We start from the raw sequence: 115,343 nt of genomic DNA, 5'->3' as shown, positions 1-115,343 counted from the left end.
CGCGCGGCGATCTCCTTCGCGAAGATCAACCCCAGCCCGCCGGCGCCGCCCGTGATCAGGTACACGCCCCGGTCGCGGTGGAAGAGGCCCGAAGCGTCTTCTCCCGGCGTCACCTCGTGCCACTCGCGGATCGACCGTTTCCCGTCTCGAACCTGGATCAGGCGCTCTCCCGGCACACCGCTGTTCGCGGTCACCGCGTCGATCAAGCCTTGAGGCTCCGAAGCCGCATCGAGGAGGATGACCTGCCCCTTCACCCGCGGGTTCTCGCGCTCCGCCGTCTGGAGCAGCCCGCTCAGCCCGGTGAGGAGGAGATCCGACACGACGACCTGCACCAGCACGTCGCCCGAGGGCTTGCCCCGGAGGATGTCCTGGATCAGCGTGAATGCCTGAGCGGCGTACGCCTCGAAGTCGAGGCCGTCCGCCTGCAGCGCCAGGCACTCGACGCCCGGCAGGCTCGCTTGCACGCGTCCTGCAACGGACCCTGCAACGGACGGCTCCCAGCCGCAGAGGAGCACGAGGTGCTTCGCGATCTCCGCCCTCGTCCCCGCCGGCGCAGCGGCGCGCTCGGTCCAGCGCGGGGCCAGCAGCGCCAGACCAACGCCCTTCTGGATCTCCCCTTCGAGCACCCGGAAGGACAGGCCCCGGATCCGCGCGCAGATCGCCCCCTCTGCGTCGCAGAGGTCGATATCGAGCTTCTGCACCTTGTCACCGGGCTGGGCTCCCGCGCTCGGCCGGAGATACGCCCACATCGAGGGCGTGCACGCCGAGAAGATCTCCACCTGCTCCAGGGCGAACGGCAGCGACGGCCTCGAGGAGGTCTCGGCCTTCATCAACACCACGGCGGCCTGGAAGGCGGAGTCGAGCAGGCTCGGGTGCAGGACATACCGGTCTTGCGTGTGCGCCACCGAAGGCGGCAGCGAAAGCCTCGCCAGCACCTGGCCCGCGCCGACGAGGACCTCCTCGATGCCTCGATGCGCCGGTCCGTACTCGATGCCCGCCGAGCGGTACGCCCCGTAGCACTCGTCGGCGGTGAACCTGCCCTGCGCGCACGCCGCCCGCAGAGACGACAGGTCCAGCGTCTGACGGCCCGGCACCGGGACCAGCTCGGCGCGGCCCTGGCAGTGGACGGCGCGCTCGCCCTCCTTGCTGTACACCTCGAACGCAAGCTCGCCGCCCTTCTCGCTCTGTTGCGGAGCGAGGGCGATGTGCACAGAGGCCGGCCGGTCCTTCACCGCGATCGGGCGGACCCAGACCACGTCCTTCAGGCGCACCCCTGCCTGCCCCTGCCCTTCGAGGCCAGCCGACTGCTCGACGGCCGCGCGGGCCATCTCCAGAGAGGCCACCCCCGGGAGCACCCTGCTGCCCGCCACGACGTGATCGGCGAGGAAGGGCTCGGCGCCCGAGAACACGGACGAGAAGCGCTGCTCGCTCAGGTCGGACGTGTTCCTGTGCAGCAGCGGGTGCAACACCGTCGCTGCAGCCTGCGCGATCCGCGCCTTCGCCTGGATCTGCGTCACCCAGTGGCGGTCGCGGGCGAAGGGGTACGTCGGCAGGGAGATGCGGCGCGGCGTGCCCGCGGTGTAGAGCTTGCTCCAGTCGAAGCCGAGCCCCTTGACCCAGAGCTCGAGGATCTTCGCGTGCTTGTGCTTCGCGGCCCACACATCGAGGAGCGCCTGCACGTCCTCATCCCCCGAGAACACGGACAGGACGTCCCGTCGCTCCTTCACGGAGCCGCGGTGGAGATCGGCCCTCTCCTTGCCATCCAGGAAGTCCTGCAGCCGCTCGCGCACCTCGGCCATCGATCGGGCGATGAAGCCGAGGCGCACGTCCATCGCCTCTCGCCCGACCTGAAGTGTGTACGCCACCTCCGCGAGCTGGGCGTCCGTCGGCCGCTCCTGATCGATCCACCCGACGAGCCGCTGCGCCACCGCCTGAAGGCGGTCCGGGCTCTTCGCGGACAGCACGACGATCGCCGGTTGAACCGGCGCCGGAGGGCGCACCGCGGGCACGTACTCTTCGATGACGAGGTGAGCATTGGCGCCGCTCCCGCCGAACGACGACACGCCCGCGCGGCGCGGCTGCTCCTGGCCATCAACGACCGGACGCGCCCACGCGACGAGCTCCTGATTGACCACGAACGGCGTCGACGCGAAGTCGATGTTCGGATTCAGCTCCGCCGAGTGCAGCGAGGGCACGATCTTGCCGTGCTTCATCTGCAGCAGCACCTTCGTCACGCCGGCGACCCCCGCGGCCGACTCGCAGTGCCCGATGTTCGACTTCGCCGATCCGATGCGGCAGGCTTGCTTCGGCGCGCCGTCGCCGAAGGCGCTCGCCAGCCCGGCGATCTCGATCGGATCGCCGAGCTTCGTCCCCGTGCCGTGCGCCTCCACGTACGTGATCGTGCGCGGGTCGACCTTCGCCTCCTCCAGCGCCTGGGCGATGACGGCGCCCTGCGCCCGAGGGCTCGGCACGGTGTAGCCGCTCGCCTTGCCGCCGTGGTTGACGGCCACGCCCTTGATCACCCCGTAGATGTGGTCGCCGTCCCGCTCCGCGTCCTCCAGGCGCTTCAGGTACAGGACGCCGACGCCCTCTCCGGGGATGTAGCCGTCGCCGCCGACGCCGAAGCTCTTGCACTGACCCTCGGAGGAAATGAAATGCCCCTGGCTCAGCGCAAGGTACTTGTTGGGGTGAATGGTGAGGTTGACGCCTCCCGCGAGCGCCGAGTCGATGCGGCCTCCCCGCAGGAGCTGGCAGGCGAGGTAGATGGCGGTCAGCGAGCTGGAGCACATCGTGTCCACGGCCAGGCTCGGACCGTGGAAGTTGCAGAAATAGGAGACGCGCGACGTGATCGAGCTGATGCCGCCCGGCAGGCCGAAGCGCTCTCCCCGCACGGAGGACTCCGCCGCGAACAGGGGATACTCCTGGAACATCGCGCCCGCGAACACGCCGACTTGACCGGGCAGATAGCGACCGCCGCGCTTCTGCAGATCCTCCCGCACGTACCCGGCGTCCTCGAGCGCGGCCCAGCAATGCTCCAGGAAGAGGCGCTCCTGCGGGTCCATCGCGTCCGCTTCGCGCGGAGCGATGTTGAAGAACATCGGGTCGAACTTGTCGTGATCCTCGATGAAGCCGCCCCACTTGCTGAAGATGTGCCCCGGCTTTGTGCGGTCGTCCGAGTGATACTCCCGCCAGTCCCAGCGGTCCTTCGGAACCTCCGTGATGCAGTCGAGGCCCGCCTCGAGGTTCTTCCAGAACGCGTGCAGATCGTACGACCTCGGATAGCGACCCGACATCCCGACGACGGCGATGTCGATGCCGCTCGAGGCGGCCAGCCGGACGGCGGGCGCGACCGGCGCGACCGGCGCAGCAGCGGCGACCGGCACGACCGGCACGACCGGCGCAACGGCGGCGACCGGCGGCGGGGCGGCCACGGCGACGGGCTCCACCGCCCTTCGCGGCTCCCGCTCCAGCATGTCCCGCAGGAAGCCCATCAGGTCCCGGAGGCTGTTCGTCTCGAACAGCAGGGTCGGGTTCAGGGACAGCGAGAGCGCGTTCTCCAGGTCCCTGACGACCATCAGGAGCTGCGCCGACTCCAGCCCTAGCTCGAAGAACACGGTATCGAGCTCGAGGTCGCCCGGCGGCCGCCTGAGGTGCTTGGCGAAGACGTTCCTCAGCACCGCTTCCAGATCGGGAGCCTCGCGGCCAGCGCCTCGGATCTCCACCCGCTCGGGCTGCGGCGGGGCCTCCACCCGCGCGGGCTGCGGCGGGGCGTCTTCCCGCTTCGACGCCATGAGCCCTTGCTCTCGCACCCGCTTCGTCGTCAGCCCCTTCAGCTCGGCGATCTGCCTGCCTTCCAGGTCGAAGAAGGCGAGGTCGAGCGTGTGCAGATCCCCCCGCTTGCTCATGGTGGCCGAGGCCAGGCACTCGGTCTGCAGCGGCTCCGAGGCGTAGAAGGCCTCGTAGAACAGCGGCAGGAACAGGTCGTCCCCGTCCGGCGACTCGCCTCCGAGCGTGGCGGCCGCCATCGCCGCGCCGTCGAGAAGCGTCGGATGGAAGAGCAGCTGCTTCGCTCCTTCGCGATACGCCTCGTCCACGCGCAGCTCGAAGAGCGGCTCGGCAGGAGTGACGTGGATCGTCCCCTGCGCCTTGATGATCCCTCGGTGAACCAAGCCGTGGTCCCGAGCCCCCGCGTACACCTCGTCGAGATCACGGGAGCGCACCGCGGCCTGCTTCAACGCCCGCGCATCGATCCGCCGGTCGAGAGGGAGAGGCGCCTCGTGCAGCTCGGCGGTGACGTAAAGGGTGTCGGGCTGGCGGCCCCGGACGGTGATGCTCCAGGCGCCGGCCTCCTTCTTGAAGGCGATCTCGAGCTCGGCGGGCGCCGTGAGGAGCCTGTAGATCACCACCCGCTTCAGGGTGCAGGCGCGATACGAGACGCCGATCGCGCTCTGCGCCAGCTGAACCAGCAGATCGATGTAGGCGAGCCCCGGCAGGATGGGCGTCCCCTGCACCACGTGATCCTTGATGACCGGGTGATCCGACCGAATGCTGAGCCGCGCGACTTTCTCCATGGCCGAGCTCATGAGGCCACCTCCACCGCTCCCCAGAAGATCTGGGTCGCCGGGGCTGGCTCCGGCGCTCGTTTTTCAGGTCGCTCGGCTCGCGAGGGGAAGCGCCTCCTCGCCAGGCTGGGCGCAGACTTCGGGAAGTACCGCTGCTCGTAGGCCCCTCCGGCCACGAACTCCTCGATCACAACGTGGCAGTTCGTCCCTCCGTCAGGGAACGAGCTCTGTGCGGCCACGCGCACCGTGCCGGGAGCCACCTTCCACGCGATGGCCTCTCGGTTGAAGCGGATACGGGACGACGCGAAGTCGTAGTGTTCGAACGGATCCTTCGCCGACAGGAACGGCGGTATCTGCTTGTAGTGCACGCTGAGCACGCAGCGGATGAACCCGGCGAGCCCCGATGCCAGGAGCAGGTGCCCGACGTTCGGCTTGATCGAGCCGACCGCGCAGGCCGGCAGCGCCGTGTTGCCGAGCTGGTACACGTCGGAAAGCGCCTTGATCTCGATCGAGTCGAGCAGGGGCGAGCCGCCGCCGTTGACCTCGATGTACCCGATCTCCGGGGCCTGCTTGCCGGCCAGGTCCAGCGCCTCCTGGAGCACCTGCCTCTGGGCCTCGATGTTCGGCGAGCCGGGCCCGAGCGTGCGGCCGTCGTTGTTGGACGCGACGGCCTTGAGGACGCCGTAGATCTGGTTGCCGTCGCGGATCGCGTCGCCGAGCCGCTTCAGGACGACGATCCCGGCTCCCTCGCCGAGGACCTCGCCGCCCGAGCGTTTGTCGAACAGCTCGAACCTTCCGTCTTTGCTCAGGATGTCGCGAGCGTCGAAGAGGTCGTGTGAGAAGGGCGTGAGCGTCAGCGAGACCGCGCCGACAAGCGCCATCTCGATGCGCCCCGCCTTCAGCGCATCCACGGCGAAGGACATGCCCGTCAGCGCGGACGAGCAGGCGGTGTCCACCACGAGGCTCGGCCCTCTCAGGTTGAGGAAGCGGGAGATGTTCGAGGCCAGGTAGTTCGGAGAGATGGCCAGCACCGGGTTCGGCGCGTCGAGCACCGCCTGCAGCTCCGCCTGGTTCTGCGGGCGCGCGCCGATGTACACGCCCACCTTGGCGGCGGACAGCTCCTTGTGGTCGTACCCCGCGTCATAGACCGCCTTCAGGCTCTCCTCGAGGATGACGCGCGCCTGCGGATCCATCACGGCCGCGTCGGCCTCGTTCATCCGGAAGAAGCCCGGATCGAACATCTCGTGATCGTCGAGCCAGCCGCCGTAGTCGACGCGGCCGTGCCTGGGCGCCCAGCGCCCGGAGACCGGCCCGATCGCGGATCGGCCGTCCACGAGGAGCGCCCAGAACGCCTCCTTTGTCGGAGCCTCCGGGAGGCGGCAGGAGATCCCGACGATCGCGATGTCGTCCGAGCCGGTCGCAGCCTGGCGCGCCGGGGCCGCGGCGGCCTGGCGCTCCGGCGCCGCCGGGGGTTCGGGGGCGGAGCGGGGCTCGTCCTCGCGGAGCCCCCGAGCATGGACCGACGCGCTGGAGGCGAGCCCCGCCTGCGCCGGGGAGCTCACCTGGCGGACCAGCCCCTCGTGGTGCTCCGCAAAGTAGTTTGTGAGCGCCGTGAGGGAGCCGTGCTCGAGGAGGAGGGCCGGGGCGAGCTTCTTCTCGACCCTCGTCTGCAGGACCTTGACGAGCTGCGCGAGGATGATCGAGTCGACGCCGTACTCGTCGAACGGTTTGTCGTCCTGCATCTGCGATTCGGTCAGCTTCAGCTCCGACATGAACACGTCGCGCAGCCAGGAGCGGATGGCTTCGCGGCCCTCCGCTTGCGCGGCCGCTCGGACCGCCGGCTTTCCGCTCTCCCGGGCGGGGCTCGCCGGCTTCGCTTGCAGGAGCGCCTCGGCCGAGAACGCGCTCGGCCTCCGCACGCACGGGAAGCTGACGGCGTGCTCGCTCGCCATCGCGGCGTCCAGGAGCCTGAGCCCCTCCGCCGTGCCGACCGCGGCGAGCCCGCTCTTCGCAAAGGCCGGGGTGCTTCCCTCTCCTGCCGCCATGCCGGTCTCGCCCCACGCGGGCCATTGCAGCGACTTGAAGCAGGCGCGCCCCTGGCCGGCCTGGTGGGCGGCGAAAGCATCCATGAAGGCGTTCGCCATCGCGTAGTCGCTCTGACCGGTCGCCAGCGTCGGTGACAGGCTCGAGACGGAGGAGAACAGGAGGAAGAACGACAGCGGCTCTCCCCGCAGCGCCTCGGCGAGCGTGGCCAGCCCTCTGATCTTCGGCTCGCAAACGGCCTGGATCTCCGAGACCTCCTTCTGGAAGAAGACCGGATTGCTCCCCATGACCCCGGCGCAGTGGAAGACGCCGCGAATGGGGCCCGCATGCCGGTGAATCTCCTTCACCATCTCCTGCAAGGCCCCCGCGTCCGTGAGCGGCGTGGCGTAGTAGCGAACGTCGACCCCCTGCTCGATCAGGCGCTGCAGCCGCGCGAGCTTCTCGTGCTGCTCCGCGCCGTCCGGGCGGGCGACGAGCCCCCGCCACTCCGGAGCGGGCGGCAGCACCTCTCGACCCATCAAGATCAGGTGGCGGCAGCCCTGCGCCACGACGTGCTCCGCGACGGCCGCCCCGATCCCGCGTGTGCCCCCGGTGATCAGAATGACGTCGTCCTGCGTGTAGCGACGCGGCGCGGCCCGGCGGATATCCTCGTTCGTCCGCTTCAGCGAGAGCTCCGGCACGTGCCGCCGCCCGGTCCGGTAGCAGACCTCGGAGGGCCCTGCCGGATCGGCGTTGAAGAGCTCGGAGACGATCTGCTCGACGAGGACCTCGCGCTGGCCGAGCGGCGCGTCGCTGTCCACGGAGAGGGAGCGGACTTGCCGGTACTCGGCGCCGAGCATCCGGTACAGGCCGGCGAGGCGCGCGCCCTGCATCGTGGGCGCCTGCGTCTGGCAGTCCTTCAGGTTGTGGGTCACCTGAAGCAGGGTGAACCCGGCCGCCCTGTCGTTCTCGATCAGCCGTTTCAGGAGCGCGACCTTCCCCGCCTCCAGGTCCAGCGAGCGCTCGTATTCGGCGTCGACCGCGGTCAGATCGATGACTCCCAGGAAGGTCCGGCCGGAGAGCCCTCTTTTCACGCGATCATGGAGCGCCGCGCCCGCCTCCGCGGAGTAGAAATCCGTGTCGCCATGAACGGCGTGGAACGCCTCCACCCCATCCATGCGCTCAATCAAGGCAGCGGCCAGCGATGCGGTGGCCGGCGTCTGCAGCACGAGCAGCACGCCGGAGGACGGACGGGCCGCGGCCCCAGCCGGTTGCGGCTTCCATTCCTTCGCGAAGATGGCCGCCTCGGGCTCGGCCGCGACCGCCGGCGCCTTCTCCGCCTTCTCCGCCCCACCCTGCGGGACCCAGTAGCGCTCTTCCGCGAAGGGGTACGTCGGCAGGCTGATCCTGCGAGGCCTGTGCTCTGGATAGAGCTCGTACCAATCCACGGCCTCTCCGTCCGCCCAGCGCCTCGCGAGCCGGGCCGCGTCCGGTCCACGGGCGGGGGCGGCCTGCGCGCTGCCCTTCTCCTCGCTCGTGAAGCAGTCGCGGATGTCCTTCTCGCCGTTCACGAACGCCGACAGCTTCTGCAGCAGCTCTTCCCGGGTGCGAACGAGGAAGGCGACACGGTGCTCGAACGGCTGGCGCCCCACCTGAGCCGTGTACGAAAGCTCGGCCAGATCGACCTGCCGCTCGCCGAGGAAGCGATGGAGCTTGCGCGCATAGGCCGTCAGGCGCTCCCGGGTGCGGGCACTCAGCGGGACGACCACGGCGGAGACGACCGCGGGCCCCGAGGCGCGAGCCGCCCTCGGGATGTACTCCTCGATCACGACATGCGCGTTGCTGCCGCTGGCCCCGAAGGAGCTCAGACCCGCTCGCCTCGGGTAGACGACCGGCTCCCCGTCCTCCACGACCACGGGCCGCTTCCACTCCTGGAGTCGATCGACCACATAGAAAGCGGTGCTCTCGAACGGGATGAAGGGGTTGCGCGGCGTCCCGTGGAGCGACGGGAAGAGCTGCCCGCGCTGGAGCTGGAGCAGGACCTTTGTCAGGCCGGCGATCCCCGCCGCACCCTCCAGGTGGCCGATGTTCGACTTGGCCGAGCCGACCGCGCAGAACTGCGTGCGGTCCGTCGATCGGCGGAACACCCGGTTCAGGCCCTGGATCTCGATCGGGTCCCCCAGCGACGTGCCGGTGCCGTGCGCCTCGACATACGACAGGGTCGCCGCGTCGACCCCCGCGTTCCTGAGCGCGTGCGCGATGACCTCGCCCTGGGCGACAGGATCGGGGACGGTGAGCCCCGAGGTCTTGCCGACGTGGTTCAGCGCCGAGCCCTTGATGATGCCGTAGATGGGGTAGCCCTGCCGCTCCGCCTCCTCCACCGTGGTCAAGAGCACGGCCCCGACGCCCTCGCCCGGCACATACCCGTCTCCCCCCTCGCCGAAGCTGCGGCACTTCCCGTCGGACGACAGGAAGCCGGCGCGGGTGAGGAACATGTACTTGTGCGGATGGGTGACGACGTTGACCCCGCCCGCCAGCGCATACTCGCACTCGCCCCTTCGGATGCTCTCGCAGGCCAGGTGGAGCGACGTGAGCGAGGAGGAGCACATCGAGTCCACCGCCATCGACGGGCCGTGGAGGTTCAAGCAATAGGAGACCGTGTTCGCGATGGCCGCGGGCGTCACGCCGAACGACATCGGCGAGCCGCCCTGCGTCCGGTCTGCGGCGAGCAGCTCGTAGTGGCTCCAGAACACGCCCGTGAACACACCCACGCTTTTCCGCGCGGACATCGGGTAGTGGTGCTCCGACCGGTCCAGGTAGAACCCGGCGTCCTCGCACGCCTCCCAGGCCGCCTGCAGGAACAAACGCGCCTGCGGATCCATCACCTCCGCGTGGCGAGGCGGAATGTTGAAGAAGAGCGGATCGAAGCAGTCGATCTTGTCGATGAACCCGCCGGACTTGTAGAGCTGCTCCACGTCGTACGGGAGCGGGTGATCCTTCCAGCGCTCCTTCGGAATGCTGGACGTGCAGTCCCTGCCGTCCCGCAGGTTCTCGTAGAGCTCGTCGATGGATCCGGCCATCGGATAGCGACCCGACACCCCGACGACCGCGATGTCCTTCGGCCCGCTGGCGAGCAGGCTCGCCCGCTCGTCCTGCGCGGCGCGATCGGCGCGAGCGGCTAACAACGCGCCCATGCGCTCCTCGACCTGCTGCTCGTCGCCATAGACGACGAGCGTCCGCCCCTCGTCCCGCTGGACGATCTCGTCCAGGGCCCGCAGCCCCTCCCCGGCGGGCAGCACCTTCATGCCGGAGGCCTTCTGCATCATCCGCTCGAGCTCGCGGTCGATCTGCATGCCGCCCTCGCGCCAGAGCGGCCAGCCGATGGAAATGCTCTTTCCGAAGCGCGCGCCCTCGCGGACCAGCCGCCGGCGCTGCTCGATGAAGCAATCCATGAACGCGTTGGCGGTCGCGTAATCGCACTGCCCCAGGTTGCCGAACGCGGCGGAGAGCGACGAGAAGGTCACGAAGAAGTCGAGCGGCTCGTCGCGCAGGACCGTGTCCAGGTGCTCCAGGCCTCGGACCTTCGGGCGGAAGACGTCGAGGATCTCGGAAGGGTCCTTCTGGACGATGACCTGATCCTTGAGCAACCCCGCCAGGTGCAGGACCCCGTTCACCGGCCCCATCCGCTCGTGAACGGCCTGCACCGCGCGCTGGAGCTCGCCCTCGTCGCCGAGATCCGCTCGGACGTGGAAGACCTCTCCCCCCAGGCGCCGGAGGGCGTCGAGCCTCGATGGCTCCGCTTGCGAACGGCCGAGCAGGGCCACTCGGGCCCTGGCTCGACGGAGCAGGTGCTCCGCCAGCAGGTACCCGAGACCACCCAGACCGCCGGCGATCAGGTACACCCCGCCATCGCGGTAGGCGGGCGCGGCCGGCACGCCGGCCGGCGCGCTCCTGCGCCACTTCAGCACCCGCCGCTCCAGCCGGGCTCCCACGTACTGGATCTCGGAGCACCCCGGTTCGCGCGACGAGCACTCGCGCTCGAGCAAACGAACGATCTCCGCGGGATCGCGCTCGACGCCCTCGATGCCGATCACCTGGCCGTGGACGCTCGGGTTCTCCTTGTGAGCCGTCTTCAGCAAGGCTCCTAACGCATAGGCGTAGCGGCCTTCTTCACCGGAGCCTGCGACGATCTGCACGAGCAGCTCGGCGCCCGAGCGCTCCTTGAGCTGCGCCTGCACCCGCCGGAACAGCTGCTGAAAGGACTCCTCGAAGCGAGCGGCCACGCTCGGTCCACCCGAGGAGAGCCGGATCACCTCGGAGCCGCGGAGCGCCTCTCGAATGCCCGCCTCATGGGCCGCGGCCGAGCCGTGCAGCACCACAAGGCGATGGTCCGGTCGCCTCGCCGTTCGACCCGCGTCGAGGGGCGGCGAGTCCACCCACACCGGCTGGAACGTCATCAGCTGGCCGGCCGACTCCACGGACGCGACCGGCCCCCGCGCCTCGGCCGCCGGAGCCTGCGCTCTGCCCTGGAAGGCAGCCGCGTGCTTCTCCACAAGGTAGTCCGCAAGCCGCTCGACCGTCGCGTACTCGAAAAGGAGCGTTGGATACAGCGCATCGCCGACCCGTTGTTCCAGCACCCCGACGAGGTTCAGCAGCTGGGCGGAATCCAGCCCCAGGTCGTAGAACCCGATCCGACCGTCGACGGCCTCCGGCTCTCTCCCCAGCTCACGGGCGATCTGTTCCTGCAGGTAGCGGACGATGGCCTGCCTGGCATCCGGGACGTCCGGTGTCTCCGAAGGGGCTGCCTTGTCGCCGCGAGCGAAGGCGTGGGGATGGTGCTCGAGCAGATACCCGGTCAGCCGGCGAATCGTCGCGTACTCGAACAGCAGCGTCGGATACAGCTCGGCGCCCAGCTCCTGCTCCAGCCACTTGACGAGGCTCAGCAGCTGCGTCGAATCCAGGCCGAGCTCGTAGAAGCCCGTCTGAGGGTCGATCTCCGCCGGGCTCCGGCCCAGCATGCCCGCGATCTTCGCCTGCATGGCGGCGCCGATCGCGTGCTCCGAGGGCTGTGCAGCGCGCTCGGGAGGCGGCGCCGCGCGCTCCGAGGGCGGCGCCGGAGGCGCGCCGCGCGCGGACGAGGCCAGCCGCGTGATCAGCGTCGACTCCCGCACGCGCTTGACGGTCAGCTTCTGGAACTCGACGAGCACCTCGCCTTGCTCGTCGCAGATCGCCAGGTCGGTCGCGAAGAAGTCGTCGTGTCCCGCCCCGTGCTCGTCCGGACGGCGCAGCCGGGTCGCGTAGGTGTAGACCGTCTGCGGGAGCGGGCGATAGATGCAGAACCGATGGATAAGGAACGGGATGAACGGCGTGCCCTGCCCGCTCCCTCCGCGCAGATCCCCGCTCAACAGGAACGACGAGCCCGAGAGCGTGGACGCATCCAGCAAGGCCGGATGAGCGTGGAAGTTGCTGCGGTACTTCTCCGCCAGGGCGCTCAGGCGGATCACCATCAGCTCTTCCTGGCCGCGCTGGTAGACCGTGCCCAGCGTCTTCATGAACTCGAAGTGCTCGATCCGGCCTTCCCTCGCCAAACGGTAGAACTCGTCCAGGTCCCAGCTCCTGTCCGCCTCGCGGACGAGCGCCTGGACATCGACCTTGCGGCCGGGGGCGCCCGAGGCTCGCAGCGCGAGCACGCACTCCAGGACCTCGTTCTTCTTCGCCTCGACCGGCGCCCCGCCCTTCACCTTCTGGCTGGCGATGGTCACCGACCACTTCGCTCCCCGGGGGGCGAACGTGACATAGACGCTCTGGTCGAAGTCCTCCGACGTGGAGATCGGCTGCTTGAACAGCACGTTCTCCAGCGCGATCTCCCGCGTGCCCAGGTACACCCCGGCCAGCCGGTAGATCATGTCCAGCAGGGCCACGCCCGGCAGGATGCGCACGCCGTGGACCAGGTGATCGCGAACGATGAAGTTCGCGTTCTTGATCGCCTGGATGAATGTCTTGGCTTCCCGACCGTTCTGCACGTGCGTCAAGCCTCCGCGATCTCGAAGAACTCGATGAAGTCTCCGTCATCCGGAGGCTGCCAGACGGCGACCGAGTCCACAGGCCAGTAGCGCCGGCGGTTGAACACGACCCTCTCGCCTCTCGGCGTCAGGGACGCGACGAGGTGAGCGGGGATCCCCTCGTTGCTGACGATGAGGTGCGCGTTGTTGCCGCCGAGCCCGAAGCCGCTGATCCCGGCCCGCAGCACCTGCCCGTCGTGCGTCCACGGCCTCAGCGCCTGCACCGGGTAGAACGCGGACTCCTCGAAGTTGAAGCGGGGATTCGGCTGCTCGCAGTGCAGCGTGGGCGGCAGCTGCCGGTGGGTCATCGCCAGCAGGACCTTGATCAGGCTGGCCGCGCCCGCCGCGCTGAGCAGGTGCCCCATGTTGCTCTTGACGCTGCCGACGCCGCAGAACCGCTTGCGCGACGTGTACGGCGCGAACGCCTGGCTGAGCCCCTTCAGCTCGATCGGATCGCCGATCAGCGTCCCCGTGCCGTGCGCCTCCACGTACGAGATCGTCTCCGGGTGGACGCCGGCGTCCTCGATGGCGGCCAGGATCACGTCGCGCTGGACATCGGGGTTCGGCGTGGTGACCCCCATCGTGTTCCCATCGTTGTTGATGGCGGAGCCGTCGATCACGCCGTAGATCTTGTCCTGATCGGCGATCGCCCTGCGCAGCGACTTGAGGACCACGACCCCGCAGCCTTCGCCGATGCCGATCCCGTTGGCTCGCGAGTCGAACGTCCTGCAGCGCCCCTCGGGTGAGAGGATCTTGTTGATGCTCATCGCCACGAACGCCGCCTCGTCGAGCAGGACGTCGACGCCGCCCGCCAGCGCGATCTCCGACTCGCCCCGCAGGACGCTCTGCGCCGCGAGGTGAATCGCGGTCAGGGCGCTGGCGCACGCCGCGTCCACGACCATGTTCGGCCCCCTGAAGTTGAGGATGTGGGCGAGGTGAGCGGTGATGAAGTTCTGCCCCGTACCGACGAGCGCGGCCGGTAGCTGCTTGGCGAACTTCGCGGCGAAGGCGCCCGCTCGCGCGCCGGCAAAGACACCGACGCGCTTGCCCCAGAGGCGCTCCCTGGACTGGCCGGCGTCGGCCAGCGCCTCGACGCTCACCTCGAGCCACTGCCTCTGCAGCGGATCGATCTCGTGCGCCTGCGACTCGGGGATCTTGAAGTAAGCCGGGTCGAACTCCTCGATCGACGAGAGGAACCCGCCAAACTTTGTCGCGCTCTTCCCGTGTACGTACCCGGGGGCGTAGTGCTGCCTCCAGTCCCATCGAGACGTCGGGACTTCCCGCATGCAGTCCTTTCCGGACCGCAGGTTCTCCCAGAACTGGGCGATGTCGTCCGCCTCCGGGAAATGGCAGGCCATGCCGATGATCGCCACCTTGTCGCCCGGCGGGGCCTCCTGCACCGCGGGTCTCGCGGTCGCTCGGGCCATCGGCGCCGGCGGCGCCGGCGGCTCCGCCTGCACGACGTGGCGCGGCGGGGCCGCGCGCACCGGCGGCTCCACCGCGCGCACCGGCGCTCCCGCCGTAAACACCGCTGCGAACGCCTCCGCGTAGCGAGAGGCCATGTGCTCGGACAACCGCCCGAGCGTCGGGAACTCCAGGAGCATCCCAGGCTCGACCGAGACGCCCGGCAGCTTGCGGTCCATCTTTGTGACCACCTGCTGCAAAAGGATCGAGTCCATGCCGTATTCCTGAAACGGCACGTTCGCCTCGAGCTTGATCGGATCCAGCCGCAGCTCTTCGGCGAGGATCGAGGCCACCCAGGCCTGCACCTCGTCCACTCCGGACGAGGGCGCAGGCGCGGAGGTCGCGGCCTCTCGCCTCGGCAGCGCGTCGGAGGGCGCTGCGGTCTCTTTGGCACGGTGCAGGAGCCGCTCCGGGTCCCACCGCGACGCATCGACGAGCGCGGGCAGGACGACGGGGCCCATTCGCCGGGAGAGGATCTCGTCCAGCAAGGCGAGCCCCTCCGCGTCCGAAAGGGTCAGCAGGCCGGTCTGATCGTACGGCTTGCTGTGACCGCCCTTGCCCATGCCGGTCTCGCTCCAGGCGGGCCACTGGACGCTCACCACCCGAGCGCGCGGCGCCTTCGCGGCAGCGAAGTAATCCATGTACCCATTGGCCATCGCGTAGTCGATCTGGCCGGCTCCCAGGGCCGGAATCGCCGCCGACACGGAGGAGAAGAGCACGAAGAACCGAAGCGGCTCCTGCTCCAGGCACCGGTACAGGGCATTCAGACCGGCCACCTTCGGTGCGGCCACCTGCTCGAACGTGTCGAGCGGCTTGCGGATGAACGCGGGATTCTCCCGGTCGGACATCCCGGCGCAGTGGATGACGCCTTCGATGGGGCCCATGCGCTGCTTGACGTCGACGATGGCTTGACGGAGCGCCTGCTCGTCGGCCAGCGATACGGACAGCAGCTCGACCTGGACGCCCTGCGCCTCCAGGGCGCGAATCGCCCGGATCTTCTCCGCCGCGGCGGAGTCCTCCTGCGACGCGCGGTCCCACGCGTCGCGCGGCGGGAGCGCGTCTCGTCCAGTCAGGACCAGGCGCTTCACCCCGTGACGGGAGACGAAGTGCCGAGCGCACAGCAGGCCGAGCCCCCGAGTCCCGCCGGTGATCAAGAGGACATGGTCCTCGGGGAGCCCGCCGCCATCGGCCGGCTCGGACTGGCCCGCGTGCTCGGCGAGGCGCGACCGGAAGCGGATCCCGTCTCGGTAGCAGACCTCGGACTCCTGCGAGTCCGCATGAAGCTCACCCGCGACAAGGCGCGCCAGCTCGGTTGCGTTCAGGAACGCGTCGACATCCAGGTGGCGCGAGCGGACGTGACCGTATTCGCTCTGCAATGTGCGGTACGCCCCCACGCAGGCAGCTCCGGCCAGATTGACGCGCTCATTTCGAAACGCCTCCAGGCCGCGCGTGACGCACAGGATCGGCACCAGATCGCGAGGCCCGCGCTCGATCACCTTCTGAGCAAAGGGGATCCAGCCGGTCGAGAGGCCTGCCTCGTCCGCTCCGGAGGCCGCCACGTCCACCACCGCGCACACCTCCCGGAGGGTCTGCTCCGACAGGTCCGCGCCTTCCGCGTCGATGCGGAAGATCTCGCTCCGGGGGAGGACCTCGGAGAGCCGGCCCGCCAGCTCGGCCGTCTCTGCGCTCGCCAGGATGGCGACCTTTCCGCCGAGCGCTCGAGTCGATCCGATCGGCGACGGCTCCCACTGCTTCTCCAGGAAGACGCGCCTGCGGGAGCCTTCCTGCGGCCGCTTCGCGATCGGCGCGCTCATCCAGTAGCGCTCGCGGGCGAACGGATACGTGGGCAAGCTCATCCGGCGCGGCCTTGCGCCTCTGTACATCTTGCTCCACTCCACATCGAGGCCGTTGACCCAGAGGTCCAGCAGCTTCGCGTGCTTCCCCTTGGCCATCCACGTCTCGATGGTGTGCGCCATGTCCTCATCGGAGGCGAGCGCAGCGAGGTTGTCGCGGTCGCGCCGGACGCTCCCCGAGAACACCCCCTCGAGGCCCTCCTGCCCCTGCACGAAGGCGTGCAGCCGCTCCTCCAGCTGCTTCACGGAGCTCACGACGAGCGCCAGGCGGACGTCCATCGCCTCGCGGCCGACCTGGAGCGTATAGGCTGCATCGGCCAGGTTCGCATCGCTGAGCTGGCCGTCGCGGAGCGCCGCCGCAAGCCGCTGCGCCAGCTCACGGAGGCGCTCCGCGTTCCTGGCCGACAGCACGATCACCGCCGGATTGCGCTCGTCGATGGCCTGGGTGGCGTGCTCCGCACCGTCAGGCACGAGCTCCTGCACGACGACGTGTGCGTTCGCCCCGCCCGCCCCGAAGGAGGAGATGCCGGCGATGCGAGGAAACTCCCGCTCGACGCCGCCCACCTCGACCACGGGGCGCTTCCACTCGGCCAACTCCTGCTGAACGACGAACGGAGTCCGGGCGAAGTCGATATTGGGGTTCAGCGACCGCGCGTGGAGCGTCGGCGCCAGCTGCCCGTGCTTCATCTGCATGAGCACCTTGATCAGGCCCGAGATGCCCGCCGCGCTCTCGCAGTGGCCGATGTTCGACTTCACAGAGCCGATCGCGCAGAACTCGGTCGCCGCCGTGAACTCGCGGAAGGCGCCGGTGAGGCCCGCGATCTCGATCGGATCGCCGAGCGAGGTCCCGGTGCCGTGCGCCTCGATGTAGCTGACGGCTCTGGCGTCCACCCCGGCGCGAACCAGGGCATCGCGCACCACCTGCCGCTGCGCTTGCGGGTTCGGGACGGAGTAACCGTTCGTCTTCCCGCCGGCGTTGATCATGCTGCCCTTGATGACGCCGTAAATCTGATCGCCGTCCTCGAGGGCCTTGTGCAGCGGCTTCAGGAGCACCGCGCCGACGCCCTCGCCATCGACGAACCCGTCGGCGTGTTCACCGAAGGACCGGCACCGATCACCCGGCGTGAGCATGCCGACCGCCGACAGCTTCACGTAATGGACCGGATCGACGATCAGGTTGACCCCGCCCGCGATCGCGCACTCGCACGTGCCGCTGTTGAGGCTCTCGAGGGCGAGGTGGATGGCCGTCAGCGACGCCGAGCAGGCCGTGTCCACGGAGACGCTCGGCCCCTGGAAGTCGAAGAGGTACGAGACACGGTTGGTGATCGAGTAGTAGCTCGGCCCCGTCGCGTAGTTGCCGTTCATCACCCCGGCGAAGACGCCGACCTTGCGGGCCGGCGAGATGCTCCGCGGCGTGTAGCCCGCGTCCTGGAGGGTCTCATAGGCCACCTCCAGGAACAGGCGCTCCTGCGGGTCCATCCACTCCGCGTCGCGAGGAGAGATCTTGAAGAACAGCGGGTCGAACTTGTCGATGTCCTCGATGAAGCCGCCCCACCGGGTGTAAACCGAGCCGAATTTGCCTTTCTGCTCGTCGAAGTAGGCTCTCCAGTCCCAGCGGTCGGCGGGGATCTCGCGGATGCAGTTGCGCCCCTCCTTGAGGTTGCGCCAGAACTCGGCGACGTTCTTCGCCTGGGGATAGCGGCCCGAGACGCCGATGATCGCGACGTCCCGGGGCTCGGCACGCTGCGGCTGCGCGGAAGCGCGCGCGGGCACCGAGGGCGCGGGCATCGAAGGCGGGGACACCGAAGGCGCGGGTACCGAGGGCGCGGGTACCGAGGGCGCGGCCGTGGACCGCGGGGCAAGGTGCGAGGTGGCGGGCGGCTCGCTCGGCGGCTCGACCTCCTCCTGCTCCTCGTCCACCTCAACCTCGGTCCAGACCGACTCGGGGCCATCGGCCTGCTCCGTCAGGCCGGTCATCGCCATCAGCGCCGGCCGCGCCGTCTTCATGAAGTGCTCGACCAGCGCGTTGATCGTCTGGCACTCGAAGAACAGCGTGCTGCTCACATCCTCGATGTGCTTCCGGAGGGCGCTGCTCAGCCGCACCACCAGGATCGAGTCGATTCCGTAGCTCTCGAACGGCTCGGCGGGATCGATCCGGTGACTCGGGATCTTCATCGTCTCGCCGATCAGCGTCTTGAGGAACGCGACGCTCTTCTCGCGGAGCAGCTCGTCGCTCACGGCGCTCCCCCGGGCGGCGACCTCGACCTTGACCGTCTTGGTCCTCTTCACCTGGGGATGGCGACCGGAGATGCCGTTGAGCGCGACGCCCCGGGAGGCGGCATGCTGCGGCTGCTCGGAAGCGCGCGCAGGCACCGGAGGCGCGACCCTGGACCGCGGCACGAAGCGCGCGATAGCGGGCGGCGCGGGGGGCTCGCCCGGCGCCTCGTCCTCCTCCTCCTGCTCCTCGCCCGCCTCGACCTCGGTCCAGACCGACTCGGGGCCGTCGGCCTGCTCCGTCAGGCCGGTCATCGCCATCAACGCTGGCCGCGCCGTCTTCATGAAGTGCTCGACCAGCGCGTTGATCGTCTGGCACTCGAAGAACAGGGTGCTGCTCACATCCTCGATGTGCTTCCGGAGGGCGCTGCTCAGCCGCACCACCAGGATCGAGTCGATTCCGTAGCTCTCGAACGGCTCGGCGGGATCGATCCGGTGGCTCGGGACCTTCATCGTCTCGCCGATCAGCGTCTTGAGGAACGCGACGCTCTTCTCGCGGAGCAGCTCGTCGCTCACGGCGCTCCCCTGGGCGGCGGCGGCGGCGGCGACCTCGACCTTGACCGTCTTGGTCCTCTTCGCCCGCGGCCGCGCGCCCTCGGGCGCCGGCGGCTCCGGCTGCGCGGCCGCCGGCATCACCTCGCGCTGCTGCCGGACGACACCGTCGCCCTCGGCCACGATGATCTGCAGGCCGAGATGATGCCCCGCCTCCGCCGGATACCTGACGGAGCGGAACCCCTCCATCTCCAAGACCCGCTTCCAGGCGGCCGGGTCGAGCACCGGGGAGCCCGGGACGCGCAGCTCCTCGTCCTCGTAGAGCCACCAGCCCTCCGTGAGGCCAAACGTCAAGTGGAGGAACAGCGAGTTGCGGCTGAGCTCGTTGAGGACGATCACCCCGCTCTTGCGCAGCAGCGCCTTGGCGTTGCGGATGGCCAGGCGGACATCGCGCGTCGCGTGCAGCACGTTGGCCGCGACGACGATATCGTATCGACCGGCGTCGATCCCCTGCTCGGCCGGCGGCGCCATCGGGTCGAAGATCTCGTACGTGAGGAACGGGTTCCCCGGGCCGTACTCCGTCTGCGCGTGCAGCAGCGACGCCTGGGAGAGATCGGTATAGCAATACTCTTGCAGGTTGCGGTGGTACGGCCCGAGCTTCCGCAGCAGGAGCGCGCTTGTGTCACCGGTGCCCGCGCCAATCTCGAAGATGCGAATGCGCGCCGACGGCTCGCGCGCGATCCGCTCCTCCACATAGGCCACGACCGTGTCGGCGAGCACCTCGTTGTGGTAGTCGGCGACCTCGTCGCGCTCGTGGCCCCCCTCGGCCTGGTTTGTTGAGACGCCCGAGAACAGGATCTGGGTGGCGGGCACCTTGCCGAGCACGATCTCGGGGAGCGCGCGCATCGTGGCGTCCAGCAGCGCGATCTGCGCTCTCCGGTGCGGGTCCTGCCCTTGGGAGCGGACGTGCTCGTCCCACGCGCGAAAGACGGCAGCGCGCTCCAGCGGCGTCGACTCTTCGCGGACACACGACGTGCCCTCGAACCTCAGGTAGCCCCCGCGGACCAACGAGGCGATCGTCTCCTCAAGCCACCGGCCATGGACCCCGCGCAGCCTGGCCTTCAGCTCAGAGGCCGCGGTCTTCCGCTCCACGAAGAAGCCGGCCGCCTGCATCTGTATCCACAGCAGCTTTGTGAGCAGCTCGTCCAGGTCGTTCATAGGGGGCACTCCCTGGGGGAGCCCGAGAGCTGCGGGGCCGGCAGAATGACGATGCGCTTCTTCAGCCCGATCACGGACGTCCTCCGCGCCGCGCGTGCGCATCCTCGCAGGTACACAGGGCCGAGTCGTCGCCCTGCACCGCGGCCATCACCCGCGCGTTCATCGGCGGGTAGCATAATAAATCGATCCTCGTACATAGTCAACGGGCCCCTGGCCAGCGGCAACGCCGGATCAACGCCATGGACGACATGGCCTCGAATGACCGGATCGTCGGTTGAGTCGGTTGAGTCGGTTGACAGGACGTCCTCAAAGACATTTTCCATCATAGCGACCCCAGACGTTTTGAATGGACGAGGGAGGCTGGTCGGCCACGTCTCGGCGCGCTTGAGTCAAAGGGAACGACTTGCGGGCCAGCTGCGGGGGCGCGGCCGGCCACCTCCTCTGCCGGTACTCTCCGTCCGGCACCAGCTGCTCGATGAGGACGTGAAAGTTGGTCCCTCCGTCGGGGAACGAGCTCAGGGCGGCGACGCGTGTTCCGCCGAAGCCGGGCTCCCATGGAGTCGTCTGCCGGGTGAAGGCGATCCGAGAGGACGCGAAGTCGTAGTGCTCGAACGGCTCGTGGGCCGACAAGAACGGCGGGATCTGCGCGCGTGAGACGCTGAGCACGCAGCGGATGAACCCGGCCATCCCCGCCGCGCAGAGCAGGTGCCCGACGTTGGGCTTGACCGAGCCGAGCGAGCACGGCGGCAGCGAGCGATCGCCGAGCCGATACGCTTCGGCCAGCGCCTTGATCTCGATCGTGTCGACAACCGGCGAGCCGCCGCCGTTGACCTCGATGTAGCCGACGTCCTCCGGACGTTTGCCGGCCTCGGCCAGCGCCTCCTGGATGACCTGCTTCTGCGCCGCCATGCTCGGGGAGCCCGGCCCCAGGGTGCGGCCGTCGTTGTTCGAGGCGATCGCGCGGATCACGCCGTAGATCGCGTCTCCATCCCGGAGCGCGTCTCGAAGCCGCTTCAAGAGGACGACGCCCGCGCCCTCACCCAGCACATCGCCCGAGGAGTCCTTGCAGAAGAGCTCGAGCTTGCCCTCGCGGCTGAGGATGTTGCGGGCTCCGAAGAGGTCGTGTGTGCTCGGCGTGTGCAGCACGCTGATCGCCCCGGCGAGCGCCAGCTCGATGCGCCCGCACTTCAGGGCATCGACCGCGATGGCGATCGCGGCCAGGCCGGAGGAGCACGCCGTATCCACCACCATGCTCGGCCCCCTGAAGTTGAAGGAGCGCGAGATGTTGGTCGCGAGGTAGTTCTGCCCGCTCCCCAGGATCGGGTTCGGTGCGGCCAGCACGGCGGGCTTGTCGGGGTTCGGCTGCGAGCGGCCGCCGACGTAGACGCCGACCTTCGCGCCGGAGAGCTCCTTGTGCTGGTACCCCGCGTCGTAGATCGCCGCGAGGCTCTCCTCCAGGAGGACGCGCGCCTGCGGATCCATGATGGCCGCGTCCGCTTCCTGGATGTTGAAGAAGGCGGGATCGAAGCGATCCACGTCATCCATCCAGCCGCCGTAGTCCACCCGGCTTCCGCGGGGCGCCCAGCGGTCCGCATCGACCGGCCGGAGCGCCACCTCGCCGCTTGTCAGGAGCCTCCAATAGGCGTCCTTGTCCCGGGCGCCCGGCATCCGGCAGGCCAGTCCCACGATCGCGATCTCGTCGCCCCGAGCGGCGGCAGGCGCCCGAGAAGACGAAGCCGAAGCGCCCACCGCGCGCACCGTTGCGGGTGCAGGCGCCGCCGCCGACGGGGGCGCAGGCTCATCAGCCTGAGCGGACGCCTCTGCCGGCCGCTCGGCCGAGGGCCTCGATTCCGCGCGGAAGATCTCGCGCAGCCACCTGCGGGTGTCCGGGGAAGCGTCCACCTGCTCGCGTTGGCGCAGCGGGACGGCCACCGAAGCCGCTGGCACGCTCATCGGGGCCGCTCGATGTCTGATCTGCAGCAGCCTCTCGAACCCGGCCGGCATCTCTTCGCTGACGAATGGCAGCGAGACCGTGGAGGGAGAGCCGACGAGACGGTCGAGGAGCGACAGCCCCTCCGCGGTCGTTATCGGGACAAGACCCGTCTTCTTGTAGGCCGGTGTGGCGTCCTGACCAGCCGCCGCCCCGACCTCGCCCCACACCGGCCACTGGATCGACCTGAAGTACGTGCGTCCCTGCGCCGCCTGAGCCGCGGCGTAATGGTCCATGTACGCATTGGCCATCCCGTAATCGCTCATCCCGGCCGCCAGATCCGGGGCCACGCCCGAGACCGAGGAGAACAGCACGAAGAAGCGAAGCGGCTCCTGACCGAGCGCCTCGTGCAGCGTGGCCAGCCCGGTCATCTTCGGTCCGCAGACCGCGCGGATCTCGTCGGCCGTCTTCTCGAGGAACGGCGGGTTCTTGCCGACCGCGCCGGCGCAGTGGAAAACGCCCGTGATCCGGCCGGCCCTGCGATGGATGTCCTCGACCATGGATCGCAGGCCGTCCACGTCGGTGAGCGGCGTGTTGTGATAGAGCACCTGCACGCCCTGGTCGGCAAACCGCTGAAGCCGCCGCCTCTTGTCCTCGCTCGCAGAGGCCAGGTCTTCACGGCCCATCAGCACCAGGCGACGGCAGCCCTGCGCCACCGCGTGCTCGGCCACCGCCGCCCCGATGCCGCGCGTCCCCCCCGTGATCAGGAGGACATCCTCCGGCGCATAGGACATCCGCCCCGCCGCCGTGACCGGGATCCTGACGAGCTCCGGCTCGAAGCGTTGACCATTTCGGTAACAACACTCGGATAGACTCCACTGACCGGCGCCGAGAAACTCCCGCTCGATCTGGGCCGCCAGCGCGAGAGGGTCCGAGATCGGGCAGTCGCTGTCCATCGTGACGGAGCGGATCTGCTTGTACTCGGAGCCCAGCATGCGGTAGAGGCCGACGGTCCGCGCCCCCTGCAACGTCGGCGCTGCCGCCTGCCACGCCTGCAGGTTGTGGGTCACCTGCAGCAGGATCGGCCCGTCGCGGCGATCGCGCTCGATGCAGGCCCGCAGGAAGGAGATCTTGCCGTCCTCCACGGCCGTCGACTGCTCATACAGACGATCGTACGCGGTGATGTCGACGACCCCGAGCAGCCTGCGGCCGCCGATCTGGTCCCTCACCTGGTCGTACAGGCGCTCGCCGGCATCGGCCGAATAAAAATCCGCCGCCCCGTGCGCCACCTGAAGATCCTGGTGGCCGACCAACAAGCTGGCTGCAAGGTGCGACGTCGCTGCCGTCTGCAACACGACCACCGCGCCGGAGGGGAGCGCATCGGTCGGCAGAGGACCGCTGGCTCTCCATTCCTTCACGAGGACCGCTTCTTCTCTCTCGCCCGGCGTCGGCACGGCGTTCGGGAAAACGGTCATGTCGTTTGCAGATCGCATCGATTCATCCTCGGCTCGCGCCCAGCTCGGATCAGATCGCTCGGACCAAGATGAGAGGGATAGAGCCTGTCAGCAGGATGAACGGCGTGTCCCAGGTGTGCGGCGAGAACGCCTCGGCGAGCGTCGACGCCAGCGGGACCACGAGCAGCAGGATGAGGAGCTGCGTGCCGGTGAAGCTGTCCCGGAAGAGCACGAGCGCCAGGATGGAGGTGATGAAGACGCAGGCGCTGCCTTCGATGCTGCGGGTGTACGTCTGCTTGGTGAAGAGCGCGCGCACGTTGTATTTGTGCTTGCCCCACCTCACGCCCACGGGCTCGGCGAGGCCGTCACCGAGGCCGTTGATCAGGATCGGGATCGTCGCCAGCATCATCAAACCCCGGTTCTGGAAGTAAATCACGACGGGGATCAGGACCAGGGCGCCCGCCACCATCTGCGTGTACAGCCACAGCAAGGTGTGGGGCCGGTCCTCGGGCCGATCCATGGCGTGGAACATGCGCATCGCGATCGCGCTGCGCTCGCGGACAGGCTTCGTGTAGACGGCCATGGAGAGCAGCGATACGGCCGTGCCCCAGAGGACATTGCTGATCGAATACATCGTCTGCACCGGCATGATCGCCGTCACCAGGACCGGCGCCAGGAACCCGGAAAAATGGATGATCTTCCGTGAGTAGTTGACCTTAAGGCCCTTCCTTACGACGAGCGTCCCGCCGACGTACGAGGCCACGTAAATGACGGCGATGACGGTTGCTTGCTGGACGATGAACCAGAATGTTTGTTCGCTCACGTTTCCTTCACTCCTCAAGAAAGCTCGACCTTCAACACGCGGCGCCGCTACGCCAGGAGCCGATCCTTCAGCCTCTGCTGAGTGTCTAGGTCGATTCCACAACCGTCACAGAGGTACGCTTCGATAGAACCGAATCTCTTGATGATGTTGTCGTGCACCTCGTACAGGAACTCCGGGTGCGCCTTCACCATCAGCCTCATGCGCTCCGGGGACACCTGGAACAGGGTCATGATCCGCATGGTCTTGACGACCTTCTCCCAGCGCGGTCCCAGGTAGTCGTTCGTCCGCAGATAGTCTTCGAGCACCGTCTCGTACGGGACGCCGACGAGCAGCTGGATCACGGCGACCAGGAAGCCGGTGCGATCCTTGCCCATGGTGCAGTGGATCAGCGCGGGGAGGTTCTCTTCGTTCGAGAGGAACGTGATCACCTCGCGAATCCGGTACGTCTGATTGAAGGCGATGTGATGGTAGTACGCCTTTGTGAACTCCCAGTACTGCTCGCCGCCTGTCTTGGCGAACAGGAACTTGAACATCGTCCTGCGGCGGAAGAGGGCGTCCTCGGTGGCCTGCTCGACGAGCGGGATGTTCACCACCGGGAGCGGCTTGCTCGGCGCGACGCGCGGTTGTTTCTTCCGGCTCTCCTTGGGCGCCCGCAGGTCGCAGATCACGTTGATCTTGAGCTCCTGCAGCTTCACGACGTCCTGGGGCGTCATGCGGGACAGCTCATCCGAGCGGAACAGCACGCCCGTCTTGAAGGTACGGCCGTCCACCGTCTTCACGCCGCCGACGTCACGGAAGTTCGACAACCGCTCGAATCGATGAACGACTTCCCGCTGCATTTCGTTGACGGGCGTCATCCTTTCGCTCTCCCCAGAGGCCCTTGATGCGTTCCGTTATTTCCGGCGGACATCGCTTGAGGGGGCGAACGGTGGCCGTTGATCTTGTGGCTCGGCGTCTTCATGGTCTCGCCGATCAGCCTCTTGATGAGCGCGGCGCTCTCCTCGCGCGGCTGCGCGTCGGCGACGGCGCCCCGCTCCGCCGCCTTGCCCTCACCGTTCCCGTTCTTCTTCGCCTTCGGCTCGCGCTTCGGCGGCGGCTCCAGGGCCGCCTGCTTCTCTGAATGGTGCTGGCGCACGACGCCGTCGCTCTCCGCGACGACGATCTGCACGCCCAGATGCTGCCCCGCCTCGGCCGGATAACTCACGGACCGGAACCCTTCCGTCTCCAGGAGCCGCTTCCACGTCGCCGCGTCCAGCGCCGGGGAGCCCGGAATACGCAGCTCCGGGTCCTCGAACAGCCACCAGCCCTCGGTGAGCCCGAACGTCAGCTGGAGGAAGAGCGTGTTGCTGACGATCTCGTTCAGCAGGATCAGCCCGTTCTTGCGCAGCAGCGCCTTCGCGTTGCGCATGGTCCGCCGCATGGTGCGCGTGGCGTGCAGCACGTTCGCCGCGACGACGATATCGTACTGACCGACGTCGACGCCCTGGCCGGCCAGCGGCTTCGTCACGTCGAAGATCTTGTACGTCAGGAAGGGGTTCTCCGGGCCGTACTCCTTCTCTGCATGGAACAGGAACGCGCGGGAGAGGTCCGTGTAGCAGTATTCCTGGATATTGGCGTGGAACGACTTCAGCTTCCGGAACAGCAGCGAGCTGGTGCCGCCGGTGCCGGCGCCGATCTCGAAGATGCGGACCCGCGCCGAGCGGTCTTGCCTGATCCGCTCCTGCATGTAGGCCACCATCGTGCTCGCGAGCACCTCGTTGAAGTAGTCGGCGATCTGGTTGCGTTTGTAGATCCCTTCCACCAGCTCCAACGAGGCGTTGGGAAAGATGATGTCGGTGGCCCGCACCTTGCCCAGCACGATATCCGGGAGCGCCCGCATCGTCGTGTCGAGGAGCACGACCTGGGCCTTCCGGTTCGGATCGGGCTTCCACGAACGCACGAGCTCGTCCCATTCTCTCCAGGCGGCGTCGCGATCCAGCTCGCCCGCCCCGTCGTGATAGCAGTGTGTCTCGTCGGCGGTCAGGTAGCCGCCGCGGACCAGGACGGCGATCGTCTCGTCCAGCCATCGGCGGTACATGCCGTGCAATCTGGCTTTGAGGTCGGCGATCGCCGCTCGCTTCTCCGTGAACAGGCCGGCCGACCGCATCTGGAGCCATAGCAGCTTGGTGAGCAGCGAATCCAACCTGTGGGAGTCCGGCTGGGGGGGCACCGGCGGAAGGACGATGAGGTCTTTCAGCCCTTCGATGGCGGACGCTGTCGTCTCGGGGTACGCCTCGATCGTCTCCGCTCCAAACCGCCGGTAGACCTGATCCCCACCGAGGGCCTTCATGAAGGCCACCTGATCGAGCGGGCCGCCGAGGAGCGCGTCCAGAGCGGCCATCGCCTCCGGCGGCTCTATCGAGCCGACCCCCTGCTGCGCCATGCGGTCCTGGTACTCCTTCGAGTTGACGATCCCCACCGTCCCCCAGTAGCCCCAGTCCATGACCTTCACGGCGCACGACCAGTCCCGGGCCATGCGCAGGGCGTACGCGTCCTTGAACGTGCAGCCGGCCGAGTAGTTGCTCTGTCCGGCGGCCTTCACGAACGCGCCCATCGACGAGAAGTACAGGACGAAGTCCAGCGGCTCCGCGGCGAACACCTGGGCCATATGGACGGTCGCCTCCACCTTCGGCGCCAGGCCTGCCTTGAAGCGATCTTCATCCATGCTCGCCAGGCCTTTGTCCAGCAGCACCAGCGCCGAGTGAACGAGCCCGTGAATGCGTGGATGCCGCCGCTTTATCTGTGCATATGCCTGTTCAAGCGCGCGCAGATCGGTGGCGTCCGCCGCGATATAGGTCGGCGCGGGCCCCAGCTGTGCGAGCCTGTCGATCTGGGCCAGGATCCTGGCGTCCATCTCCCGCCGTCCGATCCAGACGACGTGGGCTTTGTAGGTCCGAACCATGTGCTCGGTCCAGATCGTGCCAATCCCGCTGGCGCCGCCGATCACCACGTAGACCCCGCCTCGACGGTACAGATCTCGGCCGGCGGCCAGCCCCGTGACCGGCAAGAGCTTCTGGCGGTACCATTGCTTCTCCCGGGTTGCGAGGGCGTCGCCCGACGGATCGTGCTGCAAGGTGAACAGGTCGTCGACGCTCCACTCGCCCGCCACGTCCAGCAGGCGCACGCTCCAGCTCGGGTACTCCTTGGCCATGGATCCGATGAAGCCGTGCAAGCTGGCGTGGGTCGGATTGACCGCATCGGACGGATGAACGGCCTGTGCCTGCGTGGTCACGACCGTCCAGCCGAGCTCCTTCGCCTCGTATCCCAGCGCCAGCAAGGCCTTCACCGTGCGGAACAAGGAGAGGACCCCGCGCTCCTGCTCCTCGATGATCGACGGATCGGCGATCGACGCGATCGGGCTCTCCGGCGCGATCCACACGAGATGGTCTATCTCTCCGTGCGCCTTCAGGTGTCCGGTGACGTCTCCGATCGTATCGGCAGCATCGAGCTCGAGCACCTTCGCTTGCGGGAAGCGCTGCTTGATCGCGCGCACCTGACCGGCGGTTCCGCCCGCGATCGACACCCGGGCAGAGCGCGCCGGAGAGTCGTGCACCCGCTCCGGAATGAATGACTCCCAGACCGGCGTCAGCGTGATCTTCTGCGCGTCCGTCTTGGCGGCGAGCTCGCCTTCCATCACCCGGGAGGAGAAGCCCTTGAGACGGATGGCTATCCGGCCTTCGTCATCGCAGAGATCGATGTCGATCTTCTGTACCGGCTCGGTCGCCCCGGCGCCGCCTGCCAGCGTGATGTACACCCACATCGAAGCAGCGCACGGACCGAAGATCTCCACCTGCTTCAGCGCGAACGGCAGGATCGGCTTGCGGGCGGCGTCGCTCCTCTCGTTCGCCAGCAGGAATGCGAGCGACGCCTGGATCGCCGAGTCGAGCATGCCCGGATGGATCACGACGTCGCCCATCTCCGACGGCGCCTCAGGCAACGACAGCTTCGCCAGCAGCCTGTCGGAGCCCACATGAACCTCGCGCACGCCGCGATGCGAGGGGCCGTACGCGATGCCCATGCCACCGAACGCGTCGTACAGCTGCTCAGAGGAGATCCTTGCCCGGTTGCAGGCGGAGCGCAGCTGGCGGATATCCAGCACCGGCACCCGGCCAACCTCAACGAGAGCAGCGTTCCCCTGGCTGTGGACGGTCGGCTCCTTCCGGTCGTCGCGCTCGCTGTAGATCTCGTACGAGATCTTCCCGTCCTCTCCCAGCGTGAGGGAGATGCTCACCGAGACCGGCTTCGCCTCCACCACGATCGGACGGACCCAGACAACGTCGCGGAGCTGAACCGCCGTCGCCCCGTTCTTCATGAAGCCGGCCGAGGAATCCACCGCCGCACGCGCCATCTCCAGGTAGGCGACCGCCGGCAACACCCTCTTGCCCTTCACGACGTGGTCGGCGAGGAACTGCTCCTGACCTGTCAGGATCGAGGTGAATCTCTGCTTCAGCAGATCGGACGTGTTCCGGTGCAGCAGCGGATGAGCCGCCGTCTCCGCGCGCGCCGCCCCGGCCGGCCTCTTCTTCAACACCGTCGGATACCAGTAGAGATCGCGGGCGAACGGGTAGGTCGGCAAGCTGAGCCGCTGTGGCTTCACCTCGCCAACGAGCTTTGTCCAGTCGATCGCCGCGCCCCTCACCCACAGCTCCAGGACCTCGGCGAACTTGCCCTTGGCGATCCATGCGTCGATCGTGCGCGCCATGTCCTCGTCGGCCGCGAGCACGGCGAGCACGTCGCGGCCGCGCTTCACCCGCCCGAGGAGCAGACCCTCGATATCCGACTGACCAGCGACGAACCGGGTGAGCTTCTCTTCCAGCTCCCTCATCGACGTGACCGTCAGGGCCAGGCGCTCCTCCATCGCCTCCCGCCCCACCTGGAGCGTGTGCGCCACGTCCGCCAGGTCCGCGTCGGTCAGCGGCCGCTGCCGGATGGCGTCGACAAGCGACCGCGCATATTCGGTCAGCCGTTCCCGGTCCCTGGCCGAGAGCAGGATGACCGCGGGGCGGGCCTCGGTGACCGCGGGGCGCGCGCCGCGAGGCGCCGGAACGTGCTCCTCGAGGATCACGTGCGCGTTCGCCCCGCCCGCTCCGAACGACGAGATCCCGGCGATTCGCGGGACTTCACGTGATTCGCCGTCGATCTCCAGCACCGGACGCGTCCATACGGACAGGTCCCGCTGCACGACGAACGCGGTCTTCGCGAAATTGATGTTGGGATTCAGCCGGCTTGTGTGCAGGCTCGGGACGAGCTGCGCGTGCTTCATCTGCAGGACCACCTTTGTGAGGCCCGCGATGCCGGCGGCCGACTCCGTGTGTCCGATGTTCGACTTGACCGAGCCGATCGCGCAGAAGCCGGTGTCGGTCGTGTCCCGCTCGAACGCCTGCTGGAGCCCCGCGATCTCGATGGGGTCTCCCAGCCTTGTGCCCGTCCCGTGCGCCTCGATGTACGACACGGCACGGGCGTTGATGCCCGCTTTGTCCAGGGTCTTACGGATCAGCTTGCCCTGCGCCACCGGGTTGGGCACCGTGTAGCCGTTGGTCTTGCCACCGTGGTTGATCTCCGTGGCACGAATGACGGCGTAGATCTGGTCGCCGTCGGCGAGCGCCTTCGAGAGCGGCTTGAGCAGGACGGCCCCCACGCCTTCGCCGGGTACGAACCCGTTGCCGCCGTCGCCGAAGCTCTTGCATCGTCCGTCCGTGGACAGCATCTGCATCGCCGACAGCTCGATGTAGCTGGACGGGTGGAGGTACAGGTTCACGCCCCCGACCGCCGCCATCTCGCAATCGCCGCGATAGATGTGCTCGCAAGCCAGGTGGATCGCCGTCAGCGCCGACGAGCAACCCGTGTCGACCGGAAAGCTCGGCCCGTTCAGGTCGAGCAGGTAGGACACGCGGTTCGCCGCCGACGCGAACGACGTCCTCGGGTGCACGACCTCGCCCTGCGCCCACACGTCCGGCCCCCACAGATCGAACCCGGTGCGGCACATCCCCACGAACACGCCCACGCGCCCGCCGAACCTGGCCTGCATCTGCTCCCGCGTGTACCCGGCGTCCTCGAAGACCTCCCAGCAGGCCTTGATGAACAACCGCTCCTGCGGGTCCATGTTCATGGCGTCGGTCGGCGAGATGTTGAAGAACAGCGGATCGAACTCGGCGAACCCGTCGACGAATGCGCCCGACTTGCAGTAGCTCTTCCTCAGCTCGACGGCCTCTTCCATGTCCGGGTGGAAGAACTCGTCCGCGGACCAGCGATCGGCCGGGATCTCCGTCACCGAGTCCCTGCCAGACTTCAGGTTCGCCCAGTATTCGTGGAGATCGCGCGCCTGCGGATAACGCCCGCTCATGCCGATGATGGCGATCGGCTCCCGAGCCCTCGCCGGACGGCCCTCGCTGGCCGCCGTCTGGATGCGCGAGCGGCGCTGTCGCTCCTTGAACGCGGGCTTCGTGGCGAGCCGCGCCTCCGCTGCCCGCACGACCTCCTGCGGCGCTTGAACCGGCGCCTCCGCCGGCTCGACGACGCCCACCTCTCGGGCCAGAGCGTCGCCGTGCTTCGCGATGAAGTACTCGACAAGCGCGTCGATGGTCTGGCACTCGAAGAACACCGTGCGGCTGACCTCGCCGAAGATCTCGACGAGCTTCCGGTTCAGCTGCGCGATGAAGATCGATTCGATACCGTACTCTTCCAGGGGAACAGAGGCGTCGATCTTCTGGGAAGGCAGCTTCAGCGTCTCTCCGACGAGCTTCTTGAAGTACGTCGTGCTCTTTTCGCGGAGCCGGCCGCTCGAGGCCACCTCGGTCTGTCTCGCCGGTTGCGCGGGCGGCGCGGGCGTGGCGGCCGGCTTGCGGAGCAGCTCCTCCACGGACAGCGCGCGGGTGGTCTTGAGCAGCACCGCCTGGGAAGCGGCGCTGCCCAGCAGCCTGTTCAGCCCTTCCATCGCTTCGTCCGGCCCGATCCCGCCGATCCCGGCCGCGGCCATGCGCTTCTTCTGGGCCTCGGGGACGTAGCCGGCAGAGCCGATCCCGCCCCACAAGCCCCAGTTCATCACCTTCACCTTGCCCGGCCACTCCAGCGCGAGCTGATGGGCAAAGGCGTCTTCGAAGACGCTGCCCGCGGAGTACCCGCTCTTCCCCTGGTCTTTCCCGAACGAGTTGACTGAGGAGAAGAACAGGACGATGTCGAAATCCTCTCGGGCGAACACCTGGGCCATCCGCACGCTGGCATCCACCTTCGCGGAGAGGACGGCGCGGAACCGCTCGATCTCCATGGCCGCCAGGCTCTGATCGAGCGTCCCGACGGCCGAATGGACCAGCCCGTGAATCCTCGGGAACCTCTCCTTGATCTCGGCGTGAGCGCGCTTCAGCGACCGCTCGTCCGCCGCGTCGGCCGAGACATAGAGCGGCGCGGGGCCATGTGCCGCCAGGCGATCGATCTTCGCCTGGATCGCCTCGTCCTTCGGGCGACGCCCGAGCCAGACGAGCTGAGCCTGGTGCGTCCGCACCATGTGCTCGCTCCACACCTCGCCGATCCCGCCGGCGCCGCCGATCACGACGTAGACGCCTCCCGGGCGATAGACACCTTCGTTGACTCGAGCCTCCGGAAGCCGGGCCATGGTCTGCTGGAACCACTGGCGGTTGCGATAGGCCAGCGCGTTGCCCTGCGGATCGGCGGGGACGCGGAACAGGTCGGAGACGGGCCACTCCTGACCCGCTTCGAGATCGAGCAGGCGCACCGGCCACTGTGGATATTCCTTCGCCAGCGTGCCGATCAGGCCGTGAAGGCTGGCGTGCGCCGGCTGGATCCGCTCCTCGGGGTGGACGGGCTGGGCCTGCGTCGTGATGACCGTCCAGTGCAGCCGCTTGTCGTCGTATTTCAGGCGGAGCAGCGCCCTGATCGTCTGGTAGCACGAGAGGACGCCCTGCTCCTGGGCCGCGAGCACTCGCTCGTCGATGGCGGAGGAGGTGACGACCTCGGGAGCGATCCAGATCAGGTGCTCGATGGAGCCCGCGCGCTCGACGGCGCGCGCGATCTCTTCGACCGTCGCGGCACCTCCCAGGTGCAGCGGCTGGGCCCCGGGCAGCTGCTCGCGGATGCGCTCCTGCGCGGCCGGGGTGCCGCCGAGGATGATGGCGCGCGCCGTGGGCGCCGGGGTGATGGCCCCCATCGTGACGCGCGCCGGCTCCCAGGCGGTCCGCAGGAGCACGAGGCCGACGAGGTCTTCGTCCGCCGCCTGTGCCTCGAAGGAGAGGCCCTTCATGGCCACGACGACGTTGCCCTCGCCGTCGCACAGGTCGACGTCCGCGCCCCGGACGACCGCCCACATCTCCGAGGCGCAGCGGCCGTAGATGGCCAGCTCCTTCACGGCAGCCGCCGCGACGGACGCCTTCAGGCCCGACGCCGCGCGGAACACCGCCTCGAGCACGCTCGGGTGCAGGACGAAGTCGCTCGGCGTCGCGAGGTGCTCGGGCAGCGCCACCCTGGCCAGCACGAGCCCGTCGCCTTCCTGCAGGGACTGGAGCGCTCCGACGTGAAGGTCCCTGGCGCCGTTGCACCTCGCCCGCGCCGCGGCGAGATCGACCTTCCGCACGGGCTCGGCGGCGAGCACCACGGCGCTTCCCTGGCAGCGCAGCGCCGCCTCACCGTCGCCGTCCCGAGCGTCGGTGTAGATGTCGAACTCGACGGCTCCGTCCTCTCCTTGCGCGAGCCCCACGTGAACGGTCGTCTCGCCGCCGCCCACGGCGAGCGGCTGACTCCATACGACGTCTTCGAGCCGCAGCGGAGCGCCGTCCTCCAGCCCTCCCGCGTGGACGACGGCCTTCCTGGCCATCTCGAGGTACGCGGCGCCCGGAATGAGCCGCTCTCCGTTCACCTCGTGCTCCGCCAGAAAGGGCTCCTGCCCCGTGAACGTGGAGCTGAAGCGCAGCCCCTCGAGCCCTGAGGTGTTGCGATGGAGCAGCGGGTGAATCGTCGCGGCGACGGCCACGCCGCCGTTCGCCACGGTCACCGGCAGCCAGTAGCGCTCGCGGGCGAACGGGTAGGTCGGCAGGGAGATGCGCCGCGGCCTGTCCGGGCCGACAAGCTGGCTCCAGTCGACCTTCACCCCCTGGACCCAGGCTCTCAGAACGTCCGTCAGCTCCCCTCTCGCGACCGAGGGAGCCACGTCGCCGGAGCGCTTGATCTGGCCCCGGTACAGCCCCGCGTCTCCGCCATCGAGGAACAGCGCCAGCTTCTCTGCCAGCTCCGGGAGCGAGGCCGCCGTGAACGCGAGGCGCTCCTCCATCTCTTCTCGGCCGACCTGCAGCGTGTAGGCGATGTCGGCCAGATCCGCATCCCTCCACCCTTGCGTTCGGACCGCGTTCAGCAGGCGTCGCGCCTGCTCGATGAGCCGATCGCGATCCCTCGCCGAGAGGACGAGCGCGACAGGGGCGAGCGCGACGCGCGGCCGCTCCGCGACGGAGGGCGCGTACTCCTCGATGATCAGGTGCGCGTTGGCGCCCCCCGCGCCGAAGCTGGAGATCCCGGCGCGGCGGGGCTGTTCCTTGCCGCCCACGATCGGGCGCTCCCAGGGGCACAGCTCCTGGTTCACAACGAACGGCGAGGCGCCAAAGTCGATGTTCGGGTTCAACACCGCCGAGTGCAGCGACGGCGCGATCTGGCGGTGCTTCAGCTGAAGCAACAGCTTCGTCACGCCCGCAACACCGGCCGCGGCCTCGCAGTGGCCGATGTTGGACTTGGCCGATCCGATACGGCAATACTGCGTCTCGCTCCGCCCTCGCCCGAACGCCTCGGTCAGGCCGGTGATCTCGATCGGATCGCCCAGCTGCGTGCCGGTGCCGTGCGCCTCGACGTACGAGATCGTCCTCGCGTCGAAGCCCGACTCCTCGATCGCCTGCGACACGACGAGGCCCTGCGCCCTGGGGTTGGGCACGGTGAACCCGCTGGCCTTGCCGCCGTGGTTGATCGCCGCGCCCTTGATGACACCGTAGATGTGATCGCGATCGCGGATCGCGTCGGCCAGCCGCTTCAGGAGCAGCACGCCCACGCCTTCCCCCGGTATATAGCCGTCCCCGCCGACGCCGAAGCTCTCGCAATGGCCTTTGGAGGAGATGAACTGCGCCTGGGAGAGCATGAGGTACTTGTTCGGGTGCAGGCTGACGTTCACCCCGCCGGCGAGCGCCGCGTCGATCTTGCCTTCCTTCAAGGCCTGGCACGCGAGGTAGATGCAGGTCAGCGAGCTGGAGCACATCGTGTCGACGGCCATGCTCGGACCGTTGAAATTGAAGAAGTACGACACGCGCGCTGCGATGCCGGAGATGCCGGACGGCAACCCGATGCGCTGGCCTCGCAGGCTCGCCTCGGCCGCGAACAGAGGGTATTCCTGCGACATCACACCGGCATAGACGCCGACGCGCACCGGGAGGCTCCGCGCGCGCGGGCTCTGCAGGACCTCCCGCGTATAACCGGCGTCCTCCAGGGCCATCCAGCTGTGCTCCAGGAACAGGCGCTCCTGCGGGTCCATCAGCTCGGCGTCCCGGGGCGCGATGTTGAAGAACACCGGATCGAAGCGATCGTGATCCTGGATGAAGCCGCCCCATTTGCTGTACACGCTGCCGGGCTGGGCGCGATCTTCGGCGTAGTAGTCCCGCCAGTTCCAGCGATCCTGCGGGATCTCGGTGATGCAGTCCCTCCCCTGCCGCAGGTTGTCCCAGAACGCATTGACGTCGTAGGACTGGGGATACCGGCCCGACATGCCGACGATGGCGATGTCGAGGGCGCCCGGCGCGTCCGTGCGCGGCTTCTTGTCGTCGAAGGACGCGTTGGCCAGCAAGGACGGGTTGACCACCTCCTTCACCGACGCATTGTAGACCTCGGCGATCCGCTCCCCCTGCTCCGTGAAGACCACGGCATCGAAGGAGACGAAGCCATCCTTCATCGTGCGGATGGTGTTGACCACGTAGACCGATTCGGTCATCGGCCTGTAGACGGTCAGCCTCTCGACCACCAGGGGGATGAAGATGTTGCCGAGCCTGCTCCGGTCGATGCGGTGAAAGACCATGTAGCAGGTGTTGAACAGCAGCGGATCGAACGCGAGCCGCGCGACGCTCCCCTTCTGCAGCTTGCCTCTCAGATCCACCTTCATCAAGAGCGTGGAGTCGTCCACGAGGTAGGCCGCCTCGATGGTCCTGAGCATCGGTCCGATCTGGAAGCCTTGGACCAGCTCGTACCACCCCGCGACGGTCTGACGATCCAGCGGCTTCACCTGCTGGAGCATGGCCGCCAGATCGAACCTGTCGGCCGCCGGCGTCGCCGACCCGGCCGCCGTGCCCCGGCAGCACACCTTGCGGTCGCTCGGGTCGTTCACATAATAATCGGTGGTGAAGTGGGTCTCGCCGCCCTCCTCGCGGAAGTGGACGCCGATGTGGGCGGTCTCGGTCGCTTCCAGCGTGATCGGGCCCCCCACGAACTCGATCCGGTTGAGCTCCACCGGATAGGAGTGAGCCTTTACAAATGCTTCGAGGGCCAGGGACGGGTGCGTCACCCCCATCAACGCCGGCTTGCCGAACACGAGGTGATCCTGCAGGTAAGGCTCGTGCCCGTAGAACGCGTAGCCCTCCGGCGACGCGGCCTTCGCCTCGGCCTTCGTCTCCGCCTTCACCTTCGGCGTTTGGGTAGCCTTCACCTTCGGCGCCAGGTAGGCGATCAGCTCGCGCAGGTTGTTCGTCTCGAACAGCAACGTGGGGCTGAGCCGCAGATCGAACAGCGTCTCGATCTCCTTGACCACGTGCATCAGCTGCGCCGACTGCAAGCCGATCTCGAAGAAGACGGTGTCGAGGTTGATCTCCTCCGGCCTCGTGTTCAGCTGCCGAGCGACGATGCCGCGGAGCTTCGCCTCCAGATCCCCGCTCGAAGCAGGGAGGGGCCCGCTCGCTGCAGCGGCCGTCGGCTGGCCTCTTTTCAACGTGGGATCGAGATCGCCCTCCTGTCGGACCTTCTTGGAGGTGAAGCCCTTCAGCAGGGCGACCTGCTTCCCGGCCTGATTGTAAAAGACGATATCCAGCGTGGTGACGTCGTTCCTCTTGCGCACGGAGGACAGGTCGACAGAGGCGAAGCAACCCGTCTGGAGCGGCTCCACCGCGTAGAACTCCTCGTAGAAGAGCGGGATGAACAGCTCCCCGTTCTCCACGATCCCCTCCAGGGCATAGGTGGCGACCGCCGCCCCATCGATCAGGGTCGGGTGGAGGAGATAGCCCTTCGCCTCTTCACGATAGCGATCGTCGACGCGGAGCTCCGACAGCATGCCGGAGCCCGTGAGAACCACGTCGCCTCGCGCCTTGATCATCCCTTGATGAACGAGCCCGCGCCCTCTGCACTCCGCGTAGATGCTCTCCAGGTCGCGGCGGCGGGTCGCGCGTGCGCGGACCGCATCGACCGCCAGCACCTGGGAGAAGGTCGCGGAGTGGGCCCGCAGCTCCGCGGTGATGTAGATCTTCCGCTCGCCCTGCTCCGTCTCGGAGCCGTCCACCTTGACGCTCCAGCCGTCCGGCTGCTCTGCGAACGCGATCTTCAGCCGGACCGGGCGGTCCACATCGACCGCCAGCGGATGGAAAATGGCGATGCGCTGCAAGGCGTACGACGCATGGTCGATCCCGAGCGCCTGTTGCGCCAGCTGATACAAGAGATCGATGTAGGCCAGGCCGGGGAGGATCCGCTGGCCGTGGACGATGTGGTTCTGAATGATCGGATTCTCGACCGAGAAAACGGTCTCAAACGCTCGTTCCACGGTAGTCCCCCCAGACGTTCTGAATCGACGGAGCAGAGTTCCGAGCGGCCTCCAGGCTTCCGCGTCTCAACGGGAAGGACTTGCGAGACAGCGTGGGAGGTGCGAGCGGTCGTCTCTCGTGTCGATAATGTCCGTTCATCACAAACTCTTCGAGCAGGACGTGAAAATTGGTGCCCCCATCGGCGAAGGAGCTCAGAGCGGCCACGCGCGTCTTGCCAGCGCCGGTCTGCCATGAGCTCGTCTCGCGGTTGAACGCGACGCGGGAGGATGCCCAGTCGTAATGTTCGAAAGGCTGGTACGCCGACAAGAACGGCGGGATCTGCGCCCGCGATATGCTGAGCACGCAGCGGATGAAGCCAGCCATCGCCGATGCGGCCAGCAGGTGCCCCACGTTGGGCTTGACCGAGCCGACAGGGCAGGGCGGGAGCGTCGGGTCGTCGAGTCGATAGGCCTCCGAGAGCGCCTTGATCTCGATCGTGTCGACGACCGGCGACCCGCCGCCGTTGATCTCGATATAGCCGACGTCCTCGGGGCGTTTGCCCGCTTCGGCCAGCGCCTCCTGGATGACCTGCCTCTGCGCCGCCATGTTCGGGGAGCCGGGACCGAGGGTGCGTCCGTCGTTGTTCGACGCGATCGCGCGGATCACGCCGTAGATGGTGTCTCCGTCCCGAACCGCGTCGCGGAGCCGCTTCAAGACGACGACGCCGGCGCCTTCACCCAGCACCTCACCCGAAGCTTCCTTGTCGAAGATGCAGAACTTGCCCTCGCGGCTGAGGATGTTGCGGGCCGCGAAGAGGTCGTGTGCGTCCTGCGTGTGCAGGACGCTGACCGCTCCGACAAGCGCCATGTCGATGCGCCCGCATTTCAAGGCGTCGGAGGCGATGGTCATCCCGGCCAAGCCAGAAGAGCAGGCCGTGTCGACGACCATGCTCGGCCCGCGGAGGTTGAAGAAGCGCGAGATGTTGGTGGCCAGGTAGTTTTGCCCGGTGCCCAGGACGGGGTTCGGCGCCGCAAATACGGATTTCGTGTCAGCGTTGGGCTGCGAGCGGCCGCCGATGTAGACGCCGACCTTCGCGCCGGACAGCTCCCTGTGCTCGTATCCCGCGTCGTAGATCGCGGCGAGGCTCTCCTCCAGGATGACGCGCGCTTGCGGGTCCATGATGGCCGCGTCCGCTTCGTGGACGTTGAAGAAGGCGGGATCGAAGCGATCCACGCCATCCATCCAGCCGCCGAAGTCCACGCGGCGCCCCCGGGTCGTCTGCCGGGCCGCCGCGATGGGCCGGATCGCCGAATCGCCGCTGGTCAGCAGCCGCCAGAAGGCGTCCTTGTCCGGAGCGCCCGGCATCCGGCAGGCAAGTCCCACGATGGCGATCGCGTCCTCCGGCGCGGCGGCAGGCGCCGGCGTCACGGGAGCCGGAGCGACCGGGGCACCCAGGGGCTCAGGCGCAGACGAAGGCACCGGCGCGGGTACGAGCTCAGCGGCCTGTGCAGGCGCCTCGGAGCGGCTGGTGAACGCGCCCGCGTGGTGCGCCTTGAAGTGATCGGTCAGGGCGGCGATGGTCGTATATTCAAGGAGCAACGATGGGCTCAGCTTCGCGCCCACTCGCTTCTCCAGCGAGTGGACGACCTGAGCGAGGACGATCGAATCGACGCCGTACTCATCGAAGGGTTTGTCCTCTTCCAGCTGCTCGACCGACAGCCTCAGCTCCGCGATGAAGATGTCGCGTATCCACCGGCGGATCTCGCTGGAGGCGTCCTCCTGCGGCTCCCTCCGCGGGGGCTCCGCCGCTGGAGCCGCCGCGGCCAGGGCCTGCGGCGCCGCTTGGTGCTCGGTGCGCAGCAGATCTTCGAGCGCCGCTCGCTTCTCTTCGCTCACGAACGGCAACGAGACCGTGGAAGACGAGCCGATCAGGAGGTCGAGGAGAGACAACCCCTCTGCCGTGGTGATCGGGACAAGCCCGGTTTTCGTGTAAGCGGCGGTCGCGCCCTGGCCGGCCACCATGCCAATCTCGCCCCATGCGGGCCACTGGATCGACTTGAAGTACCGGCGCCCCTGCCCGGCTTGCGCAGCGGCGTAATGGTCCATGTACGCATTCGCCATCGCGTAATCGCTCTGTCCGGCTGCCAGGGCGGGGGACGCGCTCGAGACCGAGGAGAACAGGACGAAGGAGACGAGCGGCTCCTGGCTCAATGCTTCATGGAGCGCGGCAAGGCCGGCCACCTTCGGCTCGCAGACGCCGCGGATCTCGTCCGCGGTCTTGCTGACGAAGGCGGGGTTCTTTCCCACCGCCCCGGCGCAATGGAAGACGCTTGTGACACGGCCGACCCTGCGATGGACGTCCTCGATCATGGCGCGAAGGCCGTTCGCATCGGCGAGAGGCGTGTCGTAGTAGAGTACCTGGACCCCTCGGTCCGCGAGCTTCCGCAGCCGCAGCTCCTTGTCCTGACCCAGGGAGGCGAGGGCTTCACGCCCCATGAGCACGAGGCGGCGGCAGCCTCGCGCCACGGCGCTCTCGGCCACGGCCGCGCCGATGCCGCGCGTTCCGCCTGTGATCAGCACGACGTCATCGGCCCCGTAGGTCGTCGGCGCCGCGTCCGCGATCGGGGTCGCGGACAGCTGCGGCACGAAGCGCTGGCCGTCGCGATAGCAGCACTCCGACAGGTCCCACCGAGCAGCCCCGAGGAACTCCGCTTCGATCTGCGCCGCCAGCTCGAGAGGGTCGGAGAGCGAGCGGTCGCTGTCCATGGTGACGGAGCGGACCTGTTTGTACTCGGCCCCCAGCATGCGGTAGAGGCCGGCCGTCCGCGCGCCCTGCAAGGTCGGCGCGGGCGTTCGCCACGCCTGCAGATTGTACGTCACCTGGAGCAGGGTCAGCCCGTCCCGGCGGCCACGCTCGACGCAGGTCTGCAGGAAGGCGATCTTTCCTTCTTCGACAGCGGTCGATCGCTCGTACAGCCGATCGTACGCGGTGACATCGATGACGCCGAGGAGCTTGCGCTCGCCGAGCTGGCTCGTCACTTGCTCGTAGGCGATCTCTCCCGCTCCTGCAGAGTAAAAATCGATCGCCACGTGCGCTACATGAACGCCTTGACGACCGGCAAAGAGCGCGGATGCCAGGTGGGACGTCGCTGCCGTCGTCAACACGATCACGGCGCCGGCTGGCGTCGTGCCCGCCGGCAGCGCACCGCTGGCCTTCCATTCCTTCACGAGGACCGCTCGCTCTCGTCCGCTCCGCGGAGCAGCCGGCGCGACGTCCGGCGTAACGCCCCGGCCGACTGCAGATCGGATCAGCTCATTCTCCGGTCGGACCCAGTAGCGCTCGCGAGCGAACGGGTAGGTCGGGAGGCTGACGCGGCGGGGCACACGGCCGCCGTAGAGCTTGTTCCAGTCGTACGAGCTGCCGTTCACCCACTTGTTCAACGCTTCTGCGTGCTGCCCAGAGCCACCCTCGTCCAACCGCGCTGAAGGCTGACCACGCTTGGCTTGACCCACGAACAGCCCTGCGACCGCTTCGTTCCCCGAGAGGAACGCGGTCAATTTGTCCTCCATCTCCCGGAACGACGCGCAGGTCAGCGCCAGGCGCTCCTCCATGGCTTCGCGGCCCACCTGAAGCGTGTACGCCACGTCGGCCAGATCCTCGTCGGTCCACTGGCCCTCGCGGATCGCGTCCACGAACCGCTCGACCAGCGCCTGCAACCGGGCCCGGTTCTTCGCCGACAGCACGATCAGCGCCGGATGATCGCTGTCGAACGTCCATCGCGGGCGCTCCTCGCGCGCCACGTATTCCTCGACGATCAGGTGCGCATTGGAGCCGCCCGCTCCGAAGGAGGAGATGCCAGCGATGCGCGGGAGCTCCCTCCGCACGCCGTCCTGCTCCAGGACGGGGCGCTTCCACTCGGACAGCTGTTGCGGCACGGCGAACGGCGTCTTCGGGAACTCGATGTTCGGGTTCAGCACGGCCGAGTGGATCGACGGCGTGATCTGCCCGTATCTCATCTGCATCAGCACCTTGGTCAAGCCGGCGATGCCCGCCGCGCTCTCGCAGTGGCCGATGTTCGCCTTGACCGAGCCGATGGCGCAGAACTGCTTGTCCTGAGTGTACGCGCCGAACGCCTTCGTCAACCCTGCGATCTCGATCGGATCGCCGAGCGACGTACCCGTTCCGTGCGCCTCGACATAGCTGACGGCCCTGGCATCGACGCCTGCCCGCTGCAAACAATCCGCGACGACGCGCGCCTGAGCCTCGGGGTTCGGGACCGAGTAGCCGTTGGTCTTCCCTCCGGCGTTGATCATGCTCCCCTTGATGACGCCGTAGATGCGGTCGTTGTCGGCGATCGCCCTCTCCAGCGGCTTCAGGAGGACGGCGCCCACCCCCTCCCCGGCGACGAACCCGTCGGCGTGGTCGCCGAACGCCTTCAGCTGATCGCCGGACGAGAGCATGCGCAGCTGCGACAGCTTGATGAGGTGCACCGGGTCGAGGATCAGGTTGACCCCGCCCGCGATCGCGCAGTCGCTGGTCCCGCAAGACAAGCTCTCCACGGCCAGGTGAATGGCCGTCAGCGAAGCGGAGCACGCCGTATCCACCGCCAGGCTCGGTCCATGGAAATTGAACAGGTAGGACACGCGGTTCGCGATCGAGAAGTAGTTCGCGCCGACCGGATAGATCCCGTTCATCACACCGGCGAACACGCCGACCTTGCGGCTGTCCGAGACCGCGCCCGGGGTGTATCCCGCGTCCTGGAGGCACTCGTACGCTGCTTCCAGGAACAGCCGCTCCTGCGGGTCCATCGACTCCGCGTCGCGGGGAGAGAGCTTGAAGAACAGCGGATCGAACTTGTCGATGTCCTCGACGAAGCCGCCCCACTTTGTGTACGTCGAGCGCTGCTTGCCCTTCTCCTCGTCGAAATAGGCTCTCCAGTCCCAGCGGTCGCCCGGGACCTCGCGGATGCAGTTGCGCCCTTCCTTGATGTTGCGCCAGAACTCGGCGACGTTCTTCGCTCGAGGATAACGACCCGCGATCCCGATGATCGCGACCCCCTGGGCAGCGACGGGCTGGGATCGACCGCGAAGAGGCGCGGCCGCGGGCGGCGCGGCCACGGACCGCGCGGTTCGCCGCGAGATCACGGGCAGCTCGGGCCTCGCGTCCGGGCCCTCGTCCTCGGACGCCTCGTCTGCCGGAGCCTCCTCCGGCTCCGCCGCGCCGGCCAGCTTCACCAGCGCTGGCCGCCGCGTCGTCATGAAATGGTCGACCAGCGCGTCGACCGTCTGGCATTCGAAGAACAAGGTGCTGCTGACATCCTCGATGTACTTTCGGAGGACGCCGGTCAGGCGCACCACCAGGATCGAGTCGATGCCGTAATCTTCGAACGGCTCGGCCGGGTCGATCTTCTGGCTCGGGATCTTCAGCGTGTCGCCGATCAGCTCCTTGAAGAAAGCGACGCTCTTCTCGCGCAGCAGCTCATCGGTGACGACGCCAGGTCGCGCCGCGGCGTCGGCCTTGGCCTTCCGGGTCTTCTTCGCCTGCTGCTCGCGCCTCGGCGCCGGCGCCACGGCCGCTCGCTCCGCCGGCGCCTGCTGGCGGACAAGTCCGTCGCTCTCCGCCGCGATGATCTGCGAGCCCAGATGGATGCCCGCTTCCGCCGGATAGAGCACAGGACGGAACCCTTCGGTCTCCAGGACCCGCCTCCACATCGCCGGATCGAGCGCTGGGGAGCCCGAGATGCGCACCTCCGCGTCCTCGTGCAGCCACCACCCCTCCGTGAGCCCGAACGTCAGGTGGAAGGTGAGGTTGTTGCGGATGATCTCGTTGAGAACGATCAGCCCGTTCTTGCGCAGCACCGCCTTGGCATTGCGGAGGGTCAGGCGGATATTGCGCGTCGCGTGCAGCACGTTCGCCGCGAGCACGATGTCGTACTGACCGGCGTCGATGCCCTGCCCGGCGAGCGGCTCGATCGCGTCGAAGATCTTGTACGTCAGGAACGGGTTCTCCGCGCCAAACTCCCTCTCTGCATGAATCAGGAACGCGCGGGACAGGTCGGTGTAGCAGTATTCCTGTATGCTGGCGTGGTACGGCCTTAGCTTGCGCAGCAGGAACGAGCTGGTGGAGCCGGTGCCTGCGCCGATCTCCAAGATGCGGACGCGCGCTGACCGGTCTCGCCTGAGCCGCTCGTCCACGTACGCGACGATCGTCGTGGCGAGCGCTTCGTTGAAGTAGTCGGCGACCTCGTTGTGCTTGTAGATCCCCTCGACCAGCTCCATCGAGGCGTTCGGGAACAGGACATCCGTGGCAGGCAGCCTGCCGAGCACGATGTCGGGGAGCGCGCGCATCGTCGCGTCGAGGAGAAGGACCTGGGCCTTGCGGTTCGGGTCCTGCACCCACGACCGCATGTGCTCGTCCCACTCGCTCCAGACGGCGGCGCCATCCAGCTGACCCGCGTCGTCGTGAGAGCAATGCGTCTCGTCGAACGTCAGGTAACCACCGCGAGCCAGCGCGGCGATCGTCTCCTCGAGCCACCTGCCGTACATGCCGTGCAGCCTGGCTTTGAGATCGGCGATCGCCGTCCGCTCCTCGGCGAACAGGCCGACGGACCGCATCTGGAGCCACAGCAGCTTTGTGAGGAGCTCGTCCAGCTTCTGGGAGCCCGCCACCTCGGGGACCCGGGGGAGGACGATGCTGTCTCTCAGACGTTCTATCGCGGAGGGCGTCGTCTCCGGGTACGCCGTGAGCGTCTCCGCTCCGAACCTCTGGAGGACCTTCTCGCCATCGATGGCCTTCACGAACGCCATCTGCTCGACCGGACCGGCGAGCAGCGCGTCGAGCGCCGCCATCGCCTCGGGCGGCTCGATCGAGCCGACCCCCTGCTGCGCCATGCGGTCCTGGTACTCCTTCGAGGCGACGATGCCCACCGTGCCCCAATAGCCCCAGTCCATGACCTTCACGGCGCACGGCCATTCCCGGGCCATGCGGAGGGCGAACGCGTCCTTGAACGTGCAGCCCGCGGAGTAGTTGCTCTGCCCCGACGCCTTCACGAAGGCGCTCATCGACGAGAAGTACAGGACGAAATCGAGCGGCTCCGCGGCGAACACCTGGGCCATCCGGACGGTCGCGTCGACCTTCGGGGCCAGACCTGCCTTGAAGCGCTCCTCATCCATGTTCAGCAGGGTTTTGTCCAGCAGCACCAGCGCCGAGTGGACGAGCCCGTGGATGTGCGGATGCCGCTGCTTGATCTGCTCGTATGCGCCCCCGAGCGCGCCCTGATCTGTCGCGTCCGCCGCGATGTAGAGCGGCGCGGGCCCCAGCTGCGCGAGCCTGTCCAGCTGGCCCTGGATCGCCGCGTCCTTCTCACGGCGTCCGATCCACACGATCTGCGCCTGATACGTGCGGATCATGTGCTCGGTCCAGATCTCGCCGATCCCACCGGCGCCGCCGATCACGACATAGACCCCGCCCTGGCGGCACAGGTTGCGTTCGCCAGGCAGCCCCGCGATCGGCGCGAGCTTCTGCCGGTGCCATTGCCTGTCCCGGTAGGCGAGGGCATCGCCTTGCGGATCCGACGGGAGGGCGAACAGCTCGTCGACGCTCCACTCGCCGGCGACGTCGAGCAGGCGCACCTTCCAGGACGGGAGCTCCTTCGCCATGGATCCGACGAAGCCGTGGATGCTCGCGTGGGTCGGGTTGACCGCATCGCCCTTGTGGACGAGCTGCGCCTGCGTGGTCACGACCGTCAAGCCCAGCTCCCTCGCCTCGTACCCGAGCGCCAGCAAGGCTTTCACCGCGCGGAACAACGGGAGAACCCCGCGCTCCTGCTCCTCGATGATCGACTCGTCGGCGACCGACGCGGCCGGGCTCTCGGGCGCGAACCACACGAGATGATCGATCGCCCCGTGCGCCTCAAGCTGTCGGGTCACGTTCGAGACCGTGTCGGCCGCTCCGAGGTCGAGCACATGCGCTCGCGGGAAACGCTGCTCGATCGCGCGCACCTGGGCGTCCGTTCCGCCTGCGATCCACACGCAGGCGGACGGCGGCGGGAAGCTGCGCGCCAGCTGGGGAGCGATCGCCTCCCAGACCGGGGTGAGCGCGATCGTCCGCACGTCCGCCCGAGCCGAGAGCTCACCCTTCATCACCCGGGAGGAGAGGCCCTTGATGCGGATGGCGATGCGCCCGCGATCGTCGCAGAGATCGACATCGACTCGTTGCACCTTGCCGGTCGCCCGATCGCGGTCTGCCAGCGTGATGTGCGCCCACATGGAAGCAGCGCACGGGCCGAAGATCTCCGCTTCGTTCAGCTCGAACGGCATCATCGGCTTGCGGGACGCCTCGCTCCCACCATCGATCAGCAGGAACCCGAGCGATGCCTGAAATGCAGAATCGAGCACCCCCGGATGGATGACGTAACGTCCCTCTTCCCAGAGCGCGGCGGGCAGCGACAGCCTCGCCAGCAGCTCGTCGGAGCCGACGTACACCTCGTTGACGCCGCGGTGCACCGGACCGTAGTCGATGCCCATCGCCGCGAACGCGCCGTACACGCGCTCGGAAGAGATGACGTCCCTATCGCAAGCCGAGCGCAGCTTGGCGAGATCGAGCGCCGGCGCCTCGTGGGCCGGGACGAGCAGCGCGCTCCCCTGGCAGTGGGGCGTCGGTTCATCGTGCAGATCGCTCGAGCTGGAGATCTCGAACGAGATCTTCTTCCCGCCATCGTCCAGCGCGAGGGAGATGTCCACGGTGACGGGCGCCGCGCCCGCGACCAGCGGACGCGACCAGACCACGTCGCGGAGCTGAACCGCTGTCTTCCCCTTCTTCATGCGCCCGGCGGAGGCGTCGACCGCCGCGCGCGCCATCTCCAGATAGGCAACGCCGGGCAGGACCCTCTCGCCCTTGACCATGTGGCCAGCCAGGAAGAATTCCTGCCCTGTGAACGTGGAGCTGAACCTCTGTTGCAACAGCTCGGACGTGTTCCGGTGCAGGAGCGGGTGCAGCGCGGCCGCGCCGCTCGTCGCCTGTCCGGCGGCCGCCGCATTCACCTGGGGGAGCCAGTAACGTTCGTTGGCAAAAGGATAGGTGGGCAGGCCGAGCCGGCGCGGCTTGCGCTCTCCGTACAGGCGGTTCCAGTCGAACGCGAGCCCCTTGACCCAGAGCTCCAGCAGCTTCGAGAATTTGCGTTTCTCCACCCACCTGTCGATGGCCTCCAACATGTCTTCATCGTTGGAGACCAGCGACACCGTCGCGTGGTTGCGCTTGGCTTGCCCGTAGAACGCGTCCTCGATGGCTTCCTTGCCGTCGAGGAACGCTTGCAGCTTCTCTTCCAGCTCCTGGAGAGATCCGCAGAGCAGCGCGAGCCGCTCCTCCATGGCCTCCCGCCCCACCTGCAGCGTGTACGCGAGGTCGGCCAGGTCCGCGTCCGTTGTTGACCCGGAGCGGATCGCCGCGATCATCCGCCTTGCGTACTCCTCCAGCCGCTCCCGGCTCTTCGCGGAGAGCACGACGATCGCCGGGTTGGCCCGCGTCACGGCGACGGCGGGCGACCCCTCCGGCGGGACGTACTCCTCGAGGATCACGTGCGCGTTCGAGCCGCCCGCGCCAAACGAGGAGATCCCGGCGAGGCGCGGAGACTCCCGCAGCCGGCCGCCGACCTCGAGGTGCGGGCGCTTCCACTCCGCGAGCTCCTGTTGCACGACGAACGGCGTCCGCTCGAAGTTGATGTTCGGATTGAGCGTCCTGGCGTGCAGGCTGGGGACGAGCTGCCCGTGCTGCATCTGCAGGACGATCTTCGTCACGCCGGCGATCCCGGCCGCGGCCTCCAGGTGGCCGATGTTCGACTTGATGGAGCCGATCGAGCAGTAGCCCGTCTCCGTCGTGTCCTTCTGGAAGGCCTGCGTCAGACCGGTGATCTCGATGGGATCACCCAGCTTCGTGCCGGTGCCGTGCGCCTCGACGTAGCTGACCGCGCGGGCGCTGATGCCCGCCTTGTCCAGCGCCTCTCGGATCAGCTCGCCCTGCGCCACCGGGTTCGGGACGGTGTAGCCGTTCGTCTTGCCGCCGTGGTTCGTCTGCGTGCCGCGCACCAGCGCATAGATGCGGTCCTGGTCCCGAAGCGCCTTCGACAGCGGCTTCAAGAGGACCGTCCCGACGCCCTCGCCCGGAACGAAGCCGTCGCCGCCCTCGCCGAAGCTCTTGCACTGCCCGTCGGGCGACAGCATCCGGTGAGCGCACAGCTCCACGTAGGTGGCCGGGTGGAGATAGAGGTTCACGCCGCCCGCGATGGCCATCTCGCACTCGCCGCGGAGCAGGTGCTCGCAGGCCTCGTGGATGGCAATGAGCGACGACGAGCACATGGTGTCGATCGCCAGGCTCGGGCCTCGAAGGTTGAGCAGGTACGAGACGCGGTTCGCCACCGAGGAGAAGGACGTGCGGGGCGAGATCGTCTCCCCTTGCTTCCACAGATCGGGACCGTAGAGCTCGAACCCGGTCTTTGTGATGCCGGCGAACACGCCGACGCGTCGCCCGAACCTGGCCGCCAGCTGGTCCCTCGTATAACCAGCGTCCTCCAGCAGGCTCCAGCACGACTCGAGGAACAAGCGCTCCTGCGGATCGATGTTGAGCAGCTCCAGCGGGGTGATGTTGAAGAAGAGCGGATCGAACTTGTCGAACCCCTCGAGGAATCCGCCCCATTTGCTGTAGCTCTTGCGCTGTTCCACGGCGCTTTCAACGTCGGGAACGAAGAACCCCTGGAGCGGCCAGCGGTCGCTCGGGACCTCGCCGATGCAGTCCTTTCCGGACCGGAGGTTCATCCAGAACGCGTTCAGGTCCGGCGCCTGCGGGTAGCGCCCGCTCATGCCGATGATCGCGATCGGCTCGCGGCGCGTCCCGCCGTCCGCGGGAAGGGCGCTCCTTGCCTCGCCGTCGCTGAGCGAGGTGAGGGCGGGGCGCGCAGGCTCGGCGCGAGGGGGCGCCGCTTCGACGACCGGTGTCTGTCGCGAAAGCCCCGTCCAGCGCTCGCAGGCGGGCGCATGGTCCCGGAGCAGGTAGTCGGCCAGCGGGGACAGCGCCTGGTATTCGAAGAACAGCGTCTTGGACAGCTCGCCGAAGACGCCAGCCAGCTGCTGATTCATCTTCGCGATCATCACCGAGTCGATGCCGTACGACCCGAGCGGCTCGTCCGCGTCGATCCGCTGCACCGGCAGCTTGGCGACGTCGCCCAGCAGCCCCTTCAGCCTGTGAATCACCTTTTCCTTGAGGAGCGCGCGGTCGGCATCGGCGGCCGGCTGCCGGTCGCTGGAAGCCGGCTGCCGGTCGCTGGCGGCGGCCGCCGGAGCGGGAGCCCCGAGCAGGCGGCGCTGCAGCCGCTCCACGTCGCCTTCGAGCACCAGCACCTGATCGGCGCCGCTGGACAGGCTGTCGTAGAGCGCCTGGATCCCCGCCGGGGTCCTCATCGCGCTCATGCCGAGGGTCTCCTCCAGCACGCGCTCGACCGCCGCGTCCACGTGCATGCCGCCGTCCTTCCAGAGCGGCCAGTCGACGGCGAGCGCCCTCCCGGAGCGCCGCCCGCGCGCGGCCTCCTGGTTCAAGTAGGCCGCGTACCCGTCCAGGAACGCGTTGGCGAAGGCGTAGTCGGCCTGCCCCGGATTCCCCAGCGCTCCGGCGAGCGAGGCGAAAAGGATGAAGAAGTCCAGCCGCAGATGGCGCGTGGCTTCCTCCAGGTGGACGGCCCCCGCCACCTTCGGCGCCGCGACCTCCTGAAACTCGGCCCGGGTCTTCTTGATGACGTAGTTGTCCCGGTTCACCCCGGCGCTGTGGAGGATGCCGCTCAGCGCGCCGCTCTCCGCTTCGATCTCGCGGATCAGGCGCTCCACAGAGGCCTTGTCCGCCACGTCCGCCTGTTTGTAGACGACCGTCGCGCCGAGCTCCCGCACCCGGGCGAGCCGCGACTGCCTCGCCTCGTCGAGCGCGGAGCGGCCCGTCAAGAACAGCGTCGCTCGCCGGACCCTGCGCGCGATCTCCTCCGCGAAGATGAGCCCCAGGCCGCCCGCGCCGCCCGTGATCAGGTAGACACCGCCGTCCTTCCACGGCACCGGCGAGCGAGACGGCTCGCCGCGAGCGGGCGCCCACCCGGCGACGAGGCGCTTTCCGCTCCGATATCGAATCTGGCGATCGTGAGGAGCGCGGCTGTCGGCGTCGAGCCTCTCGCTCAGCAGCTCGGTGTCTCCCGGATCGACCGCGATCACCTGGCCAAAGAGCTTCGGATTCTCCTGCTGCGCCGTCTGCAGCAGCCCGGTGAGGCCCCTGAAGAGAGGCTCCTCGTCGCTGTCCGGGACGACGACCTGGAGCAGCGCCTTGCCCGTGGACCTGTCCTCCAGGAGGGCCCTGATCTGGTCGAAGAGCTCGAGGGCGTGCTCCTCGGCGCGCGCTGCCTTCCCCTGCGAGCGAGCGCGCAGGGCCGTGCAGTACACGCCGTCCAGCTCCGAGCGGATGCGCTGCGGATCGACGCCGGCCAGCTCACACAGGAGGATGTGGCGCTTCGCGTACGCCGGGCGGTCGGCCTTGGGTGGCGCGGGCCGCTCGCTCCAGACGGGCTCGAACAGCAGCGTTCCGCGTTGCGGCGCGCCGGTCTCGACCGCCTCGGCCGCTCCGAGCCCGCTCGATGCGGCCACGCTGGTGCCGGGGACGTGCTGCGGCAACCAGCAGCGCTCCCTGGCGAACGGGTAGGCCGGCAGGCTCACACGGCGCGGCTGCCACCCTCCGTACAGCCGCTTCCAGTCGACCGCGTCGCCGTTGCACCAACGCTCCACCGCCTGCCTGGCCGAGAGCGCATCTCCCGGCGCGGGCGGCGGCGTCCCGTCCTTGGTACGGCGAACCTGCGCGCGGACCACATCGGGGAGGCCGACGTCACCCGCGACGAACCTGCTCAGCTTGTCCTGCAGGTCCTGCGGCGAGCGCACGACGAGGCCGAGCCGCTCGCTCATCGCCTCGCGGCCGATCTGCAGTGTGTAGGCGATGTCGAGGAGGTCCGCCTCGCCCAGCTCCCGCTGACGGATCGCGTGCAGCAGCCGCCTCGCTCGCTCGAGCAGGCGTTCCTCGTCCTTCGCCGACAGCACGATGGCCGCGTGCTGAGAGGCCGCGGCCGGCCGCTCCTGGGTCGCCCGCGGAATGAACTCCTCGACGATGACGTGCGCGTTGGAGCCGCCCGCGCCGAACGAGGAGATCCCCGCCGCTCTCGGGAGCTCCTGGATCGCGCCCTGTCTGTCGACCGCCGGCCGCTTCCACTCGCTCAGCTGCTGCTGCACATGAAACGGCGAGCTCGCGAAGTCGATGAGCGGGTTCAGCGTCTTCGAGTGCAGGGACGGCGCGAGCTGGCCGTGCTTGAGCTGCAGCAGCACCTTGCACAGCCCGGCCATGCCCGCCGCGCTCTCGCAGTGGCCGATGTTGGACTTGACCGAGCCGATCGCGCAGAACTGCTTCTTGTCCGTGTGGCGGCGGAACGCCTTTGTCAGCCCCGCGATCTCGATCGGATCGCCGAGCGCCGTGCCGGTTCCGTGCGCCTCGATATAGGAGATCTGCTCCGGAGCGACGCCGGACTCCTTCAGGGCCCGATCGACGACGTCCGCCTGCGCGTTGGGGTTGGGGACGGTATAGCCGCTCGTGTTGCCGCCGTGGTTGACGGCGGTCGCCTTGATGACGCCGTAGATCTGATCCCCGTCGGCGATCGCTCGGGCCAGCGGCTTCAGCAGCACCGCGCCGACGCCCTCGCCCGGCACGTAGCCGTCCCCGCCCACGCCGAAGCTCTCGCAGCGCCCGTTGCTCGACGCGAACTTGCCCTGGCCGAGGAAGAGGTACTTGTTCGGGTGGATCGAGACGTTCACGCCACCCGCGATCGCGACCTCGCATTCCCCCCGCGTCAGGCTCTTGCAGGCCAGGTGGATGGCCGTCAGCGAGGAGGAGCACATCGTGTCCACGGCCATGCTCGGCCCGTGAAAGTTGCAGAAATAGGAGACGCGATTGGCGATGGAGGACGGATTGCCGGGGATGGCGACCGGTCGGCCCAGCACCTGCTCCTGCGCCCCGAAGAGCTGGTACTCCTCGTACATCACGCCGACGTACACACCGACGTTCCCCGGCATGCCGGAGCCTCGCGGGGGCTGCAGGGCCTCCCGCGTATACCCGGCGTCCTCCAGCGCCTCGTACACGCACTCGAGGAAGAGCCGCTCCTGCGGGTCCATCAGCTCCGCTTCGCGCGGGGAGATGTTGAAGAAGAGCGGATCGAACCGATCCACGTCGTCGAGGAAGCCGCCCCACTTTGTGTACGTCTTCCCCGGCTTGTCCTTGTCCTCGTCGAAGTACGCGCCGTGCTCCCAGCGCTCTCTGGGGATCTCGGTCAGGCAGTCTCTGCCCTCTCGCAGGTTCAGCCAAAGCTCTTCGAGGTTGCGCGCCTTGGGGAAGCGCCCGGCCACGCCGATGATCGCGATGTCCGCGGGCCCCGACTCGGCGGCGGCCCGCACGGCGTCAAAGCGCCTGCGTCTCCCCGGGCTCGCCGTGGTCTGCGGGGCGAGGGCCGCGCCCTGTGGCGGCTGGACGGGCGGCTCGGGAGCCCGCGGCTCCTCGTCTCGGAACAGCTCACCCAGCCGTTCCCGGTGAGCGTCGAGGAAATATCCCGCCAGCTCGCGGAGGCTCTGGTACTCGAAGAGCAGCGTCTTCGGCAGGGTGCCGAAGGTCTGCTCCAGCTCTCGCGTGAGCTGCGTGATCATGATCGAGTCGAGCCCGTACCGGTCCATCGAGCCGTCCGCGTCGATGCGATCGAGGGGCAGCTGGAGGAACCTGGCCAGCACACCCTTGAGGTGCTGGATGACCTTGTCCTCTAGCGTGGCGCCGCTCTGATCGACGGCGGCCGGGGCCGCGGTGGCCGCCGCGGCCGCCGGCGCCTGCGCCTGCGCCGACGCAGCCCTGGGGCCCTCGCCGGTGGCGCGGACCGCATAACCTTTGATCCGCACGCGAACCCGGCCTTCCGCGTCGCAGAGGTCGATGTCGTAAGTCCGCAGCTTGCCTTCGCTCGAGCGGATGAGCGCCCACATCCGCGAGGTGCAGGGGCCGAACAGCGCCACCTCGGAGATGGCGAACGGCAGCGCCGGCCTCATCTCCCCGGCTGCAATCCACAGCCCCGCGACGGCTTGCAGGGCCGAGTCCATCAGGCTGGGGTGCAGGTAGAAGTCGGACTGAGAGCCCTGCGCGGAGGCCGGCAGCTGCAGCTCCGCGAGCACGATCTCCGCCCCTGCGTGCAGCTGCACGACACCTCGATGGCTCGCCCCGTACTCGATGCCGATGGAGCGATATGCCGCGTAGAGCGCGTCCGCGGACAGCGTCGGCGGGCAGCGCGCCTTCAGCGCCGCGAGCTCCAGGACGGGCGCCTCGGCCAGCGGGGCGCGCGCCGCTCGACCCTGGCCGTGGACGTGTGATCCGGAGTATACCTCGAACGCGAGCTCCCCGTTCTCCTCCGGAAAGAGGCCGAGATGAACGCGGACCGGCTCACCCGCGGCCGTGAGCGGATGCGGCCACACGAGGTCCTTGAGCCGGAGGCCGTCCCAGCCGGCGGCCTGCTGCACGGCGGCGCGCGCCATCTCCAGGTAGGCGACGCAGGGCAGGACCCGCCTCCCTCCGACGACGTGATCGGCGAGGAAGAGCTCCTGCCCCGTGAAGGTCGACGTGAACCGCTGCTCGGAGAGATCCGAGGTGTTCTGCTGGAGGAGCGGGTGAAGATCGCTGCTTCGGGGCGAGCCCAGGCCGGCCTGGAGCTGGCCAATCAGCTCCTTGGCGTCGGCCTTGGACAACCGCTTGCTTTGAACTTCTCCAAAGACATAGCGCAGGAAATCCACTCTAGAGCTCTCCCCAATGAAGGGCTTTCCTTGCCTCTGCAGCAGCGACGTCGATGGATACGGACTGGTCCAGGACGCCGTCGAGGAGCTGCTCCAGGGACGAGTGTGCCCGCCCGTTCTGCAGCACCCCGTTCTGCGGTGTCCCGTTCTGCACCGTACCGTTGTGCAGCGCCCCGTTCTGCACCGTGCCGTTCTGCAGCGCCCCGTTCTGCGGTGTCCCGTTCTGCACCGTACCGTTGTGCAGTACCCCGTTCTGCGGTGTCCCGTTCTGCACCGTGCCGTTGTGCAGCGCCCCGTTCTGCACCGTGCCGTTGTGCAGCGCCCCGTTCTGCACCGTGCCGTTGTGCAGCACCCCGTTGTGCGATGTCCCGTTGTGCAGCACGCCGTTCTGCGCCGTGCCGTTCTGCAGCGTCTTCGAGTGGGCGGATGCCTCCGGGACCCAGTAGCGCTCGCGGGCGAACGGGTAGGTGGGCAGCGGGATCCGGCCGTAGGCCTCCCCCTCGAACAGCTTTCCGTACTCCAGCGAGTAGCCCTGCACGTACAGCTCGGCCACGGCGGAGAGGCGCTCGCGGCGCGCGGCCTCGGCCGCCCCGGCGCACTCCGCGATGCACTGATTGCCGTGGCGGCGGCGCTCCGCTTCTTCGCGCGCCCCGTTCTCGGGGACCTGCGCGTGGAACACCTGCCGCGCGCGGCCGGTCGCGAGCCACTCCCGCAGGGCCTGGCCCAGCTCGCCCGTGGAGCCCACCACGCAGGCGAGGCGGTGATTCAGGTGCTTGCGCCCCGCCATCAGCGTGTAGCTCACGTCGACGCAGTCGAGCCCCGGCTCCCCCTCGCAGCGCGCCGCGAGGCGCTCCGCCTGCTGCCGCAGCTGCGCGTGGCTGAGCGCGGACAGCGCGATCAGATGGGCCGGCTGGCGCGCGCGGCGGCGCTCCGCCGTCGGCGCTTCCTCGATCAGCATGTGGACGTTGGTCCCGCTGAAGCCGAAGGAGCTGACGACCGCGCGCCGCTTCTGATCCGGCGCGACCGTCCATGGCCGCAGGCGGTCGCTCACGTAGAACGGGCTGCCCTGGAGCTGGATGTTCGGGTTTGTGTTGCGGTAGTGCAGCGAGGGGGGCATCTGCTCGTGCTTCATCGACAGCAGGATCTTGAGGATGCCCGCGACGCCCGCCGCCGTGGCCGTGTGGCCGATGTTCGTCTTGATCGAGCCGATGGCGCAGAACCCCTCTCGCCGGGTGTAGTAGCGGAACGCATCGGTCAAGGCGTTGAGCTCGATCGGATCCCCGAGCTTGGTGCCGGTCCCGTGCGCCTCGACCATCTGGATGCTCTCGGGGTCGATCTGGAACGAGTCGTACAGCGAGCGCACCAGGCGCTCCTGCGACTTCGCGCTCGGCGCGGTGATGCCGTTGCTCTGGCCGTCCTGGTTCATGGCCGACGCGCGGATCACGCCGTGGATGTGGTCACCGGCGGCGACCGCGTCCGCGAGGCGCTTCAGCACGAGCACGCCCACGCCCTCGCCCGGAACGAACCCGTCGGCCCGCTCGTCGAACGTGTGGCACCGCCCGGTCGGGGACAACATGCCGGCGCGCTCGGTCGACTCGTAGAACTCGGGCGTGCATTGAATGAACACCCCTCCGGCGAGCGCGACCTCCGTCTCGCCCGACCAGAGCCCCTGGCACGCGAGGTGGATGGCCACGAGCGAGCTCGAGCAAGCGGTGTCGACCGCGATCGCCGGGCCTTGCAGGTCCAGGTAGTAGGAGATCCGGGCCGCGAGGATCGAGCTGGAGTTGCCCCAGAAGACCTGGGCCGGGAGCTTGCTCTTCTCGTCGATCAGGCGCTTGTAGTCGCTGCCCGCCGTCCCGACGTAGACGCCGAATCGCAGGCCCTGCACGGAGTCGCCCGCATAGCCAGCGTCCTCCAGGGCCTTCCACGACTCCTCGAGGAAGACCCGCTGCTGCGGGTCCATGTACGTCGCTTCGAGGCCGGAGATGTTGAAGAAGAGCGGATCGAACTTGTCGATGTCATCGAGGAAGCCGCCCGCGTTGCAGATGCTCTTCTTCTCCGCCAGCGGAGTCCCCTGGTAGCGCTCGGCCAGGTCCCAGCGCGTGATGGGGGTGACCAGGTCCGCGCCGGCCGAGAGGTGGCTCCAGAGCTCGCGTAGGTCCTGCGATCGAGCGAACCTGCCGCTCATTCCGATGATCGCGATGTCTCGCTCGCTCGCGGCGTACGCCTGTACGGGCGGAGCGGGCGCGGGGGGCGGGCTCGCAGCCTGGCTCTCGACCCACCGCGGTCGTGCCACGGGCGCCTGCGGGGGTGCCACGGGCGAATGCAGGGGCGCCACGGGCGCCTTCGGGGGCGCCTCGGGCGCTGGCACGGCCGAAGGCGGCGCCTCGGGTCCGGGCGAGGCCAGCGAGGGCCGGTGCGCCCGGACGATGTGCTGCGACAGCTTGTCCACGCTGCCGTGGTCGAACAGCGATGTCGTCAGCATCTGGATGCCGCACCGCTTGTTGAGCGTGTTGACCAGACGGACGCCGACGATCGAGTCCACGCCGTAGTCGGCGAAGCTGCGGTCGTTCCGGATGCCGCCTGGATCCATCTTCAGGGCTCCGGCGACGCTCTCGCGCACGACCGCCTTCACCGTATCGAGCAGGGAGCCCTCCGGGACCACCTCGCCCGGCGCGCTGCGCGCGACCCGCGCCGGTCGCTCGGGCGCCTGCGCCGGCGCCGGCGCCTGCACCTGCGCCGACGCCTGCGCCGGCTGGTGCTTGAGCTCACGCACGATGAACCGCGACAGCTTGTCCACGCTGCCGTGGTCGAAGAGCGACGTCGTCTGCATTTGGACGCCGTACCTCTTGTTGAGCGCGTTCATCATGCGAACGCCGATGATCGAGTCGACCCCGTAGTCGGCGAAGCTGCGGTCGTCGCGAATGCTGCGTTCGTCCAGCTTCAGCGCCTCGCTCACGCCCTGACGGACGATCCCGCGCACCTGGTCCAGCAGCTGCTCCTCCGACAGCGCCGCGCTCGGCGCCGGCGGTCCGGGTGGAGGCGGCGGCGCGGGGCGCGGCCTCGCGCCCGCCGCGCTCGGCGCCGGCTGGCGGGCGATACCGTCGCTCTCGGCGATGATCAGCTGGTGACCGTACTCGTGCAGCCGCTCGAGCGGGAAGCGGACCGAGCGGTATCCCTCCATCTCGAGGGCCTCCCGCCACATGGAGGGCGGTAGGCCCGGGCTGCCCTGCAGGCGCAGCTCGGGATCCTGGGACAGCCACCACCCCTCCAGGAGCCCGAACGTCAGGTGCAGCCAGAGCGCCCCGTCGCTGATCTCGTTCACAAGGAGCAGGCCGTTCTTCTTCAGGAGCGCCTTCGCATTGCGCAGCGTGTTTCGGATGTTTTTCGTCGCGTGCAACACGTTGGTCGCGATCACCAGGTCGTACTGCCCCTGCGCGACGCCCTGCCCCGCGGCCGGGAGCTCCACATTGAAGAGCTGGCACCTCAGGAACGGGTTATCCCGCCCGAACTTCGTCTCCGCGTGAAGCAGAAACGCACGCGAAACGTCCGTGTAACAATACTCTGCCACATGCTGGCGATACGGCCTCAGCTCGTGGAGGACGATGGCGCTCGTACCGCCGGTACCAGCGCCGATCTCGAGGATCCGCACCTCTGCCGACGCGCTCTGCTGCATGCGCTGCTGGATGAAGATCCCCACCGCGTCGGCCAGCACTTCATTAAAGAGGCGGGCCGGAAACGTGTCCCGGTACACCCCCTCGACGAGCTCCATCGAAGCATTGGGGAACATCACGTCGGTCGCGAGCCGCTGGCCCGTCAGGATGTCGGGCAGCGCCCGCAACATCGCCTCGGCCAGGACCACCTTGCTCTTCAGATCCGGGTCGGCCAGCCACGCGGGCTTGCGCTGGTCCCAGCGCTGCCAGGCGGCCGCTCCGCTCGCGGCGCGGAGGGCCGGGACCGTGAACCGGCCGCCCTGCGCGACGAGGACGCCTCGATCGCGCAGGCGCCGCCACGTCTCCCGGAACCAGAGCTGATGGCGGGGATCCAGCCGGCCCGGCTGCTCGATCAGGTCGATCGACAGCAGCTGGTGCACCAGCAGCTCGTAGAGGAGCTCGTCGAGCTCCCGGAGCTGGGCACCCAGGCTCGGCTTGGCCGGGTCGACGCCGGGGGACGACTCGGTCAGGCGCTTGACCAGCTGCTCGATGACCGAGGGATAACGCTCCCCGAAAGCAAAGAGTCGTTCGCTTATGTCAACTCCGAGAGCCTCATTCAGTGAGATCATCCGAACCACGCCTCCGCGATCGGGTCCAGCTTCGGATCGGGGATGGCCGCGGCCGGTCGTCCTCCGGGAGAGAGCATGGTCCCGTCGCTGCCCCAGGCATTGACCTGCCCAATCGCTGAATCGCCGGCATCAGCCCGCGCCCGCTGCGCACGCCCGCGCCACGCCATCTGTGGCACTTCAGCCTCCACCCCGGATGACCCGATCACGAGGTCCTCCCGGGGTACCGCCTCCACTCTGCTTCTGCGAATGTCAGGTACTCTACTGAGTACACGCCCGCAGATCGCACGTGCTACCCGTGTTACAGTCTCTTGTCAAGACCATCCGCTTTCAATGAAATTATTTAATGGCAGCGGCCAAGCTTGAACCTGCTCCTTTATCTGTGGTACTATGGTTTGTCCTGGCATTCGCGATCGGGGCGAACCGGGAACCTGGGGCCGCGTCGGTACGTCTGAACGACGCAATCATCGAGGCATCTGGGCCTCTACGCCTCACCCAGCCACGCTCCCCGTCGAAAACCTGCTCAGCCGAGCGGGATCTTGCACCCATGTCCGACCCCGTCATCGACGCGCGAGAGATCGAGCCCGGCATCGTCCAGGTCACGATGCAGGACCGGGTCCGGAAAAACGCGCTCTCCCGGGAGCTGGTGACGGCGCTGCACCAGGCGTTCGCCGCGATCGGCGAGAACGAGCGCTGCAAGACGGTGATCCTCACCGGCTACGACAGCTACTTCTGCACCGGCGGCACGAAGGACGGGCTGCTCAGCATACAGGGCGGAGACCTGCAGTTCACCGACCTGAAACTCCACAGCCTCGCGCTGGACTGTAGGGTCCCCGTGATCGCGGCCATGCAGGGGCACGGCATCGGCGCGGGCTTCGCGATGGGGCTCTTCGCGGACGTCGTGCTCCTGAGCCGGGAGAGCGTTTACACGTGCAATTACATGAACTTCGGGTTCACCCCGGGAATGGGGGCCACGTACATCGTGCCGAAGAAGCTGGGCCTCAGCCTGGGCGAGGAGATGCTGTTCACGGCGGGCCGGTACATGGGGGCCGAGCTGGAGCGGCGCGGCGTGCCGTTCCGAGTCGTACCTCGCAACGAAGCGCTGACCCTGGCCCTGGAGGTGGCTCGCTCCCTGGCCGAGAAGCCGCGCCTCTCGCTCATCCTGCTCAAGGACAACCTGGTCGCCAGCCTGCGCGCGGAGCTGCCGGCCGCTATCGCGCGGGAAGTGCAGATGCACGAGGCGACGTTCCACTCGCCCGAGGTCAAGGAGCGCATCGACGCGCTGTTTGGGAGATAGACGAGAGATGGCGGCCGCCCGCGAGATCAAAGAGGTCGTTCACCCCTTCCAGAAGCTATCGAACTTCCGCGACATCGGCGGCCTGAAGACGGCGGACGGCCGGGCGGTCCGGGCCGGCGTGCTGTTCCGCTCGGACGCGCCGCATCGCCTGGACGCCGGAGACCTCGTCAAGCTGCGGGGGCTCGGCATCAAGCTGATCTGCGATCTGCGCTCTCCAGAGGAGAGCCAGAAGAAGCGGCTGCGCCTGCCGGATGGATCGATCCGGACGGTCTGTGTCCCCCTCCACGAGCAGGCGACCCAGGACGGCAGCCGCAAGAAGCTGCTCGGCTTCCTGTTCGGCAAGACCGGCGACGACCGGTTCCGGGAGTTCAGCAGAGGCTATTACCACCACATGGCGTTCGAGCAGACGGGTCGCGTCCGCGAGATCATCACGCTCCTCTCCGAGGAGCAGAACCTCCCGGCCTTGATCCACTGCACCGCGGGCAAGGACCGCACCGGCTTCCTGGCGGCCGTGATCCAGCTGCTGGTCGGCGTGCCCTACGAGGTGGTGATGGAGGACTACCTGCGGACGAACGACTACTTCGGGCCGCGCCTGGAGAAGCTCATCAAGGTGATGCGGGTCGCGACGCTGGCCCAGGTTTCGCAAGAGCGCTTAAGGTTGATCCTGATGGCGCACCCCGAGTTCCTGAACGAGGTGCACGAAAACATCGTGAAACAGTACGGTGCTATCGAGGGTTACCTCCGCGAGGCTTGCGGGCTCGAACACGACACGCTGCAAAAGCTCAAGGACCGGCTCCTCACGTGAGCTCTCCGGCGGCGGGACCGCGAACGCCACGAGGGTAGGGAGCGAGACCGTAAGCCGATTGTAACCTCGAGTGCCCACGTCATGAAAGGAGGCCCCTCGCAGCCGCCCCGATCGAGGACCTCCGTGGCCACATGGTGCAGCGCCGGGCGGCCGTGGTTGCGTTCGACCCTCTGGAAAGCGACGCAGCCATCCTCCGAAAGGCGAATCGAACAATGACAACGCGACCGATCGTCTTCATGTTCTCTGGTCAAGGCTCGCAGTATTACCAGATGGGCAAGGAGCTATTCCGGGAGGTTCCGGCGTTCCGGCAGTGCCTGCTCCGCCTGGACGAGCGGGTGAAGTCGACGATCGACGTCTCCCTCGTGGACCACCTGTACGACGAGAAGAAGCGGCTCAGCGACAGGTTCGACCGCACGCTGTACACGCACCCGGCGATCTTCATGGTGGAGTACGCCCTGGCGCAGGCGCTGATCGAGCGCGGGGTCCGGCCGGACTACGTCGTCGGCACCAGCATGGGTGAGCTCGCGGCGGCGGCGGTGGCGGGCGCCCTGCCGGCCGAGGATGCTCTGGACCTCTTGATCCAGCAAGCCAAGGCGCTGGAGACCCACGCTCGACCCGGCGGGATGCTCGCCGTCATCCACGACCCCGAGCTCTATCACCGGGACCCCGTGCTCTCCCGGAACAGCGAGCTGGGCGCGGTGATGTTCGACGCCCAGTTCGTCGTGAGCGGCGCGCAGGATCGCCTGCTGGAGATCGAGGGCCACCTGAAGAGGCACGACATCGTCTGCGTCTCCCTCCCCGTCACCCAGGCGTTCCACTCATCGCTGATCGATCCGGCGGGCCCCCACTTCCAGCGAATCCTCGACGCGGCCGCGCTCGGCGCGCCGCGCATACCGATGATCTCGTCGGTCGACGGGAGGCCGCTCGGGCGGGTGCCGCAACGCTACTTCTGGGACGTCATCCGCCAGCCGATCCAGCTGCCCAAGGCGTTGATGGAGCTGGAGCGGCAGCAGAACCACGTGTACCTGGATCTCGGCCCGGCGGGCACGCTGGCGACCGTGATCAAGCGAAACATCACGCCGCGTACGCAGTCGGCGGGGTTCGCGACGATGACGATGTTCCACCAGGACGTGAGGAACTTCAACCTCATCGTGGAACAGTGGGCGCGCTCAGGACAGGCCCCGGCGCCCGCGCGGCCCCCGGCCCCCGCCGCCGCCCCCGTGGCTCCCGCCGCCCCCGTGGCTCCAGCCGCCGCCCCCGTGAAGGCGCAGCCGGCGCGCCAGCTGACCGCCTGCGTGTTCCCGGGACAGGGCTCGCAGGCGCGTGGCATGGGCGGCGCCCTGTTCGACGAGCTCGCCGACCTGACGGCGAGGGCCGACCGGATCCTCGGTTACTCGATCAAGGACCTTTGCCTGAACAACCCGGACGAGCGCCTGGGCCAGACCCAGTACACCCAGCCGGCCCTCTACGTGGTCAACGCGCTGAGCTACCTGAAGAAGGTGAGGGAGACGGGGGTCACCCCGGACTACGTGGCAGGCCACAGCCTGGGCGAATACAACGCGCTGTTCGCGGCGGGGGTCTTCGACTTCGAGACCGGGCTGAAGCTCGTCAAGAAGCGCGGCGAGCTGATGAGCCAGGCGCGGGGCGGCGGCATGGCCGCCGTCATCGGCTTGACGAAGGGCCAGGTGCAGGACGTGCTGGTGAAGAACGGGCTGACCGGCATCGACATCGCGAACTACAACTCGAGCGGCCAGATCGTCATCGCCGGGCTGAAGGACGAGATCGTCAAGGCCCAGCCGGTCTTCGAGGCCGCGAGCGTGCGCGCGTACATCCCGCTGAAGGTGAGCGGCGCGTTCCACTCGCGCTACATGGCGATCGCCGAGCGGAGCTTCGAGGAGTACCTCGACACCTTCACCTTCTCGCCCCTGTCGATCCCCGTCATCTCGAACATCCACGCCAGGCCGTACGAGCAAGCCGAGGCCAAGCGGAACCTCGTCAAGCAGCTCACGCACCAGGTCAACTGGTTCGACAGCATGCGTTACCTGCTCGCGCTGGGCGAGATCGACATCCAGGAGGTCGGGCCTGGGAACGTCCTGACCAAGCTCACCGCGACGATCCGCCGGGAAGCACGGTCATGACCACCGGACGAAAACAGGACATTGCGATCATCGGGATGGCCTGCCGGTTTCCCGACGCGGCGGGCCCTCAGCAGTACTGGCGCAACCTGGCGCAGGGCAAGAACGCCATCCGCACCGTCCCGCCGGATCGCTGGCGGTGGGAGGACTACTTCGGCGATCCGCAGAAGGAGGAGAACAAGACCAACAGCAAGTGGGGCGGCTTCATCGAGGACGTGGACAAGTTCGATCCGCGCTTCTTCTCGATCTCGCCGAAAGAGGCCAACTACATCGATCCGCAGCACCGCCTGTTCATCGAGGCGGCCTGGCACGCGATCGAGGACGCCGGCTATGCGCCGAGGGAGCTGTCGGGCAAGAGCGTCGGCGTCTACGCCGGCGTCTCGAAGAACGATTACGCAGAGCTGATCGGGACCAAGATCAGCGCGTTTGTCTCCACCGGGACCGTGCACTCGATCCTGGCCAACCGGGTCTCGTACTTCTTCAACTTCCGCGGCCCCAGCGAGGCGATCGACACGGCCTGCTCCAGCTCCCTTGTCGCGCTGCACAACGCCGCCCGCGACCTCCGGGACGGCGAGTGCGAGGTGGCCCTCGTGGGCGGCGTCAACGCGCTGTTGAGCCCCCGGATGTACATCTCCCACGCGAAGTCAGGCATGTTGTCGGCGGACGGGCAGTGCAAGACGTTCGACCGGGCGGCCAACGGGTACGTGCGGGGCGAGGGCGTCGGCGTCCTGGTGCTGAAGGCGCTCGACCGGGCGCTCGTGGACCAGGATCACATCCTCGGCGTCATCAAGGCGACGGCGGTGAACCACGGCGGGAAGGCCAATTTCCTCACCGCGCCCAACGTGTCCGCGCAGGCGGAGGTCGTCTATACCGCCCTGAAGAAGGCCGACGTCGACCCGCGCAACATCACGTACATCGAGGCGCACGGCACGGGAACTCCCCTGGGGGACCCGATCGAGATCAACGCCCTGAAGAAGGCGTACGCGCAGTATTTCGAGGACAAGGGCATCGCGCCGCTCGACCACACCTGCGGGCTGGGGTCGGTGAAGACGAACATCGGCCATCTGGAGAGCGCCGCGGGCATGGCCTCGATCATCAAGGTCCTCCTCGCGATGAAGCACGGCGTGCTCCCGGCGGTCGTGCACTTCAACGAGCTCAACCCCTACATCAACCTGGAGGGGTCGCCGTTTTACATCCTCGAGCGGAGCGCCGAGTGGAGGGCGCGGGAGCTCGATGGCGAGGTGCAGCCGAGGCAGGCGGCCGTCAGCGGGTTCGGCATGGGCGGCGTGAACGCGCACGTCATCCTCGAAGAGCCGCCGAAGAGGACCCCGCGCCGCGAAAAGAGCGCCGGGAAGGAGCTGCTCCTCCTCTCCGCCAGGGAGGGGCGGGTCCGCGCGCAGGCGCAGCAGCTCCTCGATCACCTCCGCTCGGAGGAGGGCAAGCAGCAGCCGCTGGGGGACATCGCGTTCACCCTGATGTTCGGTCGAGCCGAGTTCCCCGAGCGGCTCGCGTGCATCGCGACGAGCACGGAAGAGCTCGCGGACCAGCTGGAGCGCTTCCTCCGGGGCGAGCTCCCTGCGTCGTGCTACGCGGGGACGGCGTCCGAGAGCCAGGGCCACGCCCCGATGACGGGCGACCTCGCGGAGCTCGCGGAGGGCTGGGTGAACGGGGCCGAGGTCGAGTGGGATGTCGCGTCGTTCCATGGACAGCGCGTCTCCCTCCCCGGCTATCCGTTCGCCAGGCAGCGCTGCTGGTTCGAGGAGAGCCCCCCTGCCCCCGCGCTTGCCCCTGCCCCTGCCGGCAAGCCGGCACCCGCTGAAGGCCCCGCCGAGCGGCCCGCGGCGACCGGTGCTCGCGCGGTCACGGTCTCTCCCGCCGAGGAGATGGTCCGAGACCATGTCGTTCGGGGCGAGAAGATGCTCCCCGCCGTGGGGTACCTGGAGCTGGTCCGCCAGGACCTGCCGCCGGAGGCGCAGGCCTTCAACTTTTCGAACGTGTACTGGCTGAAGCCCACCCGCTTCGGCGACGCCCCGCAGGCGCTGACGATCGAGCGGGCGGGCCGGATCTTCACGATCAAGACCGGCGCCGAGGTGCACTGCCGCGGCAGCGTGGAAGCGCAGCCGGCGCTCCCGCCGAGCGAGACGCTCGATCTCCAGGCGATCCTCGCGCGTTGCACGTCATCGAGCGGGAAGGAAGAGCTCTACCGTCTGTTCGCCCGCAACGGCCTCGAGTACGGCCCATCGTTCCAGGTCCTCGAGACGCTTCGCTGGAACGAGCAGGAGGCGGTCGGCACGGTCGACCTGGAGAACGCGGGCCGCTGCGCGGCGGGCATCCTGGACGGCGGTTTTCAGTCGGCAGTCGGGCTGAGCGCCAGCAACGAGACGACGGGCGGCACGCAGTTCGTGCCCTATCTCGCGGAGAGCTTCCACAGGGCGAGCCGCCTTTCGGACGTGCGCCATTACTACGTGAAGCAGCAGCCGACCGCCGCGAAGGGCGTTATCGCCTTCGACGTGTACTACTGCGACGGCCGCGGGCAGGTGCTCGCCGTGCTGCGCAAGCTCACAAAGCGTGCCCTGGAGAAGGACCGGGACGCGATCCACTACTACACCGCCGGATGGCGCGAGGACCCGGGAGCCGCCGGCGCCCCCGCCGTCTCGGGGGCGCTCCTGATCAACGGCGAGGTCGAGCTCGACGCCGGCACCCCGCACCGCGCGCTGCAGCTGGGCGAGGCCGATGGTCCGGAGGAGGTCGCGAGCGCGCTCGCAGGCCTGCGCTCGAGCCAGTTCGATTTCAGCCACGTCATCGTCCGGGCGGTCGATCCGGGCCGTGGAGATCTGCGGACGCTGCTGGTGCTGGCTCAGGCGCTGATCAAGGCCAGGTTGAAGCACGCGATCAAGCTCCTCTATGTCGGCGCGGATCTCGGGGCCGCGGAGCTGCCGTACCTGTTCGCGGCGGGCGGCCTGGCCCGCACCTTGAAGTACGAGTATCCGCGCATCGATCTCGAGGTGGTCGGCTTCGACGAGGGCGTCGATTGGCGGGGGGCGTTGCGCAACGAGCTGCGCCTCCAGGCCGCGCCCCTTCACGAGGTCCTCTACCGAGGTGGCCAGCGCTTCTCGCGCGCGATCACCAGCGTGGCCGTGACCGGTCCGGAGCGAGACGTCCCGCTCCGGAGAGGCGGGGTCTACCTGATCACCGGAGGAACGGGCGGGCTTGGCCAGGTCTTCGCCGAGCTCCTCGCGCGGACCTCGCAGGCGCGACTGGCCCTGATCGGCCGGCGGGCGCGGGACGGAAAGATCGACGCCCTGCTGGAGTCGATCGGAAAGCTCGGTGGGTCGGCCATCTATCTACAGGCCGACATCGGAGACGAGCGAGCCCTGATGAGCGCTGTCGGCGCGGCGCGGGAGCAGCTCGGACCGATCAACGGCGTGCTCCACGCCGCCGGCGTCATCGAGGACAGCTTCATCCTGCGCCAGTCGGCCGAGTCGTTCGAGAGGGTCATCAACCCGAAGATCCAGGGGACGGCGCTTCTGGATCGCGCGACGGCCGAGGACGGCCTCGACTTCTTCGTGATGTTCTCGTCGGTCGCCTCGCTGATGCCGAACCAGGGGCAGTGCGCCTACGCCTCCGGCAACGGCTTCATCGATCACTTCGCCGCCTACCGCGGGCAGCTGGCGGCGGAGAACCGACGGAGCGGCCTCACGCTGGCGATCAACTGGCCGCTTTGGGCGAGCGGCGGCATGCAGGTCACGGCCGAGGAGAAGCAGCACCTGCTGCGCGTCTTCGGCATGCAGCCGCTCTCCACGGAGAGCGGCCTCGCCCTGTTCGAGAAGGCGCTCCGCATGGCCGGAGGCCAGGGCCTGGGACAGCTCGCCGGGATCGAGGGGGACAAGGCCAAGATCGACCATCACTTCCACGTCGAGGAGCGCCCGGCGGCGGGCGGAGCGCCGGAGGAGCTGCTCCCGAAGCTCGTCCGGAGAGATCTTCACGGCATCGTCGCCCAGGCCTTCCGGATCCCGCCCGGGAAGGTCCGGGGCAACACGTCCTTCGCGGAGCTCGGGGCCGAGTCGCTCGCGCTGCTCACGATGACACGGCTCCTCAACCACACCTTCGCGATCGACTTCAAGCCGACGCTGCTGTTCGACTACGGGACACCTCAGCAGATCGAGGATCACATTCTGAAGGACAAGCGGGACGAGGCGCTGCAGAGTTATGCCAGGCTCGGTGCCACGGGCGCGCTCTACCGCAGCACGGGGCTGATCGATCTCGACAGGTCGGACGCGAGCCAGGGGGCCTTCCAGCGCCGCTACGACAACCGCGAGTTCTACATGGTCGACCACGTGGTGGGCGGCAAGTACAACGTGCCCGGCGCCTGCTACATCGAGATGGCGCGCCAGGCCGGCTGCCTGGCGCAGCCCGGCGAGAAGGTCGTCAGGCTGACAAACAACTACTGGGCGAAGCAGCTGTCCTCCAGCGGCGAGCCGTTCATCGCGTACCTCGATCTGCAGCGGAAGGATGGGAGAGCGGACTACACCATCTACAGCAAGGACGAGGCGGGGCAGCAGGTCACCCACGCGACCGGCTCCATCCACTATGCCTCGTTCGAGGAGGGGGGCGGGGCGGCCGCCGTCCTGGACCTGGCGGCCATCCGAAGGCGCTGCATCGCCCGCCGGACGCGCGAGGAGGTGTACGAGCAGATCCACGCAGAGGGCTTGAAGGTCGGCCCGACGTTCATGCCGATGCAGGACATCGTGCTCAGCGAGCGGGAGGCGCTGGCGACGCTGGAGCTGCCGGAGTCGATAGAGGAGACCTACTGGGACTACCTCCTGCACCCGACCATGCTGACGGGCGTCTTCCAGACAGCGATCATCAACAACCGGTTCCACGGCGACGATCAGCGCGATTTCATCCCGATCGCGATCGAGCGCATCGAGGTGCTGCGCCCGATTCCTAGGCGATGCCTCGTGTACTCGCAGGTCAGCCCGAAGACCGCCAGCAACCGGGACATCAAGAAGTTCGACTTGACCGTGTGCGACGAGTCCGGCCACGTGCTCGCCAAGCTGACGGACTTCGTGTTGAAGACGACCGTCTCCTCCAGGGAGACGGCCCCGCAGGTCGCCGTGGCCGCGCCCGCAGCGAGCACGGCCGACCTCCGGCCGCGCGTGCTGGCGTACCTGAGAAACCTGCTCGCTCCGGTCCTCGGCATCGAGCCGGCCGCGTTCAAAGCGGACGAGTCGTTCGAAGCGTACGGCATCAACTCCGTGCTGATCCTGGAGCTGAACAAGGTCCTGGAGACCGAGCTCGGCGGCGACCTGTCGCGGACCCTGTTCTTCGAATACAAGAACCTCGCCGAGCTCTCCAGCTACCTCGCGGAGGAGCATCGCGAGGCGCTCGCCGGCAAGCTCCGCCCGCCGGGCGCGTCCGCGCCGGCTCCGGGGCCGGCGCCAGCCATGGCGGCCGCGGGCGAGCCCGCCGCGGCGGCGGGCGCAGCGGACCTCCGCCAGCGCGCGCAGGAGCTCCTCCGCAGGCTGCTCGCTCCGGCGATCGGCATCGAGCCCTCCGCCCTCAAGCCGGGAGAGTCGTTCGAGTCGTACGGGATCAACTCGGTGATGATCCTGGAGCTGAACAAGGTGCTGGAGAACGAGCTCGGCGGCGAGCTATCGAAGACGCTCTTCTTCGAATACAAGAACCTCGGCGAGCTGACCGACTACTTCGTGGAGGAGCACCGGCAGGCGCTCTCCAGCAAGCTCGGGGCGCCGCCGGCGAGCGAGGAGCCGGCGCGTGCTGCGGAGCCGGCGCGTGCGGCAGAGCCGACGCGCGCTGCGGAGCCGATCTTCGCCCCGCTCCCCGCGCGGGTGAAGCAGATCGAGCCCGTCCCGGTGGCGCCCGTCGCGGCGGCGCCCGCCCCCAGCGAGATCGCGATCATCGGGGTGGCCGGGCGCTATCCGCACGCCGACACGCTGGAGGCCTTCTGGGCGAACCTGAAGGCGGGCCGCGACAGCATCGAAGAGATCCCGCCCGATCGCTTCGACTACGCCCCGTTCCATGACCCGGACCGGGGCGCGGGGAAGCTGTACAGCAAGTGGGGCAGCTTCATCGACGACGTCGACAAGTTCGACCCGCTGTTCTTCAACATCTCGCCGCGCGAGGCCGAGCTGCTCGACCCGCAGGAGCGGCTCTTCCTCCAGACGGTCTGGCACACGCTGGAGGACGCCGGGTACACCCGCCAGGGCCTGCGCGGCAGCAAGGTGGGCGTGTTCGTCGGCGCGCTCTGGCAGCCGTACCTGGAGCTGGCCGTGCTGGCGCGCCAGCACGGCGATCCGGTCGGACCGAGCACCTTGCTCTACAGCATCGCCAACCGCGTCTCCTATTATTGCGACTTCAGGGGTCCGAGCATGGCGATCGACACGGCCTGCTCGTCGTCGTTCACGGCCCTGCACCTGGCCTGCCAGAGCATCCGGAGCGGCGAGAGCGAGCTGGCGATCGCGGGCGGGGTGAACCTGTCGGTCGGAGCGAGCAAGTACCTCTTCCTCAGCCAGAACAACTTCCTCTCTTCCGACGGCCGCTGCCGGAGCTTCGGCGCGGGCGGCGACGGCTACGTGCCCGGCGAGGGCGTGGGGGCCGTGCTGTTGAAGCCGCTGCACAAGGCCGTGCAGGACGGCGATCACATCTACGGCGTGATCAAGGCGACGGCGGTCAACCACGGTGGCAAGACCAACGGCTACACCGTGCCGAATCCGAACGCCCAGGCCGAGATGATCCGGGAGGCGCTGGAGCAGGGTCAGGTCCACCCGCGCGCGATCTCCTACATCGAGGCTCACGGAACCGGGACGGCCCTGGGCGATCCCATCGAGATCACCGGGCTGACAAAGGCTTTCTCCAGGCAGACCCGCGAGCGAGCGTATTGCGCGATCGGCTCGGTCAAGTCGAACATCGGGCACCTCGAGGCCAGCGCGGGCATCGCGGGGCTGACAAAGGTCCTGCTCCAGATGCAACATCGGCAGATCGCGCCGTCCCTGCACTCGGCGGTGAAGAATCCGAACCTCGATCTGGCGCACACCCCGTTCGTCGTCCCGCAAGAGCTGACCGAGTGGAGACGACCCGTGGTGGCGATCGACGGGGTCGAGAAGGAATACCCGCGCATCGCCGCGATCTCTTCGTTCGGAGCGGGCGGCTCGAACGCCCACGTCCTTGTCGAGGAGCACACCCCGGCGAAAAGCGGCCGCGCGAGCGCCCCCGAGGCCCTGCCGGTGGTGATCGTCCTGTCCGCCAGGAACGAGGGCCGCCTGCGCGAACGAGCGAGGCAGCTGGCCGAGGCGATCCAGTCCGGCCGATACACGGACGAAGACCTGGTGGACATCGCCTACACGCTCCAGGTGGGGCGCGAGGAGATGGAGGAGCGCCTGGCGCTGGTGGCGAGCTCTGTTCGAGAGGTGGCGGAGAAGCTCGACGGCTTCCTTGAGGGCCGTCCGGAGACCGACGGCGTGGTTCGCGGTCAGGCGGACGGTGGCCGGGGGCTCCTTGGCGTGTTCGGCGACGAGGAAGAGGATCTCCAGGAGATCGTCGACAAATGGTTGCGCCAGAAGAAGCACGCGAAGCTGGCCAAGCTCTGGGCATCCGGCCTGTCCTTGGGGTGGAGCCGGCTCTACGGCGAAGCAAAGCCTCGGCGGATCTCCCTGCCGGTCTATCCGTTCGCCAAGGAGCGCTATTGGCTGCCGGAGACGGCGACGGGGGCCCCGAGCGCCAGCGCCGCTCGCGCCCTGCCCGAGAGGGCCGCGACGCGGCCGGGCTCGGTGGCTAGGGCCGTCCTTCACCCGCTCGTGCACGAGAACACCTCGAGCGTGGACAAGCTCCGGTTCTCGTCGACGTTCGATGGGCGGGAGTTCTTCCTTGCCGATCACATCGTCGGCGGGCGGTTGATCCTCCCGGGCGTCGCCTACCTGGAGATGGCGCGCGCCGCCATCGCCCAGGCGGTGGAGGCTGCCGGCGCCGAGGCCAGGGCGATTCGCCTCCACGATGTGGTCTGGATCCAGCCGATCGTCGTCCACACGAAGGCGCAGCGCGTTCACGTCGCGCTGGAGCCGCAAGGGGATCACACCTTCCGGTTTTCGATCCATGACGGCGCGGAGGACGCGGTGGAAGGAGAGGAGTCCCCCTTCTCCCAGGGGCTCGTCTCGATCGCCGGAGCGCAGGCGGCTCCGTTCGTCGATCTCGCGGCCGTCCGGGCGCGCTGCGTGAGGAAGGCGATGACCCACGAGCAGTTCTACGAGACCATGCAGGCCAAGGGCTACCGTCACGGCCCCACGCTGCAAGGCGTCGAGGCGGTCTATTTCGGAGCGGGCGAGACGCTCGCCAGGTTCTCGCTGCCGGCGCCGGCCGAGCCGACCGAGCACGACTTCGTGCTGCACCCGAGCATGCTGGACTCGCCGATCCAGGTCGGGATCGGCATCGCGCTGGACTTCGCCGCCGACCCGCACCGGGTGCGCCGGACGGTGCTGCCGTTCTCGCTGGATGGATTGGAGATCTTCTCCCGTTGTCCGCAGAACATGTGGGCGGTGCTGACCGACAGCTCGGACTCGGATGCCAGCACCCGCAAGCTGGACATCGACCTGTGCGACGAGCACGGCACGGTGTGCGTGCGCATGAAGGGGTTCGCCTCTCGCGTGCTGGAGGAGCAGCCGAGCGCCGAAGCAGCCCGCCCGCAAGCGCAGGAGCAGGCCGTCATGCTCAGCCCTGTCTGGGCGCCGGTGCAGGTGGAAGGCGGCCCGCAGCACCCCGCGCCGACCGAGCGGGTGGTCCTCATCGCCGAGCCGGGACGCAGCCGAGCGATGATCGAGCAACACCACCCCGCGGCGCAGATCGTGGAGCTCGGCCGTCACGATACGGTCGAGACGGTGACGAGCAAGCTGCGCGCGTGCGGTTCGATCGAGCACGTGATCTGGGTGGCGCCGGATGCGCCCGTCAGCGGCGCCGATGACGAGGCGATCATCGCGTCGCAGCGGGGTGGCGTCCTGCAGTGCTTCCGGATGGTGAAGGCGCTGCTCGCCCTGGGCTACGGGGCACGCTCGCTGGGCTGGACGGTGATCACGGTCCAGAGCCAGGCGCTCCACGCGCGCGAGGCGGTCAACCCGGCGCACGCGAGCGTCCACGGGCTCATCGGCTCGCTGGCGAAGGAGCACCCGGGCTGGCGCATTCGCCTTGTCGATCTTCCGCGCGAGGGTGCCTGGCCGCTGCCGGAGGTGTTCAGGCTGCCGCCGGACGAGAAGGGCAACGCGCAGGCGTACCGCCACGGCAGGTGGCACGCGCAGCAGCTTCTACCGTTCGAAGCGTCCGAGTCGCTCGCGGACAAGGTCCCGTACCGCACGGGGGGCGTCTACGTGGTGATCGGGGGCGCGGGCGGCATCGGCCATGCGTGGACGGAGTACATGATCCGGAACCACCGCGCCCATGTGGTCTGGATCGGCCGCCGCGCCAAGGATGCGGAGATCCAGGGCAAGCTGGATCGCCTGGCCGCCCTCGGCCCCGCGCCGCTGTACATCTCGGCCGACGCGACCGACCAGGAGGATCTGCGCCGCGCCTACCGGGAGATCAAGCGGCGCCACGCGGCGGTGCACGGAGTTCTCCACTCGGCGATCGTGCTGAGCGACTACTCCCTGGCGAACATGCCGGAGAGCCAGTTCGAGGCCGCGCTGTCCGCGAAGGTGGACGTGAGCGTGCGCATCGCGCAGGTCTTCCGGGAGGAGCCGCTCGACTTCGTGGTGTTCTTCTCGTCGTTGAACTCGTTCTTGAAGCCGCCGGGCCAGAGCAACTACGCGGCGGGCTGCACGTTCAAGGACGCGTTCGCCTCTCAGCTGGCCAGGCAGTGGCCCTGCGCCGTCAAGGTGATCAACTGGGGCTTCTGGGGGAGCATCGGCGTCGTGGCCTCCGACGTCTATCGGGCGAGGATGGCCCAGATCGGCATGGGCTCGATCGAGCCCGAGGAGGCGATGGGGGCGATGGAGACGCTGCTCGCGACGCCCCTGAACCAGCTGGCCTTCCTGAAGTCCCGGCAGGGCATGGCGTAGTCGAGACGGCGTGCCCCCGCCGTTCACCGAAGCGGGGCGATCTCAGCCGACCACCTGGACTCCGAGTCCAGCGCACGGTTGAGCTTGACACGGAATAGTCCATTCAATCCGGACACTTACGACTGGGGCCTGCATGCGAGTCTCTTTCCTGGGCGTCAACGCCCTGCTGTTCACGATCTGCTTCAGCTTTCGCCTGATCGACGTCTTCTTGATCCACGCGTCCCAGACCTGGGAGACGCTGAACCTGACGAAGATGTTCGGCGTCTTGGTCATCATCGCCTATCTCGTCATCACGAAGCAAACGCCCGGCAAGATCGGCTTTGCAGGGCGCGACATGCTGAAGGGCCTGCGGTTCGGCGGCGCCGCGATCCTGTTCAGCTTCTTCCTCGCCTATTCGACGGAGCTCCTCCTGCTGCACATGGCGGGCGAGAACCCTAGGGTGATCATCACGGCCCTGGGCCTGTCGTTGCAAACGAAGTATGCGGTCAGCGGCGGCCTGACATTCGCGTTGACCCTGCTCGCCTCGAACCTGATCAACTCGGCGATGGAAGAGGGGCTGTTCCGCGGGATCATGCTCCGGGAGAGGACCCTCAAGACGAACCTCGCCCAAGCGCTCTTCTTTGGCTTGTGGCAGATCGTCTGGACCCTCAAGGATTATCACGATGGCCGCCTGGACCTGGGCCATTTCATCGCGCTGTCGATAGGCATCACCATCGCGGCCGCCATCATTGGATTCGCGTTCGGCCTCGTGGACACGATCACGAACAGCTCGTGGAGCTCCTGGACGGCGCACATCGTGAACAATTCGTTCTTCAACTACGTCGCCGTCCGGTCGGGCACCGACACCCTGAATCACCACAGAAACCTCCGAGAGGTCATCGTGATGCTCGTCTTTCTGAGCATCGGCGTGATTGGGTATTATTTCTGGTCGAAGGGACGGGAGCGCGGAGCCCCCGGGTTCGCGGGCGTGCCTGCGCGCCTCGCGGACCCGCCGGTGCCCTGAGGCAGCGCGGGTTCTGAACGGGCTCATCAGCCCGTCGTGCCATCGCCAGGAGCGTGCACCCCGGTCGCAAGGCTTTGGACGCACCTCTTCCTATCCACTAGAATCGATGCCCAAGATGGACATCGGTCGCGAAATCTCGTCACCCTCACCCAAGGTCCTGGCGGATCCTTACGCGTTCTACGCCCAGCTGCGGAAGATGGGGCCCGTCATCCCCATCAAGCACCCCGTGCTCGGGAAGGGATACCTGATCACGCGGAACGAGGATGTATTCAGCGGTCTGAAGGATCCTCGGCTCGTCAACAATCGCGCCAACGCCGTGGAGGGAGGCGCCGGCCTCCTGGACCAGTGGTGGATACCGCGGATCCTCCGGCTCCTCCAGAAGATCATGCTGATGCAGGACGAGCCGGATCACCGCCGCCTCCGGGATCTCATCCACAAGGCCTTCACCCCGCGCATGATCGAGCGCCTGACCCCCCGGATAGACGAGCTTGTCGACGAGCTCTTGAACAAGGCCGCGAAGAAGCCCGTCGTCGATCTCATCGCCGACTTCGCGCTGCCCCTGTCGCTGAACCTCATCTCCGAGATGCTGGGCGTCCCCGAGGAGGAGCGGCTGGGCTTCTTTCGGGCGCAGAGCCGGCTCGTCGAAGGCCTGGCGGGCGCCAACGTCGCCGGGCTCGTCCTCGCCTTTCCCACGGCGATCGGACTGGCTCGCTTCTTCGGCCGGCTGCTCGCGCTGCGCCGCGAGCGGCCGGGCGACGATCTGACGTCCGCGCTCATCCGCGCGGAGCAGGCGGGGGATCGCTTCACCGAGGATGAGCTCGTCTCGATGATCTTCATGCTGCTGCTCGCCGGGCACGACACGTCGATGAACTTCATCGGCAATGGCACGCTCGCGCTGCTGGATCACCCCGACCAGCTCCAGAAGCTCTACGACCGGCCCGAGCTGATCGACTCCGCCGTCGAGGAGCTGCTGCGCTTCAGCGGCCCCGTGGGGCACGCGGCGCCGCGGTTCGCCCGGGAGGACATCGAGATCCAGGGCCACAGGATCCCGAAGGGGAGCCTCGTGCTGATGCTGTTCGAGTCGGCGAACCGCGACGAGGCGGCGTTCGTGGACCCGGGCCGGCTGGACATCGAGCGGACCCCGAACCGGCACGTGGCGCTCGGCTACGGCATTCACTACTGCGTGGGAGCGCCGCTGGCCCGGTACGAGGGCCGGAGCGCGTTCCTCAAGCTGGTGCAGCGCTTTCCGAAGATGCGCCTGGCGGTGCCCCGGCAGGAGCTGATCTGGCGCAAGAACCTGGCGATGCACGGGTTGAAGTCCCTGCCCATGGTCCTTTCGCCGTCCGCCGGGAGGTGATGCGCGCGATCGCCGCGAGCCCCCGGCTCGGGTGACGCGCGGGCCGCGCGGTGGCAAGGTCCTCCGACGCATGAGCGACCGTTCAACCATCATCGATGTTCCGCCGCGCTTTCGCGTGGTCGCCGGTCCGTGGGACGCGGAGGTCGACGAGCGCACCATCGTCCTCGGTCCAAGCCACGCGTTCGGCGATGGCCGGCACGAGAGCACGCGGATGTGCCTTCAAGCGCTCGCGTCGTTCGCGCCGCGGAGCGGCTTCCGCCTCTTCGACGTCGGGAGCGGGACGGGCATCCTCTCGATCGGCGCCGCGAAGCTCGGGGGCGAGGCGATCGGGGTCGACATCGATGCCAGCGCGATCGCGGTCGCGGAGGACAACGCGCGGCGGAGCGCCGTGGTGGCTCGCGTGAGCTTCGCGACGACGTGGCCGGAGGGGACGTTCGACATCGTCGTGGCCAACATCCTCCGCGATGTGCTCTTGGAGCTCGCCCCCTCGATCGTCGCTCGCCTGGCCCCGCTCGGGACGTTGATCCTCTCGGGTCTCGTGTCCACCGACGTCCCGGAGATCGTGGCGCGTTATGCGCCGCTCCTCGACGGGCGTCGACCCGAGATCTTCGAGCGTGGCTCGTGGCGTACGCTCGTGTGGCGCCTGGCCGCCCGATCATCCCCTTGAGACACCGATCACCCTGATCGAACGAGAGATGGGCCGCCCTCGCCCTTCGCCGGCGGCCCGCACGTGCAGTCGAGGCACCCGTGCTCCGCGCAGCTGCCGCACGACGCGGCCACCTGCTTGCGGAGGGCCTCGCGGGCGCGGAAGAGGCGCACCGCCGCGTTGTTCGCGGTGATCGACGCCTCCTGGGCGAAGGCCTGCACCGAAAGCCCGTCGACCTCCACGCGCTGGAGCGCGGCGGCGTACTCGGGCTTCAGCGTGCCGGCCAGCGACCGGACGCACTGGCACACGGAGCGGTGCTCCACGTCGGGCTCGGCCGCCTCGTCGAGCTCGGCGGCCAGCGCGGCCATCGCCCGCTCCGACGCGCCCTTTCGCCGGAAATGATCGACCACGGCGTTCCGCAGGGTCCGATAGAACCACGCCGTGGCCGACTCCTCGTCGCGCAGGCTGTCGATGCGCCCTATGCCCCGCACGAAGGCGTCCTGCAGGATGTCCTCGGCGACGGCCCGGTTGCCCACCTTCCGCTCCAAGAAGCGCAGGAACTCGCGATGGCTCTCGACGAGGGTCGCGACGACCGCCGAAGGCCGCGCGTCCTCGGCCCCTTCCCTGGACGGCTCGGCGCTTTCCTGGCTTCGCTCTGGCTCGCTCATGACGCACCAGGCTATCCACGAGGGCCGCCCTACGCCACCTTGCCACGGCACAAAGGCATGGCCGGCGTGACCGGTCGGGTCAGAATGTCCTCCTCTTCACCGTTCACCGGGAGGCTTGAATGACGCTTCAGAGGGTGATCGTCCTGGCCAGCGTGGGGCTCCTGCCGGCGTGCTCAGGGGCAGACGCCGACGCCCCGCTGGCGTCCACGCCGCGCTGTAGTGCATCGCCGGAGTGCGCCGCCACGCCCGAGACGCCGCTGTGCGACCAGGCGCGCGGCGAGTGCGTGGAGCTCCCGCCGGGGTCTCCGATCGGCGTGAAGGATGGCAGTCCGTCCTCGGTCGCGCTCGTGTCCGTCTTCGAGCCGAGCCGGAAGCGCGAGCCGACCGATCTCGCCTTCAACCCGGAGCGACCCGAGGATCTCTGGGTCGTCAACCGCTGGGACGACAGCGTGATCATCATCACGAGGCCAGGCGCGCCGGACAGCACGTCGGTCCGCCTCCGCGACCCCGCCGCGGCGCACTTCATGGATCAACCGCCGGCGCTCGCCTTCGGCCACCCAGGCACGTTCGGGGTCTGCGGCGACAACGACAACGGCGGCAACTACTTCATGGGCCCGTCGCTCTTCTCCTCGGATCTCTCGATCTTCGCTCAGGAGACGCCAGACGGCCTCGGATCGCACCTCGACATGCTCCACTCGAGCCCCTTCTGCAAGGGAATCGCGCACGAGCAGGCCAACGTCTACTGGGTCTTCAACGACTACGACCACGCGCTCGACCGGTACGACTTCGCCCACGATCACGGCCCCGGCCACGACGACCACTCCGACGGCGAGATCTACCGCTATGCCGTCGGCGAGGTGCTCGGGGTCGAGAACACGTCGAGCCATATCTTCTACAGCGCCAAGGAAGAACGCCTGTACGTCGCCGACACAGGCCACAAGCGGCTGCTCAAGCTGGATCCGACGAGCGGCGTGCCCGGAGCGAGCTTCGACGGGCAAGAGCCGGTCAAGGTGCGCAGGCACATGGACGGCGCCGCGCTCATCGAGTTCGTCCCGCCGGGGACGCTCGAGGCCCCGAGCGGGCTCGAGGTGTACGAAGGCCTCGTCTACGTCACGGATCACGCGACCAGCCGGATCTACGCCTTCGACCCGGCGGGGCAGGTGGTCCGCACGCTGGACACGGGCCTGCCCGCGGGCTCGCTCGCGGGGATCACCTTCGGGCCGGACGGCAAGCTCTACCTCGTCGACACGCTGTCGAGCCGCGTCTACCGCGTCGATCCCATCCTCTGAGGCGGCGCGCCGCGTCGGACGGCGCGCCGCGCGCGGGCCGCGGCCGCGCGGCTCCCCCGCGCCCCTGCCCCGTTACTCGCCGCCCGCCGGCGCGCTCGCTTCCGGGCCGCCGAGCAGCGCGTCCAGCTCGGCCTCGCCCCTGTCCTCCGCCACCTTGCGCCGGCGCCGGATCCACTCGGCCGCATCGTCGAAGAGCGAGTAGGCCACCGGCACCGCGAGCAGCGTGAGGACCAGGGAGAGCGACTGCCCGCCGAGCACGATCGCCCCCGTCGTCCGGTTCTGCCCCGAGCCGACCCCGTGCGAGAGCACGAGCGGGATCATGCCGGCCACGAAGGCGATCGTCGTCATGAGGATCGGGCGGAGGCGGTCCTTGTTCGCCTGGAGGATCGCCTGGAGCCGCGGCATCCCCTGCGCGCGCAGGTGGTTCGTGTGATCGATCTGGAGGATCGCGTTCTTCTTCACCACGCCGAAGAGGACGAGGAGCCCGAGCCCCGAGAAGAGGTTCAGCGACTGGCCGAAGAGCTTGAGCGAGATCAGCGCGAAGGGCACCGTGAGCGGCAGGGAGAGCAGGATCGTGATCGGGTGGAGCCACGACTCGAACTGCGCCGCGAGGATGAGGTACATGAACACGAACGCGAGGCCGATGACGACGGCGAAGCTCACCACCGTGCTCGCCGTGTTCTTCGAGCTGCCCACGGCCTGCGCGGAGTAGCCCGCCGGCATCCGCTGCTCGGCGATGATCCTGTCGAGCGCCGCCTGCACCGCCGTGTCGCCGACGCCGGGGGCGGCGTTCGCGCTGATCGTGATCTGCCGGCGCCGGCCGAGGCGGCCGATCGACGACGGGCCGCTGTCGGGCTCCAGCGTGACCACGCTGTGGAGCGGGACGGCGCCGTGCTTGGACGAGGGCACCGTCAGGAACGAGAGGCCCTCGGCGTCGGCGCGGTGCTCCGCGGCCGCGCGCACGCGGACGTCGTACTGCTCGCCCGCCTCCGAGTACGTCGACACCTTGAGCCCGCCGACGAAGAGCTGGAGCGCGCCGGCCACGTCCGCGACCTGGACGCCGAGATCCGCGGCGCGGTCGCGGTCGATGGTCGCGCGGAGCTCGGGCTTGCCCACGACGAGGCTGTTGTCGACGTCCACGGCGCCGGGCACCTTCCGCAGCTCCTCGGTGATGCGCGCCGCGTACTCGCTCAGCCGGTCGAGATCCGGCCCCTGGATGGCCACCTGGACCCTCGCCGACGACTGGCCGCCGGACGAGATCGCCTGCACCTCGCCGGCCGTGGCGCGCAGCCCCGGCGGCAGCTTCGCGAGGATCTCCTCGCGCACCCGCTGCATGAGGGCGAGCTGCCCGAGCGCGCGCTGCTCCGGATCGACGAGCATCACGTAGATCTTGGCGACGTTCGAGGCTTGCTGATCGCCCTCCCCCACGGTCAGCAGCGTCCGGGTGACGCCCGGGAGCCGGCGCACGTCGCCGGCGATCCGCTCGGCGATGAGGCGGGTCGAGGTGAGGCTCGTCCCCTCGGGCGCGCGCATGTTGATCTCGAACTGCGCCTGGTCGTCCTCCGGCAAAAAGCCGCCGGGAAGCGTCTTTGCGATGGGCACGCACGAGCCGAGCGCGATCGCCGAGGCGACGACGATCACCCAGCGGCGCCTCATCACCCACGCGAGCGCGGCCATGTACGCGCGCTCGATCGGCCGGTAGAAGACGTCGACGGCGCGCTCGAGGACCGAGGGCCGCGCGGGCGCCGCGTCACGCGCGTGTCCCGAGAGCCACCGCGCGGCGAGCGAGGGCGTGAGCGAGAAGCTGACGATCAGCGAGACGCCGATCGAGAACGCCATCGTGAGGCCGAAGCTCTTCAGGAAGCGCCCGACGATCCCGGGCATGAAGGCGACAGGGATGAAGACGGCCATGAGCGACAGCGTGGTCGCGAGCACCGCGAGACCGATCTCCTTCGTCGCCATGACGGCGGCCGGGAACGGCTTCATCCCCTTCTCGTCGATGTGGCGGACGATGTTCTCGAGCACGACGATGGCGTCGTCGATGACGATGCCCACGGCGAGCGCGAGCGCGAGGAGCGTGAGGAAGTTGAGCGTGAACCCGGCGATCCACATCACCGCGAACGTGCCGACGACCGAGATCGGGATCGCGAGCGCGGCGATGAGCGTGCTGCGCGCGTTGCCGAGGAAGAGGAGCACCACCACCGCGGCGAGGAGGGCGCCGAGGACGAGGTGCTCCTTCACGGCGGCGATGCCCGTGCGGATCACGCGCGAGCCGTCGCGCACGACCTCGATCTTCGTCCCCTCGGGCAACGAGCGCTGCACCTCGTCGAGGCGCGCCCGCACGGCGTCGACGACGGCGACGGTGTTCTGGCCGGACTGCTTGACCACCGACAGGAGGACCGTGCGCTTCTGGTCGAGCTGGGCCCAGGTCTTCTCGTCTGCGCGGCCGTCCTCGACGCGGGCGACGTCCGAGAGGCGCACGGCGTGCCCGTCCTGCTCCCGGAGCACGACGCGGCCGAGCGCCTCGGGCGACTCGACGCGCCCCATCACGCGGAGCGTGAGGTCCTCGGGGCCGGTCTCCACGCTGCCGCCCGGCGTCATCAGGTTCTGCGCCGCGATCGCCCGCTGCACCTCGGCCGCGGTGATCCCCTGCGCCCGCAGGGCGATCGGGTCGAGCCAGACGTTGATCTGCCGGCTCTGCGCGCCGATCAGGCTGACCTGGCCGACGCCGGAGATGCCCTCGATCTGCCGGCGCACCCGCTTGTCGGCGAGCTCGCTGAGCTCGCGGATCGGCTGATCCGACGCCACGGAGACGAGCAGCACCGGGGCCGCGCCGAGGTCGATCCTGCTCACGATCGGCGGATCGATGCCCTTGGGCAGGCTGGGCAGGACGGCGCTTATCTTATCGCGCACCTCCTGGGCCGCGACGTCGGCGTTCTTCTCCAGCGCGAAGCCGACGACGACCTGGCTCACGCCCTGGGTCGACGTCGAGCGCAGGTCCTCGATGCCGCTGATGGTGTTCACCGCGCCCTCGATCCGGTCGGAGATCTCGGCCTCGACCTCCTCGGGCGCGGCGCCGTCGAGGCGCGTCGTGACGACGACGTACGGGACGTCGATGTTGGGGAACTGGTCGAGGCCGAGCCGGGTGTAGCCGGCGGCGCCGAGGACCACGATGACGAGCATGAGGACCGACGCGAAGACGGGCCTCTTGACGCAGACGCGAGCGAGCCACTGCATGACGACCTCACTCCACGGCTTGGCCGTTCTGGAGCGCCTCGGACGGGTTGATGACGATCCTCTCGCCCGCGCGGACGCCGCGGAGGACGGCCACGGCGTCGCCCTTCTCCACGCCGGTCTGCACGACGCGCTCCTCGAGCCGGTGATCCACGACGGCGAACACGTGCGCGCGCCCCTCCCTCGGGACGACGGCGGACCTCGGCACGACCGGGCCGCTCGCCTCGCCGGTCGCGAGCGCGACGGACGCGAACATGCCGGGGCGCAGCGCGCCGTCGGGGTCCTGCACCTCGGCCTCGGCGACGAGATCGCGCGTGGTCTCGCGGACCGCGGCGCCGATCCAGCGCACCGTGCCCGGGAACGACCGCCCGGGGTACGCCGGCACGGTGAAGGTCAGCGGGCCGCCGGTCTTGACGGCCGCGAGGCTCGCCTCGGGCACGGTGAACCGGAGGCGCGGCGCGCCCTTCGAGACGAGCGCGACGACCCTGGAGTCCTGGCGGACGTACTCGCCGACCTCGACGAAGCGCTCGGCGACCACCCCGTCGAACGGCGCGCGGATCTGGCCATCGCCGACGCTCTGCGCGGCGGCGCGCGCGCGGGCGGAGGCTGCCGCGACCGAGAGCGGGGCGCTCCGGCACTGGTCGGCGATCCGGTCGTGCTCGACCCGGGAGATCGCGCCGCTCTCGAGCAGCGCCGTGTAGCGCTCGCACTCGCGCTTCGCCGTCGCTTCCTGCGCGCGGGTCAGCGCGGCGTTCGCCTGCGCCTCCGCGGCGGTGAGCGCGGCGGCGCGGACGTCGAGGCGCGCGAGCAGGTCGCCCTTCTTCACCTCGGCGCCGCGCTCGACGAACGTCTCCACAACGCGGCCTGCCGCGTTCGCGGCGAGATCGGTCTCCCGATCCCCGCGCAGCGTGCCGGTGAGCGCGATGCTGCGCGGCATGGGCTGCTCGCGCACCTCCGCGGTCTCGACGCGGACCTTGGGCCCGCTCGCCTCCGCGGCGGTGGAGGCGCTGGCCCTTGTCTCGCAGCCGGCCGCTGCGGCGGCGAGCGCGAGGAGCAGGAGGAGGCTTTGGGCGCGGCCTTTCGTCGTGGTGTGGCTCAAGGGTCCCTCGGGGCAGCGTCGGTCGCGGCGGCCTGATCCGGGCAGAGCGGGGCGCCGCGCGCGGCGGCGCGCAGCGCCGTCCGCTCGTTCCCCCGTCGCCAAGCCTCCGGCCTCGCCGCTCGGGCGCGCCGGCGCCCAGGCGATCGCAACCGACAGTTGCGATGGGTATAACACGGCCGGAGCCGACCGCAACCAGCGGTTGCGATGATCGCAACGAATGGGTGCGATAGCCGGCTACGCCGTGAGATTGCGCTGGCGTGCGCCGCCCGGCGGAACTTCAATGGCGGCCGATGCAGGCGACGACGGCGAAGCGGACGGCGAAGCGAGGCTCCCCGAAGAGGCGCGCGCTCGTGCGCGGCGAGCCTGTCGTCCGGGGCATCCTCGCCGCCGCGCTGGAGGAGCTCGCCAGCGCGGGCTATCGCGCGCTCCGGATCGAGGACGTGGCGATGCGCGCTGGGGTCAACAAGACCACGGTGTACCGGCGCTGGCCGACGAAGGAGGACCTGGTGCGGGCCGCGCTCCTGGCGATCACGGACGAGAAGATCGTCCCGCCGAACACGGGCTCGCTCCGCGGGGATCTCGTCGCGCTCGGGCGCGCGATCATCGAGTTCCAGGCGTCGCCGGTGGGGCAGAGCCTCTTTCACGTGTTCCTGTCGGAGGGGCCCGACTCGGAGCTCATGGTCATCGCCCGCTCGCTGCGCGCCGTGCAGGAGGCAGGGCTGCGGGCCATCATCGAGGCCGCCGTCGCGCGCGGCGAGCTCGCGCCGAGCGCGGATCCGATGCTCCCGTGCGAGCTGCTCGCGGCCTACCTCCGCCACCGGCTGCACGCGGATCGCGCCGTCGTCGACGAGGCCCGGCTCGCTCACGTCGTCGACGTGATCCTCCTGGGCGTGCTGCGCCCGGACATGCGGAAGCAGGCCTGAGCCGCGAGGGCGCGGGGCGGCGCGCCCGGCCCTCCGGAGGCGCGCCGCGTCGACGCAGGCCGCTGCTCCGCCGGGCGGCCTGAGCCTCGCGGCGACCTGCGCCGGGCGCGGTGATCGCGTCGGCCTCTGCGCACGGGTCCGCGGCGCGCCGGCCCGAGCGCGAGGTGTCCGGCGTACGTCCAAAGCCACATGGGATATTTTATTGCAAATGCAATAGTGTTGCGTTAACTCGAGCCCACGCCAGCCAGGGGCCCGGCCGGCCGCGCCGCGGCCGCGGGTGCACCTCGTTCACCCCGCGCCGCACGCGCGGCAGGCGTACCCGCGCGCGCTGGAGCGCGCCGGCGCTGGCGAGAGAGGACCTCGACGTGACGCAAAGGCTTCCTGTGACCGTGCTGTCCGGCTTCCTGGGCGCCGGTAAGACCACGCTGCTCAACCACGTGCTCGCGAACCGCGATTCGCTGCGCGTCGCCGTGATCGTCAACGACATGAGCGAGGTCAACGTCGACGCCGCGCTCGTCCGGGGCGGGGGCGCGGCGCTGCGCCGCGTGGAGGAGCGGCTCGTCGAGATGTCGAACGGCTGCATCTGCTGCACGCTCCGGGAGGATCTCCTGGTCGAGGTGGCTCGCCTGGCGGCCGAGGGGCGCTTCGACTACCTGCTGATCGAGTCGACGGGCATCTCGGAGCCGCTCCCGGTCGCCGAGACGTTCACCTTCGACGATCCGGCGACGGGCAAGAGCCTCTCGGAGGTCGCCCGGCTCGACACGCTGGTCACCGTCGTCGACGCGCAGCGGTTCCTCGCCGACTGGACGAGCGCCGACGACCTGCGCGCGCGCGAGGCCGCGCTGGACGGCGACGACGAGCGCACGGTCGCGGATCTGCTCGTCGAGCAGATCGAGTTCGCGAACGTTCTCGTGCTCAACAAGACGGATCTGGTGAGCGACGAGGAGGTCGAGCGGCTCACGGCGATGCTGCTGCACCTGAACCCCGGCGCCCGGATCATCAGGGCCTGCCGCGGCCGGGTCGATCCTCGCGAGATCCTCGGCACCGGGCGCTTCGATTTCGAGGAGGCGGCGCGCTCGCCCGGATGGATGCGGGAGCTGCGCGGGGAGCACATGCCCGAGGCCGAGGAGTACGGGATCGAGAGCTTCGTCTACTCCGCGGAGCGCCCGATGCACCCGGAGCGGCTCTGGGCCTTCCTCCACGGGGCGGCCGCCTGGGATGGAGTGCTCCGCTCGAAGGGGTTCTTCTGGCTCGCGACGCGCATGGACATCACGGGTTCCTGGTCCCAGGCGGGCGGCGCCGCATCGTTCGAGGCGGCGGGGCGCTGGTACGCCGCCTTGCCGGAGGAGGAGCGGCCGGAGGACGACCGGCCGGACGCCGCGTGGCATCCGGTCTGGGGCGACCGGCGGCAGGAGATCGTCTTCATCGGCGTCGACATGGCCCGAGAGGAGCTCACGGCCGGGCTCGACGCCTGCTTGCTCACGCCGGACGAGATGGCCGCGGGGCCTTCCGCCTGGAGCCGGCTCGAGGATCCCTTCCCGGCGTGGGAGGACGCGAGAGAACAGGAGAGCGAGGCCGAGCCGGCGCAGATCCTGTCCTGACACTGCCTAACGCGGGAAGTCGCCGCGATTCAGCAGAAAAACCGCCATGGCAGTTCGCTTCGCGGCCCCACTTCCCGCAATAACGCTGCGGCGCCCCGTGCAGGCCAGCTGACTCCGCCTCGGCGGTGCTCGCCGTCACGCAGCGCGCCCATGCTGGCTGCGTGACGGCGAGCGCTGGAGTCGCGATTACTTGCTAGAGCCGGCGCGATGAACAAGGAGCCGTAGCGCATCGAGCGGTCCGATCGTACAGCCCGGGCTCAGCCGGTGCGAGCCCACCGCATCACCGGAGCAGCGGCGAGGGGAAATAGTGACTTTACAGAGCGCCCAAATGGTGGATCATGCGGTCGGCGCTGCCCGACTGCGGGATGGTCTTCACCACTGCACCCACGGTGACCCGAGGCGTTCCCGCGGAGACAGCGACGAGAGAACTGTGAAGTGACTCCAGAATTGCATCGATGGTGCGTGGATGGCCCCGCAGGGCGGCGTGGTCCTGGCATCGCGATCGACAGGGCGAGCCTGTAGAGAGGTGCAGACATGAAGCTGTTTCGGTTTGCGGGCAGTGGCGGTCCGCGCCTCGGGATCGAGGACGAGCGGGGAGCGCGCCACGACCTCACGGCGGCATCCCCGGAGGCGTTCGCGTCCGTCGCCTCGTGGCTCGCCTTGCCGGATCCCCTCGGCGCGGTGCGCGACGCGCGCGCGCGCGCCGAGGCCCACCCCGTCCCGCCCGGCGTCCCGCTGCTCGCCCCGATCGACGGGCAGGAAGTCTGGGCGGCGGGCGTCACCTACGAGCGCTCGCGCGCCGCGCGCAAAGAAGAGAGCGCCGGCGGCGGCGACTTCTACGACCGCGTGTACGAAGCCGAGCGCCCCGAGCTGTTCTTCAAGGCGACGCCCCGCCTGGTCGCCGGGCCGGGCGCGCCGGTGCGCATCCGGCGCGACTCGAGCTGGAACGTGCCCGAGCCGGAGCTCTCGCTCGTCGTGTCCGCGGCGGGCCGCATCGTCGGCTACACGGCCGGCAACGACGTCTCGTCGCGGTCCATCGAGGGCGAGAATCCCCTCTACCTGCCGCAGGCGAAGGTCTACGACGGCTGCTGCGCGCTCGGCCCCGCCGTCGTGCTCGTGGACGAGCCCGGGCTGGACCTGCGCGCTCTCTCCATCGATCTCGCGATCCGGCGCAGGGGCGAGGCGGTGTTCGCGGGGAAGACCTCGACCGCAAGCCTGCGGCGCACGCCCGAGGAGCTCGTCGCCTACCTCACGCGCGAGCTGAGCTTCCCTGCGGGCGTCGTCCTCTTGACCGGGACCGGCATCGTGCCGCCGGACTCGTTCACCCTGGAGCCTGGCGACCTCGTGGAGATCACGATCCAGGGGGTCGGCACGCTGGCGAACCCGGTATCTCGAGGTTGACGAGGCGCCCCATGGAATTCCTCGCCCACAACGCCGCCACCGGGGAAAAGCTCGGCGCCTACCGGGACGCCACCGCCGCCGAGATCGACGCCGCCGCCCGCGCCGCCGTCGCGGCGGCGCCGGCCTTCGCCGGCCTCGCGCCGGAGATGCGCGCCCGATTCCTGGAGACCGCCGCCGACGAGCTCATGGCGCTCGGCGAAGCCCTGATCCAGACCGCTCACCGGGAAACCGGGCTGCCCGTCGCCCGCCTCGAAGGCGAACGCGGCCGCACCACCGGCCAGCTGCGCCTCTTCGCGGCCGTCGTGCGCGAGGGCTCCTGGGTCGATGCGCGGATCGATCCCGCGCTGCCCGACCGCAAGCCGCTCCCGCGCCCCGACGTGCGCCGCATGCTGCGACCGCTCGGCCCGGTCGCCGTCTTCGGCGCGAGCAATTTCCCCCTCGCGTTCTCCGTCGCCGGCGGCGACACCGCCTCCGCCCTCGCCGCGGGCAACCCGGTCGTGGTCAAGGCCCACCCGGCGCACCCTGGCACCTCCGACCTCGCGGCCTCGGCCCTGCGCTCCGCCGTCCAGAAGGCGAGCCTGCCCGCGGGCGTCTTCGGCATGGTGCACGGCGCCTCGCCCGAGGTCTCGCTCGCGCTCGTGCGCCACGAGGCCATCCAGGCGGTGGGCTTCACCGGGTCCACCCGCGCCGGCCGCGCCCTCTGGGACGCCGCCGCCGCCCGCCCGCGGCCGATCCCCGTCTTTGCGGAGATGAGCAGCATCAACCCGCTGGTCGTGCTGCCCGGCGCGCTGCGCGAGCGCCGCGACGCGATCGCCGAAGGGCTGATCAACTCGTGCACGCTCGGCGTCGGCCAGTTCTGCACCAAGCCCGGCCTCGTCCTGGGGCTGGCCTCCCCTGAATGGGATGCGTTCGCGCGGTCGGTCGCCGACCGAGCCCGCGCCATCACGCCTGGTGTGATGCTGCACGCCGGTATCCAGCAGTCGTTCGACCGCTCCGTGCGGGAGCTGAGAGGCGTGGAGTGGCTGACCGACACCGGAGCGCGCGTCGCTCGCGTCTCCGCCGCCGACTTCGCGCGCGCGCCGCACCTCGCGCACGAGATCTTCGGACCGTACACGCTGCTCGTCACCGCTTCGAACCGCGGCGAGCTGCTCCAGCTCCTCGGCGCGCTCGACGGCCAGCTCACCGCCACGCTTCACGGGACCGCCGACGATCTCTCCGCTGCCCAGGACCTTGTCGATGTCCTCGGCCGGGTCGCAGGCCGCCTCGTCTTCGATGGCTACCCGACGGGCGTGGAGGTATCGCACGCCATGCACCACGGTGGGCCGTATCCAGCGAGCAGCGACGCGCGCTTCACGTCGGTTGGAGCCGCGGCGATCCTCCGCTTCGCACGTCCCGTTTGCTACCAGTCGTGTCCGCCCGCGCTGCTCCCGCTGGAGCTGCGCGACGAGAACCCGCTCGGGATATCACGTCTCGTCGACGGCCAGGCCACCCGCGACCCCGTCGCACCCCGCGCATGACCCACGACCCGGTGTTCGAGTCCGGCGGCGAGGCGATCTACACGTTGCGCACCACCGCGCCCGGACCGTCGGGGCGCCTCCCGCTCGGGGCCGAGCAGCTGCGCGCCATGTCCAGCGGCGAGCTGTTCGGCTGGACTCAGAACGCCGGGATGGGGTGGGATCCCGCGCGCCTGCAAGGGAAGCAGTTCCTCGTGCTCAGCACGCAGGGGGGAATCCGCGCGCCCGACGGCACGCCGATCGCGCTCGGGTACCACACCGGGCACTGGGAGGTGGGGCTGCTCATGGAGGAGGCCGCCCGCACGTTTGCGGCCAGCGGGGCCATCCCGTTCGCCGGCTACGTCAGCGATCCTTGCGACGGGCGGACCAATGGCACCGTCGGCATGCTCGACAGCCTCGCTTACCGCAATGACGCCGCCATCGTCTTTCGACGACTGATACGCTCGCTGCCCACCCGCCGAGGCGTGCTCGGCGTCGCCACCTGCGACAAGGGCCTCCCGGCCATGTTGATGGCGCTCGCCGGCAGCCTCGACCTCCCCACGGTGCTCGTGCCGGGCGGCGTCACGCTCCTCGCGGAGGAGGCCGAGGATACCGCCAAGGTCCAGACCCTCGCGGCGCGTTATGCGCGCGGCGAGGTCAGCCTCGACTACGCCGCCGAGATGGGCTGCCGCGCCTGCGGTTCTCCGGGCGGCGGCTGCCAGTTCATGGGGACGGCCGCGACGAGCCAGGTGGTGGCGGAGGCGCTCGGCCTCGCCCTCCCGCACGGGGCGCTCAGCCCGTCGGGCGCCGAGATCTGGCGCGACCTCGCCCGCCGTTCCGCGCACGCGCTCATGGCCCTCGAGCGACGTGGGGTGACCACGCGGGACATCGTCACCGACGACTCGGTCCACAACGCCATGGTGCTGCACGCCGCCGTCGGCGGGTCGACCAACCTGGTGCTCCATGTGCCGGCGATCGCCCATGCGGCCGGGCTTCGACGCCCCACGGTGGACGACTGGGCGCGCATCAACGCCCTCGTCCCGCGCCTCGTGGACGTGTTGCCCAACGGGCCGCGCCACTACGCCACGGTTCAGGTCTTCCTCGCGGGAGGCGTCCCCGAGGTCATGCTCCATCTGCGCGAGCTTGGCCTGCTGCGGCTCGGCGCGCGCACCGTCAGCGGTCGGACCTTGGGCGAGAACCTCGAGTGGTGGGAGCGCAGCGAGCGGCGCCGGCGCCTGCGCGACAAGCTACGGCAGCTGGACGGCATCGACCCGGACGACGTGATCATGTCCGCCGGGAAGGCACGCGAGCGCGGCCTCACCAGCACGGTGACCTTCTTGCGCGGCAACCTCGCGCCCGAGGGAGCGCTCGTGAAGAGCACCGCGATTGCCCCCCAGGTGATCGGACCGGACGGCGTTTATCTGCACGAAGGACCAGCGCGCGTGTTCGGCAGCGAGGACGCGGCGATCGAGGCGATCAAGACGGGCGCCGTGCAGCCGGGTGACGTGATGGTGCTGATCGGCATCGGCCCCGGTATCGGGATGCCGGAGACGTACCAGATCACCTCTGCCCTCAAGCACGTGAAGGATGGACACCGTATCGCCCTGGTCACGGACGGTCGTTTCTCCGGCGTCTCCACCGGGGCGTGCATCGGCCACGTCAGCCCGGAGGCGTGGGCGGGTGGACCGATCGGCCGCGTGCGCGACGGCGACAACGTCAGGCTGCGGATCGACACGCGCAGGCTGGAGGGGACGGTGGACGTCGTGGGTGTGGATGCAGGCGGTCTTGCCGCCCGTTCGCCCAATCCAGCCCTTCAACCGGACGGCCGAGTGAACCCGGATACGCGTTTGTGGGCTGCGCTTCAGGATGCCAGCGGCGGCAGCTGGGGTGGTTGCGTCTATGACGCGGAGCGCATCATAGGGCTCCTCGGTCGCGCCATCGCCGCTGAGCGGAGCTCCTCTGGCACATAAGCTTTTGATATAGCGCCACTTTTCCAGGAGAAAGGCGGATCGCGTGAGTTTCATCATTCAGCCAGCGCGTGCAGCGTGGCTGTACGATGTGAACGGTCACAACGAGGAGCTTGACTTCCGGATCGCGTTTGGATTTCCTAAGCCCCGAAACCAGAAGATCTCTCGTGGTAGGCCCCACGAGCGTCGCCGATCGCGTCATTGAATTGTGAGGGCGCTCGCGGAATCCGCGTGGTGCTCCGGGGATGACGCGCGACACCGTCGCTCGCCAAACGTGAACCGTTTGTACCCCAGTGTTTTTGCCGTGAGCAACGCGGCGGCACGCAGACATTGCCCTCGTGGTTCGTGAGGGCGAGAACGTGACGACGTGGGATGGGCCGTAGAGGTCTCTATCCGACCACGTCTCTTTCATCGAAAGGTAGCGGCACGATGTCGATTGGCCAGTTGAAGTCACGTGGATCGGCGCGGCGCGCAATGGCGGTGTTGAGCTGCGCGCTCGGGCTCTTGGGTCTCTCTGCCTGCAAAGACAAGCCCGACAGCGCTCCGGCCGCGGGAGGCTCCGCCAGCGCCGCGGCCGCGCAGGCGCCGAGCGTCGCGGCCGCGCAGGCGCCGGGCGGGCAAGGGCCCAAGGTCGTGCCAGGGCCTGGCTTCAACCCCGAGTGCTTCGCGCCGTGGAAGCAGGACACCAAGTATCTGCAGTGGACGGCGCGAAAGCCGCCGTTCCGCCTCGCGCTCGTCAACGGCTACGTCGGCAACGCCTGGCGCATCCAGATGGTCAAGACGGCCAAGGCCTTCGCCAAGGACCCGGCCATCGCGCCGCTGATCAAGGAGTTCAAGGTGGTGTCGACCGGCACCGACGTCGCGGCCCAGCTCGGTGCGATCGAGGACTTCATCAACCAGGGCTTCGACGGCATCGTCACGCTCGCCGTCAGCCCCGACGGCTTCGATCGCGTGATCCGGCTCGCCGACAAGAAGGACGTCATCCTGGTTCCGTTCGACAACGTGCTCGACACGGACAAGGTGATGCAGGTCAACGAGGACCAGCTGGCGATGGGGCGCCAGTGGGGCGAGTTCCTCGACAAGCAGCTCGGCGGGAAGGGCAAGGTGCTCGAGGTCCGCGGCCTGCAGGGCAACTCCGTCGATCGCGACCGCCACGTCGGCTTCCGCCAGGTCATGGAAGCGCCGGGGAAGAGCTACACCATCGTGGAGGTGGTGGGCAGCTGGGACGACGGCAAGGCCCAGAAGGCGGTGGCCGACGCGCTGGCCGTGCACCGCCAGTTCGACGCGCTCTTCGCGCAGGGCGGCTCGACGGGCGCCGTCCGCGCGCTGCTCGACGCCGGACACAAGCCGATCCCTGTCGCCACGGAGGCCGAGAACGGCGTGCGCAAGCTGATCGCGAAGCACCACGAACAGGGCATGAAGGGCCTGTCGCTCGGCCAGTCGCCGGGGCTCGCGGCCATCGCGATGAAGGCGGCGCTCGAGGGCCTGCAAGGCAAGGTGATGCCGCAGATGATCTCCGTGCCGATCCCCGCCGCCGATCACACCACGCTGAAGGACGGCGAGAGCTTCTTCTCCCAGCTCTCCGACAACTTCTTCACGCCCAACGAGTTCCCGCCCTGCGGGGTCAACATCTCGGGCGTGAAGATCATGAACGAGTCGGAATCCGACGTGAAGTAGACGTGAAGTAACGCCCCAGCATCATGATCGAACCGGTGAGCCCTCCGCTTCTCGAGCTCCGGGCCGTCTCCAAGCACTACGGCGGAGTCACAGCCCTGAGCGGCGTCGACTTCGCCTGCGAGCCGGGGAAGGTGCACGCCATCCTCGGCGAGAACGGCGCGGGCAAGAGCACCCTGATCAAGATCATCGGCGGCGTGGTCAAGCCGAGCGCCGGGGAGCTCTTGCTCCACGGCAAGCCGGTCCGGTTCGACCACCCGATCGAGGCGAACGCCGCCGGCATCGTCTGCGTCTTTCAGGAGCTGTCCCTGATGCCGACGCTGACCGTGGCCGAGAACATCGGCATCACGATGCCGACGAGCCGCCTGGGGCTCTTCGATCGCAAGGCGCAGGTCCGCAGGGCCGAGGAGCTCCTGGCGCGCGTCGGCTGCGAGGGCGTGAACCCGAACGCCTGGGTGAGCGACCTGCCGCTCTCGCGCCGCCAGATGGTCGAGATCGCGAAGGCGCTCGGCAAGGACCCGCGGCTGTTGATCCTGGACGAGGCCACCTCCGCCCTGACCAACAGCGACGTCAAGAAGGTCTACGATCTCTTGGCCGAGCTCAAGGCTCAGGGCGTAGGCATGCTCTACATCTCGCACCGCATGCACGAGATCAAGGAGCTCGCGGACGTGATGTCGGTCTTCCGCAACGGTCGACACATCGAGACCTTCGCGAAGGGCCAGCGCAGCGACGACCAGATCGTGGAGCTCATGATCGGCCGTGACATGGGTCACGTCTTCCCGCCGAAGCCGGCGGCGCGCAGCTTCCCGGCGACGCTGCTCGAGGTGAGCGGCCTGAGCTGGGAGCAGCAGCTCGAGAACGTGTCGTTCAAGCTCGGCAAGGGCGAGATCCTCGGCATCGGCGGGCTCGACGGCCAGGGGCAGCGCGAGCTGTTGCTCAGCTTGTTCGGTGTGCTCAAGGATGTGCGCGGCGAGATCAAGATCGACGGCAAGCCGGTCAAGCTGACGAGCCCGCGCCAGGCCAAGGATCGCGCGCACGGCATCGCCCTCGTGCCCGAAGACAGGAAGACCGAAGGCCTGATGCTGCCGATGGCCATCGCCGCGAACCTGTCGCTGGCGTCGCTCGACAAGTTCACGACCGGCGCGGTGCTCGACCGCCGGCGCGAGGCCGCGCGCATCGACGAGATGGTGCGCCGCATCCAGATCAAGATCGGCTCGCTCAGCCACCCGGTGTCGTCGCTGTCCGGGGGCAACCAGCAGAAGGTCGTGCTGGCCAAGTGGCTGATGACGGAGCCGCGGCTGCTGATGCTCAACGATCCCACCCGCGGCATCGACGTCGGCACGAAGCAGGAGATCTACCAGCTGCTCCGCGCGCTGGCGGACGCCGGCACGTCCATCCTCTTCTACACAACGGACTACGACGAGCTGATCGGCTGCTGTGACCGCGTGCTCGTCCTCTACCGGAACCGCGTGCAGGGCGAGCTCGTGGGGCCCGACATCACCGAAAAGAACATACTCGACCTGGCCCTCGGTCTGCGCGGCGGGCCTGAGCGCGCGAAGCGCGAAGAGGAACGCGCGCAATCAGAGGCACGATGAAGGACTGGAAGCTCCGCCTGCGCCAGAACCAGGGCCTGCTCGTGGCCGTCGGTCTTTGCATCTTGTTCTACGGGCTCTACTCGCTGTCCCATCCCAAGGGATTCAGCGCGTCGCTGCTGGGGCAGAACGCCAACGAGTCGTTCGTGCTGGTGGCGGCGGCCATGGCCCAGACGATCCCCGTGCTGACCGGCGGCCTGGATCTGTCCGTGGGTGCGGTGATCACGCTCGTCAATTGCGTGGCCTCGCACGTCCTTGCCGGCAGCGCGCTCACGATTTTCCTGGGCATCTTGCTGTGCCTGGCCGTGGGCACGGCGGCGGGCCTGCTCAACGGCTGCCTCGTCGTATACGGCCGTCTGCAGCCGATCATCGCCACCCTGGCCTCGGGCACGATCTTCCTCGGCATCGCGCTGTTCCTGAGACCGACGCCCGGCGGCCAGGTCGATGGCGATCTCGCGTTCGCGGCCACCTTCGATCTCAACGAGCTGCTGCAGGCGGCGGGCGCCGCCCCCCTCGACGGCGCGCTGGGCTTCGTCGGCCAGATCCCGTCGCCCGCGATCTGGATGGCGCTGCTCGCGCTGCTCTGGACCTACTACCGCCGCACCCGCATGGGCCTCGGCGCTTATGCCGTCGGCGCGTCGCAGGAGGCGGCGTACATGTCGGGCGTCCGCATCAAGCGCGTCAAGGTGGCCGCATACACGCTGTCGGGGTTCTTCGCCAGCGTCGGCGGCCTCTACCTCGCGCTGCAGACGGCGTCGGGCAACGCCGACATCCCACAAGCCGGCTCCTACACGCTGAACTCCATCGCCAGCGTCGTGATCGGGGGCACCTCGCTGTACGGAGGCATCGGCGGCGCCGTAGGATCGCTCTTCGGCGCGCTGGTGCTCCGCTCCGTCGCCTTCAACTTCCGCGTCTTCGACGAGGGCTCGGCGCTCGGCCTCCTCGCCAACCCGCTCTACCAGCCGCTGTTCGAGGGCCTCATCCTGCTCGCGGCCGTCTGCCTCGGCGCGCTCTGGGTCGTCCGCGTCAAGAACCGGCTGCACGTCTTCAGGTGAGCTCGATGCAACAGCCCCTCTCCCTCAAGAGCCGTATCGGCGAGATCGACAAGCCAACCTGGTACGCGCTGCTGTCGATCGGCGTCGTCCTCGTGAGCGGCTCGATCGGCACGCTGATCACCCAGGGCACGCTGAGCTTCCTGAGCCCGCACTACATCCTGCAACAGCTGCAGATCGCGGCCTTCCTGGGCGTGGCCGCCACGGGCATGATGATCGTGATCCTGCTCGGTCACATCGATCTCTCGCTGCCGTGGGTGCTCACCTCGAGCGCCATGCTGTCCGCGGGGCTCGGCGGCTGGGCCGCGTTGCCCTGCGGCCTGGCCGTCGGCGCCGCCGCGGGTCTTTTGAACGGGCTCGGGGTCGCCTACCTGCGCGTGCCCTCGATGATCTTCACGCTGGGCACGAACACCGTGCTCCAGGGGCTGATGGTGCTCTACACCGGCGGCTTCGCTCCGCGCAGCGAGGCGCCGGAGTGGATGGAGGTCCTGGCCGTGGGCAGGACGCTCTCCATCCCGAACTCGCTGTTCGTCTGGATCTTGGTCGGCGGCGTCGGCACCTTCGTGCTGAAGAGGACCGTGCTCGGTCGCTACATCTATGCCGTGGGCAACCAGGAGCAGGCCGTCTATCTTTCGGGCGTCAGAACGCACTTGGTGCTGATCGGCGCCTTCGTGATGTGCGGCGTGTGCTCCGCCATCACCGGTATGCTGCTGGCGGGTTTTTCGCACAAGGCCTACCAGGCCATGGGCAACGACTACCTCATGCCGGCCATCGCCGCGGTGGTGATCGGCGGAACCAACATCATGGGCGGGCGCGGGACGTACCTCGGTACCGTCCTCGGCACGATCCTGCTCGTGCTGCTCCAGAGCATGCTCAGCGTGCTGCAGATGCCCGAGGCCGGCCGCCAGATCATCTACGGCGCCGTGATCATCGCCATGCTGCTCGTCTACGGCCGACAACATCAGGAGGGACGCTGACCCGTCCCAAGGCGCCTCCGGGCGCCCCGCCCCGCTCTACAGCGGCCCCCGCCCCCCCTCCGCACCATCCCGAGCAGAGCGACGGTCACCCGCACAGGAGACGGGCCCAGATCGGCGTTTTCGGCGCGGAAGCGCACTCCAGTGCGCTGAGCACCGAAAACGCCGAGGTGGGCCCGTATCCGAAGCGGGTGACCGTCGCTCTAGCCGCGGGTGTTTAGATAGACGGCGTACAGCGAGGTCGTGCCGCAGATGAACAGGCGGTTGCGCTTGGCGCCGCCGAAGCAGACGTTGGACACCGTCTCCGGGATCAGCACCTTTCCGAGGAGCGCGCCGTCGCTCGCGTGGCAGTGCACGCCGTCGCCGGCCGACAGCCACAGATTGCCGTGCACGTCCACGCGGAAGCCGTCGTACACGCCGACCGGGCAGGTCGCGAACACCTCGCCGCCGGTCAGCGTGCCGTCCGCGTCGACGCGGAACTTGCGCACGTGGTGCGGGCCGCCCTTCACGTGCGTCGCGCCGGTGTCGGCGATGTACAGCAGCGACTCGTCCGGCGAGAAGGCGAGGCCGTTGGGCTGCACGAAGTCGCTCGCGACGACCGTCAGCGCACGGGACCCCGGGTCGATGCGGTAGACGCGCTGCGCGCCCTGCTCGCTGGGCGACGCGTCGCCTTCGTAGTCGCTGTCGATGCCGTAGCTCGGGTCGCTGAACCAGATGCTGCCGTCGGACTTCACGACCACGTCGTTCGGCGAGTTCAGCCGCTTGCCCTCGTAGTGCGACGCGAGCACCGTGCGCGAGCCGTCGTGCTCGGTGCGCGAGACGCAGCGGCCGCGGTGCTCGCAGGAGACGAGGCGGCCCTGCAGGTCGACCGTGTGGCCGTTCGTGTTCATCGCGGGCTGGCGGAACACCGAGACCGAGCCGTCGGTGTCGTCCCAGCGCAGCATGCGGTCGTTCGGGATGTCCGACCAGACGAGGTAGCGCCCCGCGGCGAACCACGCCGGCCCCTCCGCCCAGCGGCAGCCCGTGTACAGCTTCTCGACGTGCACGTGCGGGAGCGCGAGCTTGCGGAAGCGCGCGTCGATCACCTCGAAGCTCGGGGTCAGCTCGATGACCATCGGGTTCTCCTTGTACACTCCACCGGCCGGTGGATGGTACGTCGAAGCGGCCCCGAGGTGCCCGCTGGTCGCCGAGCCTCACCCCTCCCCGAGGTTCGGCCGCGGCAAACCGGCCTCACGGTTCACCCGAGCGGGTGCACCTCGTACCTCGGAACGCTGATGATCCCCTCGTCGCTCACGAGGCCGCACAGCGCCGGATCGAGCAGCACGTCGGCGACGCAGCGCTGCTCCGACCCGAGGGACATCAGGCCGCCGATCAGCCGCACCCCGTGGCTGTAGTCGGCGTAGGCGTCCTCGTGCGGCAGCCGCCGCCGGAGCGACGTGTCCAGCGGCTGCCACGGCTTGCCGTCCGCCTTGTAGAAGCCGTAGATCGCCAGCCGGCGCGCATAGTGGTGCAGCCGGTTCGTCACCACGACGTCCTTCTTGTGTCCCGCGAGCAGCTCGCCGAGCTCGCCGACCCGGTGCTGCTCGATGGCCAGGTGATGGTCGCGAAAGCGCTCCATCTTCGTGCCGTCCTGGGGGTTGAACGGGATGGCCGTCTGCTTCCGCGAGGCGGCATAGATGTCCTTCACGAGCTTCTTCGTCGGCAGCACGCAGCCGCAGGCGTCCGCGACGCGCTGGGCGGTGACGCCGGAGAGCGGCATGCGCAGGAAATCGGTGTCCGAGCCGATCGCCAGGTAGTCGGCGCACACGTACGCGACGCCCCGCTTTCCGTCGGGCGACTCGACCGTGACGCGATGGAAGCGGCGCAGGAAGCTCGGCACGTTCCCCCGCAGCACCTCCTGGAGAAAGAGCTCCTCCCGCGCCGCGAGCGACAGGCCCCGGGCCTGCTCGTAGAACCGCGTGCCGGTCATCGCGGCCGGATCGCGCTGCGGCAGCCCGTCGAGGCCCGTCCCGTCGAACATCGTCGCCAGCTGCCCGGACGCGGGCTGCGCGGCCGCCTGGCCCGGCGCGCCCGAGACCGCGAAGAACGCCACGGCGCCCCCGCCGTCGGTCGGCCGAGCCGCCGGGATCGGCTCCGGAGTGGCCGTCACCGTGAAGCGGAAGCCGCTCTCCGCGAACGTGTAGCTGCGGACGCCGGTCCCATCGGCGCCCGGAAGCGCCGTCATCGGCGGCCCGTCCGCTGCTCCCTGGAGCTCTGCTTGCGGCCCCGCCGTGCCCATCGCGGCTCCCGCGGCCGCCCCCTGCCCCTGAGCGACGATGCCCATGAGCGCGCGGCCCAGCGCGCGCGGCAGCTCGAGGGCGCAGGGCGGGCGCGGCAGCGCGCGCTGCATGGCGTCGCGCGTCTCGGGCCCGACCGCGCCGGTCACGGGCAACCCCATCTCCTGCTGGAAGATCCGCGTGGCTGCCTCGGTCTCCGCGCCGAAGTCGCCGTCCGCGCCGAACCGCGGCAGGATGCCGGCGCGCCACCTCAACAGGTGCTGTTGCCACGCCTTCACCTCGGGCCCCTTCGCGCCGCGCGCCAGCCCGCCGCCGGGCGGCGCGTCGCCGTAGTCGATGCCCGGTATCCGGCCCGCGTGCGTCCAGCCCCGATCGAGCGCCGGGAACACCCCGACGCCGTGCGCGGTGTCGCGCGCCTCGATGGTGCGGCCGTCGCCCAGGCTCATCGCCACGTGGGCGTGCCTGGGGCGCCCGCCCGTGAACGGGTCGTCCGAGAAGCGGAACAGGAGGGCGCCGCGGGTCGCGATCGCCGTGTTCACCGGCATGAGCAGCCGCGCCTCCTTCACGTGCCGCGCCTGCATCCAGGAGCCGTCAGGCATCTTGGGCTCGACGGCGAGCTGAGCGCAGCCCCACTCGATGAGCTCGGAGCAATCGAATGCGGAGGGGTTTGGATCGGTCAGGCGCACCTCGTGGCCGAAGATGTACCTGTCATCGGCCTGCGAGAGCAGCTTCTGGCATAACGCGTCGGCCGTGGGCAGCGTCTCCGACGTGACGGACCCGGCATCGAGCCGCGCGAGGCGCCGCAGCTCGCTCACGGTTCCATTGAACAGGTTGGCGTCCACCGTGTTGCCCTGGATGCCCGGCATCACGGCCTTGGCGGTGATCTGCCAGAACGCCCACGCAGCCCAGGGGTTCCACGCCTTGAGCGGCTTCTTGTGCGCCCAGTCCGCCCACTCCTTCGGGTTGGCCGGGGGCCTCGCCCGCACCGAGTCGAGGCCATACGTATAGTTCGCGATCCAGAGGGGGCAGTCGACGAACTCGGAGGAGCCGCCCAGGTGATCGTGCCAGAAGTTGTGCCGGGTATAGAGGATGACCGACCGGCCCGGGTAGCGCGACTTCACCTCCCGGACGAAGCGGCGGGTCCATGCTTGGAGGGCCAGGGTGTCTTCCGGCGTCCAGACATGGCCGCTGTTGCCCGCGTGCTGCATCTCCTCGAGGTCGAGCACGAGGTCGAGCTCCCCGGGCTCCAGGTCGCCGACCACGCTGCACACCTTCCGCGCCTGCTCGGCGGCGTCGAGGCGCGGCAGCGCATAGTGGTAGTATCCCCGGAGGAGCCCGCAGCGGGCGGCCGCGGCTCGGTTGTACGCGAACTTCTTGTCGACCACCTCGAGCCCGTAGGTCGCCCGGATGAAGACGAAATCGAGCTGTGTGGCGAAGGCATCCCACTGGATGATTCCCTGGTGGACGGAAACATCAGCACCGCTCAACATAGGCTTCCAGCTCCTCCGCACGCGCCGGGCGCGTGCCTCGTGTTCCCCCAGCCGTGTTCTGCCAGCGCGCCCTGACCCTCATTTCGCGCCGCCCACGCGACCCACTCCCTGGGGCGGTTCAACTGTCTATCTCTATCCCAGGGAGCTGCGTCCGTCGAGGAGATCGCCGCCGCGGAACGCCCTTCCCCGAGCGTCGGCGTCGGATGGCTGCGCCGCGACTCCGCCGAGCCCTCGGCAAGCTCGCCGGGAACGGCAGGTTCGACGCGTAGATGTCGGGGGACTTCGCCGAGGCTCACCGCCCAGAGCCATGGAGAGCTCGCCGGCGAGCAAACGTGCCGCGCTTCAGGGTCATGGGGCGACCCTGTTGCGGCGTCATGGGGCGGGTGGGAGGCGACGTGATCGGCCTCGACGATGCCCGAGCTTGCGGAGCGTGTCGAGGTACCTAAAGCCGGGGTTCCGGCCCTGTCAAAGGAGCTCGGGTTTACACCGCACATCCGCCCGCGCGCTGGAGAGGCGCGGGCGCTCACGAAGCAAGGAGGGCAGGAGGGGCTGGCGGCGGGCGATGCTCAGGGTTCAGCGCTCATTCAATCGAGAGCTTCACATCAGCGCTCCCGCTGCTTTGATATCCTTCCACGACCAACGAGACTTCATAGAAGGTCCCCAGGGTCAGCCCCTGTTTCCCCCATGCGTCGAAGTGGTTGCCGACGGTGATGGTCCCGCTCGTGCGCTTCTGCTGCCGGACGCTCCAGAACTGATAGAAGGTCGCGTTGCCGTCGATGGAAGGCTGGTTGACTCGCTGGGTCTTGTAGATGTCGTATGTGCCGCCGTCGCTGGTGACGGTGCCCACTTGTCCCATTCCGCCCGGGGGACGCCAGTTGCCCCAGCTATCGACGATGTAATACTCGATGAGCGGGTTCCTCGTCCACCCATAGACAGCCAGATATGAATTGCCGTTTGGACGGTAGTCGGCCTCGTAGGTGACGATATTGCCCTTCCCCCCCGGCCTCACACCTTTACGGCCCAACAGGTTGTTGATGTTGCTCCATTCCACGTTGAAGCCATCAGCCGTGTTGGTCAGGCACCCGTCCCCCCGGTCCTTCCAGTATTCGAAGGTGAGCCCGCAATGGGTGCCTGTCTTATCGCTGCAGACCTTCAGATCGGCTTCCGTGCACCTAGGTGTGCCGCCGGCTCCGGTCGTCGCCGCCGCGCTCGAGGCCGCCACGCTCGAGGCAGGGCCGCCCGTGGTCACGCTGTCCGATCCACCCGAGCCCCCGGTCCCGTCCGCGCCCCCCGCCCCGCTCGTGACCGCGACGCTCGAGGAAGGGCCGCCGCTGGTGGTAGGGTCGCCGCCGCTGGTGGTAGGGCCGCCGCCGCTGGTGGTGGTAGGGCCGCCGCCGCTGGTGGTGGTAGGGCCGCCGCCGCTGGTCACGCCGCCCGACCCAGCCGGGCCGCCACCCGTACCGCCGGTGCTGCCCGTGGTCGCGCCGCCCGGCCCCGCCGAGCTGCCACCCGAGCCGGGCTCCGCCGTGGAATCATCCGCACCCGAGCAGCCCACGGCCGCGAACCCTAAGACCAAAGCGAAAGTTTTTAGTGAAGTTAAATGCACAGCTCCTCCTTGGGTAAATGATTCGACTCCCAGCAGCCGACATTGTGATCATGACTGAGGCCCGCGCTTAGTGACTACAACGGCCCGGAGGGGGGCGCCAGTAGGCAGTCCTGCCCTCAGGCTCGACCCGGCCGAGCCCCAAGCGAGGTCGTGAGACCAGCCCCGGTACGGCAGGGCTCTGACCGCAAGCGCCCGATCGGTGCAGCCGCGCGGCAGGGGCAGCCCTCTCTGCTCTATGTGGCGCTGTCCGAGGCGAGACCGGCCGGCAGTCGGTTCACACATCCTTCAAAATTCCAGACCGGAGCGGCAAGTAGCTTTGACAAACTGGCACCTCGGAGCGCGCGGAGGCCCGAGCGTGCAAGACGACGATCGCTGCAACGTGGGAGTATCCCAGTCGATCCACTTGAGTGCGTGTCTCCCGGGATGACATTCACCTTGCTCCAATTCCCAGCGCGATTCGCTCATCGAACGCGCCGATGGTGAACGCGCCCTTACCCGGACGGGAGCGACCAGTGACGCCGATGGGGTCGGGCGCCGCGCTCCTGATGACGTGGCGCCGCGCTCCTGATGACGTGGCGCACGCGGCTCTCCTGATGACGTGGCGCGCGCCGCCGCGCGGTCGTCCGCGTCGAGCGGTCGGTTCAGCCGGTACGGACCTGGCGCATCACCGTCGCGATGACGAGCTGCGTCACGCGGCGCATGAAGCCGTAGTCGAGCGTCTCGGGGGTGTCGGTCGGGCGGTGGTAGTTCGGGTTGCGGAACTCGGCCGTGTCGGTCCAGAGCATGGCGGGGATCTTCGCCTTCCAGAACGGCGAGTGATCGCTCCGGTGGAGCACGGGGAGCCATTGTTCGAGGCCGAGGTAGACCTTGAGACCCACGACCGGCAGCTCGGGCACCATCGCCTCTGCCTGCTTCGCGGCGAGCTCCACGAGGTGGTTCGAGCGCCGGTTCGTGAGCAGCCCGATGAAGTCGCCCACGTCGGGCGCGCCGCGGACCGGAATGGGCATCCGCTGGGATCCCGGCTCATGGCTCGCGTAGCCGACCATCTCCAGCACGTGCACGGCGGCGAACGGCGCGCCGCCCTGCGATCGATGGCGCGCCACGAACGCGATGCTGCCGCGCAGCCCGTCCTCCTCGCCGTTCCAGGCCACGAAGCCCACCGGCGGGGCTGGCTCGAAGCGCGCGAGCGCCCTGGCGCAGGCGAGCATCGCGGCGATCCCGCTCGCGTTGTCGTCGGCGCCCGGCGTGTCGGGCACGCTGTCGTAGTGCGCTCCGACGAGGATCATCGGGCGATCGAGCGGCGCCCGTGGGGTCGCGACCACGTTCCCGAGCTCGCCCTCGATCTCGACGGCGTAGCCCCGCTCCTCCAGCGCACCCGCGACGTACTGCGCCGCGCGGCGGTTCTCCGCGCGCTGGCGGAACATGTGCCGCGGCCTCGCGAGCGCGACGATCGCGTCGAGCAGCTCGGCCTCGCTGACCGAGGCGAGCGCATCGATCAGGCTGCCGTGACCCGTCGTGGCCTTCGTGCGTCTCAGCTCCATCGCGGGGTCTCTCCTTGCTGTCAGCGGAGCGTCGCCGAGCTTCACCCCTCATCGGGGTTCCGCCGTAGCTTCGCCACGACCGACGCATACTAGCTCGCCTCGGAGCGTCCCGCCCCCATCGCCGTACGCGCGGCGTCGAGCGCTGGCGTGGACCCTCCAGCGGTGGCCCTTCGCGCGGACCACGACCTCATGCTGACGGCGTGACTTCGCCGAGAAGGTAGAGCGCGAGCAGAAGGTGATCTTCCGGAAGGGAGCGTGGCGGGGGCCGACATCGGCTCATCACGGAGCAAGATCGTCAACTTGTGCCTTATCGCATCCGACGGCACCACGCGCTGTTACCGCCGACGCGCAAGCCACCCGCGGACGGCGAGGACGGCCTCGCGCGGCGGCTCCTCGGGCGGGTGGCCGCTAGAACTAATGACGATTACGGGATGATCATCCTGCACGAGATTCGCCTCCGCGTACTCTACGAAGTAGTCGCGCAGCTCCCCAGGAAGCTCGCCGAGAATCGCATCCACGTTATGCTCTGTAATAAATGGCAGCAACAACATCGGGACATCAACCCATGGAATCCAGTTATCGCAGAACGATTCGACCACTTCCTTGGGACTCGTCGGCACTCTGAATTCCAACTCCTCACCCCTCCCCTGCCAAGCCAAAGGCCCAGCGCACCGGCTGGGTCGCGTCCGCCGTCGGCTCACCCGGAGGCTCCTTCGGATTGCGCGCCCCGAGCGGGTCGAGCAGGGCCATGGTCATTCGCTCCGTCGCCACCTGGGACCCTCCTCCGAGGGCCGGTGGGTGGACCCCGCGCCCATGCTGAAGGAGCAGCTCGTCGAGGCGAACAAGAAGAGAAGCAGCACGGGTCGACCGATCCGGTGGCCCCATCCCGCGAGGGAACACCTGGACGGAAAGCGGTGCGCGCGCCGCCTTCAAGCGCGCTCTCGACAGGGTGCAGGTGCCGGCCACCCCGCTTCACGGCCTACGGCACCTCTTCATCACGGAGCGCTTCAAGGGCGGCGCCTCGGCGCCGACGGTGCATCAGCTCGCCGGCCACCTGCACCTCTCGGTGACCCCAGCGCTACGCACACACCAATGAAAATCCGAAAAGAGAGGCGGTGAAGGTCTTCACCGGCGGTGAACCTAGCCGTGTGAATAGGGCGCGGTAGCTCCTCGATGGCTATCCGGGCCCATCGACGGAATTCTCGAGGATTCCTGCGGAGGAGAAGGGATTCGAACCCCTGGTTGAGTTGCCCCAACGACGGTTTTCAAAACCCGGAAGGGGCCTCGGCGACGTCACGGGAAGCCCCTGCCCGAACCCTGCGGGATCAGGCGAAAAACCCAGCCTGATCGCGTGCTTGGGACAGCCCTGCGGGGTTCGGGTGGGGAGGCTGGAACGCGACGGAACGCGACCGGGGGCGACCCGGCGCGACGGTGGGCGTGTGAATGGCGTGTGAATGGCGGGAGGGCGGTCTGAGTGGCTGGTGAGCGCATGTCATCGGGTGGAGCACCTCGCCGAATGACATCGGGGAGCAGGGCGCAGAGCGCGATTGCGCAGCAGGGACGAGTCACGCAGCGCCTTGACGCTTCGCAGCATGGGGCGCGTCATGCCCGACGGCATTCCGTTATCCTCTGCTCTCGCCACACCACGACCGCCACCTTGGTGCCGTCCACCGGCTCTCAACGCCAAGCTCTCCACGTCGATCGACGACGGGGGCTGCGGAACCCGACCGCCAAGGTCCCGGAACCAAGTTCGTGCGGGACGGAAGTAGATCGTCTGAAGGGTCCTGTACCCCGCTACGGACGGCCGCGAGGTACGCTCGCGGGCAAGCACTGGGGAGACCCGATCATGTCCTGAGCGTGCTCGCGAAGTCTGAGGGGGTGCGGAGCACGAAGTTTGAGGGACGCGCGGCGTCATGGCCGTCACGGCCTTGGGCATGGCCGGGCCGCGACGCCAGGACGGACACGAGCACGAAGTTTGAGGGGCTTTGAGCGCGAAGATCGAGGGACGCGCGGCGTTATGAGCCGAGCGCGGGCGGGGGCGTCTCAAAACGGGATGTCGTCGCCGGGCCGCTCGTCGCCGAGCGCCCGCGAGTGATCCGCGGGGAGGAAGGCGCGGTAGCCGTCGAGCGCGGCGTGGAGCTCGCGGACGGCCTCGAAGATGCGGCGGGCCGCGCGCAGGCCCGGAGTGCGGGGCGCGGGCTCCTCGGGGGGCGCGAGTAGATCGGGGTGCTGCGCGAGCAGGACCTGGATGAGGAAAAGCAACGTGGCGTCGAGCAGCGCGAGGGGCTCGGGGATCGGCAGCGTGACGTTGGCGGTGCGTGGCATGGGCGCCTCCTGGTTCACCGTTTGCGGTTCGCGGACTTGGGCTTCGGGGCCGCGCCGAAGATCTCGAGAAAGAGCTTCTCGTCGAGCCGCGGCAGCTCGCGCTCGGCGGCGGCGGCGAGAAGCTCGTCGGCGAGGTTCATGAGCACGCGGTAGTTTCCGGCGGAGTGGTCGGCGAGCGTGGCCTTGAGCTCCGCGGTCATCAAGGAGGGGTTGCCGGCGGCGGCGAGCACGTGGTCGAGACACGCGAGCAGCTCGTCGCGAGAGGCGTAGTCGAGGACGAGCCGGCGGCGGATGCGCGAGCCGAGCGGCAAGAGCTCGGCAGTGCGGAGACGCTGGGGGAGGCGGGAGTCGCCGGCGAAGACCACGCAGAGCAGTTGCCTCGAATCGAAGTCCTTGCTGGAGAGGATGCGCAGCTCGTTGAGCACGGGCGTGCTCGCCTCCTGCGCCTCATCGAGGATCAGCACGGGTCGCCGAAGTGTCGTGGCGAAGTGCTCGGCCCAGCGCGAGCGAAGCGCCTTGAAGCCTGCCCAGCGGTTGCTGGACGAGAGCGGGACCCCGAAGAGATCACCGAGCTCGCGGTAGAAGTCGCCGGCCCTGCTCTGAGGATGCTCGATGGTGCCGACCACCACGTCGGTCAGGGCGCCGAGCCGCGCAGCGAGCAGGCGTAACGCGATGCTCTTGCCTGTTCCGGGATCGCCGGTGAGCATGGCGAAGCCGCCGTGGGCCAAACCGAGCTCGACGCGACGAAGGAAGGCGTCGACGGGCGGCGAGACGTAGAGGGCCTCCGCGGGCACATCGGCGCGGAAGGGAATGTACTTCAAACTGTAGAGAGACAGGAGTCGACTCATCATGGTCAATCGTCCTCCGTGTTCTTGGGCAGGTAGGCGGGCGGCAGGCCCGTGGCCGCGTACTCGGCCATCAGCTGGCGCAGGAGCGGCGCGATTCCGGGGGGCTTCCTCGACGGAGCCAGCGGCGCGGTGATCTCGGTGAGCGCGCGACGCGCCCGGTCCGCGTTCCGCTCCTTGTCGAGCGGAAAGAGCGTTGCAAGGTGCTCGCCCGAGCGCGGGTCGACGAGCTCTGCGCTGGAGAGATCCCAGCGCGCGACACGAATCCGGGGACGTTCGAGCACTCGGTAGGCCGAGGGGACCTCGAAGCGCACGCCCTCGATCGTGACCGTCCCGTCGCTCCGACGCTGGTGGCGCGAGATCTCCATGCGGAAGGCCCGGCGCAGCGCATCGGAGTCGGGGCTCGGGCGGCTCACGTCGGGGCCTTCGAGGTAGCGATCGAGCGGAGTCTTTTTGAGCTCGCTGTGGACGGTGCGGTGATACTCCTGCTCGACCCACGCCTGGGTCGCGGTGTTGAGCAAGTCGAGCGTGAGGTTCGGTTCGCCCTCGAGCATCGGCATGAGCCGCCCCTCGACGAGCGTCCAGAAGTGCTCTTGCTTGCCGTTCTGATGCGGGCTGTTCGGCAGCGTGAGATATTGCGCGATGCCGAGCCGCTCGAGCCCCTCCCGCATCTCGGCGGCCTTCATGGCACCTCCACGATCGCTGTAGGCGCCGCGCGGCAGCCCCCGCTTCTGGATCCCCTGGCTGAAGCCGTGCACGAGGTTCTCGGTGTTCTCGCAGTCGAGGTACCACTGCGCGTGGCAGCACACCCGCGAGCAGTCGTCGAGCAGGCCGAAGAGATAGGGTGTCTTCAGCTCCCCGCTGGCCGTGACGACCTTTCGCTTGCCCTCGTGGAAGTCGTAGTGCCAGAGCGCGTTGACATAGGCCAGCTCGTACGAGCGCGTCTCGCGCGGCACGAGCTCCGATTCGACCGCCCTGCCTTGGCGCCTCCTCTGGATGCGATACATGCCGTGGGCCTTCATGAAGCGGCGCACTGTGGTGTAGCTGGGCACCGGGTCGAGCGCGGGGGTTGTCTTTGCGAGCGCGACGAGGTTGTCGTGGTGGAGCTGCCAGGTCCAGCGCGGGTGATCGCGGTACTGACTCTCGATCGCGGACGCGACCGCTGTCGTGATTCTCGGCTGCGAGCCGGCGTGCTTCGGGACCTTGCGCGCGAGCACGCTGACCGGGTCATCCGCGCTGCGTGCCGCGTAGTACATGCGCTCGATGGTCTTGGGCGAGAGCCGGATCACCGAGCCCTTGGTCGGGTGTCGCCAGGACTTCGCGGCGAGCTCGGCGATCCGACTCGCGAGCTCGCCGGGCTCCGGCGGAGAGGCGAGCAGGTGGCTGATGATGGAGAAGCGCATCCGCGCCCAGCGCAGGCGCATGGGCGCCTGGTCGTCGTGGCTCATCGATTCCTCCTCCGGATCGAAAGGCGCAGACGGGCCCTTGGCGGGCGCGCGCGCGTCCGGTGCTCGTGGCTCATGAGGTCTCCTGCGCGGTCGGCGAACGGACCTACCGGGCGGGGAAACCCTATCTCACCGCGGAATCCACGCCGAATGACATCTTCTGCGTGGCGCCGTGGTCATGCGATGTCCCTCAGAAAACGTGATCCATCGAGGACCGAGCCCGTCGTGAGCGGCGCGAGCAGGTGGAGCATCGTGCGCATCTGCTCGTCGGCCGTGCCGGGGAGCCGCTCGATGATTGACCTTGGGATCCCGCCGACATCGACGCCGACGAGACGGACGCGGATCGCGAGCAGGACCTCCTTCGCGAGGAAGGGGCCACGCAACCAGGTGAGCCATCGGCGCGTCGTCCTCCGCGGAACGCCGGTCGGCTGCGCGCTGGCGGCGCCGAGCGCCTGCGCGACAAGGCTCGCCACGATCACGACGACGCCGAGGTACACGCGCCGGCCGAGGAATCGAAGCGACGGGGGCGTCGCGCGCCGGCGGCACCCCTCGCGGCCGCAGCAGAAGCTGAAGCGGACGAGGAACGCCTCGCCCTCCGGCGCGATGAGCGCGCCTCGCGGCTTGCGGGGGTAGTTGCCCGCGTGCAGCAGGCCCCCGCACGCCGGGCACCGGCTCGCCCCCACCCGCCGTGCGATCGCCCGGTCCAGGGCCTCCAACGTCGCGAAGAACTCGCCCTTGAGCGTGAACTGGTCGAACATGGGCTCCTCCGTTTCTGGCAACTCGGAGGCGAGCCCCCTCGGAGGACTTCGACAAGTTTTCTGAGGGGGCTTCGTTTGTCGCCCCTCAAAGAACGCGCTCAGGATGGCGCCCGGGGGCCGCCATCTTCCTGGCGCTGCTCATCCGGCCGCACCGGCTTCTCCGGCATCATCAGCGAGCACGTTCGCGAGGAGCTCGCGGTGTCCATCTTCTTTCACATCGACGATGCGCTGACGGGCGATCGATCGGGCGAGCTCGGGCAGGATCACGGCGACGATTTGGTCGTGCCGCATGGTGTGCCCGATGGTCAACGCGTCCGACGAGGTGGTCACGTTGCTCGCCGGCGTCCTCGCGGCGCTCACATGGCGATGAGCGTTGACCTTCCGGTTCGACGACATGGGACGGCAGGTCGCGCACCGTCCCGAGGTCCCCACGCGGTCGCGCCTGCGCTTCGTGACCGGGCAGGGCGACCGCCGCGAGAGCAACGACATCCCCCCGGCAACGACGCGGTCTACCTGATCCGAGGCGACCCGCGCGATGCGGTCGACGACCAGCGCACGGGTGTCGTCCGGCAGATGGATCTACGACCGAAACCCGAGGATCGGAGCACGTCGCCATGAAGAACCGGATCGTTAACGTCCCGGCCGTCAAGGATCCCATTAAACCGTCGCCCGGCTTCGAGAAGAAGGGGCTGTCCGACTTCAAGCTCGACATCATGGGCTTGTGCGGCTTCGGGTGCGCCTACTGCTCGAGCAACGAGGGCAACTACCTCCGCATCCGCCGCAAGGAGTTCCTCGACCTCACCGAGGAGCAGATCGGCGAGCGCGCCCTGCCGAGCAAGGACCCGTCGCTCACGTTCGTGTGGCCGAACATCCTGACGAACCTGAAGTCGCAGCTGGATCGCAAGGGTGACGGCTGGGGAGCGGGCCACACGCTCGTGTTCTCGATGCTCACGGACGCCTTCAGCCCCGTCCCCCTCAAGGACGGCACGACCGAGGCCGCGCTGCGGATGGTGCTCGAGCGCACCCGCTTCCGCATCCGCGTGCTGACGAAGAACGCCGCGGTCGGCTCCCCGAAGTGGATCAGGTTCTTCGAGCGCTACCCAGGTCGGTTCACCGTCGGGCTATCGATCGGCTCGCTGGACGACGCGTGGGCACGCCGGATCGAGGTGGGCACGTCCCCCCCGTCGGCGAGACTGAGGGTGCTGGCGCGCCTGCAAGGCGCAGGCGTGCCCACGTTCGGCATGGCCTGTCCCATCTTCCCCGACGTGCTGGAGGTCGGGGCGCTGGACGAGCTGATCGATCGGGTGCGCCCGGATCTCGTCGAGGACTTCTGGGCCGACCCGTTCAACAACCGCACCAACTGGCAGGTCGTCCGCAACGGCTACGCGCCCGGCACTGCGGGCTATCAGTGGTTCACCGACGTCTTCGAGCACCGCAACATCGATCGGTGGAGCGAGTACGCGACGGATCTGTACGTGCGGCTGCTCGCCCGGGCGCACGACGGCGGCTGGACGAACAAGCTTCGCTACTTGCTCTACGAAGAGAACATCGTCGAGCGCGATGCGCCAGGGTTCGCCGGCCTCGAGGGCGTCATGCTCCAGTCGAACCCGGCGGCTGACGGCCGAAGCGCCAACCCGTTCATCGCTCGGTTGCAGCAGGCAGCGGGTGCGGCGTCCTCGCAGCCGGGTGCGGCGGACCTGCTCGAGCGGACGCGTTGCCACCTGCCGCTCGTGTCGGCGCACCTGGCGGAGGGAGCGCGCATCGACCCCGCTCTACAAGGCAGACACCAGGCAGGCGGCCAGCACGTCCCTGCGGCTCCGAAGGGCGCGGCGCGCGTCGGCATCGCCGAGGTGGGCGACTCGTTCGGCGGCTCGGCCTCGGACAACGGGTCCAGCGCGAACGGAGCCACACGCGAGAAAGCCGCAACCGCCACGCCGTCGTCCAGGAGAAGGATCATGGTACGCAAGCGCAGGAAGCCGCCGGTGATGGGTGGGAGGAAGAACGCGGCGAAGTCTCGGCCGCGCGTGAGTCGACAGAAACGGGAGGAGGTTCGTGAGATCCCGCTCACCAACATCGAGGTGCCGAAGCGCCGGGCCCGTCAGCTCCGCGATGTCACGGCGCTCCAGGAGTCGATCGCGCAGACCGGGCTGATCGAGCCGATCGTCGTGCGACGCCTGCCTGGTAGCCGCATCGTCCTCGTCTCCGGGGCGCACCGACTGGAAGCCCATCGGCAACTCGGCCGGGAGACGATCCTCGCGCGTATCGTCGTGGTATCCGACCTCGAGGCCGAGCTCATCGAGCTCGACGAGAACCTGGCGCGGAGCGAGCTGACTGTGCTCGAGCGTGGCGAGCACCTGCTGCGGCGCAAGGAGATCTACGAGGAGCTCCACCCCGAGACGAGGCACGGGGGCGCGCCGGGAAAGAGCGGCGGCGGGAAGAAGGCGAAGGACGCGACCGTCGCGTCTTTCGCCGAGGACGCGTCCACGAGGACAGGTCTCTCGATCCGCACCATCCAGGACGACGTGAAGATCGCGCGGCTTCCTGCTGCTGCGAGGCAGGCCATTCGGGGCACGCCGATCGAGGATCAGAAGCGCGTGCTCCTGCAGATCACCCGGCTCGAACCGGACAAGCAGACGGCGGTCGCTGAAGCGCTCGCCTCGGGGCGCTGCCGCACGGTGAGGCAGGCCGGTATCGAGCTCGGCGGCCAACGCAAGCGGTTGTCCCGCCCACAGCGCGGCGACATCAGGGCGCGCGTACGCAAGAACGCCCAGCACCTCCACGACGTGAGGAAATGTTGGGAACGCCTCGTAGAGGGCCTGGATCCGGCTCGCGCAGCGGAGGGGCTGGCCATCGGCGAGGAGATCGCCGCGCTCGAGCAGAAGATGGTCGCGTTCGTGGTTTCCACCGAGACGACCACTGCTCCGGCGATCCAGAACGACAACATCACGGGCGCCATAACGAACGAGCAACATTCACCGGCACGAAGACAAGACGGACCGCATGCGGACATCGCCGCAGCCGTTGAAGCCGCAATCGACCTTCAGAGAACCCTGCTCGACGACGAGGTACTGGAGATCCCCGGGCTGGGGATCGAGGAGCTTTGCGAGGGCGAGGCGCTCGTCGAGCCCCTCGCGGACATGGCGAAGGTGATGGCCCGGCTCTCCCGTCCGGAGCACGGGCGCCGCCGGGCCGCTCCTCGTCGCCCGGTCACCGTCCCGAATTTCGTGAAGGAGTTGCGACCCATCTTGCCGGAGAACAGCGCGCTCGCCCGAGAGCACGGGGACGTGCTGCGCGCGTTCGAGGTGTTCGATGTTACAGGCAAGTACCTGCGCAAGATCGAGCCAGTTCTCGAGCGCGCGTATGATGGGCGCGCGACGACGCGCGCCAGCGACCCGTCGAGCGCTGCCATATGCGACGCGATCGACCGGTTTGTCCAGCACGGCGGCAGCGCCATCGTCGCCGGCCAGTACACGTTTCTTCATCATCTCGAGGAGCGAGGTGTGCCCTCGGCGATGTTCCGTGACGCAGGGGCCGCGTTCGTGCGAGAGATGGCGGAGGGTACGCGCACAATGTTCGCCTCGCTGGGCGAGAAGCTAAAGCGATGGCCGAACCCCGCCCAGAGCGCTCCCGCGGCGTGCTCCAGCTAGCTGTCGATCATCGCGCCGCTCAACGAGTCTTCCTTTGAAGAGATGTGCGGGATCGTAAGGGACTGCCTCGTGGTTATGGATGAGGGCTGTGAAAGACTTGCCGAGACGCACAGCGGGCTGCCAGTGCGGCCCGAGGCCGAGAGGGTATGGCATGCCATCAGAGATTTGACGCAGCGTTGCCGGCCGCTGCTTGACGGCGCCTTTGTTTACGCCGACCACGTGAGCGCCTGGAGCGTTAATCCATCGACGTACGTTACCGGACCGGCGTCACCGATGAGCAGGCACAGCGATACTTCGCGCGGCGCCGAGCTGCCCGTGCCGTCTCTTGGGCGACAGCAGGCGGCGCAGCAGCAGCCAACGACTATCAGCGAAGGCAGGCAGGACGAGACGCCGAAGCGCCTCCCCGCTGCCGCACACAGAGAGTTCGGCGCGGTGCTCGGTCGCTACGTGGAACACGGCATACGGGATCGGGTGGAACAAGAAATCCGGACCACGGACTGGTCGGCGCATGTACAGGAGGCGGCTCTCCAGCTGTTCTGGTCTCTGACGAGCAAACCTGCGGCGTCGGCGCCATCCTCGTGCGGCAATCAGAACCCGCCTCACGGCACACGGGGCTCTATCCCCGCTGCCGAGCATCAGTATTTGTAGACCAGAAGAGGGCGCCCGACCGATGACAAAGATGCGAGCGGTGTCGCGCTATTCCTTGGCGATTGTGGATCGTGAGAAGCACCGGGCGCGGGTAGCGCGAAATGGAGATCTGCTGGCGGTCGCGGTCGATGGGGTCTGCCTAGAAGCGCAGTTCGAGTTGAGCGATGGCAGCGCGCTCCTCTGGCTCACCGAAGACAGCCCGTACGACGAGGGTCTGCACATTTACTTGTTGGGACAGAATGGATGTATTGAGGACGCGCTTGAGGCGGGCGCGGATTTCACCGCAGGCCTCTTGAAGATTGGAGAGCTCGGAGGCGACTACGTCAACTTCGAGTTCTTCACGAACATGAATGTCTACCAGCTGAACGTGACGAGGAAGCCTGGGCTGCGACTACGATTGCCTGCAGGATGGAAGTACAAACATTGGCTAAAATCACACCGACTCACCCTGAGCATCCTGAAGAAAGGAGCTACATAGTGTCAGATCCGCAATTGGAATCGGCGCTGCGAGAGCTGGAGGTGACGGCGAACAATTTCGCCATGCGCCTAATTCGCATGGCGCAGGTACGCACAGCATATTTCCAGCAGATCGCCGAAATGAGCCAGAGTATTCGCCAGGCCGTGGATAGCGGGCAACTCTCGGCGGAGCGAGGGGCAGAACTCGCCAACGGCATGCGGAACGAGATCATGCGGATGCAACGAGAGCGGGATCTTGATCTGGGCCGAGCGCTTGCACAGCGCATGAAGGCCGAAGGCTTGACACTCGAGCAAGCGATCGTGAAGGCGATGCAGAAGCTGAACCTCCAAGGGCGCTTGTTCCACGAGCTCACCGGAGAAGAGCAAACACTTGTCTTCCTGAAAGTGATCGACAGCTCGGGAAACTCACGGCAATCCGTGACACGTGGCATACCGAAATTGCGGTGGGCGGCCCGAGGATTGTGGCTGGCGACGTTCGCCATCGCGGCGTACAACATTGGGACGGCAGAGAATGCATGGTGGCAGACGGGGCGTGAGGCGGCGACCATCGCCGGCGGGTTCGGCGCCAGTGTTGCGGCAGGCGCGGCGATGGGTGCAGCGGGCGGTATATGGGCTGGCCCCCCGGGTGTCGCCGTAGGAGCCTTCGTGGGCGGCGTCCTCGGCGCGTTGCTGGCCGATCATGCATATGTGGAGGCAGCTGGCACCAGCGATCCGACGACGCGGAGCTTCGTGGCACGGTTCACCGGCTTTTGGGCCGGGGTCAATGAAGAGGGAATGGCACGAGCGCTCGCGATGGAGCATCGGACGAACCTGGAATTCACACGACGAGTATTCCAAAGCCTCGACAGCGACTATCACACGGACGCCGACGACGTCGCCCTGGAATATGTCGATCTAGTTCGTCGGGACACGGCGCTAGCGCAATCATTGCGGGGAAACCGCCCATTGCGGGAGCTTCTCATCAGGTTGCTCGACGAAGGGTACACCTCGTCAGAAGAACGGGCAGCGATCCACTATTTGCGCGGCCTCTAAACTCAAGTTTCGCACTTCTAAGGGCTGGGATTATCGAGCTCAGCATCTTCGTTGCCTGTCGATAGGCCTCCGACGAGGCGCGAGTAGACCTCCGGAGGCGGCTGGTCGACCCGCTGCTCCCGCACTGGGCCCTGCGCGAGCGACGCACGCGGCCAGCGCTTCACCGATGCGCTCCCCGCGTCACTCAAGGGCCTCCTCGGTGACGGGAGGCGGCGATGATCGCCAAGGATGAGGAGGCCGAGATCGTGCGCCTCTACCGCGGCGAGAAGCGGCCCGTCGGCACCATCGCCGGCCAGTTTGGGCTGCATCACACCCCCGTGAAGCGCTTGCTCGGGTAAGCAGGTGTCGACCCGAAGGTCGTCGCGCCGCGACCGCCCATGGTCGACCCGTTCGTATCCGTTCGGCAGAGCGCATCCTGACGTCGAGCAGGCCAGGGACATAGGCTTGCCGTGCGATGCGAGAGCGACGGCAGGGCACCGGCAACGGCGGCGAGACCGGACTGACGGACCCCGAAGCGACGCCAGCGAGACGCGGGACCGGCGACGTCAGCGTGCGAAGGCCGCGCCCCGGCAAGTCGAGCGCGTCCGCGGCGATCGATGGCGCAGAGGCGCCGCCCTCGCGGCAAAGCCGGCGAGCGGAGCCCACGCCCAGCGCGACGTCGCCGGACGCTACCGGTGGCGCAGAGCAGGCTTCGAAGCGCTCACGCGGCCAGCGTGACCGGCGCCGTCCACGGGCTGGCAGCGAGCCGCTGCCGAGCGTCGGTGTTCTCGAGGGTCTGCTTCCAGGACTTGGGAGCGAGCTCGAGGACCCGATCGCGCGGCCAGCTCGGCAACAGGATCAGCACGTCGCGCAGGTAGGCCCAGGGGTCAATCTGGTGCAGGGCGCAGGAGGCGATCAGCGACACGATGACGGCGTTCCACTCCGCCCCGTCGTCGCTGCCGACGAAGATCCAGTTCTTCCGCCCGAGTGCCTCTCTGCGGAGCTCCAGCTCACTGCGGTTGTTGTCCAGGCGGAGCCGCCCATCCTCAAGGAAGCGGATGAGTGCGGTCCACTGGTTGCGCGCATACCCGATGGCGCCAGCGATGGGGCTTCTGGGCAGCACCAGCAGCTCCTCGCTGTCGAGCCACGCGCGGAAGGCACCGAGCACGGGCTGGGCGTGGCTTCGGCGCTGCTCGGTGCGGCGACCGGGAGCCAGGTCCTTGGTCGCCTTGTCGATGGCGAAGAGCTGGTGAATGAAGCCGAGCGCCGTCATCGCACGCTCCCGGTCCGACGACATCGCTTCGAAGAAGCGCCGGCGGCAATGGGCCCAGCAGCCGACCTCGGTGACCTGCTCGGTCCGGAACAGCTCCTCGTAGACGCTCGATGCGTCGGCCTGGACGTAGCCCTTGTACCCGCGGAGAAACTCCTTGGGGCCATCCTGGTTGTGACGAGGCGTGAAGCGAAAGAGCACGTGGTCTCGGTCGGCTACGAGCACCCAGAAGTGTCCACGCCGGCACTTGTCCTTGGCCTGGACGAGCACTCCGGTCGCGTCGATGGCGATGCAATGGGCGGAGAGCGCGTCCTTGGCCATGGCGGCGACCAGATACCCCAGCACCTCGGCGCACGAGCCCACCCAGCCACAGAGCGTCGAGCGCGCCAGGTGCACCCCTTGGCGCTCGTAAATCTTCTCCTGTCGATGCAGCGGCAGGCGAGTAGCCCGGGGGAATTTCACCCCCGGGCTCTCCCAGAACCGGACGTGAACCTCTCAGCTCATCCGGCTCCTGCCACCCAGTTGTCCCCCACCCCGAAAGAGCGTCCAGTGCGCGAACAGAGTCGGTTGCCGGCAAGCGATCGCCTCCAACCACCGAGCCGTACGCCTCTTGTGGCCGCGCAACCGCTTGTACTTGCGCCTCGCCCACTTCGCGAGGGCCCGATCGAGCGGGCGGAACACACGGCAGAGGGCTGAACGATGGTAGCTCCCGTAATACTGGATCCAACCCCGAAGCTCGGGATTGAACATGTTCGCCAGGTCGGTCAGGGACTTGTCCGTTCGGCACCGTATCCGCCAGTTTCGGCGCATCTTACGGCGGATCGCCGTCGCCGCAACCCCGCTGATGGCGGGGCTGAAGCTGACGAAGAGCTCGCCACGGCGGTTCAGTGACTGACGAGGCCGGAAGGTGAAGCCGAGGAAGTCGAACTTCTCGGTAGCCGCAGACCGACGCCGGTTCGCGTCCTTGCAGTAGACAATCTGCGTCTTCTGCGGGTGGACCTCGAGCCGGCCGCGCCGCAGGCGCTCCTCCACTTCTTGCAGCACGACCTGAGCCTGCTGCTCCGTTCGGCAGTGCACGAGCACGTCATCTGCGTATCTCTCGAACGGCACGTCTGGAAAGCGCTCGGCCATCCAGGTGTCGAACGCAAGATGCAGGAAGATGTTCGCCAAGAGCGGGCTGGCTACGCCGCCTTGGGGAGTGCCCGACGTCCGCGGTTCCAGCGCGCCGCTCTCCACCTGTACCGGCGCATGAAGCCACCGTTGGATGTAGAGGAGCACCCAGCGAACCGAAGTGTACGTCCTGACCGCCCGCATCATGAGCCCATGATCAAGGGAGTCAAAGAACGCGCGAATGTCGAGATCTATAGCCCAGTTGAACTTCCAACAGCGCTCTCTTGCTCGCCCCACCGCCTGCACCGCTGACCGGCCGGGTCGATATCCGTACGAGTCGGAATGGAACAGAGGATCCACCACCGGCTCCAGGACCATCTTCACGGCCGTCTGAGCGATGCGATCGGCAACCGTTGGGATGCCGAGGTTCCTCGTGCCCCCGCTGCGCTTGGAGATTGCCACGCGCAGCACGGGAGCCGGGAAGTACGTGCCCGACGACATGCGGTTCCACAAACGATAGAGGTTGTCCTTGAGATTCCTCTCGAACTCCTCGATCGTCTGCCCATCCACTCCGGGGGCTCCTCCGTTTGTCTTCACCCGCAGGTAGGCGTCCCAGATGAGCTTCTTCGGAATGTCGAACGACTTCGCTACACCCACGGGCTCCTCCCATCGCTGGTTGACCCGCTGGTATAGCTGGATGACGTGGCCCCTTCGCTCCACCCGCTTTCGCCGGCTTCTCCGCTACTACGAGCCACTCCGCCCCTCGCCGCCGCATCGGTACGCTGGTCCTCGCGGGGGCCTCCCACTTGGACTTCTCCCTTGGCATCGGCGCGCGAGGTTCCCACGTTCCGCACTGCCGCCAGATCCGAGCTCACGCCGCCTTCCGGCCGGACGCCACCCAGGCAGAAATGCACGCACCCCCTGGGTTCTCTCCCGGGCCAATCATCCTGCCCGGTTTCGACGTCTTCGAGTACGTTTCGACCCATCATCAGCGGTTCACTTGCGTTCGTCTTCTCGGACCACACCTGACGCGATCTCGTCGCGCCTTTTCCTTGACGCTCACCACCCGGACCCTTAGGCCCGCGCAGCTCGAGGTGGTTTGGAGTCTGGCCGTGCTGCCCGACTCCGAGGGGCCTGCCCTCATCGGCTGTGCAGCAAGGTTCGGTCAGGCGGCCATGAGGGCCTCCCTTCCGCGCCGTCGTGGCGCACGATGATCACCATACTTGCTCACCAGCACGTGCGCGAGCAGCCCTGGCCCGGCGAGCGACCGAGGTACGGGGCTGTCGGCTACGTCCGCGATGACGACGCCGGCCTCGGGCTCGCCCCTGGTGGCAAACTTGGGTCGCACGATTTGCAGCCGCACGAAGCTCGCGGGCCTCCACTCCAGCGTCTCAAACACCTCTTCGCCGATGCGGACCATCTCGGCGGCGCGCTCATCGCGCACCTCCGGCGGCAGCAGCTCGATCCGCTCGACCGGCAGGTGCTCGGGCAGCTTCTGCCGTCCGTGCGGG

The 115,343-nt window shown here is 68.5% G+C and carries 45 protein-coding genes and 4 pseudogenes (2 of these 49 only partly in view); 22 read left to right on the top strand and 27 right to left on the bottom strand.

Going from position 1 to position 115,343, the window contains the following annotated elements; all coding sequences use genetic code 11:
* The 9 genes and pseudogenes from WME90_RS43450 to WME90_RS43410 all read right to left on the bottom strand — a co-directional run.
* Positions 1 to 4,571 (bottom strand): annotated as a pseudogene (locus WME90_RS43450) (SDR family NAD(P)-dependent oxidoreductase) (its annotated part extends 5,185 nt beyond the left edge of the window); the annotation flags it as partial.
* A gap of 8 nt (positions 4,572 to 4,579) precedes the next feature.
* A complete protein-coding gene (locus tag WME90_RS43445; RefSeq protein WP_437277978.1) occupies positions 4,580 to 12,607 on the bottom strand; it encodes an SDR family NAD(P)-dependent oxidoreductase in 8,028 nt (2,675 codons plus the stop codon).
* 5 nt (positions 12,608 to 12,612) lie between these two features.
* Entirely contained in the window at positions 12,613 to 19,947 is a 7,335-nt protein-coding gene (locus tag WME90_RS43440) for a beta-ketoacyl synthase N-terminal-like domain-containing protein (RefSeq protein ID WP_437277977.1), read from the bottom strand.
* A 306-nt stretch (positions 19,948 to 20,253) separates the two neighbouring features.
* Positions 20,254 to 23,370, bottom strand: a complete 3,117-nt coding sequence (locus WME90_RS43435) for an SDR family NAD(P)-dependent oxidoreductase (RefSeq protein ID WP_437277976.1) — start codon at positions 23,368 to 23,370, stop codon at positions 20,254 to 20,256.
* Between the two features lie 31 nt (positions 23,371 to 23,401).
* Complete coding sequence (locus WME90_RS43430; RefSeq protein WP_437277975.1) at positions 23,402 to 24,154, bottom strand: hypothetical protein; 753 nt, start codon at positions 24,152 to 24,154, stop codon at positions 23,402 to 23,404.
* A gap of 47 nt (positions 24,155 to 24,201) precedes the next feature.
* Complete coding sequence (locus tag WME90_RS43425; RefSeq protein ID WP_437277974.1) at positions 24,202 to 25,011, bottom strand: tyrosine-protein phosphatase; 810 nt, start codon at positions 25,009 to 25,011, stop codon at positions 24,202 to 24,204.
* Complete coding sequence (locus WME90_RS43420) at positions 25,008 to 36,971, bottom strand: SDR family NAD(P)-dependent oxidoreductase (protein ID WP_437277973.1); 11,964 nt, start codon at positions 36,969 to 36,971, stop codon at positions 25,008 to 25,010. The genes WME90_RS43425 and WME90_RS43420 overlap by 4 nt, the downstream gene beginning before the upstream one ends.
* Positions 36,955 to 52,788 (bottom strand): SDR family NAD(P)-dependent oxidoreductase, encoded by a 15,834-nt coding sequence (locus tag WME90_RS43415; protein WP_437277972.1) that lies wholly within the window; start codon positions 52,786 to 52,788, stop codon positions 36,955 to 36,957. The genes WME90_RS43420 and WME90_RS43415 overlap by 17 nt, the downstream gene beginning before the upstream one ends.
* A gap of 46 nt (positions 52,789 to 52,834) precedes the next feature.
* Positions 52,835 to 57,115: a beta-ketoacyl synthase N-terminal-like domain-containing protein gene (locus tag WME90_RS43410; protein WP_437277971.1), complete on the bottom strand. Its 4,281-nt coding sequence runs from the start codon at positions 57,113 to 57,115 to the stop codon at positions 52,835 to 52,837.
* 544 nt (positions 57,116 to 57,659) lie between these two features.
* On the opposite strand from WME90_RS43410, the gene WME90_RS43405 reads away from it, so the two are divergent.
* The 8 genes and pseudogenes from WME90_RS43405 (at position 57,660) to WME90_RS43370 (ending at position 74,437) form a co-directional block, all read left to right on the top strand.
* Positions 57,660 to 58,409 (top strand): polyketide synthase, encoded by a 750-nt coding sequence (locus WME90_RS43405; RefSeq protein ID WP_437277970.1) that lies wholly within the window; start codon positions 57,660 to 57,662, stop codon positions 58,407 to 58,409.
* A gap of 7 nt (positions 58,410 to 58,416) precedes the next feature.
* Positions 58,417 to 59,214 carry a tyrosine-protein phosphatase gene (locus WME90_RS43400; RefSeq protein WP_437277969.1) on the top strand — a complete coding sequence of 266 codons (798 nt, stop codon included), beginning with the start codon at positions 58,417 to 58,419 and terminating at the stop codon, positions 59,212 to 59,214.
* 212 nt (positions 59,215 to 59,426) lie between these two features.
* Entirely contained in the window at positions 59,427 to 61,352 is a 1,926-nt protein-coding gene (gene fabD / locus WME90_RS43395) for an ACP S-malonyltransferase (protein WP_437277968.1), read from the top strand.
* Positions 61,349 to 70,021: pseudogene (locus WME90_RS43390) on the top strand (SDR family NAD(P)-dependent oxidoreductase); the annotation flags it as partial. The gene fabD and the pseudogene WME90_RS43390, both read left to right, overlap by 4 nt.
* Positions 70,022 to 70,612: 591 nt before the next feature.
* A pseudogene (locus tag WME90_RS43385) lies at positions 70,613 to 71,389 on the top strand (SDR family NAD(P)-dependent oxidoreductase); the annotation flags it as partial.
* A 154-nt stretch (positions 71,390 to 71,543) separates the two neighbouring features.
* Positions 71,544 to 72,413, top strand: a complete 870-nt coding sequence (locus tag WME90_RS43380; protein WP_437277967.1) for a CPBP family glutamic-type intramembrane protease — start codon at positions 71,544 to 71,546, stop codon at positions 72,411 to 72,413.
* 106 nt (positions 72,414 to 72,519) lie between these two features.
* On the top strand, positions 72,520 to 73,770 hold the full coding sequence (locus tag WME90_RS43375) for a cytochrome P450 family protein (RefSeq protein ID WP_437277966.1): 1,251 nt from the start codon (positions 72,520 to 72,522) through the stop codon (positions 73,768 to 73,770).
* A 70-nt stretch (positions 73,771 to 73,840) separates the two neighbouring features.
* Positions 73,841 to 74,437, top strand: a complete 597-nt coding sequence (locus tag WME90_RS43370) for a 50S ribosomal protein L11 methyltransferase (RefSeq protein ID WP_437277965.1) — start codon at positions 73,841 to 73,843, stop codon at positions 74,435 to 74,437.
* Positions 74,438 to 74,445: 8 nt separating this feature from the next.
* Here WME90_RS43370 and WME90_RS43365 read toward each other — a convergent pair whose 3' ends face one another.
* Positions 74,446 to 75,084 carry an RNA polymerase sigma factor gene (locus WME90_RS43365; RefSeq protein ID WP_437277964.1) on the bottom strand — a complete coding sequence of 213 codons (639 nt, stop codon included), beginning with the start codon at positions 75,082 to 75,084 and terminating at the stop codon, positions 74,446 to 74,448.
* Positions 75,085 to 75,203: 119 nt separating this feature from the next.
* Between WME90_RS43365 and WME90_RS43360 the strand changes: the two genes are divergently transcribed.
* Complete coding sequence (locus WME90_RS43360) at positions 75,204 to 76,373, top strand: hypothetical protein (RefSeq protein ID WP_437277963.1); 1,170 nt, start codon at positions 75,204 to 75,206, stop codon at positions 76,371 to 76,373.
* Between the two features lie 72 nt (positions 76,374 to 76,445).
* Here the strand turns inward: WME90_RS43360 and WME90_RS43355 are convergent, their stop codons facing one another.
* Positions 76,446 to 79,610: an efflux RND transporter permease subunit gene (locus tag WME90_RS43355; RefSeq protein ID WP_437277962.1), complete on the bottom strand. Its 3,165-nt coding sequence runs from the start codon at positions 79,608 to 79,610 to the stop codon at positions 76,446 to 76,448.
* A 7-nt stretch (positions 79,611 to 79,617) separates the two neighbouring features.
* Entirely contained in the window at positions 79,618 to 80,706 is a 1,089-nt protein-coding gene (locus WME90_RS43350) for an efflux RND transporter periplasmic adaptor subunit (protein ID WP_437277961.1), read from the bottom strand.
* A 290-nt stretch (positions 80,707 to 80,996) separates the two neighbouring features.
* Between WME90_RS43350 and WME90_RS43345 the strand changes: the two genes are divergently transcribed.
* The 9 genes from WME90_RS43345 (at position 80,997) to WME90_RS43305 (ending at position 93,386) form a co-directional block, all read left to right on the top strand.
* Positions 80,997 to 81,629: a TetR/AcrR family transcriptional regulator gene (locus WME90_RS43345; protein ID WP_437277960.1), complete on the top strand. Its 633-nt coding sequence runs from the start codon at positions 80,997 to 80,999 to the stop codon at positions 81,627 to 81,629.
* A 365-nt stretch (positions 81,630 to 81,994) separates the two neighbouring features.
* Entirely contained in the window at positions 81,995 to 83,230 is a 1,236-nt protein-coding gene (gene zigA, locus WME90_RS43340) for a zinc metallochaperone GTPase ZigA (RefSeq protein ID WP_437277959.1), read from the top strand.
* A 534-nt stretch (positions 83,231 to 83,764) separates the two neighbouring features.
* The gene (locus WME90_RS43335) at positions 83,765 to 84,631 is read left to right on the top strand and encodes a fumarylacetoacetate hydrolase family protein (protein ID WP_437277958.1); all 867 of its coding nucleotides are present in this window, start codon (positions 83,765 to 83,767) and stop codon (positions 84,629 to 84,631) included.
* Between the two features lie 11 nt (positions 84,632 to 84,642).
* Entirely contained in the window at positions 84,643 to 86,148 is a 1,506-nt protein-coding gene (locus tag WME90_RS43330; RefSeq protein ID WP_437277957.1) for an aldehyde dehydrogenase (NADP(+)), read from the top strand.
* Positions 86,145 to 88,094 (top strand): YjhG/YagF family D-xylonate dehydratase, encoded by a 1,950-nt coding sequence (locus WME90_RS43325; protein ID WP_437277956.1) that lies wholly within the window; start codon positions 86,145 to 86,147, stop codon positions 88,092 to 88,094. Before WME90_RS43330 ends, WME90_RS43325 begins: the two co-directional genes overlap by 4 nt.
* A gap of 480 nt (positions 88,095 to 88,574) precedes the next feature.
* A complete protein-coding gene (locus WME90_RS43320; protein WP_437283734.1) occupies positions 88,575 to 89,768 on the top strand; it encodes a sugar ABC transporter substrate-binding protein in 1,194 nt (397 codons plus the stop codon).
* A gap of 23 nt (positions 89,769 to 89,791) precedes the next feature.
* Positions 89,792 to 91,360 (top strand): sugar ABC transporter ATP-binding protein, encoded by a 1,569-nt coding sequence (locus WME90_RS43315; protein ID WP_437277955.1) that lies wholly within the window; start codon positions 89,792 to 89,794, stop codon positions 91,358 to 91,360.
* Positions 91,357 to 92,412, top strand: a complete 1,056-nt coding sequence (locus WME90_RS43310) for an ABC transporter permease (protein WP_437277954.1) — start codon at positions 91,357 to 91,359, stop codon at positions 92,410 to 92,412. The genes WME90_RS43315 and WME90_RS43310 overlap by 4 nt, the downstream gene beginning before the upstream one ends.
* A gap of 5 nt (positions 92,413 to 92,417) precedes the next feature.
* Positions 92,418 to 93,386, top strand: a complete 969-nt coding sequence (locus tag WME90_RS43305; RefSeq protein WP_437277953.1) for an ABC transporter permease — start codon at positions 92,418 to 92,420, stop codon at positions 93,384 to 93,386.
* Positions 93,387 to 93,586: 200 nt separating this feature from the next.
* On the opposite strand, the gene WME90_RS43300 is transcribed toward WME90_RS43305, so the two are convergent.
* The 12 genes and pseudogenes from WME90_RS43300 to WME90_RS43245 form a co-directional block, all read right to left on the bottom strand.
* Positions 93,587 to 94,498: an SMP-30/gluconolactonase/LRE family protein gene (locus WME90_RS43300; protein WP_437277952.1), complete on the bottom strand. Its 912-nt coding sequence runs from the start codon at positions 94,496 to 94,498 to the stop codon at positions 93,587 to 93,589.
* 122 nt (positions 94,499 to 94,620) lie between these two features.
* On the bottom strand, positions 94,621 to 97,149 hold the full coding sequence (locus WME90_RS43295; protein WP_437277951.1) for a GH25 family lysozyme: 2,529 nt from the start codon (positions 97,147 to 97,149) through the stop codon (positions 94,621 to 94,623).
* 580 nt (positions 97,150 to 97,729) lie between these two features.
* Positions 97,730 to 98,704, bottom strand: coding sequence for a glycoside hydrolase family 11 protein (locus WME90_RS43290; protein WP_437277950.1), 975 nt, complete (start codon positions 98,702 to 98,704; stop codon positions 97,730 to 97,732).
* A gap of 499 nt (positions 98,705 to 99,203) precedes the next feature.
* Positions 99,204 to 99,284, bottom strand: a pseudogene (locus WME90_RS43285) (glucuronyl esterase domain-containing protein); the annotation flags it as partial.
* Between the two features lie 112 nt (positions 99,285 to 99,396).
* Positions 99,397 to 100,296 (bottom strand): M20/M25/M40 family metallo-hydrolase, encoded by a 900-nt coding sequence (locus WME90_RS43280; RefSeq protein ID WP_437277949.1) that lies wholly within the window; start codon positions 100,294 to 100,296, stop codon positions 99,397 to 99,399.
* A gap of 335 nt (positions 100,297 to 100,631) precedes the next feature.
* Positions 100,632 to 100,916 (bottom strand): hypothetical protein, encoded by a 285-nt coding sequence (locus WME90_RS43275; protein ID WP_437277948.1) that lies wholly within the window; start codon positions 100,914 to 100,916, stop codon positions 100,632 to 100,634.
* Positions 100,917 to 100,932: 16 nt separating this feature from the next.
* Positions 100,933 to 101,067, bottom strand: a complete 135-nt coding sequence (locus WME90_RS43270) for a hypothetical protein (RefSeq protein WP_437277947.1) — start codon at positions 101,065 to 101,067, stop codon at positions 100,933 to 100,935.
* Positions 101,068 to 102,339: 1,272 nt separating this feature from the next.
* Positions 102,340 to 102,621 (bottom strand): hypothetical protein, encoded by a 282-nt coding sequence (locus WME90_RS43265; RefSeq protein ID WP_437277946.1) that lies wholly within the window; start codon positions 102,619 to 102,621, stop codon positions 102,340 to 102,342.
* 14 nt (positions 102,622 to 102,635) lie between these two features.
* Complete coding sequence (locus tag WME90_RS43260) at positions 102,636 to 103,472, bottom strand: ExeA family protein (RefSeq protein WP_437277945.1); 837 nt, start codon at positions 103,470 to 103,472, stop codon at positions 102,636 to 102,638.
* Between the two features lie 2 nt (positions 103,473 to 103,474).
* Positions 103,475 to 104,914, bottom strand: a complete 1,440-nt coding sequence (locus WME90_RS43255; protein ID WP_437277944.1) for an IS481 family transposase — start codon at positions 104,912 to 104,914, stop codon at positions 103,475 to 103,477.
* A 173-nt stretch (positions 104,915 to 105,087) separates the two neighbouring features.
* Positions 105,088 to 105,669 carry a hypothetical protein gene (locus tag WME90_RS43250; RefSeq protein ID WP_437277943.1) on the bottom strand — a complete coding sequence of 194 codons (582 nt, stop codon included), beginning with the start codon at positions 105,667 to 105,669 and terminating at the stop codon, positions 105,088 to 105,090.
* A 138-nt stretch (positions 105,670 to 105,807) separates the two neighbouring features.
* Positions 105,808 to 105,999: a hypothetical protein gene (locus WME90_RS43245; protein ID WP_437277942.1), complete on the bottom strand. Its 192-nt coding sequence runs from the start codon at positions 105,997 to 105,999 to the stop codon at positions 105,808 to 105,810.
* A gap of 284 nt (positions 106,000 to 106,283) precedes the next feature.
* Between WME90_RS43245 and WME90_RS43240 the strand changes: the two genes are divergently transcribed.
* From WME90_RS43240 to WME90_RS43225, 4 genes are all read left to right on the top strand, one after another.
* Positions 106,284 to 109,316, top strand: coding sequence for a ParB N-terminal domain-containing protein (locus tag WME90_RS43240; RefSeq protein WP_437277941.1), 3,033 nt, complete (start codon positions 106,284 to 106,286; stop codon positions 109,314 to 109,316).
* 670 nt (positions 109,317 to 109,986) lie between these two features.
* Positions 109,987 to 110,442 carry a hypothetical protein gene (locus tag WME90_RS43235; protein WP_437277940.1) on the top strand — a complete coding sequence of 152 codons (456 nt, stop codon included), beginning with the start codon at positions 109,987 to 109,989 and terminating at the stop codon, positions 110,440 to 110,442.
* Entirely contained in the window at positions 110,442 to 111,473 is a 1,032-nt protein-coding gene (locus tag WME90_RS43230; RefSeq protein ID WP_437277939.1) for a hypothetical protein, read from the top strand. Before WME90_RS43235 ends, WME90_RS43230 begins: the two co-directional genes overlap by 1 nt.
* A gap of 215 nt (positions 111,474 to 111,688) precedes the next feature.
* Positions 111,689 to 111,811: a hypothetical protein gene (locus WME90_RS43225; RefSeq protein ID WP_437277938.1), complete on the top strand. Its 123-nt coding sequence runs from the start codon at positions 111,689 to 111,691 to the stop codon at positions 111,809 to 111,811.
* A gap of 362 nt (positions 111,812 to 112,173) precedes the next feature.
* On the opposite strand, the gene tnpC is transcribed toward WME90_RS43225, so the two are convergent.
* The 3 genes from tnpC to WME90_RS43210 all read right to left on the bottom strand — a co-directional run.
* Positions 112,174 to 113,184 carry an IS66 family transposase gene (gene tnpC, locus WME90_RS43220; protein ID WP_437277937.1) on the bottom strand — a complete coding sequence of 337 codons (1,011 nt, stop codon included), beginning with the start codon at positions 113,182 to 113,184 and terminating at the stop codon, positions 112,174 to 112,176.
* A gap of 33 nt (positions 113,185 to 113,217) precedes the next feature.
* Positions 113,218 to 114,489 carry a group II intron reverse transcriptase/maturase gene (gene ltrA / locus WME90_RS43215; protein WP_437277936.1) on the bottom strand — a complete coding sequence of 424 codons (1,272 nt, stop codon included), beginning with the start codon at positions 114,487 to 114,489 and terminating at the stop codon, positions 113,218 to 113,220.
* A gap of 508 nt (positions 114,490 to 114,997) precedes the next feature.
* Positions 114,998 to 115,343, bottom strand: partial view of a hypothetical protein gene (locus WME90_RS43210; protein ID WP_437277935.1) — the 3' portion only. It continues 311 nt past the right edge of the window; only the last 346 of its 657 coding nucleotides appear in the window; its start codon lies beyond the right edge, outside the window; the stop codon is at positions 114,998 to 115,000.

Origin of the sequence: Sorangium sp. So ce375 (genome assembly GCF_051473855.1) — a bacterium.
Classification (GTDB): Bacteria; Myxococcota_A; Polyangia; order Polyangiales; family Polyangiaceae; genus Sorangium.
The sequence above is the reverse complement of the archived record's forward strand: the minus strand, read 5'-3'. Positions and strand labels throughout refer to the sequence as shown.

Coding starts and splice junctions, on each gene's coding strand:
- WME90_RS43280 (WP_437277949.1), bottom strand. CDS start 100,296: ATGGAGCTGAGACGCACGAAGGCCACGACGGGTCACGGCAGCCTGATC.
- WME90_RS43345 (WP_437277960.1), top strand. CDS start 80,997: ATGCAGGCGACGACGGCGAAGCGGACGGCGAAGCGAGGCTCCCCGAAG.
- fabD (WP_437277968.1), top strand. CDS start 59,427: ATGACAACGCGACCGATCGTCTTCATGTTCTCTGGTCAAGGCTCGCAG.
- WME90_RS43310 (WP_437277954.1), top strand. CDS start 91,357: ATGAAGGACTGGAAGCTCCGCCTGCGCCAGAACCAGGGCCTGCTCGTG.
- WME90_RS43400 (WP_437277969.1), top strand. CDS start 58,417: ATGGCGGCCGCCCGCGAGATCAAAGAGGTCGTTCACCCCTTCCAGAAG.
- WME90_RS43260 (WP_437277945.1), bottom strand. CDS start 103,472: ATGATGAGTCGACTCCTGTCTCTCTACAGTTTGAAGTACATTCCCTTC.
- WME90_RS43295 (WP_437277951.1), bottom strand. CDS start 97,149: ATGTTGAGCGGTGCTGATGTTTCCGTCCACCAGGGAATCATCCAGTGG.
- WME90_RS43225 (WP_437277938.1), top strand. CDS start 111,689: ATGATCGCCAAGGATGAGGAGGCCGAGATCGTGCGCCTCTACCGCGGC.
- WME90_RS43335 (WP_437277958.1), top strand. CDS start 83,765: ATGAAGCTGTTTCGGTTTGCGGGCAGTGGCGGTCCGCGCCTCGGGATC.
- WME90_RS43235 (WP_437277940.1), top strand. CDS start 109,987: ATGACAAAGATGCGAGCGGTGTCGCGCTATTCCTTGGCGATTGTGGAT.
- WME90_RS43425 (WP_437277974.1), bottom strand. CDS start 25,011: ATGACGCCCGTCAACGAAATGCAGCGGGAAGTCGTTCATCGATTCGAG.
- WME90_RS43255 (WP_437277944.1), bottom strand. CDS start 104,914: ATGAGCCACGACGACCAGGCGCCCATGCGCCTGCGCTGGGCGCGGATG.
- WME90_RS43410 (WP_437277971.1), bottom strand. CDS start 57,115: ATGATCTCACTGAATGAGGCTCTCGGAGTTGACATAAGCGAACGACTC.
- WME90_RS43405 (WP_437277970.1), top strand. CDS start 57,660: ATGTCCGACCCCGTCATCGACGCGCGAGAGATCGAGCCCGGCATCGTC.
- WME90_RS43325 (WP_437277956.1), top strand. CDS start 86,145: ATGACCCACGACCCGGTGTTCGAGTCCGGCGGCGAGGCGATCTACACG.
- WME90_RS43330 (WP_437277957.1), top strand. CDS start 84,643: ATGGAATTCCTCGCCCACAACGCCGCCACCGGGGAAAAGCTCGGCGCC.
- WME90_RS43440 (WP_437277977.1), bottom strand. CDS start 19,947: ATGAACGACCTGGACGAGCTGCTCACAAAGCTGCTGTGGATACAGATG.
- WME90_RS43380 (WP_437277967.1), top strand. CDS start 71,544: ATGCGAGTCTCTTTCCTGGGCGTCAACGCCCTGCTGTTCACGATCTGC.
- WME90_RS43315 (WP_437277955.1), top strand. CDS start 89,792: ATGATCGAACCGGTGAGCCCTCCGCTTCTCGAGCTCCGGGCCGTCTCC.
- WME90_RS43355 (WP_437277962.1), bottom strand. CDS start 79,610: ATGCAGTGGCTCGCTCGCGTCTGCGTCAAGAGGCCCGTCTTCGCGTCG.
- WME90_RS43365 (WP_437277964.1), bottom strand. CDS start 75,084: ATGAGCGAGCCAGAGCGAAGCCAGGAAAGCGCCGAGCCGTCCAGGGAA.
- WME90_RS43435 (WP_437277976.1), bottom strand. CDS start 23,370: ATGCGATCTGCAAACGACATGACCGTTTTCCCGAACGCCGTGCCGACG.
- WME90_RS43240 (WP_437277941.1), top strand. CDS start 106,284: ATGAAGAACCGGATCGTTAACGTCCCGGCCGTCAAGGATCCCATTAAA.
- WME90_RS43300 (WP_437277952.1), bottom strand. CDS start 94,498: ATGGTCATCGAGCTGACCCCGAGCTTCGAGGTGATCGACGCGCGCTTC.
- WME90_RS43305 (WP_437277953.1), top strand. CDS start 92,418: ATGCAACAGCCCCTCTCCCTCAAGAGCCGTATCGGCGAGATCGACAAG.
- WME90_RS43375 (WP_437277966.1), top strand. CDS start 72,520: ATGCCCAAGATGGACATCGGTCGCGAAATCTCGTCACCCTCACCCAAG.
- WME90_RS43370 (WP_437277965.1), top strand. CDS start 73,841: ATGAGCGACCGTTCAACCATCATCGATGTTCCGCCGCGCTTTCGCGTG.
- WME90_RS43360 (WP_437277963.1), top strand. CDS start 75,204: ATGACGCTTCAGAGGGTGATCGTCCTGGCCAGCGTGGGGCTCCTGCCG.
- WME90_RS43265 (WP_437277946.1), bottom strand. CDS start 102,621: ATGCCACGCACCGCCAACGTCACGCTGCCGATCCCCGAGCCCCTCGCG.
- WME90_RS43250 (WP_437277943.1), bottom strand. CDS start 105,669: ATGTTCGACCAGTTCACGCTCAAGGGCGAGTTCTTCGCGACGTTGGAG.